Source organism: uncultured Clostridium sp. (genome assembly GCF_947039605.1).
Classification (GTDB): Bacteria; Bacillota; Clostridia; order Clostridiales; family Clostridiaceae; genus Sarcina.
This window is the reverse complement of the sequence record NZ_CAMQZG010000010.1, coordinates 1-82,915: the sequence shown is the minus strand read 5'-3', so window position 1 is coordinate 82,915 and position 82,915 is coordinate 1. Positions and strand designations below refer to the sequence as shown.

At 29.0% G+C, this 82,915-nt stretch carries 80 protein-coding genes, 1 other RNA gene, 1 pseudogene, 1 riboswitch and 1 other annotated feature; of the genes and pseudogenes, 65 read left to right on the top strand and 17 right to left on the bottom strand.

The annotated features are described in order from the left end of the window. The 4 genes from Q0V24_RS05550 to Q0V24_RS05535 form a co-directional block, all read left to right on the top strand. Positions 1-1,263: serine protein kinase (locus tag Q0V24_RS05550; protein ID WP_297519403.1), on the top strand; the 1,263-nt coding region annotated here is incomplete at its 5' end. Positions 1,264-1,268: 5 nt separating this feature from the next. Then, a complete protein-coding gene (gene yhbH / locus Q0V24_RS05545; protein WP_297519401.1) occupies positions 1,269-2,450 on the top strand; it encodes a sporulation protein YhbH in 1,182 nt (393 codons plus the stop codon). A 13-nt stretch (positions 2,451-2,463) separates the two neighbouring features. After that, positions 2,464-3,837 (top strand): SpoVR family protein, encoded by a 1,374-nt coding sequence (locus tag Q0V24_RS05540; protein ID WP_297519399.1) that lies wholly within the window; start codon positions 2,464-2,466, stop codon positions 3,835-3,837. 111 nt (positions 3,838-3,948) lie between these two features. Beyond that, a complete protein-coding gene (locus tag Q0V24_RS05535) occupies positions 3,949-4,305 on the top strand; it encodes a hypothetical protein (RefSeq protein WP_297519397.1) in 357 nt (118 codons plus the stop codon). A gap of 55 nt (positions 4,306-4,360) precedes the next feature. Here Q0V24_RS05535 and pssA read toward each other — a convergent pair whose 3' ends face one another. Further along, entirely contained in the window at positions 4,361-4,882 is a 522-nt protein-coding gene (pssA, locus tag Q0V24_RS05530; RefSeq protein WP_297519396.1) for a CDP-diacylglycerol--serine O-phosphatidyltransferase, read from the bottom strand. A gap of 294 nt (positions 4,883-5,176) precedes the next feature. Between pssA and Q0V24_RS05525 the strand changes: the two genes are divergently transcribed. The 8 genes from Q0V24_RS05525 (at position 5,177) to nth (ending at position 12,572) form a co-directional block, all read left to right on the top strand. Then, complete coding sequence (locus Q0V24_RS05525; RefSeq protein ID WP_297519394.1) at positions 5,177-6,055, top strand: YegS/Rv2252/BmrU family lipid kinase; 879 nt, start codon at positions 5,177-5,179, stop codon at positions 6,053-6,055. Between the two features lie 208 nt (positions 6,056-6,263). Continuing rightward, the gene (locus Q0V24_RS05520) at positions 6,264-6,752 is read left to right on the top strand and encodes a hypothetical protein (RefSeq protein WP_297519392.1); all 489 of its coding nucleotides are present in this window, start codon (positions 6,264-6,266) and stop codon (positions 6,750-6,752) included. Between the two features lie 226 nt (positions 6,753-6,978). Beyond that, positions 6,979-8,247, top strand: a complete 1,269-nt coding sequence (locus Q0V24_RS05515) for a CBS domain-containing protein (RefSeq protein ID WP_297519390.1) — start codon at positions 6,979-6,981, stop codon at positions 8,245-8,247. A gap of 83 nt (positions 8,248-8,330) precedes the next feature. Continuing rightward, positions 8,331-8,560 (top strand) — a binding site (T-box leader). A 79-nt stretch (positions 8,561-8,639) separates the two neighbouring features. Next, positions 8,640-9,548 (top strand): cysteine synthase A, encoded by a 909-nt coding sequence (gene cysK / locus Q0V24_RS05510; RefSeq protein ID WP_297519388.1) that lies wholly within the window; start codon positions 8,640-8,642, stop codon positions 9,546-9,548. 19 nt (positions 9,549-9,567) lie between these two features. Beyond that, positions 9,568-10,143 (top strand): serine O-acetyltransferase EpsC, encoded by a 576-nt coding sequence (gene epsC, locus Q0V24_RS05505; protein ID WP_297519386.1) that lies wholly within the window; start codon positions 9,568-9,570, stop codon positions 10,141-10,143. Between the two features lie 18 nt (positions 10,144-10,161). Further along, positions 10,162-11,157, top strand: a complete 996-nt coding sequence (queG, locus tag Q0V24_RS05500) for a tRNA epoxyqueuosine(34) reductase QueG (RefSeq protein ID WP_297519384.1) — start codon at positions 10,162-10,164, stop codon at positions 11,155-11,157. Between the two features lie 42 nt (positions 11,158-11,199). After that, a complete protein-coding gene (locus tag Q0V24_RS05495) occupies positions 11,200-11,901 on the top strand; it encodes a 1-acyl-sn-glycerol-3-phosphate acyltransferase (protein WP_297519382.1) in 702 nt (233 codons plus the stop codon). A gap of 17 nt (positions 11,902-11,918) precedes the next feature. Further along, positions 11,919-12,572, top strand: a complete 654-nt coding sequence (gene nth, locus Q0V24_RS05490; RefSeq protein ID WP_297519380.1) for an endonuclease III — start codon at positions 11,919-11,921, stop codon at positions 12,570-12,572. 46 nt (positions 12,573-12,618) lie between these two features. Here nth and Q0V24_RS05485 read toward each other — a convergent pair whose 3' ends face one another. Then, entirely contained in the window at positions 12,619-13,506 is an 888-nt protein-coding gene (locus tag Q0V24_RS05485; RefSeq protein WP_297519378.1) for a DMT family transporter, read from the bottom strand. A 226-nt stretch (positions 13,507-13,732) separates the two neighbouring features. Between Q0V24_RS05485 and Q0V24_RS05480 the strand changes: the two genes are divergently transcribed. The 23 genes from Q0V24_RS05480 (at position 13,733) to Q0V24_RS05370 (ending at position 38,197) form a co-directional block, all read left to right on the top strand. Next, the gene (locus tag Q0V24_RS05480) at positions 13,733-16,024 is read left to right on the top strand and encodes an ATP-binding protein (RefSeq protein WP_297519376.1); all 2,292 of its coding nucleotides are present in this window, start codon (positions 13,733-13,735) and stop codon (positions 16,022-16,024) included. A gap of 88 nt (positions 16,025-16,112) precedes the next feature. Beyond that, complete coding sequence (locus Q0V24_RS05475) at positions 16,113-17,027, top strand: D-alanine--D-alanine ligase (protein WP_297519374.1); 915 nt, start codon at positions 16,113-16,115, stop codon at positions 17,025-17,027. 144 nt (positions 17,028-17,171) lie between these two features. Beyond that, entirely contained in the window at positions 17,172-18,572 is a 1,401-nt protein-coding gene (locus tag Q0V24_RS05470) for a VanW family protein (RefSeq protein WP_297519372.1), read from the top strand. Positions 18,573-18,748: 176 nt separating this feature from the next. Beyond that, positions 18,749-19,585, top strand: coding sequence for a Cof-type HAD-IIB family hydrolase (locus Q0V24_RS05465; RefSeq protein WP_297519370.1), 837 nt, complete (start codon positions 18,749-18,751; stop codon positions 19,583-19,585). Positions 19,586-19,723: 138 nt separating this feature from the next. Then, the gene (locus tag Q0V24_RS05460) at positions 19,724-20,185 is read left to right on the top strand and encodes a tRNA (cytidine(34)-2'-O)-methyltransferase (RefSeq protein WP_297519368.1); all 462 of its coding nucleotides are present in this window, start codon (positions 19,724-19,726) and stop codon (positions 20,183-20,185) included. Positions 20,186-20,204: 19 nt separating this feature from the next. After that, positions 20,205-21,044: a DegV family protein gene (locus Q0V24_RS05455; protein WP_297519366.1), complete on the top strand. Its 840-nt coding sequence runs from the start codon at positions 20,205-20,207 to the stop codon at positions 21,042-21,044. A 130-nt stretch (positions 21,045-21,174) separates the two neighbouring features. Then, a riboswitch (cobalamin riboswitch) is annotated at positions 21,175-21,351 on the top strand. Positions 21,352-21,488: 137 nt separating this feature from the next. Further along, a complete protein-coding gene (locus Q0V24_RS05450; protein WP_297519364.1) occupies positions 21,489-23,045 on the top strand; it encodes a cobyric acid synthase in 1,557 nt (518 codons plus the stop codon). A gap of 116 nt (positions 23,046-23,161) precedes the next feature. Then, entirely contained in the window at positions 23,162-24,145 is a 984-nt protein-coding gene (locus tag Q0V24_RS05445) for an ABC transporter substrate-binding protein (protein ID WP_297519362.1), read from the top strand. Continuing rightward, positions 24,138-25,154: an iron ABC transporter permease gene (locus Q0V24_RS05440; protein WP_297519360.1), complete on the top strand. Its 1,017-nt coding sequence runs from the start codon at positions 24,138-24,140 to the stop codon at positions 25,152-25,154. Before Q0V24_RS05445 ends, Q0V24_RS05440 begins: the two co-directional genes overlap by 8 nt. Then, positions 25,151-25,918 carry an ABC transporter ATP-binding protein gene (locus Q0V24_RS05435; RefSeq protein WP_297519358.1) on the top strand — a complete coding sequence of 256 codons (768 nt, stop codon included), beginning with the start codon at positions 25,151-25,153 and terminating at the stop codon, positions 25,916-25,918. The genes Q0V24_RS05440 and Q0V24_RS05435 overlap by 4 nt, the downstream gene beginning before the upstream one ends. Before the next feature lie 11 nt (positions 25,919-25,929). Next, positions 25,930-26,478 carry a bifunctional adenosylcobinamide kinase/adenosylcobinamide-phosphate guanylyltransferase gene (gene cobU, locus Q0V24_RS05430; RefSeq protein ID WP_297519356.1) on the top strand — a complete coding sequence of 183 codons (549 nt, stop codon included), beginning with the start codon at positions 25,930-25,932 and terminating at the stop codon, positions 26,476-26,478. Positions 26,479-26,485: 7 nt separating this feature from the next. Next, positions 26,486-27,238: an adenosylcobinamide-GDP ribazoletransferase gene (gene cobS, locus Q0V24_RS05425; RefSeq protein ID WP_297519354.1), complete on the top strand. Its 753-nt coding sequence runs from the start codon at positions 26,486-26,488 to the stop codon at positions 27,236-27,238. Beyond that, positions 27,235-27,834, top strand: coding sequence for a histidine phosphatase family protein (locus tag Q0V24_RS05420; protein ID WP_297519352.1), 600 nt, complete (start codon positions 27,235-27,237; stop codon positions 27,832-27,834). The genes cobS and Q0V24_RS05420 overlap by 4 nt, the downstream gene beginning before the upstream one ends. A gap of 36 nt (positions 27,835-27,870) precedes the next feature. Further along, entirely contained in the window at positions 27,871-28,371 is a 501-nt protein-coding gene (locus tag Q0V24_RS05415; RefSeq protein WP_297519350.1) for an ECF transporter S component, read from the top strand. Further along, a complete protein-coding gene (locus Q0V24_RS05410) occupies positions 28,358-29,131 on the top strand; it encodes a hypothetical protein (RefSeq protein WP_297519348.1) in 774 nt (257 codons plus the stop codon). Before Q0V24_RS05415 ends, Q0V24_RS05410 begins: the two co-directional genes overlap by 14 nt. 201 nt (positions 29,132-29,332) lie before the next feature. Continuing rightward, positions 29,333-30,730: an RNA polymerase factor sigma-54 gene (gene rpoN, locus Q0V24_RS05405; protein WP_297519346.1), complete on the top strand. Its 1,398-nt coding sequence runs from the start codon at positions 29,333-29,335 to the stop codon at positions 30,728-30,730. 223 nt (positions 30,731-30,953) lie between these two features. Beyond that, the gene (locus Q0V24_RS05400) at positions 30,954-31,982 is read left to right on the top strand and encodes a sugar-binding transcriptional regulator (protein ID WP_297519344.1); all 1,029 of its coding nucleotides are present in this window, start codon (positions 30,954-30,956) and stop codon (positions 31,980-31,982) included. Between the two features lie 85 nt (positions 31,983-32,067). Beyond that, on the top strand, positions 32,068-33,066 hold the full coding sequence (gap, locus tag Q0V24_RS05395) for a type I glyceraldehyde-3-phosphate dehydrogenase (RefSeq protein ID WP_297519342.1): 999 nt from the start codon (positions 32,068-32,070) through the stop codon (positions 33,064-33,066). Between the two features lie 127 nt (positions 33,067-33,193). Then, positions 33,194-34,384: a phosphoglycerate kinase gene (locus Q0V24_RS05390; protein WP_297519340.1), complete on the top strand. Its 1,191-nt coding sequence runs from the start codon at positions 33,194-33,196 to the stop codon at positions 34,382-34,384. 158 nt (positions 34,385-34,542) lie between these two features. Then, positions 34,543-35,289, top strand: coding sequence for a triose-phosphate isomerase (tpiA, locus tag Q0V24_RS05385; protein ID WP_297519338.1), 747 nt, complete (start codon positions 34,543-34,545; stop codon positions 35,287-35,289). Positions 35,290-35,548: 259 nt separating this feature from the next. Then, on the top strand, positions 35,549-37,084 hold the full coding sequence (gene gpmI, locus Q0V24_RS05380) for a 2,3-bisphosphoglycerate-independent phosphoglycerate mutase (protein ID WP_297519336.1): 1,536 nt from the start codon (positions 35,549-35,551) through the stop codon (positions 37,082-37,084). Positions 37,085-37,213: 129 nt separating this feature from the next. Next, on the top strand, positions 37,214-37,579 hold the full coding sequence (locus Q0V24_RS05375; protein ID WP_297519334.1) for a hypothetical protein: 366 nt from the start codon (positions 37,214-37,216) through the stop codon (positions 37,577-37,579). 153 nt (positions 37,580-37,732) lie between these two features. Beyond that, a complete protein-coding gene (locus Q0V24_RS05370) occupies positions 37,733-38,197 on the top strand; it encodes a deoxyuridine 5'-triphosphate nucleotidohydrolase (RefSeq protein WP_297519332.1) in 465 nt (154 codons plus the stop codon). 53 nt (positions 38,198-38,250) lie between these two features. Here Q0V24_RS05370 and Q0V24_RS05365 read toward each other — a convergent pair whose 3' ends face one another. After that, positions 38,251-38,610 carry a hypothetical protein gene (locus Q0V24_RS05365; protein ID WP_297519330.1) on the bottom strand — a complete coding sequence of 120 codons (360 nt, stop codon included), beginning with the start codon at positions 38,608-38,610 and terminating at the stop codon, positions 38,251-38,253. A gap of 260 nt (positions 38,611-38,870) precedes the next feature. On the opposite strand from Q0V24_RS05365, the gene Q0V24_RS05360 reads away from it, so the two are divergent. From Q0V24_RS05360 to Q0V24_RS05315, 10 genes are all read left to right on the top strand, one after another. Then, the gene (locus Q0V24_RS05360; protein ID WP_366938276.1) at positions 38,871-39,407 is read left to right on the top strand and encodes a GNAT family protein; all 537 of its coding nucleotides are present in this window, start codon (positions 38,871-38,873) and stop codon (positions 39,405-39,407) included. Positions 39,408-39,478: 71 nt separating this feature from the next. Further along, positions 39,479-39,745 carry a hypothetical protein gene (locus tag Q0V24_RS05355; RefSeq protein WP_297519328.1) on the top strand — a complete coding sequence of 89 codons (267 nt, stop codon included), beginning with the start codon at positions 39,479-39,481 and terminating at the stop codon, positions 39,743-39,745. A 500-nt stretch (positions 39,746-40,245) separates the two neighbouring features. Next, entirely contained in the window at positions 40,246-40,794 is a 549-nt protein-coding gene (locus tag Q0V24_RS05350) for a tryptophan transporter (protein ID WP_297519405.1), read from the top strand. 330 nt (positions 40,795-41,124) lie between these two features. After that, positions 41,125-42,444 carry a phosphopyruvate hydratase gene (gene eno / locus Q0V24_RS05345; protein WP_297519326.1) on the top strand — a complete coding sequence of 440 codons (1,320 nt, stop codon included), beginning with the start codon at positions 41,125-41,127 and terminating at the stop codon, positions 42,442-42,444. A gap of 229 nt (positions 42,445-42,673) precedes the next feature. Continuing rightward, positions 42,674-42,913 (top strand): preprotein translocase subunit SecG, encoded by a 240-nt coding sequence (gene secG, locus Q0V24_RS05340; RefSeq protein ID WP_297519323.1) that lies wholly within the window; start codon positions 42,674-42,676, stop codon positions 42,911-42,913. Positions 42,914-43,199: 286 nt separating this feature from the next. Beyond that, a complete protein-coding gene (gene rnr, locus Q0V24_RS05335) occupies positions 43,200-45,383 on the top strand; it encodes a ribonuclease R (RefSeq protein WP_297519321.1) in 2,184 nt (727 codons plus the stop codon). Positions 45,384-45,526: 143 nt separating this feature from the next. Continuing rightward, positions 45,527-45,994, top strand: a complete 468-nt coding sequence (gene smpB, locus Q0V24_RS05330) for an SsrA-binding protein SmpB (protein WP_297519319.1) — start codon at positions 45,527-45,529, stop codon at positions 45,992-45,994. Positions 45,995-46,175: 181 nt separating this feature from the next. Next, positions 46,176-48,725, top strand: coding sequence for a bifunctional lysylphosphatidylglycerol flippase/synthetase MprF (gene mprF / locus Q0V24_RS05325; protein WP_297519317.1), 2,550 nt, complete (start codon positions 46,176-46,178; stop codon positions 48,723-48,725). A gap of 105 nt (positions 48,726-48,830) precedes the next feature. Next, positions 48,831-49,406 carry a xanthine phosphoribosyltransferase gene (locus Q0V24_RS05320; RefSeq protein WP_297519316.1) on the top strand — a complete coding sequence of 192 codons (576 nt, stop codon included), beginning with the start codon at positions 48,831-48,833 and terminating at the stop codon, positions 49,404-49,406. A 189-nt stretch (positions 49,407-49,595) separates the two neighbouring features. After that, entirely contained in the window at positions 49,596-49,946 is a 351-nt protein-coding gene (locus tag Q0V24_RS05315; RefSeq protein ID WP_297519314.1) for a helix-turn-helix domain-containing protein, read from the top strand. A gap of 48 nt (positions 49,947-49,994) precedes the next feature. Here the strand turns inward: Q0V24_RS05315 and Q0V24_RS05310 are convergent, their stop codons facing one another. Continuing rightward, positions 49,995-51,362, bottom strand: a complete 1,368-nt coding sequence (locus Q0V24_RS05310) for a peptide MFS transporter (RefSeq protein WP_297519312.1) — start codon at positions 51,360-51,362, stop codon at positions 49,995-49,997. Between the two features lie 609 nt (positions 51,363-51,971). On the opposite strand from Q0V24_RS05310, the gene ssrA reads away from it, so the two are divergent. After that, positions 51,972-52,303: a transfer-messenger RNA gene (ssrA, locus tag Q0V24_RS05305) on the top strand. A gap of 383 nt (positions 52,304-52,686) precedes the next feature. Here the strand turns inward: ssrA and Q0V24_RS05300 are convergent. Then, a complete protein-coding gene (locus Q0V24_RS05300) occupies positions 52,687-53,097 on the bottom strand; it encodes a hypothetical protein (protein WP_297519310.1) in 411 nt (136 codons plus the stop codon). A 166-nt stretch (positions 53,098-53,263) separates the two neighbouring features. Between Q0V24_RS05300 and Q0V24_RS05295 the strand changes: the two genes are divergently transcribed. Together Q0V24_RS05295 and Q0V24_RS05290 are read left to right on the top strand one after the other, a co-directional pair. Continuing rightward, entirely contained in the window at positions 53,264-54,232 is a 969-nt protein-coding gene (locus tag Q0V24_RS05295; RefSeq protein WP_297519308.1) for a tRNA-dihydrouridine synthase family protein, read from the top strand. Between the two features lie 172 nt (positions 54,233-54,404). Then, positions 54,405-54,779, top strand: coding sequence for a DUF2500 domain-containing protein (locus Q0V24_RS05290; protein WP_297519307.1), 375 nt, complete (start codon positions 54,405-54,407; stop codon positions 54,777-54,779). A 70-nt stretch (positions 54,780-54,849) separates the two neighbouring features. Here Q0V24_RS05290 and Q0V24_RS05285 read toward each other — a convergent pair whose 3' ends face one another. Then, positions 54,850-56,475 (bottom strand): DUF2075 domain-containing protein, encoded by a 1,626-nt coding sequence (locus Q0V24_RS05285; RefSeq protein ID WP_297519305.1) that lies wholly within the window; start codon positions 56,473-56,475, stop codon positions 54,850-54,852. Between the two features lie 141 nt (positions 56,476-56,616). On the opposite strand from Q0V24_RS05285, the gene Q0V24_RS05280 reads away from it, so the two are divergent. Continuing rightward, positions 56,617-56,931: a nucleotide pyrophosphohydrolase gene (locus tag Q0V24_RS05280; protein WP_297519303.1), complete on the top strand. Its 315-nt coding sequence runs from the start codon at positions 56,617-56,619 to the stop codon at positions 56,929-56,931. 204 nt (positions 56,932-57,135) lie between these two features. Further along, positions 57,136-57,321, top strand: a pseudogene (locus Q0V24_RS05275) (peptide ABC transporter substrate-binding protein); the annotation flags it as partial. Between the two features lie 235 nt (positions 57,322-57,556). On the opposite strand, the gene Q0V24_RS05270 reads toward Q0V24_RS05275, so the two are convergent. Continuing rightward, positions 57,557-58,192: an MBL fold metallo-hydrolase gene (locus tag Q0V24_RS05270; RefSeq protein WP_297519301.1), complete on the bottom strand. Its 636-nt coding sequence runs from the start codon at positions 58,190-58,192 to the stop codon at positions 57,557-57,559. Between the two features lie 362 nt (positions 58,193-58,554). On the opposite strand from Q0V24_RS05270, the gene Q0V24_RS05265 reads away from it, so the two are divergent. From Q0V24_RS05265 to Q0V24_RS05230, 8 genes are all read left to right on the top strand, one after another. Then, entirely contained in the window at positions 58,555-58,710 is a 156-nt protein-coding gene (locus Q0V24_RS05265) for a hypothetical protein (RefSeq protein ID WP_297519299.1), read from the top strand. Between the two features lie 58 nt (positions 58,711-58,768). Further along, positions 58,769-59,662, top strand: coding sequence for a 1-phosphofructokinase (pfkB, locus tag Q0V24_RS05260; protein ID WP_297519297.1), 894 nt, complete (start codon positions 58,769-58,771; stop codon positions 59,660-59,662). A 165-nt stretch (positions 59,663-59,827) separates the two neighbouring features. Continuing rightward, positions 59,828-60,382 (top strand): ECF-type riboflavin transporter substrate-binding protein, encoded by a 555-nt coding sequence (locus tag Q0V24_RS05255; protein WP_297519295.1) that lies wholly within the window; start codon positions 59,828-59,830, stop codon positions 60,380-60,382. Between the two features lie 84 nt (positions 60,383-60,466). Continuing rightward, positions 60,467-62,170, top strand: coding sequence for an ABC transporter ATP-binding protein (locus tag Q0V24_RS05250; RefSeq protein WP_297519293.1), 1,704 nt, complete (start codon positions 60,467-60,469; stop codon positions 62,168-62,170). Continuing rightward, the gene (locus Q0V24_RS05245) at positions 62,171-62,998 is read left to right on the top strand and encodes an energy-coupling factor transporter transmembrane protein EcfT (RefSeq protein WP_297519291.1); all 828 of its coding nucleotides are present in this window, start codon (positions 62,171-62,173) and stop codon (positions 62,996-62,998) included. 257 nt (positions 62,999-63,255) lie between these two features. Then, positions 63,256-64,185 (top strand): hypothetical protein, encoded by a 930-nt coding sequence (locus tag Q0V24_RS05240; RefSeq protein ID WP_297519289.1) that lies wholly within the window; start codon positions 63,256-63,258, stop codon positions 64,183-64,185. Between the two features lie 140 nt (positions 64,186-64,325). Further along, positions 64,326-64,820 carry a DUF1648 domain-containing protein gene (locus Q0V24_RS05235; RefSeq protein ID WP_297519287.1) on the top strand — a complete coding sequence of 165 codons (495 nt, stop codon included), beginning with the start codon at positions 64,326-64,328 and terminating at the stop codon, positions 64,818-64,820. Between the two features lie 192 nt (positions 64,821-65,012). Continuing rightward, positions 65,013-66,290 (top strand): serine dehydratase subunit alpha family protein, encoded by a 1,278-nt coding sequence (locus Q0V24_RS05230; RefSeq protein ID WP_297519285.1) that lies wholly within the window; start codon positions 65,013-65,015, stop codon positions 66,288-66,290. Positions 66,291-66,340: 50 nt separating this feature from the next. Here Q0V24_RS05230 and Q0V24_RS05225 read toward each other — a convergent pair whose 3' ends face one another. Next, a complete protein-coding gene (locus Q0V24_RS05225) occupies positions 66,341-66,949 on the bottom strand; it encodes a TetR/AcrR family transcriptional regulator (protein ID WP_297519283.1) in 609 nt (202 codons plus the stop codon). 170 nt (positions 66,950-67,119) lie between these two features. On the opposite strand from Q0V24_RS05225, the gene Q0V24_RS05220 reads away from it, so the two are divergent. Next, positions 67,120-68,268, top strand: coding sequence for a macrolide family glycosyltransferase (locus tag Q0V24_RS05220; RefSeq protein WP_297519280.1), 1,149 nt, complete (start codon positions 67,120-67,122; stop codon positions 68,266-68,268). A gap of 60 nt (positions 68,269-68,328) precedes the next feature. On the opposite strand, the gene Q0V24_RS05215 is transcribed toward Q0V24_RS05220, so the two are convergent. Continuing rightward, positions 68,329-70,041, bottom strand: a complete 1,713-nt coding sequence (locus tag Q0V24_RS05215) for a sulfatase-like hydrolase/transferase (RefSeq protein ID WP_297519278.1) — start codon at positions 70,039-70,041, stop codon at positions 68,329-68,331. Positions 70,042-70,153: 112 nt separating this feature from the next. Next, positions 70,154-70,621 carry a transcription elongation factor GreA gene (gene greA / locus Q0V24_RS05210; RefSeq protein ID WP_297519276.1) on the bottom strand — a complete coding sequence of 156 codons (468 nt, stop codon included), beginning with the start codon at positions 70,619-70,621 and terminating at the stop codon, positions 70,154-70,156. A 139-nt stretch (positions 70,622-70,760) separates the two neighbouring features. Between greA and crtI the strand changes: the two genes are divergently transcribed. Further along, the gene (gene crtI / locus Q0V24_RS05205) at positions 70,761-72,248 is read left to right on the top strand and encodes an NAD(P)/FAD-dependent oxidoreductase (protein WP_297519274.1); all 1,488 of its coding nucleotides are present in this window, start codon (positions 70,761-70,763) and stop codon (positions 72,246-72,248) included. A gap of 57 nt (positions 72,249-72,305) precedes the next feature. Here the strand turns inward: crtI and Q0V24_RS05200 are convergent, their stop codons facing one another. Continuing rightward, positions 72,306-72,947 carry an undecaprenyl diphosphate synthase family protein gene (locus tag Q0V24_RS05200; protein WP_297519272.1) on the bottom strand — a complete coding sequence of 214 codons (642 nt, stop codon included), beginning with the start codon at positions 72,945-72,947 and terminating at the stop codon, positions 72,306-72,308. A gap of 238 nt (positions 72,948-73,185) precedes the next feature. Between Q0V24_RS05200 and Q0V24_RS05195 the strand changes: the two genes are divergently transcribed. Both Q0V24_RS05195 and Q0V24_RS05190 read left to right on the top strand, forming a co-directional pair. Beyond that, on the top strand, positions 73,186-73,380 hold the full coding sequence (locus Q0V24_RS05195) for a hypothetical protein (protein ID WP_297519270.1): 195 nt from the start codon (positions 73,186-73,188) through the stop codon (positions 73,378-73,380). 186 nt (positions 73,381-73,566) lie between these two features. Further along, a complete protein-coding gene (locus Q0V24_RS05190) occupies positions 73,567-74,163 on the top strand; it encodes an SDR family NAD(P)-dependent oxidoreductase (RefSeq protein WP_297519268.1) in 597 nt (198 codons plus the stop codon). 46 nt (positions 74,164-74,209) lie between these two features. Here the strand turns inward: Q0V24_RS05190 and Q0V24_RS05185 are convergent, their stop codons facing one another. From Q0V24_RS05185 to Q0V24_RS05170, 4 genes are read right to left on the bottom strand one after another with little or no spacing between them, the layout of a single operon-like run. Continuing rightward, positions 74,210-75,346 (bottom strand): DHHW family protein, encoded by a 1,137-nt coding sequence (locus Q0V24_RS05185; RefSeq protein WP_297519266.1) that lies wholly within the window; start codon positions 75,344-75,346, stop codon positions 74,210-74,212. Between the two features lie 14 nt (positions 75,347-75,360). Further along, positions 75,361-76,755, bottom strand: coding sequence for an MBOAT family O-acyltransferase (locus Q0V24_RS05180; protein ID WP_297519264.1), 1,395 nt, complete (start codon positions 76,753-76,755; stop codon positions 75,361-75,363). Positions 76,756-76,773: 18 nt separating this feature from the next. After that, a complete protein-coding gene (locus tag Q0V24_RS05175) occupies positions 76,774-77,232 on the bottom strand; it encodes a DUF4358 domain-containing protein (RefSeq protein WP_297519262.1) in 459 nt (152 codons plus the stop codon). A 13-nt stretch (positions 77,233-77,245) separates the two neighbouring features. Continuing rightward, positions 77,246-78,025 carry a GDSL-type esterase/lipase family protein gene (locus tag Q0V24_RS05170; RefSeq protein WP_297519260.1) on the bottom strand — a complete coding sequence of 260 codons (780 nt, stop codon included), beginning with the start codon at positions 78,023-78,025 and terminating at the stop codon, positions 77,246-77,248. A gap of 299 nt (positions 78,026-78,324) precedes the next feature. On the opposite strand from Q0V24_RS05170, the gene Q0V24_RS05165 reads away from it, so the two are divergent. Further along, positions 78,325-80,382: an SPFH domain-containing protein gene (locus Q0V24_RS05165; protein WP_297519258.1), complete on the top strand. Its 2,058-nt coding sequence runs from the start codon at positions 78,325-78,327 to the stop codon at positions 80,380-80,382. Positions 80,383-80,431: 49 nt separating this feature from the next. Here the strand turns inward: Q0V24_RS05165 and Q0V24_RS05160 are convergent, their stop codons facing one another. Continuing rightward, complete coding sequence (locus tag Q0V24_RS05160) at positions 80,432-80,932, bottom strand: QueT transporter family protein (protein ID WP_297519256.1); 501 nt, start codon at positions 80,930-80,932, stop codon at positions 80,432-80,434. A gap of 560 nt (positions 80,933-81,492) precedes the next feature. Beyond that, a complete protein-coding gene (locus Q0V24_RS05155; protein WP_297519254.1) occupies positions 81,493-81,960 on the bottom strand; it encodes a PH domain-containing protein in 468 nt (155 codons plus the stop codon). A gap of 247 nt (positions 81,961-82,207) precedes the next feature. Between Q0V24_RS05155 and Q0V24_RS05150 the strand changes: the two genes are divergently transcribed. Continuing rightward, positions 82,208-82,474 (top strand): hypothetical protein, encoded by a 267-nt coding sequence (locus Q0V24_RS05150; RefSeq protein ID WP_297519252.1) that lies wholly within the window; start codon positions 82,208-82,210, stop codon positions 82,472-82,474. Positions 82,475-82,497: 23 nt separating this feature from the next. Beyond that, positions 82,498-82,803, top strand: a complete 306-nt coding sequence (locus Q0V24_RS05145) for a hypothetical protein (RefSeq protein ID WP_297519250.1) — start codon at positions 82,498-82,500, stop codon at positions 82,801-82,803. Positions 82,804-82,915 lie beyond the last annotated feature (112 nt).

Sequence of the window (82,915 nt, the reverse complement as noted above, 5' to 3'; positions counted from 1 at the left end):
ACTAGTATTCTAAATGGGTCAATTGATATTTCAAGAATGGATATGTATGCAGAGGATGATCCAAGAATATTTTCACTTAATGGAGCATTTAATGTTGGTAATAGAGGGATGGTTGAGTTTATTGAAGTATTTAAGAATGATGTTGAGTATTTACACACAATCATTACAGCTACTCAAGAAAAGTCTATACCATCACCAGGTAAGGGTTCTATGATTTATTTTGATGGTCTTATTATAGCTCATTCAAATGAAGCAGAGTGGACTAGATTTAAATCAGATCATACTAATGAAGCTATTTTAGATAGAATAGTTAAGGTTGAAGTACCTTACTGTTTAGAGCTTACAGAGGAAACAAAAATTTATGAGAAAATTATTAAAAAGTCAAACTTTAATGCACATATAGCACCTCATTCAATTGAGATAGCAGGTATGTTTGCAGTTTTATCAAGACTTGTACCATCAATGAAAGTTGACCCTATGACAAAACTTAAAATTTACAATGGTGAAGACATAGTTGAAAAGGGTGCAACTAAGAGAATTGATATTACAGAACTTAAGGAAGAGGCTGGTTCATTTGAAGGGATGAAAGGTATTTCTACAAGATTTATAATTAAAGCTATAGATAATGCACTTTCAAATTCAGAAACTAACTGTATAAATCCTTTAAGTATAATGGAAAGTATTATTAAGTCTGTTAAAGAGATGGATATAGCTCAAGATGATAAAAAGAAATATCTTGGATTTATTCAGGATACTATTAGAAAAGAGTATAATAAAATTCTTGAAAAAGAAATTACAAAAGCATTTATACATTCATTTAGAGAGCAAGCGGACAGCTTGTTTAATAACTATTTAGATAATGCAGAGGCTTATATAAATAAAAATAAAATTAAAGATGGTTCAACAGGAGAAGAGTTGAATCCTGATGAAGAGTTTATGAGAAGCATAGAAGAACAAATAGGAATTTCAGAAGCTTCGGCTAAAGGCTTTAGAGCAGATGTTACATCATATATGTTCTACCTTGTAAGAAGTGGATCACAGATAGATTACAAATCATATGAACCGTTAAAAGAAGCTATAGAGAAAAAACTTACTGCATCAGTTAAAGATTTATCTAGAATAATAACTCGTTCAAGAGTTAGAGATAAAGAGCAAGATGCTAAGTATAGTACAATGGTCGCTGAAATGGAGAAAAACGGATACTGTCCTCACTGTTGCGATATAATTTTAAAGTATGCATCTAATAATTTATGGAAGGACTAGTTTAAATGGCAATTTTCAGAGATCAATTAGATAATCAAGTTGAACATGATAGAGCAATTGAGGATAGAAGAAGGCATAGACAACTAGTAGAGAAGTCAATTAAAGAGAATTTAGGTGATATTTTATCAGAAGAAAGTATCATAGGTGAGAGTAAAAACAAAAAGTATAAGATACCTATAAGAGGCATAAAGGAATATCAATTTATATATGGTAAAAACAGTTCTGGTGTAACAACTGGAACTGGAGATGAGAAAAAAGGGGATAAAATAGGTTCAGCATCTGATAAGCAAGGTAAGGGGAATGGTGCTGGTGGACCTGGAAATGAGGAAGGTAAAGATGTTTATGAAACAGAAATAACATTAGATGATCTTTTAGATTATATTGTTGAAGATTTAGACCTTCCTAATCTTGATAGAAAAAAATATTCTGAAATAATTGTTGAGAGTAGGGGTAAAAGAAGAGGTTATCAAAGATTTGGTATAAGACCAAGACTTGCTAAAAAGAAAACAGTTATGTCTAAGTTCTCAAGAATGCAAGGGAAGAAAAGAGCTTTAGAAGAAGTTGGAGAAAGTACAGAAATTGAAAGATTTCCATTTAGAGAAGAAGATTTAAGATATTATAGAGTTACTAAAAAGCCAAAGAAGGAAAGTAATGCTGTTATGATTTTTATAATGGACGTTTCGGGTTCTATGGATAGTACTAAAAAATATCTTGCAAGGTCATTTTTCTTTGTATTATCTAAGTTTCTTAGAAGAAAATATAATAATTTAGCATTTGAATTTATATCACATACAACAGTTGCAAAGCATGTAAATGAGTATGAGTTTTTCCATAAAGGTGAATCAGGAGGAACATATATATCATCAGGGCTTAATGAAGCTTTAAAATTAATTGAAGAAAAATATAACCCTAATAGATGGAATATATATCCTTTCTATGCGTCTGATGGAGATAACTGGAGTGAAGATAATGAAAAAGCTATACAAGCTGTAAATGAGCTTTGTGAAGTTTCTAATTTATTTGGATATGCAGAACTTTTACCATCAACTTATTCAACAACTATGTATTATAGATTTGAAAAAGAAATAGAGAAAAGTAATTTTGTACCTGTAATTGTTAAAGAAAAGAAAGATTTATGGGTAGCTTTAAAAGAAATGTTATCACAGGAACTTAAAGAGGATGACTAGGGAGGTATAAACTATGGATTATTTATTAAAAGACTTAGAAGAGTGGAATGAGAAGATAGAAGAAATAGTGAAAGAAGTTGGTCTTGATTGTTATCCTCAAGAGTTTGAAATTATTGGTTATAATGATATGTTAGCTTATGAGTCATATGTGGGGATGCCAGCAAAGTATCCTCACTGGAGCTATGGAAAAGCATATGAAAAAAACAAAACATTATATTCTTTAAATATGTCAGGGCTTCCTTATGAGATGGTTATAAACTCAAATCCAAGCCTTGCATATTTAATGAGAGATAACACACTTTTATTACAAATATTAACTATTGCACATGTATATGGTCATAATGATTTCTTTAAAAATAATAGACTTTTTAAAGAAGGAACTAGAGCAAGGCAGACATTAGAAATGTTTAAACTTGATGCAGATATAATTAGAGGATATATAAATGACCCTAGTATAGGATATGAGGAAGTTGAGAGGGTTATAGATGCAGCTCATGCTATAAGATTCCAAGTTCCAAGAGTTGTAGGGGTTAAAAAGTTATCTAATGAAGAAATTAAAGAAAGAATGTTAGATGAGTATATGAGTAAAAGAGAACAAAGAAGCATATTAGATCCTTATGAGCCTACATCACCACCAGATGTTAGTAAAATACCATTAGAGCCAGATGATGATTTAATGATGTTTATAATGACTTATGGAGAGTTACAAGAATGGGAAAAAAATATATTAAGTATTGTAAGAAGAGAAAGCATGTACTTTGTACCTCAAATGGAAACTAAAATTATAAATGAGGGTTGGGCAAGTTTTTGGCATTATAATATATTAAAAAAATTAAATCTTTCAGACGGTTTGTATTTAGAATTTATAAAGCGTCACAATGATGTTATATCTCCAATTCCATATGGGCTTAATCCTTATTATATTGGGTTTAAAATATTAGAGGATATAGATAAAAAATATGGAAGAGAGAAGATGTTTGAGGTAAGAGCATTAGAGAGAGATAATTCTTTTATAAGAAAATATTTAACTAAAGAGCTTTGCGAGGAACTTGATTTATTTAAGTATGCTCAAAAAGGTTTTGATATAGTGGTTGATGAAGTTGCTGATGAAGATGGTTGGATGAAAATAAGAGATACAATAGCTTCAGAGTGTGGAGTGGGCACTATCCCATATATAAGAGTGAGTGAGCTAGATAAAAAAGAGTATTCTCTAAATTTAGAGCATGTATATGATGGAAGAGAATTAGATTCAACCTATACAAAAAAGACATTAAAACATATATATAAACTTTGGAAAAGAAAAGTTACATTAACTACTAAGAATAGAGATGGCACAGAAGTTATATATGTATGTGATGATAAAAATATAAATCAAACATCTATGTGAAAATTGTAATTAAGTTTGAGTAAATATAATTTTTGTAAATTAATTTAAGGGGTTTAAGTTTTATATACTTGAACTCCTTTAAATCTTATTTGGGGTTTTATGGAGGTGTTTATGGGTTCAAGAATAGTTTACGATCAGTATTTTAGAGAAATAAATAGTTTAGTAGATATACTAGGTAAATATGTTAATTCATATAGACTTCTGATAGGGAGTGCAGGAGAACTTAACTCTATTGCGTTAGCTAAAAAAGGTGATGTTAAAGATACATTAAAAAGAGTTGAGGAAATTGGAGACCTTATAGACTGCTTAGTAGATACATTAGATTGTGCACAGTGTAATTATATAGAGTATTTAAAAATTAAAGGAACAATATTGCAAGTTGAGATTAGCAAAGAGATTATTTTAACAGAAATTGATAATGAATTAAAATTTCAAAATGATCAAAGGGATGATCCAAAAGATGATTAGAATAAAGAATTATTTGCAAAAAAATAAGCCTCTCTTATAAAAAGAGGCTTATTTTTTATAATTTCTTTAGTTTAAAGTTACTTACCATAAGATAAGCTAAAATAACTATAAGAATAAATGGTATATATGGATTTAAAAAATCTTTAGCTGTAAATAAAGCATATACAGCCATAATACATCCAGCTATTGTTATAGGAATACCTCTAAATTCTCCGTCAAACTCAGTTGTGTTATATCTAGCAAGTCTAAAAGCACCACATATAGGGAAAGCTAAAAGAGCAGCGTAGCCTATGATTCCAAATCCCATGAAATCTTTGAAGTTGTATAAAACAAATGATAGTATTGCAGGTGCTACACCAAATGAAACAAGATCGGCTAAAGAATCAAGTTCTTTTCCAAGTTCACTAGTAACATTAAGGTACCTAGCAATTCTTCCGTCATATCTATCAACGATTGCTGCAAGTATTATAAGACCTGCTGAAAGCATAAATTTTTTATCGAATGTTGCGAGTAGAGAAAGTACACCACATCCAAGGTTTATGAATGTGAATATGTTCGGTATACAACTTTTTTTCATAACCAATATCACTCCTAAGTTTTTAACACACATAGTTTATATAATAGTATATTATTTTTAATATAAAAAATAAGTGGATTTTCAATCTTTTTTGCATTATAAAAAAATTCTTAATATAATATAAAACTATGCAAAATAATATCTTAAATTATATCAGTAAGGACAAATTGTGTAAAGTCGACAATGATTTAAATAAATGATATAATTTGTTTAATATTAATGATTAAAAAAGAAATTGAGAAGTGCTTTATAAATTAAAATTATAAAGTTTTAATTTAAGCGTGGAGGTAAAAGGTGAAAAAGGTAAAATTTATTTATAATCCTTATTCTGGTGAAAATGCAATATTAGCTCATTTAGATACGGTAATAAAAATGCATCAAGAAAAAGACTTTACAATAGTTCCTTTTAGAATAACTAGAGGGGAAGGTATTGAACATGCTTTAGAAGACATAGATGACAGTTATGAATATATACTTTTAGCTGGTGGAGATGGTACAGTAGATTCAGTTGTGAATGCAATGAAAAGTAAGGGGCTTGATTTGCCAATTGGAATTCTACCTGTGGGTACAGCTAACGATTTTGCTAAATTTTTAGGTATTCCAACAGATATTACAAAGTGTGTAGAACAAATATTATCTACAGAGCCAAAATCAGTAGATTTAGGACAAGTAAATGATAAGTATTTTGTAAATGTTCTCTCAACAGGATTATTTACAGATGTCTCTCAAAAAACAGATGTAAACTTGAAAAATACAATAGGTAAACTTGCTTATTATCTAAAAGGGCTAGAGCAATTACCTAATTTTAGAAAGCTTAATATGAGAATAACTACAAATGGAAGAGTAGAAGAATTTCACATGTATCTAGTTTTAGCTTTTAATGGTCAAACAGCAGGAAACTTTAAGCTTGCAACAGAAGCAAAAATTGATGATGGTCTTCTAGATATTATTATATTTAAAGCTGTTAGTGTTCCAGAATTAATACACTTATTTATAAGAGTATTAAGAGGTGAGATAATAAATGATTCAAGAGTAGAATATTTTAAGACTGATAATATAATTATAGAATCATCAGAGGATATTGTTACTGATATAGATGGAGAAAAAGGACCTGATTTCCCATTACATGTAAAATGTATAAAGGATGGAATTAAGATTTTAGGAATAAAATAGTGATTTACTTAATAATTATAAGTAACTAATATAAAGGGAGGGATAAGCTTTGATAGCTTTAATATCTTATTACACCTTTTTGTTGCTTATAATTATTTTTTATTTATATCTATTTTTTGAGAATGTAAAAAGAAGCCCAAAGAAATTTAAAAGATATATAAGTATTTTTTTGTTTCTTGGGATTATAAAAAATATGTTTGTTTTTTTTATGAGTCTTTTAAGTTTTCAGGTAGATATAAAAATAGCAAAAATTATTATTTTTATAGATTTATTATATATTCCAGTATTGATAATTCTTTTAAGCTACATATTTCTGCGAAGTGATAATATGGATTTTAAGTATATAAAAATAAAAATGGGTATAGTTGGGGCAATATATACTTGTGTTATTATAATATTTGAACCAATTTATAAATTAAGTATTGAATATGGGTATACAGTTCAAATGAGTAAAAATATTTTATTTAGGGGAATATATATAAGTTTATTTGTATATTTTTTAATACATGCTATATTAGTTAAATTAAATAAATCAACTAATATGATTGGATTAAATTTTATTGCGATAACCATGTGTGTTTTTATATTTGAAAATTTAGTGCTATTAGTAGTTCAAAATTATATGCCATACTGCCTAGTAGGAGAATTATTTTTAGCTGGGACTTTGATATTTGGTCTTAAGACTTTTAAGTCTTAAGATCTTTTTTTATCAAATCAAATATAAATTTTATTTGATTTTTTAACAATATGATAATATTATATTATAGGAATTATATTTTAATTAAGGACGGTGATACTAAATGGAGGGAGACCCTCGATCTAAAAAAAGGTATATATTAAAATTTAATAGTAACTTGCTAGGGAGAGGAAATGCTAACTTTTAGTTTTACTTAGTCCTCCTCTAGTAGCAGAGGAGGATTAGAATGAATAAGAACAAAAGATTAACATTCTTTCTTTTAACATCAATTTTAAATAATAAAATATATGATGAATATAATGATATTATGGGGACTTTAAAAGATATTTATGTTAGTACAAATGAAGGATATCCAAAAGTTGTTGGGTACAAAGTGAAAAATGATCAAGGTGTAATTGATTATGAGTTTAAAAGTATAAATTTTTATCAATTAGAAAATGGTAAAATAAATATACAAATAATAGGAAGTAGAGAGATACTTCCAAGAAATTATACATATCTTTTAACAGTAGATGTTTTAGATAAGAAGATAGTTGATATTAATGGAAAAAAGGTAGTTAGAGTTGATGATTTAAGAATAGCAAATATTGCTGATGAATATAGATTAATAGCTGTTGAAACAGGTAAAGCAGTTAAATATAGAAGAATGGGACTAGAAGGCCTAGGTAAATTTTTATCAAATATATTTAGGACTGATTTTTCAGAAAGAGCTATAATGTGGGAAGATGTACAGGCACTAGAAGCTTCACAAAGCAATCTACAAATACCAGTCTCATATAAAAGAATTCAAGAATTACATCCTGCTGATATAGCAGATATATTAGAAGAACTTGATGCTAAGGAAAGGAAATCTGTATTTGAAAGTTTAAATGAAGACCTTGCAGCGGATACGTTAGAAGAGGTAGAACCGAAGTTTCAAGGGAGTATAATAAGGGAGTTATCTGATATTAAGACAGCAGAGCTTTTTGAAAATATACCTAATGATGAAATAGCGGATATTTTAGATGACTTAAGTGAAGAGGACAGAGAGAAAGTTCTTGTAAATATAGAAAAAGAAGATGCACATGAGATTGAAGGGTTACTTGCATATAGTGATGAGAGTGTTGGAAGTATAATGAATACAGATTTTATTTCTCTTAATTACGCAGAAATGTCAGTTGGGGAAACACTTCTTTTGCTTAGAGAAACACAGCCAGAGGAAGAGGTAATGTATACAATATATCTTACTGATATATCGGGTAGACTTGTAGGTCATGTTTCATTTTCACAATTATTACTTAATGACCCTATAAAAAAATTAAGAGATGTAATGGACGATAATATAATAACATTATCTTATGATGATAAGATTGAAGAGGCAGCAGAGCTTGTAGAAAAATATGCATTGCTATCTATTCCAGTTATAGATAATGATGAAATTTTAATTGGGTCAGTACTTATGTATGATGTTATTGATGAATTCTTTGCACCGATGTGGAAAAGAAGAAATAAGTAAAAATTTATTTCTTAAAAAAGTGTTGCAAAATCCATAAAATGGCATATAATTAAATTAAAGGAAATCATATCAAAATACTAGGAAAAGAAGCATAGAAAAAGTAGAGTAGTATAAATGATGGATACAGAGATAGAAGAGAGCTGAGAACTTCTAACCTTTAATCTATATGAAGTGCACTTTGGAGCTTGAACCTGAATTTAAAGTAAGGATTTACGGTGTCAACCGTTATAATGATATAGTATGTAAGTACTAGAAGAATAAAATATTTTTATGTTTAAATAGAGTGGAATCGCGGATAAACTTCGCCTCTAAATGAAAATTTAGGGGAGGAGTTTTTTTTATTATTTTGATTGGATTTTTTGGGGGAAAACAAATATAAGGGGGTTATATTTATGAGATATAATAATGCAATAGAGCTAATAGGGGATACAGCAATTTTGAAAGCAAATAGAATTGTTGGGGAAAATGAAGGACAAGTATACGTTAAGTTAGAACGGTTAAACCCAAGTGGGAGTGTAAAAGATAGGGCGGCTCTTGGAATGATAGAAAAGGCTGAGAAGGAAGGGTTATTAAAAGAAGGAGATACAATAGTAGAACCTACTAGTGGAAATACAGGGATAGCACTTGCAATGATAGGTGGTGTAAAAGGATATAATGTTGTTATAGTTATGCCAGAGACCATGTCAAAAGAAAGAAGAGAAGTTATAAAAGCATATGGGGCAAAGCTTATTTTAACAGAGGCAGCAAAGGGTATGAAAGGTGCTATACAAAAAGCAACTGAGCTTGCAGCTGAAAAAGGATATTTTCTACCACAGCAGTTTGAAAATATAGGGAATTTAAATAAGCATTATGAAACAACAGCAGAAGAAATAATAAATGATATTCCAGATGTAGATATAGTAATTGCTGGTGTTGGAACCGGTGGTACTATAAGTGGGATAGGGAAAAGATTAAAAGAAATTGATAAAAATATAAAAGTTATAGCTGTAGAGCCAGATGCTTCACCAGTTTTATCAGGTGGAAATCCAGGGGCGCATAAAATTCAAGGAATTGGAGCGGGCTTTGTGCCTGAAATATATGCACATGAGATAATTGATGAAATTATACAAATAAGTAATGAAGAAGCTTATACAGTAGCTAGAGAATATGCAAAAAAAGAAGGGATACTTGTTGGAATATCATCAGGGGCAGCAATAGCAGCGGCTATAAAAGTTGCTAGAAAACTTGGAAATGATAAAAAAATAGTTGTAATTGCACCTGATGGAGGAGAAAAGTATTTCTCAGTTGGTTTATACGAATAAAATTAGGATGTGAAAAAATTTGTTCAATAGTTTTAAAAAAGATATAGAAAGTGTATTAAAAAATGATCCAGCAGCAAAGAGTAAAATAGAAGTTTTACTTTTATATCCTGGATTACATGCAATAGTTTGCCATAAATTATCGCATAAACTTTATAAAAAAAATATGTTTTTTGTATCAAGGCTTATATCTCAGGTAGCTAGATTTTTTACAGGAATAGAAATACATCCAGGGGCTATAATAGGTGAAGGACTTTTTATAGACCATGGCATGGGCGTAGTGATAGGAGAAACAGCAGAAATAGGAGATAATGTTATAATATATCATGGGGTAACACTTGGTGGGACTGGTAAGCATCAAGGGAAAAGACACCCAACAATAGGAAATAATGTTATAATAGGGTGTGGTGCAAAAGTTTTAGGTCCAATAATAATACAAGATAATGTTAAAATTGGAGCTAATTCAGTAGTTTTAGAAATGATGCCACAAAAAGCAACTGCAGTAGGAATTCCCGCTGTAAATAAAAATAGAAAATGTGATATTATAGATATAGAAAACTATAATGGAAAAGATATATATAATAATATGATTATATAAATTAGAAAGAGATGAGATATGAGTTTAAATGAAAAGATAGTAAGTCATTGCAAGAGTAGAGGTATTTATAATATTGGTTTTATTAAATGTAGAGAGTTTAATGAATTGCATGATTATTATCAGAAAAAAAAGGAAAATGGTTTAGAAAATGAATTTGAAGAACAAGATATAGATATAAGAATAAATCCAAAACACTATATGGAGAATGGAAAGACAATAATATCATTTGCCTTTCCGTATCTTCATGATGTTAAATATAAAGATACAGGATTTTCTTTATATACAAGAGGGGAAGATTATCACAATGTAGTACATAAGTATTTAAAGGAAGTTTGTGAAATTATAGAAAGTTATGGTGGAAAAGCCTTAGCATTTACTGATAGCAACACACTGCCAGAACGTTACATAGCATATCTTGCAGGGATTGGATTTGTTGGGAAAAATAATATGATTATAACAAAGGAGCATGGCTCCTATGTTTTTCTTGGAGAAATAATAACAGATATAAATATCGCATATGATGATATTAGAAGTTATAAAGAAATTTCAGAGTTTAAGGAATGTGGGGATTGTGATATTTGTTATAAGGAATGTCCAACTAAATCTATAAATAAATTTAAAAAGAACTCTAATATATGTATGTCATATATTACTCAAAAAAAGGAAATTGATGATAAGTTTTTAAAAATCATGAATGGGAGAATTTTTGGGTGTGATAGTTGTCAGCTAGAATGTCCATATAACATAGATGTTGAATATTCACTTATTGAAGAATTTAAACCTAAAGATTTTATGGATAATCCATCAACTAATCAGATGATTAAAATTAATAATGGAGAATTTAAAGCTACATTTAAAGGGACTTCTTGTGGATGGAGAGGTAAAAATATAATTGTTAGAAATGCAATGATTAAAAAAGTACTTCATGAAAATGAGGATATATCTGATGTAGAGTCAAGTTCAGAGTATGTGAGAATTTATAAAAATAGACTTTTAAACATTAATAAATTATAATGATTTTATAATTATGTCTAGAAAGAAAGGAAGAAATATAGTATGCAGCCGTGGATAGCTAAGTTAATTACATCATTACCAGATTTTATATTCCAACCAGTTGGGGGGAGTGTTATAAATAATATACTTAAAAAGTATGCAGATATACATGTAGAAGGCCTAGAGGAAATAGAAAAAATACAAGGTCCTATAATATTTATAGGAAACCATTTAAGTAATTCGGATGGTTTAGTTCTTGATAAAGTTTTAAGAAAAAAGTTTGATCCTCATTTTATAGCAGGAGTTAAACTTAGTGGAAATGCTATGACTAATATAGGCATGAGACTTATTAAAACTATAAATATAAAACCTAATTCAGCAGATAAAGAGGCTTTGAAAAGTATAATAAATGCATCTAAGAGTGGAACTAACATCCTTATGTTCCCAGAGGGTACAAGAAGCAGAGATGGGAAGATGATAGAGGCTAAAAAAGGTATAAATCTTATAGCAAGACTTACAAAGGCTACGGTAGTGCCTTTTGGAATATATGGTTCAGAAAAACTTATGCCTATAAATAAAGCAGGGAATATGGGACAAGAAACTTTTTGTCATTCAAAAGTTACTCTTAAATTTGGGGCACCTGTAGTGCTTCCAAAAAAAGATAAAGAAGAAGATAGACATGTTTATGATGATAAAATATTAGAGACTTATATGAAGAGTATAGCAATACTTCTACCAGAGGAGTACAGAGGATTCTATAAGTAAAACTAAGGAGGAAACTTATGAAAGTCAGAACTAAAAGAGTATTAGAAGCACTTAAAGAAGAATACCCAGATGCGGATTGTGAACTTAACTATCAAACACCATTTCAACTTTTAGTAGCAGTTGCCTTATCAGCACAGACTACGGATATTAAGGTGAATGAGATTACAGAAACTTTGTTTAAGGATTATCCAGATGTTTATTCCATGAGAAATGCTTCGCAAGAAGAACTTGAGAGTAGGCTTAAAATAATAGGGTTATTTAGAAATAAAGCCAAGAATCTTATGATGATGTGTGAACAACTAATAGAAAACTTTAATGGAGAAGTTCCAAAAGATATGATAGGGTTAACATCACTTGCAGGTGCAGGCAGAAAAACAGCAAATGTAGTTATGTCTAATGCGTTTGGTGTTCCAGCAATTGCTGTTGATACTCATGTTTTTAGAGTTGGTAATAGAATTGGACTTGCACATTCAGATAATGTTTTAGAAACAGAAAAACAGTTGCAGTTAGAATTACCAAAGAAAGAGTGGACACTTACACATCATCTTTTAATATTTCATGGTAGAAGAAGATGTTATGCAAGAAAACCAGATTGTCTTAATTGTACTATAAATAAAGATTGTGATTTTTATAAAGAGATATTAAAAAATCAGAAAATTGGACTTAAATAAAAATCAAAAAGCTAGATAGTTTGTAACTATCTAGCTTTTTTGCTTTTTATTTAATAATTTTAAATTTAGTTTTTTGCTTATCTTTTCGTTTGTTGTATAAAAAGATATTAGCGGATGCTGCAATGATTATAAAGTAACCAAAAACAGAATAGTTATCTGGAACAGTATTCCAAATTATAAAGCCAAGTATTGCTGTGAAAATTACCTGAGTGTAGGTATATATAGAAATTTCTTTTGCAGGTGCATATTTGTACGCAATTGTAAGTGCGAATTGTGCGATTGAAGCAAATACACCAGCAAGGAGAAGAATTAAAATTTGACCTACACTTGGAATTACAAAATCAAATACCATAAATGGTATAGTTGCAATTATAGAGAAGAATGAGAAGAAAAATACTATTGTATAAGATTTTTCTCTTGGACTAAGGTATCTAACGCAAGTATAAGCACCTCCAGCAAATAGTGCAGAAGATAATCCAATAAGTGATGCTATAAGGGTAGCACTCATTGTAAAGCTTGGTTTAACTATAAATAGTACACCCGAAAATGCAAGAAGAATTGATATTATATGAATTGGTTTTATTTTTTCTTTTAAGAATAAATAAGAGAATATAATAACAAAGAAAGGGCTTAATTGATTTAGAATAGTTGCATTAGATAAAACAAGTTTATCAATAGCATAAAAGTTAGCCCAAATACCAACAGTACCAAGAGATGCTCTGAGTATTAATATTTTTCTATTTTCTTTTTTTCCAAAACATGGAGCCGAGTTTTTTTGTATTAGATAAAAAGCTACAACGCAGCTTACAATATTTCTAAAAAAACTTTTTTCAAAGGCGGGGATATCACCAGCAAATTTTACACATGCAGACATAAGTGCAAATGAAAATGCTGAAATAATTATAAATAATATGGCTTTTGATTTATTTTGCATTAAATTTATCTCCTTATAAATTATTAAATTCTATGAAAATTATACAGGTGAAATATGAAAAAAACAAATGAAAATAAAATAAGATGAAAACCATAACAAGTTTATACAAATATTGTTTAAAGGTATATACTAATTTCGCAAGAAAATAAAGTAAGTAATAAAAAAAATTAAAAAATATAGAAAAATATGTTAATTTAATATATAATTTAATACAGGAGGTGATATTGTGTTGAAACTTAATAGAGAAGAGAAAAAAGTATGGAATATAGGAATAATAACGTTAAACTTGATTATTTTTATAACTTTAACAGTTACATTTTTAAAAAGAACAAACATTAATATCGCTTTTGATGATAGTTATATAATACTATATTTTATGAATAGTGTTCTTGCTATCCTTGCTTTGATTGCAGTTAAAACATATCATAGTTTATCAAATTCAAATGAATTATATATATTGTTATTATATTTTATTAATTTAACACTTGAACTTATCCTTAAATTTGGAGTTAATTGTTATATAGGAGATTTAGATTATAAAGTATTTATGGGGAGTCTGTTTTTAAGGACTTGTTTAATAGTTTTATTATTATTTAGAAAACAATTTAAAAAAAATTATTTGTTAAAATCTAGTAAGTTTAATAATTTAATATACTTTTGTTTGACAACGACTTTAATGATATATGATATATTAAATTTAGGTGCAGAAGTTGAGCCAACATATTTGCTACAGATAGGAAGCATAACAATAATTGTAGTTACTGCATGTTCTATTTTTTATAATTTAAAGCAAAGTATAGAAGAAGATGATATTCTTTGTTCAGTTATATCGTTAAGTTTTGTATTTATAGCAGTTAAACTTATGTATAAATTAGATAATTACTTATTTAGAACAAATTATAATATTAACAATATAGTTATGGAAGAAATACTTATGTTTCTAGCATTAATTTTTATGGTGTTTGGAACTATAATTGAAATATATAAATATACTATTAAATATAAATTAGCAGAAGAAAAAACTAATATATATTATAAAGTTATTGATCAAAATACAAGTACTAATATTTTGATTTATAAAAACAAAAAGCTTATATATCTCAATAAAAGGGCTGAAAAACAATTTGGTAATATTTCTATGGAGGAAGTGCAAAAAAAAATAGTAAAAACCAAAGTAGCAGATGGAGTGGAAGACCTTTTAAAATCAGTTGAGCATAAAGTTAATGATAATAAGATTATAGAAGGGTTTGATGGTAAGATATATGCTGTATCATATCAGAATATAAAACCACTATATACGGAAAATAAATCAGAACAGGTAGATATTTATATGTGTAGAGATATAACTGAAGAGATAAATTCAAAAAAAATGCTTGATGTTACCGATAAGAAATTCAATATATTAAATGACCATTTAGAGGATGTCGTTGTTGTGACTGACGAAGAGTTTAAAATTACATATATAAATAGATACTGTGAAAAAATGTTAGGTAAAAAATGTAATGATACTATAAATACAAGTTTAGAGGAATATTTAGAGATACCTAATATTAAAAATAAAATAGAGTTTAATACTAAGGTGAAAATAAAATCAGATGAAGAAAAAGAAATATTGGTAAAAGTTGAAGAATTAAAAGACTATGATGGAAGAGTTGTAGGCTATATATTTATATGTTCAAAAAAGGTATTAGATGGAGATTTTGAGGAAGATGGTATATTAGAAAGAAAGTTATTAAAGAAAGATGCTTTTACAAACTTATCACATGAACTTAGAACACCAATACACATAATATATTCTAGTTTACAACTTTTAAATTCACAAAAAGATATATTAACACAAGAGAATTTTATAGAATCATTTGAGCGTTATGAAGGTGTTATGAAAATAAATTCACTAAGACTTTTAAAACTTGTAAATGATATAGTTGATATTAGTAAACTTGATACGGGGGCTATAAAGTTAAATAAAAATATGTATAATATAGTTTCATTAGTTGAGAATATATCAATGTCAGTTATTCCATATATGAAAGTTAAAAATATAAACTTTATTTTTGATACTAATGAAGAAGAAAGATTTATATGCTGTGATCAGGAAAAGATAGAAAGAATTGTATTGAATCTGATATCGAATGCTATAAAGTTTACACCAGAGAATGGAAGTGTTGATGTATTTGTTGATGTTGCAGATGAGTATGTAAAGATAAAAGTTAAAGATAATGGTATTGGAATTGAAAAAGATAAATGTAATGAGATATTTAAAAGGTTTGTACAGTGTGAGAATGGAAGTATAACAAGCAAGGGAAGTGGAATTGGCTTATCTTTAGTAAAATCATTAGTTGAAATGCATAATGGATATGTATATGTTGAATCGGAATTTGGAAAAGGAAGTGAATTTATAGTTTGTTTACCTAATAGCTCGGAGGAAGATAATGAAAATGCATTAATTAGTGGAGAAAACTTAGATATGGCCTTGTTAGGTGATATTTCTGTGGAGTTTTCTAATATTGATTGTTAAAACAAACTTTATATTAAAAGTCTATAGTGATATAATTATAAGGATTAAATTCAATAAACTAATTCCTATATTTTGGAGGGACAGATAAATGAAGGTTGGAGTTATAATGGGTGGTATTTCATCTGAAAGAGAAATATCATTAAAAAGCGGAAATGCAGTTTTAGAAAACATAGATAGAAATAAATACGATGTTGTTAAAATAGTTTTAGATGAGAAAGAAGATATAATAACTAAAGTTAAAGAAGCTAAGATAGATTTTGCTCTTTTAGCATTACATGGTCAGTTTGGTGAGGATGGAACAGTTCAATCTGTTTTAAAAACACTTGATATACCTTATTCAGGATGCAATCACTTAAGTAGTGCTTTATGTATGGATAAAGATATGGCTAAGAGGATTTTAAAGTTTGGAAATGTTAGAACGGCTAATTGGTCAATGGCAAAATCTGTTGAAACAATAAATTATGCTGAGATAGAAAAAATGGGTTATCCTGTTTTTATTAAGCCTAATAGTGGTGGTTCATCAGTTGCAACTAACTTTATTAAAAGAAAAGAAGATGTTGAAGCTGCAGTTGTTGAAGCTTTGAAATATGATACAGAAGTTATGATAGAAGAATATATTAAAGGTGATGAAATAACTTGTCCTATTATGGGTGAAAGATTATTCCCTGTAGTTGCAATTAGACCAAAAGGAGAATTCTTTGATGTTGTTGCAAAATATTCATCAGGGGATGATGCTGCTGAGGAGTTTATAATTGAGCTTGAAGAAAATCTTCATAAAGAAGTAGAGCAAATGGCTTTTGAAACATATAAGCTTTTAAAGTGTAGTGTTTATGCAAGAGTAGATATGATTATAAGTAATGGAGTTCCTTATATATTAGAAGTTAACACACTTCCTGGAATGACAGAAACAAGTTTATTCCCAAGGAGTGTTGCAGGTGCGGGGATTGATTATACATCATTCATAGATTTAATAATTGAAGGTTCATTAAAAGAGATAAGATAATTTAAGATTTATAGCCATTCTAGTTTAACAACTAGAGTGGCTTTTTTTATTTCATATTTATTAAATTTTGAAAAGATAGAATAAGTGTAAAAAAAAAATTATATAAATTTATATTGAATAGTAATTTAATGAGGTGAAAATTATATGGGCGAAAATAATAATGATGTTTGGATAAATGAAGAGCGTAGAGGTAATAGGAAAAAGAAATATATAATTGGTGGCGGACTTATTTTAGTTATAGTAGGTATTAGTTTCTTCTTCTATAACATAAATAAAAAAGTTGATAGTTGGGCAAATAAAATTTATCCAAGCATTAGTATAAATGGAGTAAATGTTGGTGGTAAAACACTAGTAGAGGCGAAAAAACTTATAGAAGTGAATCTTTTAGAAAAAGTGACTGATAAAACAATTAAACTTGTTGCAAGTGGGAAAGAGATTATTGTGGAATACGAGAAGATAAACCCTGAGTATAAAGTTGATGCAGCAATAGATAAAGCTTTGACAATTGGAAAAAAAGAAAACTTTTTGAAAAAGAATTCATATATTAAAAATGGAATAAAAGAAGAGATTAAAGTTGAATTTGGATATGATGAAAAGGTTGTTGATGAATATTTAAAAACACTTAATTTGGAAGTGACAGTACTAGCTAAAGATGCAGGTATTGAAGCGGTTGGAGATGAGGTGAAAATTATACCCGCTGAAAATGGTATTGAATTAGATTTAGAGAAAACTAAAGAAATTATAGATGAGAATATAGACTGTGATACTAATATTATGAATGATGAGATAGAAGTTCCAATAAGAGTGCAGTTACCAAAGGTAACTGATGAAATTATATCAGAGATAGATAGCAGGTTTGCAACTGCTAGTACAAGCTTTAATAGTGGGGATTGGAATAGAGCAGAAAATTTAAGACTTGCAACTAAGAATATAAATGGAACTGTTTTAATGCCAGGAGAACTTTTTAGTTATAATGAAGTCGTTGGGGAGAGAACAATAGAAACAGGATTTAAGGCAGGTGCAGCATTTTCAGGTGGAGAAGTGGTTCAAAGTATTGGTGGAGGAATTTGTCAAATATCAACTACTTTATACCAAGCTATTATGGGTTCTGGAATACCATCAGTAGAGAGAACTAATCACTCAATGAGAGTTGGATATGCACCTCCTAGTGAAGATGCAACAGTAGCTTGGGGCTACCTTGATTATAAATTTAAGAATGTTTATGACTCACCAATATTTATTCAAGGAATTATAAGTGATGGAATAGTTACTTTTAATATTTATGGAGATAAGGATGACCTTGGGAACAAAACATATGAACTAGTTGGGGTTTCTACTGGAAATGTAAATCCAGGAAGTACAAGGGTAAATGATGACTCATTGCCAGCAGGGACTCAAATTGTAGAAAAAAGACCAGTAGCAGGTTTAACATCTGTAGGATATCTTGTAACTTATGAAAATGGAAAAGAAATTTCAAGAAAACAAGTTTCAACAGATACTTATAATAGTACACAAGGTGTTATTAGATATGGAACCGGAGAGTAACAAAAATGAATAAATAATAAAAGGTTTTATAAGTGTATTAACTTTGCTTATAAAACCTTTTTATATTTTAAACATCATGTTAAGGTTAGTTAATGATGTTTTTATCTAGTATCTAATTTGATATAATATAGTTAATAACTAATATTAGAAATAGTAAGGAAGATAGGTGGAACATTATGAACTATAAGATGATATGCATAGATATGGACGGAACTTTATTAAATTCAAAGAAGAAGTTATCAGAGGTAAATAAAATAGCTTTGAAAAAAGCGTTTGATGAAGGGGTTCACATAATAATATGTACAGGAAGAAATTCAAGAAGTGCTTTATACTTTGCAAATGAGATTGGAATAAAATCTGCTGCAATAGCGAATAATGGTGCGATAGTTATGGATGAGGATGGGGAAGTTTTAATTTTTAAAGAAGCACTAGAAAAAGAACAGTGCCAAAAGATATTAGAAATATCTAGAAAATATAAAACAGTACCTAATTTTCATGCACTTGGGAAAATTTATTTAAATTCTAAATTTAGAATGTTTGTAAATAATATTTTCTTCAATAGAAACGTACCAGAAAAGTATAAAATACAGAGTATTTATTTAAAAGAAAAAAGTGCATGGACATCTTTATTTGATGAAAAGACAGAGATATTTGGAAAGTGTATAATGTTAGATCCAAGTAGAGAAAAACTTAAAAAGCTACAGGGAGAATTAGATACAACTAATATGTTTGAAACAACATATTCAGGAAAATATTGTTTAGAAATTAACAGTAAAGGTGTATCTAAAGGTAGAGCAGTTAGAATTTTAGGTGAACATTATGGGATTAAACAAGAAGAGATAATATGCATAGGTGATAATGGAAATGATATTTCAATGATTAAGTATGCAGGGCTTGGAGTTGCTATGAAAAATGGTACACAAGCAGTAAAAGATGTATCGGATTATATAACTGATACAAATGATAATAATGGTGTTGCAAAAGTGGTAGAAAAATTTATTTTTAATAAATAGTAGAAAGTGATATAATTTATAGTTAGGAGATTTATTAAATCTCTAAATAGAATTACAAATTATGTATACTATCTTGATTTTTAATGGTCAAGATAATATTATAAAATATAGACAAAATTTAAATAGGAGGTATTGATAATGAATCTTAACATAGTTTTATATCAACCAGAAATACCACAAAATACAGGGAATATAGGAAGAACATGTGTCTTAACAAATTCAAAGCTACATTTAATAAAACCACTTGGGTTTAAATTAGATGACAAGCAAATTAAAAGAGCAGGGCTAGATTATTGGCCACAGCTTAATTTAGAAGTACATGAGAGTTATGAAGACTTTATGGCAAAGTATGGGGATCAAAGGATATTTATATCATCAACTCATTCTGATAGATTCCATTCAGACGCGGAGTACCAAGAAGGTGATTTTATCATGTTTGGTAAAGAGTCAGCTGGAGTTCCAAAGGAAGTACGTGATCAGTTAATGGGGATAAGAATACCTATGATAAACACTACAGAGAGAAGTCTTAATTTATCTAATACAGTTTCAATAGTTGCGTATGAAGCACTAAGACAAATAGGATTTCCAAGAATGAAGTAGTGGGGGATTGATTAATAGAATGAATAAAATAAAAATAATAACAGACAGTACTTGTGATTTGCCGAAAGAGTATATCGAAAAGTATAATATAGAGGTTATGCCTGTTTTAATCAACTTTGGAGAAGATAGTTATTTAGAAGATATAGAAATAACTAGAGATGAGATGATGGAAAGAATAGAGAGAGATGATGTTCTTCCTACAACAGCTCAAATAACACCACTTAGATTTGAAGAGTGTTATTCAAAGTATATAAGTGAAGGTTATAAAATTGTAGCTATACATATGTCATCAAAAATGAGTGGGACATACCAGTCAGCATTAATAGCTAAAAATGAATTTAACGAAGATGATTTAGTTATAATAGATGCTTTAACTATAACAAGTGGACTAGGTATGCTTGTTTTAAAAGCAGCTAAAATGGCTGAGGAAGGTAGTACGATTCATGAGATAGAGAAAGAAGTTTTAATATACAGAAGTAAATTGAGAAGTGATTTATTCTTTTTAAGTCTTGATAACCTTGTTAGAGGTGGCAGATTATCAAGAAGCAAAGCTTTAATTGTAGGTGCTTTAGGAATAAAGCTTATTTTAGAAATTAAAGATGGAGAGATGGATGTTAAAAATAAGGTAAGAGGTTCTAAAAAAGCTATAAAAGAAATTATAAAAAGCTTTGAAGAAACTAAAAGAAAAGAAGGCGAGCCAGTTATACTTATTAACTATTTAGGTGAAGAGATAGCTGATTCATTAAGAGAATATCTTGAAAATAATGATATAGAATATATTGAAACAACAGTAGGATGTGCTGTTGGAATTCATTCGGGTAAAAATGCAGGTGGATTCTTCTTTGTGGAAGATTATTAGTATATTTTAAAAGGATAGCGATAAGCTATCCTTATTTTTTTGCTCTTGTTAATAAACTTTAAAAGTAATAAGAATAAATTTAGAAAATATTGACAATTAGTAATTATATATGTAACTATAATAATTGTTAAAAGAAAATAGAGTATTAGGTGCTAAGATATAAGCTTAATAGGGAAAGTTAAAAACTACAGCCCCCGCTACTGTGTATAGGGATAATAGAAACACATCCACTGTAATATTTTTATGGTAAGGGTTTCTAAAGGATGAACTATAAGTCAGGAGACCTACCTAGTATGAAATAAACATCTTTCGGTGGGAAATGAGTGTAACAAGTAGTTGCTAAAGAAACTAGTAACTTATTAAAGTAGACTTTTTATACCTCTTGAATTTTATAATTTCAAGGGGTTTTTATATTTGAAAATGAGAAATAAGGAGAAAATGATTATGAAATCTAAGAATTTAATGATACAAGGTACAGCATCAGATGTTGGTAAAAGTGTTATAACAGCAGGGATATGTAGAGTCTTATATCAAGATGGGAACAAGGTTGCGCCTTTTAAATCACAAAATATGAGTTTAAATTCATATATCACAAAAGATGGTAAGGAAATGGGCAGAGCCCAGGTAGTTCAGGCAGAAGCAGCATGTACTGAGCCAAGATGTGCCATGAATCCAATTCTTATGAAACCAACAGGAGATATGAATGCTCAGATAATTTTTAATGGAGAAGTATATGGTGATTTATCAGCAATTGATTATCATACACAAAAAGATGAGTTTAAGGAAAAAATAAAAAAAATATATAAAACATTAGATGATGATTATGACATGATAATTCTTGAGGGTGCAGGAAGCCCTGCTGAGATAAATCTTAGAGAAAGAGATTTAGTTAATATGGGAATGGCAGAGCTTGTAGATTCACCAGTAGTTTTAGTTGGTGATATTGATAAGGGGGGAGTTTTTGCTTCTATATATGGAACTCTAGCACTACTTACAGAGGAAGAAAGAAATAGAGTAAAAGGTGTAATTATAAATAAGTTTAGGGGAGATATAACAATATTAGAACCGGGGCTTAAAATGTTAGAGGATTTAATAAATATACCAGTACTTGGTGTAGTTCCGTACTTTAGGCTTGAAATTGATGAAGAGGATGCAGTGTCTGATAGATTAAAAGTTGTAAGAAAAGCAGTTGAGGGTGAGATTAATATAAAAATTATTAGAATGCCTTATATGTCTAATTTTACAGATTTTAATGTACTGTATTCACTTGATGGAATCAATGCTAGTTATGCAGTAAACGTAGAAGAGTTAAATGAGGCAGATATGGTTATAATTCCAGGGTCTAAAAATACTATTAAAGACTTAATATATTTAAAAGATATGGGTTATGATAAAAAGTTAAATGATTTAAATAAAAAGGGAACTTATATATTTGGAATTTGTGGTGGTTTTCAAATGCTAGGAACTAAAATTATAAATACTACAAAATCAGAATGTGATATAGAAGAAATAAAAGGTCTTGGACTTTTAGATATAGTTACAGAATTTAAGGATACAAAAGTTACAACACAAATTAGAGGGGAAATTGTTTCAAAAGAAGGAATATTAAGTGGCTGTGGTGAATTCTATATTGAGGGATATGAAATTCACATGGGAAGAACTGTAGAAGTGAAAGAAAATGCAGTGCCATTTTTAGAACTGAGAGAAATTCAAGGAAAAGATGAGAGAAGAATTGAAGGGTATAGAAGTAAAGATAATAGAGTATTTGGTACTTATGTGCATGGGATATTTGATACTTTGTCATTTACAAGGAAGATTGCACATAATATAAGAGTGGAAAAGGGAATTTCTTATGTAGAGAAAGAACTTGATGAGAAAACGTATAAACAGATAAAAGATAAAGAATATAATAAACTTGCTAATATATTAAGGGATTCTTTAGATATGGATAAAATATATAAGATTTTAAATGGTGAAAATGTTGAGAGAAATTATAAGTAAGAAAACATTTAATAATAAGTTTGGTGAAAAGGATTTAGGTAGAATATCAGTCTAGTTATATTTAAGTAAAGATAGCTAGGTTTATATATAAATTATATTTTTAGGGGGAAGAAAAAGTGAAATTAAGAAAATTAGCATTGATATTAGCTTTAGTTATGAGTGGGAGTGCATTTGTAGCTTGTGGAGGGTCTGATGAAAAAGTAGAAAAGCCAGCAGATAAGGCAGAAACAACAGAATCAGCAGATAAGGATGCGCCAGCAAAGCCTTATGAGGAAGTTGAAATAAAAGATTCATCTGATTATACAGTTAAGATAAGTGAAAAACCACAAAAAATAGTATCATTATCTCCTAGTATAACAGAAATAGTTGCAGCACTTGGAGCTGAAGCTAGGCTTGTAGGTAGAACAGAATATTGTAATTACCCAGAAGAAATAAAAGATTCAGTATCAGTAGGTGGAACAGCAGACCCAACTCTTGAAAAAATAGTAGAACTTGACCCAGATTTAATAATAGCTTCAACACATACATCAAAAGAAGTTGTAGAAAAATTAAGAGAATTAAAAATACCTACAGTATTTTTAAATGAGCAAGATAATTTTGATGGAACATACTCTGCAATAATGGAAACAGGTAGACTTATTGGAGAAGTAGATAAAGCTAATGACATAATTAAAGAAATGCAAGCTAAAAAAGAAAAGGTACAAGCTGCTGTTAATAACCACATAAAAGGTGGAGAAAGAAAAACAGTATATTTCACTAATTCATTTGGAGAAAATGGAGATTTTGCAGCTGGTGGAGATACTTTTATAAGTGAAATATTAGAACTTGCAGGTGGAGTTAATATTGCTAAAGATGTTGAGGGATGGCAGTATTCAAAAGAAAAGTTAATAGAAAAAAATCCGGATATAATAATAGTTCCAAGTGGAAGAGATTTAAAGAAGCAATTATCAGAACTTGAAGGATATAAAGATTTAAAGGCAGTTAAAGAAGGACAAGTTTACGAAGTTAATGAAGATGAAATATCAAGACAATCTCCAAGAGTAGTTGATGCACTTGAAGCTGTTGCTAAAATAATAAATCCTGATATGAAGTATGAATAAAATCAAGTTTAGGAAGATAGGAAATATAAAGTTTTTATATTTCCTATTAACTTTATTTATAATACTTCTATCATTTTCATCTATAGCAATTGGAGTTGCTAATATATCAATAAAAGATTGTTTTGAAATATTTTTTTCAAATTTATTTAGTGAAACTCCAGAAACTTCTACTGAAATAATTATAATGAAACTTCGAGTTCCAAGAATTCTTTTAGCACTTTTAACAGGGGTTAATCTTGCAGTGACAGGGGCAGTATATCAATCAATATTTAAAAATTCAATGGCAGACCCCTATATTTTAGGTGTTTCTTCAGGGGCATCACTTGGGGCAGCTATAGGCTTTTTAATAGGTGGGTTTATACCTATATTTGCATTTGTAGGAGCAATAATTGCAAATGCATTAGTTTTTTTACTCTCGGGGGTAAAAGGAAAAAGTTCTACAATAAGGCTTCTTTTAGCTGGCATAGGAATTAATTATTTATTTTCATCAGCACTTGCGCTTATAAGAACATATTCAAATGATAGACAAATAGAGCTTTTTATGTGGGGAATGGGAAACTTTTCAACAGCTACATATAAGAGAGTTATAGTACTCGCCCTAATAAGTGCGCCAATATTAATTTACTTTTTCTTAAATAGAAAAAATTTAAATTTATTATTACTTGGCGAAGATGTTGCAAAATCACTAGGAGTTGATTCGGTAACGCTTAGGCGTAATCTACTTATAGCAAGTAGCATACTTATAGCTACGACAGTTAGCTTTACAGGGACAATAGGATTTGTAGGTCTTATAATTCCACATATGATAAGAATGGTTATGGGTTCAAATTATAGAAAAAACTTTATATTTATAGCAATGCTTGGAATGATATTTTTACTTGTGTGTGACAATATATCAAGGTCAGTACTAGAGAATACAGAAGTTCCAATAGGGATAGTGACATCAATATTTGGAGCACCATATTTTATGTACTTAGTTTATAAAGAAAGAAAAAAGGTAGAAGGATGATAAAGTTTGAAAATTTTAATTATAGTATAGGTGAAAAAAAATTATTAAAAAATATAAATATAGAGTTTGAAAATGGTAAAACTTATGGAATCATAGGTCCTAATGGTGCAGGGAAAAGTACACTTTTAAAAGCCATGATGAGAATAAATGAACCAAGTAAAAAGAGTATCTTTTTATGTAAGAAAGATATTAGAGAATACTCAATAAAAGAATACTCTAAAAAAATAGCATTTGTATTTCAGGAAAATAGTAGAGATATAGATTTTACTGTAAGTGAAATAGTTATGATGGGAAGGTATCCTTACATGGAACTTTTAGGGAGTGAAAGTAAAGAGGATATAGAAATAGTTGATATTATAATGAACAGGCTTGATATAGAAAAATTTAAAGATAGATATATATCAGAGCTTAGTGGGGGAGAAGCACAAAAAATTTTTATAGCGAGGGCTCTAGCACAAAAGACAGAAATATTATTATTAGATGAACCAACATCAATGCTTGATATTCATAATAGTGTTGATATTATGAATCTTATAGAGGATATGAAGAAAGAATATAATCTTACCATTATAATGGTACTTCATGACCTTAATATTGCTTTTACTTATTGTGATGAGATAGTTCTTATTGATGATGGAGAAGTTATTATAAATGCAGATAGGAAAATTATTGTAGAAAGCGAAAAATTAAAAGAAGTTTATAAAGATAAGATTAAAATAATAGAATATGAAGAATCAGATTATATAATAAGTCCTAAGAAGTAAGGAGACAATTTATGATTTTAGTTACAGGTGGTGCAAGAAGTGGAAAAAGCAGATTTGCAGAGAAGAAAGCAGAAGAATTTAAGGTTAAATTAGATTCTAATGTTATGTATGTTGCAACATCAATAGGATTTGATGCAGAAATGAAAGATAGAATAAATAAGCATAAAGAAAGTAGAAATAATCAGTGGATTACTTTAGAAAAATATAGGGGTTTTGACAAAAGTGATGATAATGAAAAGTGTGAGGTTATCTTATTAGATTGTTTAACATTAATGATAAGCAATATTATATTAGAGTCAGGATACGACTTTGATAAGATAACGCCAAAAGAAGTAGACAAACTAGAAGAATCAGTTGAAGCAGAAATAAAAGAGTTTATAGGTTCGTTTACAGGGAAAGAAGTAATAATAGTCTCTAATGAAGTAGGACTTGGTATTGTACCAGCATATAAACTTGGGGCTATATTTAGGGATATTGCAGGTAGAATGAATCAAATGATAGCAAGGTTATCAGATGCGGTTTATCTTTTAGTTGCAGGTATAGAGATAAGGGTTAAATAGGTGTGATATGAATAGACTAAAATTGATGTTGAGTTTCTTAACAAGAATTCCAGTTGGAAAAATAAAATATTCAGAAGATAAATTTGAAAAATCAATAAATTTGACTTCGATTGTAGGGGTAATAATTGGATTAATATTATTATTAGTTTCAATGTGCTTAAAAACTTTAGAAAATAGGTTAGTAGTTGGATTTATATTAACACTAACATACATATTTATAACTGGTGGATTACACTTAGATGGTTTATCAGATAGTTTTGATGGATTATTTAGTGGGAGAAATAAAGAAAGAATACTTGAGATAATGAAAGATAGTAGAGTTGGTGCTTTTGGAGTACTATCATTAATATTAATAGTGATTGGTTATACAATTTTTTTAGGAGAATCAAATTATGTAGCAATTTTTATAATGCCAATTGTTGGAAGGTGCAATCTTTATATTGTAAGCAAGATTTCGGTATATGGAAAAGAAGCAGGCTTGGGAAAAATCTTTGTTGAAAAAGGTGCAACAAAAAACTGTTTAACAATGTTTATAACAGTAAATTTACTATGTGTAATTATATGTATAATAACTTCGAATTTTATAGCTATTTTAGGGTTGTTAGTTTCATATATAGTAGTAATTAAATTGGTGAAATTTACTGAAACAAAAATAGATGGTGTTACAGGTGATATTTTAGGAATGATAGTAGAAATATCACAAATATCTTGGTTAATATCATCATATATATTAATAAATGTAATAGGAGTAGTTAAATGAAAATAGTCTTTATAAGACATACTCAAAGTGAGGGGAATAAAAAACAAATATATGGAGGGCAAATTGATTATGAATTAACAAGTCTTGGTGAAAAACAGATGGAACATGTAACAAATTTATTAGAAGATTTTAAAATTTTATCAGAAGTTTCTAATAAAACTAAGGTATATACAAGTCCTTTAACAAGATGTAAAAAACTTGCAAAAAAAATATCGAAAAATAAAGGATTTAAACTAGTAGAAGTCGAATACTTAAGAGAGTACAATTTTGGAATTTTTGAAGGTAAAAGTCATAAGGAATTAGAAAAAAAAGTTGAATATAAGAATTGGGTAAAGGATTATATAAACTATAAGATTCCAAATGGTGAGAGCCTTATTGAATGTCAAAATCGTGTTGAAAAATTTTTGGAAGAATTATGCGAAGAAAATGAAGATTCAATAGTTGTTGCGCATGAGGGTATAATAAAGATTTCGATATTATATTTATTAGATATACCTCTAGAAAAGTTTTGGAGCTTCTACAATGGAAATAGTTCAATTGTAGAGATTGAATATAAGCAAGGATTTGCATATTTAAAAAACTTAATAAATGTATAGACTTTTAAATGAAATATAAAGAAATAAGGGGACAGAATGAATAATATTAAAATTCAAAGTAAAACAAAATTATTAACAACAACTAGTATCTTAATAGCAATGAGTGCAGTTCTTGCAAATTTTAAGATTTTTGGAAGTATTGCCTTTGATTCAATGCCAGCTTTTTTAGCAGGAATTATTATTAATCCGGTAATAGGAGGAATAGTTGGTTTCTTAGGACATATATTTACAGCATTAACCTCAAGTTTTCCATTAACACTACCGATACATTTAACAATAGCTTTAGAAATGATGATAACAGTATACATTTTTTCTAAAGTTTATAAAATAAATAAAATATTAGGTATAGGTGTAGCTATATTACTAAATGGTCCTATTTCGGTATTAGTTACAGGGGTAGTACACAGTATATTTATAGGGGGTATGTCTATATCATTGTTTGTGAAAGCTATGATAATACCACTTACAATAGCTGGTGCAGTTAATATAATTATTGCTTGTATAATAGAAAGGAGCGCTAAAAATGTTAATATCTAAATTTCGTGATTTGGTCCTAATGGAGGTTTCAGAGGGGAAAGTTCTTACAATAGCTTGTGATAGTTGCGGAGGAATTGGTAGCAGTAGCAGTGATGTTGTAAAGGTCGATGAGGAGATAGTTGGATATTTAACAACTAGAGTTTGTATGTTTGAAACTCTAAGTTATAGAGCGCTTCCAAAGGTTATAGTTAATAATCTTTGTGTTGAGATGGATGGAAGAGGAGAAAAAATTCTAAATGGAATAAGAAGAGCCATGGATGAATTTAATGGATTAAATTTTGAAAGAAAACTTACAGAAGATAATTTAACAGGCAGTACAGAGGATAATATAGAAGTAATGCAAACTGCATTTGGAGTAACTGTAATAGGTGAAGAAGGTTTAGATGAGAGATTATGGGATATTGATAAAGATGATGTATTAATTGCAGTTGGTAAACCACTTGTTGGTGATGAGGTAATAAAATCATTAGCAGAGGATGATAATAGAATAGTATCTATGAAATCATTAAAGATAATTTTAGATTACTCAAAAGATGTAATTCCTGTAGGATCAAAAGGAATCGATTATGAAATATCAGTTTTAGAGGAAACAAATGGAATTGAATTAGAGAAGTATGAGAATATAGAAATAGATTGCAAAACATCAGCAGGACCAAGCACTGTTGTTTTAGCAATAGTTGAAAGAGATATGATCAGAAAAATAGAGAAAAGAATAGATGAAGAGATATTAGAGATTGGAAGAGTTAAAATTTTAAAATAATAAGGAGATAGCTTATGCAAATATGTATAAGCTACTTTTTTAGTTTAATATAGAGTAATTGACATGAAATTTATAAAAAAAGTTTATTTTATGGTACAAAAAGGAATGTTTGCTTTGAATACTTGTAAAAAAAATAGATTTGTTAGATAATTTAACTAGGTAAATGTAGTGATAAATAGAAAGAAAAATGGGTGTGTAAATATGGAAATGAATTTTAGCTTAACAATGTCACAAGAACAAAAACTTGTAATGACACAACAAATGCAACAATCAATCAAGCTTCTACAAATGTCGACTTGTGATTTAAGGGAATATATAGAAAAAGAATATGCAGAAAATCCTGTTTTAGAAGCAAGTTTTCATGATATGGAAATGCCAGAGAAAAAAGAGCAAGATAGGATAGATTACAAAGAGTTTATCAAATATTTAGAATTTGATAATTATGGGTCTCAAAGTTATGGTGATTATAGCAGTAATGATGAGAAGGCATCACCTTTCAATTTTATTACAAATGAAAAGTCACTTAAAGATTTTTTGAAAGAACAGATAACAGAGTTAAATCTTACAAGTAAAGAAAGAATTCTAACAGAGTATATGATAGAAAGTCTAAATGAGAAGGGTTATTTAGATATAACATTAGAAGAAATTACAAATGAACTTTATGAAGAACATGAGGAAGTAGAGCTTGCACTTACAATTGTACAAGGGTTAGAACCTCTTGGAATAGGAGCAAGGACTCTAAAAGAGTGTTTAATTATTCAATTGAGAAAGAAAAAAACACTAAATGATATTACAGAAACTATGATAAATAATCATTTAGAAGATATAGCCGATAATAAATATCAGGTAATTGCAAAGAGATTAAAGATAAGTATAAAAGATGCACAGGATTATGGTGATATGATTAAAAAATTAGAACCAAAGCCAGCTAGAGGTTTTTATACAGGCGAAGAGGTTAAATTTGTAATACCAGATGCAGAGATAAGAAAAATAGATGGAGAGTACTTTATAATAATGAATAATAAGGTGATTCCAACATTGTCTATAAACCCAATATATAATGAAGTATTAAATGAAGATGATAAAGATGCAAAAGACTATGTTAAAGAAAAAATGAACAAAGCAATGTTTTTAATAAAAAGTATTGAACAAAGAAAGTCTACGCTTTACAAAGTATTGGAAAAAATATTAGAATTCCAAAGAGGTTTTTTTGAACATGGAAAAAAAGCTTTAAAACCAATGACTTTAAAACAAATAGCAGAAGCTATAGATATGCATGAGTCAACAGTATCAAGGGCAATAAGAGAAAAATATATTTTAACAACTTTTGGTACTGTAAAAATAAAAGATTTATTTGTAGCAGGAATATCAAATAATACAATAAATAATAGTAATTCAGATGATGAAGATGTGACTGTTACTAACATTAAGAGAGAAATAGAAGAAATAATTAAAGCTGAAGATAAGATAAAACCTTTATCAGATCAGATGATAGAAAATAAGCTTTTAGAGGTTGATATGAAAATTTCTAGAAGGACTGTAGCAAAGTACAGAGAAGAACTTGGTATTAAATCATCAAGTAAAAGGAAAAGATTTTAATAATTTAGTAATAAAAAACAATATTTTTAATAATAATAAGAGTATAAGTAAATTATGCTCTTATTTTCATACTTTAATAGAGTGGTGTTCACAGTTTTTTAACAAAAAAAATTTGTAAAAAGGTCTTAAAATCCTTTTAATTTATTCACTAATAGTTTATAATAAGTTTGTGGGACAGAAAAGTTTCAAGTGGGACTTAAAAAGACCAAAGGAGCTGTTTGATTTGCATAATATTTTAAATTTGCAAAAAATAATTGTTCCAGAACTTGTAGAGGTTTTAGAAAAAAGATATTCAATTTTAAGAACAATAAACTACAATGCACCTATCGGAAGAAGGATGCTTGCTAGTAAGTTAGACTTAGGAGAGAGAATAGTAAGGACTGAAGTTAATTTCTTAAAAGATCAAAATTTGATAGAAATTAGTACTCCAGGGATGACTGTAACAAGTGAAGGAATTAAAATTTTAGATGATCTAAAATGGTTTATTCATGAACTAAAAGGATTATCACAAGTAGAACAAAAGGTAAAAGAATTACTAAAAGTAAGGAAAGTTATAGTAATTCCAGGAAATGTTCGACAGGATAAGAGTATATTACCTGATTTAGGTAAAGCAGCATCTACTTATATAAGTAAAACTGTTAAAAACAATGATATCATAGCAATTACCGGTGGTAGTGCAGTGAAGGAGTTAGTAGATAGTTTTCATAAAATGCAGAATATGCAAGGTATCTTAGTTGTTCCAGCAAGGGGCGGTATGGGTAAAAAGGTTGAAACACAAGCTAATACTTTAGCAGCTAACTTGTCTGAAAAGTTAAAAGGTAGTTACAAGATGCTTCATATACCAGAGAATGTTAATGCTAATATTCTAAAAAGCTTATATGAACAAGATGACATAAGAGAGGTTATTGATTTAATAAAATCAGCGAACATACTTATTTATGGAATTGGAAGAGCAGATAAGATGGTATTAAAAAGAGGTATATCTGAAGAACAACAACAAAAACTTTTAGATAGTGGTGCTATAGGAGAGGCATTCGGATGTTATTTTGATAATGAATCAAAAGTAATATCAGTAAGTACATCACCCGGAATAAATATTAATTCTCTTAAAAATGTAAGAGAAGAAATAGCTGTTGCAGGCGGAGATGATAAAGTCGAAGCAATAATTGCTACATTATTTAATAATAATAAAGTAGTTTTAGTAACAGATGAATGTGCCGCAGAAAAAATTATAAGTATTTTAAAAAATTAATTAGCTAAAAAGATTTTAAGAAAATTTAATTCTTAAAACTTAAATATATATTTAATATATATACATTATTAGGAGGTATTTAGTTATGGCAAGAGTAGCGATAAATGGATTTGGTAGAATAGGTAGATTAGCATTAAGATTAATGATTGATAACCCTGAGTTTGAGGTAGTTGCAATCAATGATTTAACAGACGCTAAAACATTAGCAAACTTATTTAAATATGACTCAGCTCAAGGTAGATTCAATGGAAACATCGAAGTTACAGAAGGTGGATTCATAGTTAATGGAAAAGAGATCAAAGTTGTTGCAGACAGAGATCCTAAAAACTTACCATGGGGAGAATTAAATGTAGACGTAGTATTAGAGTGTACAGGATTCTTCGCATCTAAAAAAGGAGCTTCAGCTCACTTAGAAGCAGGAGCTAAAAAAGTTGTTATATCAGCACCAGCTGGAAACGACGTTCCTACAGTAGTTTACAATGTAAACCACGATATATTAAAAGCTGAAGATACAGTTATATCAGGTGCTTCATGTACTACAAACTGTTTAGCTCCAATGGTTAACGTATTAAATGAGAAGTTTGGATTAGAAAAAGGATTTATGACAACTATCCACGCTTACACAAATGATCAAAATACATTAGATGCTCCACACGCTAAAGGTGATTTAAGAAGAGGTAGAGCCGCTGCTGCAAGTATCGTGCCTAACTCAACAGGAGCTGCTAAAGCTATCGGTTTAGTTATCCCAGAATTAGCTGGTAAATTAGACGGAAACGCTCAAAGAGTTCCAGTTATAACAGGATCATTAACAGAATTAGTTTGTACATTAGGTAAGAAAGTAACAGTTGAAGAAGTTAACGCTGCAATGGCTGCTGCTGCTAATGAATCATTCGGATATACAGAGGATCAAATAGTATCAGTTGACGTTATCGGAATTTCATTCGGATCATTATTCGATGCTACACAAACTAAAATCATGGAAGTTAACGGAAATCAATTAGTTAAAGTTGCTTCATGGTATGACAACGAAATGTCATACACAAACCAATTAGTAAGAACATTAAAATTCGTAGTTTCTAAATAATTTTAGAAAATTGAATATTAATAATAAATAAAAGGAGGCCTGGTTTTGTAGTTAAGACTATAAGCCGGGGCTCTTTTTTTATAATTAGTTATTTTACTATAAAAAATAATTTTAAGAGGTGAACGGTATGAACTTCAATAAAAAAACAGTAGAAGATATACAAGTAAAAGGGAAAAAAGTATTAGTAAGATGCGACTTTAATGTGCCATTAAAAGATGGTGTTATAACAGATGCAAACAGACTTGTAGGTGCTATGCCAACAATAGAATACTTAGTGAAAAATGGAGCTAAAGTTATACTTTGCTCACACATGGGTAAACCAAAAGGTGAAGCTAAACCAGAATTCTCATTAGCACCAGTTGCTATTAAGTTAAGCGAAATGCTTGGTAAAGAAGTAGTATTTGCTGCTGATGATATCGTTGTTGGAGAAAATGCTAAGAAAGCAGTTGCTGCAATGAATGATGGAGATGTTGTTTTATTAGAAAATACAAGATTTAGAAAAGAAGAAACTAAAAATGGAGAAGAGTTCTCAAAAGAGTTAGCTAGTCTTGCTGACATGTTTGTTAATGATGCTTTTGGAACAGCTCACAGAGCTCACTGTTCAACAGTAGGAGTTACAGAGTACCTTAATCCATCAGTTTGTGGATTCTTAATTCAAAGAGAACTTGATTTCTTAGGAAAAGCTGTAGAAACACCAGTTAGACCTTTTGTTGCTATACTTGGTGGAGCTAAAGTTTCAGATAAAATCAATGTTATAAACAGCTTATTAGAAAAAGTTGATACATTAATCATTGGTGGAGGAATGGCTTATACATTCTTAAAAGGTCAAGGATTTACAGTTGGAAGCTCACTTGTAGAAGAAGACAAAGTGGAATATGCTAAAGAAATGTTAGCTAAAGCTGAGGCTAAAGGTGTTAAGTTATTATTACCTGTAGACCACAGAATTTCTGCTGAGTTTAAAGATGTAGAAGCAGTTATAACAGAAGATCAAAATATTGCTGATGGATTTATGGGACTTGATATTGGACCTAAATCAGAAATATTATTTGCAAATGCTGTTAAAGAAGCTAAAACAGTTATCTGGAATGGACCAATGGGAGTATTCGAATTCGATAACTTCAATAAAGGTACAGTTGCAGTGGCTAAAGCTATGGCTGATGCTGATGCTACAACAATAATTGGTGGTGGAGATTCTGCTGCTGCTGTTAACATCTTAGGATTTGGAGATAAAATGTCTCACATATCAACAGGTGGTGGTGCATCACTTGAATTCTTAGAAGGTAAAGTATTACCAGGAATAGATGCTTTAAACAACTAATTTTAGGTTTTTAATCGGAAAAGATTTTATATATAATAGATTGAAGTATTAAAGATAAGTAAGTCTTTAATTGTAAGGGGACTTACTTTAATTAAAATATTAGTTTAAGTGATTAAATTAAAATAGACGTTTACAAAATAAATTATGAGGTGAATAGAATGAGAACTCCAATTATCGCAGGAAACTGGAAAATGAATTATACAGCTGATAAAGCAGTAGAAGTAGTAAAGGAATTAATGCCATTAGTAAAAGATGCTAAATGTGACGTAGTTGTATGTCCAACTTTCGTATGTTTAGATGCTGTTAAAAAAGCAGTAGCTGGATCAAATGTTAAAGTAGCTGCACAAAATATGCACTTTGAGCAAACAGGAGCTTTCACAGGTGAAGTTTCAGCTGAGATGTTAGAGCAAATGGGAATCGATTATGTTGTTTTAGGACATAGTGAGAGAAGAGCATACTATAACGAAAATGATACAGAAATCAAATTAAAAATAGCTGCAGCATTCGCTCATAACATAACACCAATAGTTTGTTATGGAGAAAGCTTAGAAAATAGAGAAGCTGGAACAACAAATAAGGTTATCGAAGCTCAATTAACAGTAAGTTTAGCTGGTCTTACAGACGAGCAAGCTGCTAAAGTTGTTATAGCTTACGAGCCAATTTGGGCTATAGGAACAGGTAAAACTGCTACTTCAGAGCAAGCTAATGAAACAATAGCTGCAATCAGAGGAATGGTTGCTGGTATGTACGGTAAAGAAGTTGCTGATAAAGTAAGAATTCAATACGGTGGATCAGTTAAACCTAACACAATTAAAGAGCAAATGGGTATGTCAGATATCGATGGTGCTTTAGTTGGTGGAGCTAGTTTAGTAGCTACAGACTTCTCACAAATAGTTAACTTCTAATTATAACAATGTTTAGAAATTAAAAGTTTAATTTTAGAGGAAATGGAATAAACAATAGTAGTAGTTAATTGATAATAATTCTCTACTACTATTGTTTTTCTTTTTTAAAAGTATTATAATATAGATATAAAGAAGAAGCTTATTGACTTAATAAATAGAAATAGTTATCTAAGAGTAGTATTTTAAATTTTATATATTGAAGATATAAAATCTAAAATATAGAACTAGAGATAAGAAAATAGTTTGGAGGGGAATTATAATGACAAAGAAACCAGTAATGTTAATGATATTAGATGGAATGGGAATTACAGAAGCAGGAGACGGAAATGCTGTTGCAGCTGCTAAAAAACCTAATTTAGATAGATTAATGGCTAAATATCCAGTTTCAAGACTTAATGCATCAGGTATGCAAGTAGGACTTCCAGAGGGACAAATGGGTAACTCAGAAGTTGGACATTTAAACATAGGAACAGGAAGAATAATCTACCAAGAGCTTACAAGAATAACTAAAGCAATTGCAGATGGAGATTTCTTTGAAAATAAAGGATTAATGACAGCCGTTAAAAATGCTAAAGAAAACGGAACTGCTTTACACTTAATGGGACTTTTATCAAGTGGTGGAGTTCACTCACATATAGACCATTTAAAAGGTTTATTACAACTTGCTAAAAAGAATGAATTAACAAAAGTTTATGTTCATGCTTTCATGGATGGAAGAGATGTTGCACCGTCATCAGGAAGAGCCTTCGTAGAAGAATTAGAAGCTGCTATGAAAGAAATTGGAGTAGGTGAAATTGCTTCAATAAGTGGTAGATATTATGCTATGGATAGAGATAATAGATGGGATAGAGTAGAACTTGCTTATAATGCTATGGTTAAAGCAGAAGGTGAAAAAGCTACATCAGCTTTAGCAGCTATGGATGCTTCATATCATGATAATAAGACTGATGAATTTGTATTACCTACAGTAATAATGAATGGTGAAAATCCAGTAGGAAAAATTAATTCAAAGGATTCAGTTATATTCTTTAACTTTAGACCAGATAGAGCTAGAGAACTTACAAGAGCTATGGTAGATGTTGATTTTGCAGGATTTGATAGAGAATTAGTTAAGACAACATTTGTATGTATGACTCAATATGATGTTACAATAGAAAATGTTGAAGTTTGCTATAGACCAGAATCACACACAAATACTCTTGGAGAGTATTTAGCAAGTAAAGGTATTAAGCAATTAAGAGCAGCTGAAACAGAAAAATATGCTCACGTAACATTCTTCTTTAATGGTGGTATAGAAGCACCAAATGAAGGTGAGGATAGATTACTTGTACCATCACCAAAGGTTGCAACTTATGATTTACAACCAGAAATGAATGCACCAGAATTAACAGATAAATTATTAGCTGAAATAGATGCTGATAAATATGATGTTATAATTGTGAACTATGCCAACCCAGATATGGTTGGACACACAGGTGTTGTTGATGCAGCAATTAAGGCTGTAGAAACTGTTGATACATGTGTTGGAAGAATATCTGAGAAGATACTTGAAAAAGATGGAACATTATTTATTACAGCTGACCATGGTAATGCTGAAGTAATGATAGATTATTCAACAGGTACACCTATGACAGCACATACAACTAATTTAGTGCCATTCTACTGGATTGCAAACAATTCAGAGGGTAAAAACTTAGCTGATGGTAAACTTGCTGATATAGCACCATGTATGTTAGAAACATTAGGTCTTGATAAACCAGTAGAAATGACTGGAGTATCATTATTAAATAAATAAATAATTTATTTTAAGAGGGCTGAAGAAATTCAGGCCTCTTTCATTATATATATATATGCAAAAAAATAGAAATTTTTTAGTTGTTTAAAATTATAATATATAATACTATATATTATGAGGTGATTATATATGGATAAAATTTTAGTATCAAAGCTAATAGGGAAGAATAATGCAATAATATTAGAAGACCAAATATATAATCTAAGAGATATACTTGACTCTTTTAGAGGGAGTATTATAACTCAAGTTAAATTAAAGCAAAGTGAAATCTTTATTGCAAAAAATAGGCTTAGTGAGATAAATACTATAGTAGAACCTATGATTATAGTTCTTTTAGAACTTGTTGGATATACAAATAGTAAAAAATATTTAGATAAATATTTAAGAGAGTTAAGTATGAGTATCTTAGAACTTATTAAGGCTATTGGAAGTAAAGAAGAAAAAGATTTTATTTATTACACTAATATTTTGATGGATTTAGTTTTAAAATATTAATATAGAAAGTAAACTAGCTTTTAAAGGGGCTAGTTTATTTTTATATTCTTTTATAGATTAGTTATAAATTAGGTTTTGGTGTAAAATAATATAGAAATATGTCATAAAGGTAGGTGAGTATTTAGTGAGTGCTAAAACTCACTAAATAAATGTATGAAGTTAGAAGTTAGATATATCGATAAAAACTTAACTAAAATGGAGAAAATAGATAAAGGTGATTTAATAGACCTTAGAGCTAGTACAATCTCTGTTAATGGTGAGGAAAAGACTTTTCCCTGTGAATATAAAATGGGAGATGTTATATTTGTGAAATTAGGATTTTCAATGAAAATGCCTGAAGGTTTTAAAGCAAATGTATATCCAAGAAGTAGTACATTTAAGAATTACGGTCTTATCTTAACTAATGCAGTGGGTCAAATAGATAATGCTTATAATGGAAATAATGATCAGTGGTGTTCAATGTTTGCTTGTTTAAAAGATGGAAAGATGGATTATGATGATAGAATTCTTCAGTTTGAAGTAGTTAAAACAACTATGACAGGTGTTGAATTTAATTTTGTTGAAGACCTTGGAACATCAAAGGACAGAGGTGGGTATGGTTCAACTGGAATTAAATAACCAAAAAAAGATGCCTATATAGGCATCGGGGAAGTGCTGAGTAATCGGCACTTTTATTTTTTTCTATTTGGTTTAATTTTAGATTTTGGTTTAATTTGTGTGTTTTTATAAGTTATAACTTTTGCTGTGGATATTAGTGATGTTGTGACATTTAAAACAAATGCAATTGCAAGTGGTAGTACAGTGACAGTAAACCATGTTTCCATTATAAGTGAGTTAGATATTCCAACTCCTACTATTATAACGAAATTCACTATAAAAGCTATAATATGTAATGATTTAGGTGGCATGTTTTTAAACCACTTATAAAATAAATTTGTAAGTTTATGTCTAAGTTTTATTTTTGTAGATATATAGAATAGTCCGCATATTATAAAAAATGCTATAAGTAATGATATTGTTTCTTTTGACATTGATACACCTCATTTTGAATTTTAGTATTGCTTTATACTATATATAATAATATAATTTTATAAAAAAACAAAATTTGAAATATATGGATGTGAATGATTGTTCATTAAAAAATATTTTGTTATTATTAGTATGATACATAAAATAGTGTATTATTTAGAGTTTTAGGTTTGAATGCATTGTAGATTGATGAAGTGATAGAATGTTTATTTTTTATTAAATTTTAATAAAAAAATTATAAGATTTTGTAGGAGGAGAATTTATGATTTTTACAGGAAGTAAAGTAGCTTTAAGAGGTTACAGTTATGAAGATATAGTAGTGGCACATAAGTTTGTGAATGATTATGAGATAACTAAAAATTTAGCTTTGGGGTCAATTTTCCCAGTGAGTTTAGATGAGGAAGAAGAATTTATAAGAAAATCTTGTGCGAGAAGTGATGATATGACTTGTAATTTTGCAATTGAATCATTAGAAGATGGTGAGTATATAGGTGGGTGTGGAATTAATGAAACCGACCTTAAAAATAGAAACTGTACGGTTGGGATATTCATAGGAGAAAAGGAACTTTGGGGACAAGGCTATGGAACTGATGCTATGGAGGTTTTAATTCAATATGCTTTTAATGAACTTAATTTTGAGAAGATAAAATTATCAGTTTATTCTTTTAATAGTAGAGCAATAAAATGTTATGCAAATCTTGGGTTTGTAGAGGAAGGGCAACTTAAGAAAGAGATATTTAGAGAAGGAAAATATCATGATGTAATTTTAATGGCGATGTTTAGGGAAGATTATTGTTAGAATTTGGTTAAGTTTGAAGATTTACTTGAATATACTGTATTATAAGTGAAAAAATATAGGAGTTGGGTTTTATGGAAAATAAGACTAAGGTTATAACATTAGTAACGGTGGTTTCAAGTATCATAACAACAGTACTTATATTATTATATTTTACAGGTGTTGGTTTATCTTTAGAATTTGGTATATTGTTTTTAGCTATAACAGAAATGTTGATAGGAATTGCACAATATGAAATTGCACGAAGCAAAGATGATAAAAATTATAATTTAATTGGTGACCTTTGCATATTTGTGGGGATTGTAATTCTTGTTATAGTGATTGGTAGTAGAATCATATAGGTTTAATTCAAATAAAAATTACTGCTTTGATAAAAGTTTAAGTGTTGTCTATAAAAAAATTGAAAAAGTAGTGACAAGTTAAATGTTATAACATATAATATACATTAAATGGAAATAAATTAGCCGTTGATAAAGAGGAGTAATTAAATTTAGCTTTAACAAAGAGAGCAGGTGGTGGTGGAATGCTTGCAAGAAGAAATTTAATGAATGGACTTTTGAGGTATAAGAAGAAATCTTTAATTAGAGAGTATTACTTATGGTGGACTGCACCTTATAGCGGATAGAATATGTTAGTATTCGAAAAGAGTGGTATATTTATTTGAATTTTATTTAAAGTATGATATACAATTTAGGTGGCAACACGGTAACTCCGTCCTATGTTTATAGGACGGAGTTTTTTTGTTTTTAAAAATATTTTGAGGAGGTGATTCTAGTGATGTGAACTTTAAGTGATGAATCAGAGTGGAAAAACTATAAAAATAATAAATTTAAGGGAGTAGATAGTTATGAGAAACAAAAATACAAAAACATTAGTTATGAATGCTTTATTATTAGGGGTTGGAGCTATGCTGCATCAGATTACACCAGCACTTGGATTACCTATGCAACCAGATTTTGCACTTGCAATGCTTTTTATTATAATTATTTTAAATGATGGAAATTATAAAACAACTTTAATTTCAGGAATAGTTACAGGGATATTCACAGCTATGACAACGAAATTTCCGGGGGGGCAACTTCCAAATCTAATAGATAAGATAGTTACAGCACATATTATATTTTTACTTATACTTTTAATTAATAAGATTCTTAAAGAAATGGATGATAGAAAGAAAAGACTTATTCAATGTTTTATAATTTTACCTATTGGAACCTTTGTAAGTGGAAGCTTATTTCTTGGTTCAGCACTTATGATTGTAGGTCTTCCTGCACCGTTTATAGCTTTATTTACAACGGTAGTTTTGCCGGCAGTAGTTATTAATTTAGCGGTTGGAGTTACTTTATATAAAATAGTAGAAAAATCACTTAAAATTGCAGTTGCAAAATAAGTTAAATATAGAATATTGCTAGGAAGTTTAAACTTTCTAGCTTTTTGGGTTTTATGGTAAATAAATAGAAAGACTTTGGGAATAATAAGTATATAAAATAGATTTGTTTATATAGATAGTTAGAGTAATTTGGAGGTAATGAATAAAAAATATACAATATTTAGCCTTAGTTTAGATTTTTTTAATGAAATAGTATTGATAATAAGTATTAATTAGTATATAATAAATACAATCAATGAAAAAAGAAATCAATTAAGAATAAATATTAATCGGAAGATTACAAATATAAAATATAAATATAAATAGAAAAAAGCAAAGGAGCGAATAGTTATGAAACAATATTTAGAAATAGTAGAAATAAAAGCAAGACAAATTCTTGATTCAAGAAGTTTTCCAACAGTAGAGGTTGAAGTTTACTTAGAAGATGGAACAATGGAGAGATCAATAGTACCATCAGGAGCATCAACTGGGATTTTTGAAGCAGTTGAACTTAGAGATGGCGATAAGAGTAGATATATGGGAAAAGGTGTTACAAAGGCAGTTGAGTTTGTTAATACAGAACTTGCAGAAGCAATTGTAGGACTTAATGTTTACAATCAAACAGAAATTGATAAAAAGCTTATAGAAATTGATGGAACTCCAAACAAAGGAAGAATAGGAGCAAATGCTATTCTAGGAGTATCACTTGCAGTAGCCAAAGCAGCAGCATCATCACTTGAACTACCATTATATCAATATATTGGAGGAGCTAATGCGAAGGTCTTACCAGTTCCAATGATGAATATAATCAATGGTGGAAGTCATGCTGACAACTCAGTAGACTTACAAGAATTTATGATTATGCCAGCAGGAATGACAGATTTTATGGAAGCTATAAGAGCTTGTTCAGAAATTTATCACTCATTAAAATCAATATTAAATGCTAAAGGATATTCAACAGGAGTTGGTGATGAGGGTGGATTTGCTCCAGACCTTAAATCAAATGAAGAAGCTATTGAAATTATCTTAGAAGCTATTGAAAAGGCTGGTTATAAGGCTGGAGAGGAAATCTTTATAGCACTTGACCCTGCATCATCAGAATTCTATAATGATAAAACAAAAATGTATGAGTTAAAACATGAAGGTAAATCATTAACAGCAGAGCAAATGGTTGATTTTTATGAAGACTGGGTTAATAAATTCCCAATTATATCAATAGAAGATGGTATGGCAGAAGAAGATTGGGATGGTTGGAAGATAATGACTGATAGACTTGGTGAGAAAATTCAAATTGTTGGTGATGATTTATTTGTTACTAACACAGAGAGATTATCAAGAGGTATTGAAGAAGGAGTTACAAACTCAATTCTTATAAAACTTAACCAAATTGGTACATTAACAGAAACATTAAATGCTATAGAAATGGCTAATAGAGCTGGTATGACAGCCGTTATTTCACATAGATCAGGTGAAACAGAAGATACTACAATCGCAGATTTAGTTGTTGCTGTAAATGCTGGTCAAATCAAAACAGGAGCACCTGCTAGAAGTGAGAGAGTTGCTAAGTATAACCAATTAATAAGAATTAATGAAGAGCTTGGTGAAGTTGCAGAATTTAGAGGTCTTGATTCATTCTTTAATGTTAAGAACATTAAAAATATTAAAAAATAATTAAGTGTATTATATAATATAAAATTAAAGGGACTACTTATACATTATTTATTAAGGTGTAAGTAGTCTCTTATTTATTTTGAAGAGTTAATAATATAAATTTTAATATAAAGTTAAATATTCCCTTATAAGTATACATAATTACAGTTGATATTGTAAAAAAATAGGGCGTGTGATATTATTAGAGTAAGATTATAATACATTGAGAAATAATGTGGAGGTGCTGGGTTTGAGAACAGGTCTTATAGTTATTGAATTTATACTTGCAATAGTGATAATAGGTTCTATCTTAATGCAACCAAGTAAGGCAGATGCTTTAAGTGGTTTTATTCAAGGTAAAGGTGAAACTTTCTTCTCTAAGAATAAAGGCAAGACAAAAGAAGCTATGCTTATTAAAACAACAGTTGTAGCGATGATTTTATTTGGTTTAATTACAATTGTACTAAATATAGGCAGTTTATGGGGCTAATAGAGAGCTAAACGTACAGCAAAAGTTGTGCGTTTTTTTATATATAAATTTATAAAATAATGTTACATTAATTGATACTTATTACATAAAATATAGTGTAGGGAATTAATTAGTAAGGGTGAAAAAAGAGAAGAGTAGATTGAAAAGCACGAGATTTGTCATAAGATTATATCTATATATTAAAAGTGTCAAATATGGTACTATATAAGTAGTATCAATTGAGATTTTTTTGGCAAGAATTAAAAGAAAAAGAGAAAAAAACAAATGAAATTAACGGAGGAATAACATGGGATTAAAAGAAAAACTCCTAAGTCTAATGGAAGAAGAAGCATTTAGACCAATGGATATACAAGAATTAGCTAAGATATTTAATATAACGCCTAGCGAATATAAAACATTTAAAAAGACAATTAGAGCAATGGTTAAAGATGGACTACTTGCAAGAGATTCAAAAGAAAAAATAGGTCTTTCAACAAGAATGGGAATGGTTGCAGGTAAGTTACAGTTACACCAAAAAGGATACGGATTTGTACTTCCAGATGAAGAGGGAAGAAAAGATGTATTTATACCTAAAAATAATATGGGTACAGCTATGAACGGTGATAAGGTACTTGCTAAGGTATTAAAAGAAGATAAGGATGGCAGAAAGTGCGAAGGTGAAATTGTTCAAATTACAGAAAGAGCACTTAATGTAATCATAGGAAAATATGAAGATAGTAGAAGTTTTGGGTTTGTAATTCCAGATGATAAAAGAATGCTTAAAGACATTTTTATATCAAAGAAAGATAGACATAAAGCTCAAAGTGGAGATATAGTAAAAGTTGAAATTACTAAATGGCCAGAACAAAACAAAAAGCCTGAGGGTATAATTGTAGAAGTTTTAGGACAAAAAGGAGATGCTGGGCTTGACATATTATCTGTTATTAAGAGATATGCACTTCCAGAAGAGTTCCCAGAAGAGGTACTAGCTTATACTGAGAAAATATCAGAAGATATACCACAAAGTGAGATTAAAAGAAGAACTGACTTTAGAGACTTAAGAATGGTTACAATAGATGGAGAAGATGCTAAAGACCTTGATGATGCTGTTTCTATAGAAAGACTAGAAGATGGTCTTTATAGACTTGGAGTTCATATTGCAGATGTAACTCATTATGTTAGAGAAGAAAGTCCACTTGATGAAGAGGCTATTAGTAGAGCAACTTCAGTATATCTAGTAGATAGAGTTATACCAATGCTTCCAAGGAAATTATCTAATGGAATATGTTCATTAAATCCACAAGTTAATAGACTTACACTTAGTTGTATGATGACTATTAATGCATCAGGTAAAGTAATTAGTCATGAAGTTCATGAGAGTATTATAAGTACTGATGAGAGAATGACTTATACAGAGGTTACAGAGATTCTAAAAGGTGATGAAGAACTTAACAAAAAGTATGATTATCTTGTAGATGATTTTAAGGCTATGCAAGAACTTGCTCTTATTTTAAATAAGAAGAGAATGGATAGAGGGGCAATAGACTTTGATTTTGCAGAGTGTAAGATAATACTTGATGAAAATGGGAAAGCTGTTGATATCAAGCCTTATGAAAGAGGGATATCAAATAGAATGATAGAAGAGTTCATGCTTGTATGTAATGAAACTATATCAGAACATTTCTACTGGATGGGAGTTCCATTTATATACAGAATTCACGAAGATCCAGATGATGCTAAACTTGATAAGTTTAAAGAGTTTGTAAGCAATCTTGGATATACTATTAACTGGGGTAAAGAAATTAACCCTAAGGCAATGGCTGAAATAGTTCAAATGGTTAAAGGTAAAGATGAAGAAACTGTTGTAAATACACTTTTATTAAGATGTATGATGCAAGCTAAGTACTCAGAAGTTCATGAAGGGCATTTTGGTCTTGCAGCTGAGTATTACAGTCATTTTACTTCTCCAATCAGAAGATATCCTGACCTTCAAATACACAGAATTATTAAAGAGGCTTTAAATGGAAAACTTGATGAGGAGAGAATTAAAAAGCTTTCTAAGATAGTAGTACACACAGCGAAGCAATCATCAGAAATGGAAAGAGTTGCACAAGAGGCAGAAAGAGAAGTTGATGATTTAAAGAAAGCTGAGTATATGAAAGATAAAGTTGGAATGGAGTTTGATGGTATTATATCATCTGTAACATCATTTGGTGTGTTTGTACAGCTTCCTAATACAATAGAGGGACTTATACACATTACAGACTTTAGAGATGATTATTATGTATTTGATGATGTAAGACTTTCTCTTGTTGGAGAAAGAACAAAGAAACTATACCAACTTGGAGATAAGATAAAAATCTTAGTTTCAAAAGTTGAAGTAGATAATAGAGAAGTATTCTTCGCAATTGCAGAAGATAAGTATATGAAAGAAGCTAGAGAGATTAAAGAAGCTGAAAAAGCAACAAAAATTCTTGAAGATTCAAAATAATCGAAGATTAGAAACTAGTAAAGTATAGTAATATTTAAGTAAACACTTACAGTTTTACTATCTTTATGATAAAATAATTAGTAAACACATCTTAAATTTTTAGTTTAGGATGTGTTTAAAAATATTCACGAGTAGGTGATAATATGGCAAGAAAAAAGAGTGTCAATTCATTAGCAGAAAATAAAAAAGCATGGCATGAGTATTTTGTGGAAGAATCAATGGAAGCAGGGCTTGAACTTGTTGGGACAGAAGTTAAATCAATAAGAGTAGGTAAAGCAAATCTTAAAGAGTCTTATGCTGATATAGAAAATAGTGAAATATTTATAAAAAGCATGCATATAAGTCCATATGAGCAGGGAAACATATTTAATGTAGACCCTCTAAGATACAGAAAACTACTTCTTCACAAAAGTGAGATTGCAAGACTTGAAATTATGGTTAAGCAAGATGGAATAACTTTAATACCTTTAAAATTATATTTAAAAAATGGTAGAGTTAAAGTTCAACTTGGTGTGTGTAGAGGTAAGAAAAACTATGATAAAAGAAATTCTATGCTTGAAAAAGATGCTAAAAGAAATATAGCAAGAGAGCTTAAAGAAAGAAACAAATAGTTAAAGTTAAATTGTTAAAAAGAGTGTTTATAATCTGTTTTATGAGATTATTAGCACTTTTTTTTGCTTTTATAGAAGTTATTGTTGGGAAAAGAGAGAAAAAATAGTTAAAATGTTGTAAACTAAGTTAAGGCGATAAAAATAAAGTTACTAAAGAAAAAACAGAATTTAGGAGGCGTAGATGAACTTAAAGATAAGCAAAAAAGTACAAACTATATTAAAAATAATATTTGTTTCGATTGTATTTATTTTTGTTATAAGAGAATTTAGTCATATATTAAAGGGTGTTAATCCACAGTATTTCATAATGTATAGGGATAAACTAACGGTTGTTAATCTTATAGTGATTGGAATTTTAGGGATAATATCATATGCACCTTTATCATTTTATGACTTTATACTAAAGAAAAAGGTTGGTATTAATCTACCATATAAAAAACTTTATAAATATTCTTGGATTGCAAGCTCAGTTGCAAGTCTTATGGGATTTGGTGGTGCAGCATCACTTGCGATAAAGCAACATTTTTATGGAGATTATGTAGAAGATAAAAAATTATTATTAAAAGAAATAAGTAAAATAATAGGACTTAATTTAAGTGGGCTTGCAGGGATATGTTTATTCTATCTTGCAACTGATTATAAAGACTTTTTAGGGCAAGGATGGGTCATTATACCTATGGTTCTGCTTGCTGCTTATGTACCGTGTCTTTTAGGTTATTTAGTATATAAATTAATTAAAACTAAAGATTTAAAAGATTTTTTAGGAACACTTGCGATTATTGGAATGTCTATTTTAGAATGGGTTACAACAGTTATACTTATATATGTGATACTTAGAATTACAGGTGCACATATTGGATTCTATAAATTTTTACCAGTATACATAACATCAGCAGTAATTGGTATTATAAGTATGATTCCAGGTGGTGCAGGTACTTTTGATTTAGCATTTATTACAGGAGTTGAAAGTTTTGGAATACCTGTAGCACAAGCATTGATAGTAGTTTTATTATATAGAATAAGTTACTATATAGTACCCGTCATAATTGGAATAGCTCTTTATGGGCATGATTTTAGTAAGAAGATGAATGAAAGATATAATAATCTTCCAGATCAAATAATATCATCATTTGCTTATAAATTTTTAAGACTTATGGTATTTTTAACTGGAATAACAATGCTTCTTACAGGGATAAATGAGAGATTACTTTTAAAAATAAGGCTGTTTGGAAAATTCTTTGGAACTAATACACTTGGTTTTTCAAATGATTTAAGTATTCTTATAGGTTTCCTTTGTATAGTTGCGGCATGTATGCTTAGATACAAAACAAAGTATATTTATAAGGCAACGCTTGTTCTTATAATAGTTGGGATATTAACTTTACTTTCAAAAGGATTTTACCCAGGAGAGATAATAATAAGTGTTGTAGCAGCTTATATACTTTATAGAAGTAAAAGTTCATTTTATAGAGAGAGTTTTATTGTTAACTGGAAAAATACTATTAAAGATGCAAGTATACTAATAGCTTCACTTTTAGGTTATTATGCAGTTTTAGATTTTTATTTAAAGTATACGAAGGGTCATTTAGAGAAGGAATTATTTAGACAACTTGGAGGTACTGCACTTTCAATGTTTATAATTGCAGCGATAATTTATATTGTAATTTACTTCATGCATTTAGAACAAAAATTCCCAACTAAAACATTCTATGATTATGAAGATGATATACATGAGATTGTTAAGAATTATAGAGGTAGTTCTTTAACTCATTTAGTTTATTTAAGAGATAAATATATTTATATGAATGAAGATAAAGATGTAATGTTCCAATATCAAACATACTTAGATAAGATATTTGTTCTTGGAAATCCAATAGGGAATAATGAAAAGATATTTGCAGGGATAGAGTCATTCTACGAACTTGCAGATAAGTATGGTTATACTATTGTATTCTATCAGATAGAAGAGGATATGATAAAGTATCTTCACTCACATGGATATGATTTTATGAAAATTGGTGAAGAGGCTATGATTGATGTTCAAAGCTTTGAAGTTGTTGGAAATAAAATGAAGAGTCTTAAAAAATCAAGAAATAAGATGGTTAGTGATGGCTATACTTTTGAAATGATTTATCCACCTTATTCACAGGAATTAATGGCAAGACTTAAATATATTTCAGATGATTGGCTTGATGGTAGATCAGAAAAAGGATATTCAGTTGGTTTCTTTGATGAGTATTACTTATCAAAAGAAGGGATTGGGCTTGTGAAAAACTCAGAGGGCGAAATTGAAGGTTTTGCAAATATAATGAGTATGTATAATGGAAAAGAAAGTTTTTCTGTGGATCTTATGAGATTTACAAAGGAAGCTACAAGAGGAGTTATGGACTATATGTTTATTAATCTTATAGAGGTTGGTAAAGAAAAAGGCTATGAGAAGTTTAATATGGGAATGGCACCACTTGCAAATGTTGGTACATCTAAATATGCTTTCCTTAGTGAGAAAATAGCACTTCAAGTTTATGAGTATGGACAAATATTTTACTCATTTAAAGGTCTTAGAAAATTTAAAAATAAGTATACAAATAATTGGGAACCAAGATATGTTGCATATAGAAGAAAAACACCTATTGTATTCTCAATGATACAAGCAGCACTTCTTGCTAAAAATGCACATGGAAAAAATATATCACTTATTACAAGAATTAAAAATGCTTATTTTGATAAATAGATATAGGTTTATAAAAATAACAAATTAATCTTTTTTATAGCAAAATAGATTAATTTGTTATAAGATTATAAGAGATATTGAATATTGTTGAAAGGACTGAATTATATGGAATTATTAAAACAAATGATTAAAGAAAAAGGTAGAGTAGAAGATAATATTCTAAGAGTTGATAGTTTTTTAAATCACCAGATGGATGTTAAATTAGTAGAAGAGATTGCTAAAGAGTTCAAAGAAAGATTTAAAGATGAGAAGATAGATAAAATACTTACTGTTGAGTCAACAGGAATTGCTCTTGCTGCTTTGGTAGCAAAAGAATTTGGATATATTCCAATGGTATTTGGTAAAAAAGTAGATAGAGTTCCAAGATATAAAGAAAATGAAGTTTATACATCAGAGATATATTCATTCACAAAGCAAACAGCTTACAATGTTGTTGTTGATAAGAAATTTATTAATGAGGGTGAGAGAATCCTTATTATAGATGATTTCCTTGCAAATGCTTGTGGAATATTTGGTCTTTTAGATGTAGTTAAACAAGGTGGAGCAAGTGTTGTTGGAGCTGGGATTGTTATAGAAAAAGGCTTCCAAGATGGTAGAAAGCACCTTGAGAATAAAGGAGTTAGAGTCGAATCTCTAGCTATAATAGATAAGATAGAAAATGGAGAGGTTACTTTTAGATAATCTATCTTTTAAATAAAAATGAGCTAAGCAAGATTATTGCTTAGCTCATTTTTTTCATTTATATCACGATATCTTTCAATAATTTATTTCTTTAATATCATGATATAATTATATTTAGATAGTAAGAGATTGAGAAGAGAGCATATATTTGAGAGGTAACCTAGTTGTGTTTTTTAGAAAGGAAGAGAAATGAAAAAAAAAGTAACTTGTGAGATAGAAGTAACGCTTAGTGTTCTAAATGGAAAGTGGAAACCATTAATTTTATATTATTTAATTAGTGATGGTACAAAGAGGTTTAGTCAAGTGAAAAGACATATACATGGAATATCACATAAAACACTCACAGTACAGCTTAGACAGTTAGAAGAGGATAAGCTAATAGAGCGGAAGGTATATATGACAGTTCCACCACAAGTGGAGTATACCACTACAAAGCGTGGTGAGAGTTTATATAATATATTAGAGGCTATGTGTGATTGGGGGTATAAAAATAAAGGTGATGAATATGAGCTTATAAACCCACAGTGTACAGGTGAGTAAATTTAAAAAGGAGCTAGCAAATGCTAACTCCTTTAAATTTATATTTAATTATTCCATCATGTGTGCAATTTTGTTTCTTAGAAGGAATAATACAATTCCAAGTACTATAGAAACTCCAGCGATTAAAGCAAATATATCTGCTGCTCCAAAAGATTCAAGGTTAGATGCTATGAATCCTCCAAGGATACTAGCTACTCCAGAACTTGCAAGCCATGCTCCCATTAGAAGTGAAGCAAGTTTTACAGGTGCTATTTTTGAAACCATTGAAAGTCCGATAGGTGATAAGCATAATTCTCCTACTGTGTTTAGGAAGTAAGTAATTACAAGCCACCACATACTAGCTTTAATTGTAGGGTTCTGTGAACCACCAATAGACATAGTAGCAAATACCATAACTAAGAATCCAAGACCAAGAGTTATCATACCAAGTGCCATTTTTGTAGGGATTTTTAAATCTCCCTGTCTTCTATTAGCAAGTGTGAACCAAATCTTTGCAAAGATAGGTGATAATAAAAGTACAAATATTGGGTTAATTGATTGGAAGAAAGTTACTGGAACTGTGTTACCAAATAAACTTCTATTAGTTAGCTTTTCAGCAAACATTGTAAGTGAGCTTCCTGCTTGTTCAAATCCAGCCCAAAAGAATACTACGAACATTGCAAGTATAAGTATTGCTGCTGTTCTTTTCTTTTCTTGTTTTGTAAGAGGTTTCTTTTCAATTTTTGATCTCTCTTCATTAGAAACTTCTTTTCTACCACCAACATGTGAAAGATATTTAGGAGCAAAGATTATAAATACAATTTGTCCAATTATCATACCAATAGCGGCTGCTAGGAATCCATATTTAAATCCATATTGGATAATTTGTCCGTTTAATTTTGTAGCAAATAAGTTCTCTGCAAGAAGTCCACATATAATAGGGGCTATAAGAGAACCAACATTAATACCCATATAGAAGATAGTGAAAGCTGAATCTTTTCGTTTATCTCCATTAGGATAAAGTTGTCCAACTACTGTTGAAATATTTGGTTTAAAGAAACCATTACCTATAATAAGTGCTGCAAGACCAATATATAATCCTGTATGCCCAGATAGTGCAAATAGCGAAATATTACCAATTGCCATGATTGTACCACCTATTATTATAGAAAGTTTTTGTCCAAGATATCTATCTGCAAGATATCCTCCAATTATAGGAGTGAAGTATGTAAATCCAGTGTATAAACCGTAAATCATAGCTCCTGTACTTACATCAAATCCAAGACCGCCAGCTGCAAAGCTAGTTGTTAAATATAAAATAAGTAAAGATCTCATTCCATAATAACTAAATCTTTCCCACATTTCAGTTAGGAAAAGAAGATATAACCCTGGTGGATGTTTTTCTTTTCTTTTTTGTTCGATTACTGCTGTTGTCAAAAATATCACTCCTATAATTTCATTTATCTTTTATACATTTATATCAATTTAATAGATTATCAATTTAAATGACTTATTATTAATTGTTTTGCCATCTCTTTAACTAAATTGTAACATAATTCGACTCGGTGTGCAAGGACAAATTACAAATGTCCTCCAATGGGGAACGTTTAGTGGGGTTATTATACTGTATTTATAGATATATTAATAGATAAGGTTTTTAGTTATTTAAATATTTGAATATTAAAAGGAAATAATGGAGAGTATATATAGTATAGAAATTATCTAGTTGTTTAGGTAGGATATATTAATGAAGTTTTAATAAAAAGTTACTTAATGTATATATAGAAAGAACTATGTTGAAATAATAGGTAATATAAAAATTAACTTCACAAAAGGGAAGTATTAGTATATAATTAACACTTGTAATAAATAAAAAAGACTCAAACAATTTTCAGTTAACTTAAGTAGTTCGAAATCTTCTTACTAACAAACAACTAGCTTTGATATTTGAACTTGACTTAAGTTGAGTTTTTTTGTATAATTAAATTATAAAACTTAATATAGTAGATAGATTATTAGAAAATCTGTTTACCAACGTGGGGATGTTTTGGCTTCGACGGGGGTAAGAGAGGTTCGATAAGCGAGTAGAGTGAAGCATGTAAACTCTTTAATCGAGTATGCAAAACAATAAACGCAGAAGATAATTTCGCGTTAGCAGCTTAATTTAGCCGCTCATCAGTCCCGACTCCTACGATTGGGGTAGCTGGTGTCATTAAGTAGGGAACCGAGTTTAGCAAAGCTTTGAGCTAGAAACGGAATTTATGAAGCTACCATAGGAACAATTTTGTTATTGGAAGAGTTCTGAGGGAAATAGTAACCAATGACTACACTCGTAGAAAGTCTTACTAATCTACTTTCGGACACGGGTTCGATTCGTTTAGACAGAGTCGCCCTAGGGAGTGATCCTTAGAGGAAAAACTTGGCTTTATCGGTGAAACCTTAACATGAGAATTTAATTCTTGATGATGGCAATACCGAGAGGTATGTGAAGAAATTCAACAGCCTCGTATCGACTTATAGGTTCCTAAAAAGAGTAATCTTCATGGAATACTAGGATGGAAGTTTCAAACTATATTATAGCTTCCATAATACGCCAAGAATCTTCAATCAATTTTGAAGATTATCATATAGTCAGGGCTATAAATTTTGTTTGTAAAAATGAAATTTGAAGATATCAGAATGATATTTTTTGGAAACAGTAGTATGCCACCGACCCGTCATCTCCACCATATAAATCATAGCTTTTGTGCTATGATTTTTTTTATTTATAAGAGGCAAATTCTTTGTAAAACTCTTCTTTTTCAAGAAGCATAGCTTCTGTATATCTACCATTTCTAGGTGTTAAATCTTTATATTTGCTTAAGATTAAGTTAGCCCTTTTCTTTTTACTATGAATAATTAAGTATTGTGAAACTTCTTTAAGTAAATCAATTGCTTGATTTCTTTCTAATATGTATGTAAAACAATCTTTATGCTTTTCTTTATTATAATTTGTTTTTCTAGTTATTTTTCCATGCCCGATAGTTTCTTTTAAATATTCTAATAATTCTATTGTAGTAGATGGTACTGAAACAACGGGTGCTCTATGGGTATTCCTTGAAAGTTTAGTAAGCAAAATACTTCCTTCTCCATCTATTATTCCAGCTATATATGCTGCATCTGTTTCTTTCATAAATAAATCCTCCAAAATTAAAGTTATTAATATTATTGCCAAAAATAGATAACTTTAATATTCAATAAGTGAAAATATTAGTATAGTGTGGTATCATATTTCTAGCAAAAGAGAATTATAGTAGTTTGATTTTAGAATTGCATAAGATAGATGAAGGAGATACTACATGAAATATTACTTAGCACCACTTGAGGGAATTACAGGATACATATATAGAAATGCTTACAAAAAAGTTTTTGGTGACATTGATAAGTATTTTGCACCTTTTATAGTGCCTAATCAAAGCAATAAGTTTAAAACTAAAGAATTAAGAGATCTACTACCAGAGAATAATGTAGGGATTAATTTAGTTCCACAGGTACTTACTAATAATGCAGAGGGATTTATTTTTACAGCAGAGAAGCTTAAAAGTATGGGATATGATGAGATTAATATAAATCTTGGTTGTCCATCTGGGACTGTTGTTTCAAAGGGAAGAGGTTCAGGCTTTTTGGCATATCCAGAAGACCTTGATAGATTTTTAGATGAGATATTTAAAATTGATGATATGAAAATTTCTATAAAAACTAGACTAGGAAAAGATGAGCCAGATGAATTTTATGAGCTTATGAGGATTTATAATCAATATCCTATGGAAGAGCTTATTATACATTTAAGAACTAGACAGGATTTTTATAAGAACAAACCTAATTTGGAAATGTATAGACATGCCTTAGAGGTAAGTACAAATCCTGTATGTTATAATGGGGATATTTTTTGTACACAGGATGATAAAAAGATTATAGAGCAGTTCCCAGAAACAGATAGAATTATGCTTGGAAGAGGTATAATTTCTAATCCAGGAATTATGGGAGAAATAAAACACAATAGACCGTTAACTAAAGAGAAAGTTAAAGAGTTCCATGATGAACTTTTAAGTGGATATACAGAATTATTTAAAAATGATCAAAGAGTAATTTTATTTAAAATGAAAGAAGTATGGGCATATATGAATTGGGTGTTTTCTGAACACACCAAGTATGCAAAGAATATAAGAAAGTCACAAGACATTGTAGGATATAAACGAGCTGTTGAAGCTTTATTTAGAGAACAAGATGTTGTAGCAGGTGCTAGTTTATTTAAAGAGAGAATATAACAAAAGCTAAGCGCATAGTTAAACCTACAAATGGTTTTGACTATGCGCTTAGCTTTTATTTTAAATATCTTTTAATATGTTAAAAAAAATGTCGATTTAAATGAATGGAAAAAAGTATTTTTATAGCATATATTTATATAAATATATAGAATAGGAAGGGGAAATATTTACTATGTCTGGTGGCTTTGAAGTTATGTTTTTTATAGTGTTTTTATTTGTAATTGGAGTAATTATGACAAGTGTGATTAAAGGGATTGGAACTTGGACAAAGAATAATAATTCACCAAGATTAATGGTTAAAGCTAGTATTGTATCTAAAAGAATAAATACAAAACATCGTAATCATGCTGTTGGTGGAGATATGAGTGGTTCACAAGGTTACCATAGAACAACATCAAGCACTTATTATATTACTTTTGAGGTAGAGAGTGGAGATAGAATGGAATTTCATATTAGTGGAGAGGAATATGGTCTATTAGTTGAGGGCGATTATGGAGAGTTATCATTCCAAGGTACTCGTTACTTAGGATTTGTTAGGGAAAGATAGAAGTTGTTAAAAGACTTTTTTTGTTTGAAAATATAGAAATGCACATTGAAAATTCTCAATGTGCATTTTATTATTTGTATTCAATTTCTTTTAAGGAATCTAAAATTTCTTTAGCTTGTACATCTGATATATAAGTATCAATAAATTGTTTAAAATAGTTTCTAAGATTTTCATCGCAAATATAAATATAAGTACCTTTAATTCCTCTTGTTAGAATAGTTTTATAAATATTAATTATATAATTATGAAGTTCTGATTCTACTTTGATAGAGTTTTTACCAGTTGTATCAAAATATTTTGATTTATTTACAATTAGTTGATCATCTTTATAGCTTATTTCATGACCAATTATAATTCCAGTATAGTTTAAATCATATCCTTGAGTTGTATGAATACAACCAACTTCGTTTATTGCATTAGGTGTATTTATCCAGTCTTTATTTGTTGAGTTCCATTGAAGGTTAGTATCTTGAATAGTTATGTCATAAGCATTTTTGTCTTTTTTAGATTTCCAATCCCAAGCATAACCTGCAATAAGTCTACACAAACCCAATTTTTCATTTTTGAGTTTTATCATTTCGTGCATTTCTGAAATATTATCAAATAGAAGAAGTTCATAATTATTAAAAGTGAGTTTTTCTTCTTGAGTTTGTCTTAAAATATTTTGGATATAATTTATATAATCTCCACCACCGAGAACTCTCATTTGTGATGTTATTTTATGCATTTCGAATTTGATTTTTTCAAAGTCTTCAGCCCTTACATCTGATGGCTTTATTGATTGGTTTTTATCATAACAAAGTATCATATGTTTGCAAGACATATTAATCCAATCGAGCTGAGTACCCTCATTTATATCAAGTCCAAGTTTTCTATTTGTATTATCAAAAGCACCCATAGCAGTTATATTAACTCTTCGATTGAGTCTATGGGCTTCATCGACTATAAGGATATCATAGTCATTTTTAGTAGCATCAGAAGGACTAAGTACCATATTTGATTTTAAATTTTTTACTGATTTAAAAACATTACTTAAAGTTGACCTAAGTGAAGTCATAGGGACAACTAGTCCAATTTTTAAATGTTTAGTTTTTTTAAGTTCTTTTAAATACTTTAAAAGATAAATAGCTACAATAGTTTTACCAGTACCAGGTTCACCTTGTATCATATGTTTGCTTTGGGTATTATGAATTATACTAGAAATAATATCATCAGCAACGAGTGACTGTTCAGCGGTTAATGCCTTGTAAGGAGAGTATTTGAATAAGTCACTATTACGGATTTCAAATAATCCTCTTGTAACTATATTTTTCTCTTTAAGCTCATCCCAAATTTTATCAAATTTTTCATTATAAAAATCTTTTTTATAGTAACTGTGATTACTAAGACCACCATTACCATTTTGTAGTTTATATTTAGCATCCGCGGACATATACTCAATTAGTAAAGATTCTATATTTAAAGTAGCAGATTTATTGAAATCAGTATCTGCAATAATATCTATTGTATCAAGTTTAGTTCTTTCAGTGTTTTTTCTATGTTGAATACTACGATTATATACTCTTGTTGATTCACCAACATAAGCCTCTTTATCATTTCTGATAATATATACAACAGGCCAATTTAAGCCATACTCATAATTTTTGATTTTATCGAGTTCATCTTCTTTGTAGTCAAAAGTTTTAATTAGTCCCATATATACTCCTTAATTTTTAAATTACTGTATAATAATTATATAACTATTAGTTAAAATTTACTAATTTATAGTTGGTATATACAAACTATGGATATTATAAAAGAAGAGTATGAAATTTAAAAACAAAGGAGAGAGAAAAAAATGAAGGAAACAAGAGAGAGAGTTAGAAAATTTAGAGACGATAGAGAATGGTCGCAGTTTCATTCACCAGAAAATTTAGCAAAAGCAATTAGTATTGAGGCTAGTGAACTTTTAGAAAATTTCCTTTGGAATAATAATTTTGATAAAGAAAAAGTTAATGAAGAGCTTGCTGATGTTATTATATATTGTATGCATATGGCAGATTCTCTTGGCATTGATATAAAAGATATCATAAATAGTAAAATGGATAAGAATGAAAAAAAGTATCCAGTTGAAAAGGCTAAAGGGAATAGTAAAAAGTATACTGAATTATAAAGAATAGATAAAGTAGAAATAAAATATGGATACAAGTTTCCTAAGGACTATTGATGAAGAATTTAAACAAGATATGGGAAAAGATAAAAATGAGTAAAGCTAAAAAATAAATAATTTTAAAATAGAAAATTAATTTATTCACCAATATACTAAAGGCCTTATAAAATCAAAACCTATTGTAGGAAAAAGAGTTGATAGATTATATTCAATAGATGGGAAAGACAAAGAATAGTTATAGCGAGGGCAATAGCACTTGCACAAGAATTTATAGTAGTCGATGAACCAGTTTCATCACTTGATGTTTCTATACAAGCACAAATAATTAATCTGTTTAGTGATTTAAGAAAAGAAAAAGGACTAGCTTATCTTTTTATATCACATGATTTAACTTAATTTGAATAATGGCAATATCATCAGTAGCTGCTATTGCAGGGCAAGGACCAAAGGCTACATTTACAAAATCAGGATAACAGGGGGAGAAGTTTCTTTATAATTTTAACAATAGGGATGTTATATTATGTAGTGAAAAAAATAATTAATAATAAAATGAAAGAGAACAATATGCAGTTAAGCTATTGTTCTCATTTGAATTTGTATAAAAGTATAAAATATAATTTTTAGAGGATTATTTCCAAGCATTATAATAAGGGTTATACTTCTTTTCAAAACCTATACTAGTGCTAGCGCCGTGAGCAGGGTGAACTCTTAAATCTTCATTTTGACTATTTATAAGTCTAACAATACTTTCTTTTAAGTCATTCATATTACCAGTTTTAAGGTCTGATCTACCTACTGCACCTTTGAAAAGGGTATCTCCAGAGAACATATCATTTTCAAAGATATAGCAAACTCCACCCATAGTATGACCAGCAGTTGGAACAAAAGTAATTTCTTTATCGCCAAGAGGCAGTGTATCTCCATCTTTTAATTTGATGAAACTTCTACCATCAAGGTTATAGTGTCTTACAATTCCACGCTCTTCATATAGGTCGTTGTAGTTATACATGAATAAATCGTATTCTTTTTCATACATATATATTGGAACATCAAAAGCATCAGTCGCACTTATATGGTCTAAGTGTGAGTGAGTTAAAATAATTCCTTTAACAGTTAAGTTATTATCAGCTACAACTTTTTGAATCTTTTCTTTCTCATATCCAGGGTCTACTATGTAACATTCCCCTTGATAATCAACAATATAAGTATTCATTTCGATATATTGGTCTTTGTATATTTCACCTTGTACTTCTATTTTAAACATAAATAATCGCTCCTTAAGTTTTAATAATCTATAAGGAATAATAATATTAATAAATTCATTGACAACTAAATTTATATATTATTAAAGTAACAGATTTTTGGGGCTATAAAGTAACAAATTAGCTTTGTTTTAAGTTAGTAAGTTTTTCTGTATAGCTAATAATAGTATATTCAAAAAACATAAATACTATTGCAGATATAAAAGATGCTTATGAGAAAAAATAAGATGTATTTTCATTTCAAAATACAACTATAAATAATCCTATCTATTACATTGAACAAGTTAATTTTGGAGGATATTTTGGTGAATCACAGTATGATAATTATGGGGATGTAAAGGTAGATGGTCAAGGAGATTTAGCTATGCTATTAGTTAGATCTAAATCTAATCCATATACAAAATCGGAATTTAATGGAGCATTTCCACAACTTGGAATTATATTATCAGGAAATAAACTTATAACACATGGTGGTGGTATAGGTGGTACTTCTATAAATGACTGTAGTAAGGTGAATTAAGTAGAAAAGTTTGATAAACTAAGATTAAAAAGATAAAGAGTTTATTGAGGTGAAATTTATGATATATACAATAACATTCAACCCTGCACTTGATTATGTAGTTAAAGTTGATAGTTTAAAACTTGGAGAAGTAAATAGAAGTAATCAAGAAGAAATATATGCTGGTGGTAAGGGAATTAATGTTTCTATAGTTTTGAATAATCTTGGTGTTAAAAGTAAAGCACTTGGATATATTGCTGGATTTACTGGTGGTGAAATTGAGAAACGAGTTAAGGAGTTTGGATGTGATACAGATTTTATAAAGCTTGAAAGTGGAATGTCTAGAATTAATGTAAAACTTAAATCAAATAAAGAGTCTGAAATTAATGGTAGTGGACCTAGTATATCAAAAAATGATTTAGAGAAATTATTTAAAAAATTAGAAAGTTTAAAAGAAAATGATATTTTAGTTTTAGCAGGAAGTATTCCAAGTAGTTTGCCTAGTAATATATATGAAGTAATAATACAAAAGTTTGATGATAGAGGTATTAAATTTATAGTAGATGCAACGGGGGATTTACTTAGAAATGTATTAAAATATAAGCCGTTTTTGATAAAGCCTAATCATCATGAACTTGCAGAGTTATTTAATGTAGAAATAAATTTAGATGAAGAGATAATAGTGCAAGCTAAAAAACTTAGAGAATTAGGAGCTAGAAATGTTTTAATATCTATGGCTAGTGATGGAGCTATTTTAATTACAGAGGATAATGAAGTTTTAAAAAGCAAAGCACCTAAAGGAGTAGTTATAAATTCAGTAGGTGCAGGAGATTCTATGGTGGCTGGATTTATAGCTGGATATTTAGAAAATAATAGTTTGGAAAAAGCTTTTAAACTTGGGATTCTAGCAGGAAGTGCTAGTGCTTTTTCTAGTGGGCTTGCAACTAGAGCAGAAGTGGAAAAATTACTATGAGATATATAATGCGAAAGATAGATGAACTTTTTGAAAGTTTGTCTATCTTTTTTTTATATATTTTATTGTATTAAGAGGTTATTTATTGTAATATAAAAAAGGTATTAATTTATGTCGAAAAAAAGAATATAAAATAACAGAAATCTACTTTTAAAGGAGATTAAGATGAAAAAAGGATTAACTATTAATAAAGTGGTTGCTATTGGTATTGGTGCTGCTGTATTTATGATACTTGGTCGTTTTGCAGCAATTCCTACAGGGATTCCTAATACAGAGTTTGCTACATGTTATGCATTCCTTGCTCTTATGGCAATTATATATGGACCTAAAACAGCTTTTGCTATTGGATTTTTAGGACATACTCTAAAAGACTTAACTTATGGCTCACCATGGTTTAGTTGGATTATTGCCTCAGCAGTTATGGGACTTATTATTGGTTTTGCTAGTAAGCGAATTAATATTTCAGATGGTATTTTTGAAAAAAAGCAAATGATTATATATAACATATATCAAGTAGTCGCTAATGCTATCGCTTGGGGATTTGTTGCTCCAACTTTAGATTTTGTTTTATACAAAGAGCCAATAGAAAAAGTCTATATACAAGCAGCAGTTGCTGGTGTAGCAAATACAATTACTTGTGGAATACTAGGTACAATACTTATTTACTCATATTCAAAAACAAGAATTAAAAAAGGTAGTCTTAAAAAGGAATATCTTTAATGGAGAGAATACCAGATAGATTTATTTTGGTATTCTATTTTTATTTATAGCGAAAATTATTTTAAGTAACAGGGGGAAGAAAGATTGAAAAAAACAGTCATTGAGTTTAAAAATTTCAGTTTTCAATATAGAGCGCAAGAGTGTCCAACTTTAAATAATATAAATCTTACAATTTATGAAGGTGAGAAAATTTTAATAGTAGGACCTTCAGGTTGTGGAAAAAGTACAATTACTAACTGTATAAATGGACTTGCACCTTTTTTATATGAAGGTGAGATTAAAGGAAGTTTAAAGGTTAATGGGAGAGAAACTAGAAATAGTGATATTGCAGGATTATCAAATGAAGTTGGAACAGTTCTTCAAGACCCTGATGGGCAGTTTATTGGGCTAACAGTAGCAGAGGATATTGCTTTTAAGCTTGAAAATGAATGTGTACCACAAGAAGAGATGATAAGAAGAGTTGATATGGTTTCAAAAATTGTAGGGGTAGATACTTACCTTGATGCTTCACCACATAGTCTGTCAGGTGGGCAAAAGCAGAGAGTCACTCTTGCAGGGGTTATGGTTAGCGATGCAAAGATACTTCTTTTTGATGAGCCGCTTGCAAGTTTAGACCCTGCAACTGGGAAAGTTTCTATTGAACTTATAGATAAAATTCATAAGGAAAATAATAAAACTATTATAATTATAGAGCATAGACTTGAAGATGTTCTTCATAGAGATGTTGATAGGATTATAGTTATGCATGAGGGTGAGATACTTGCAGATATAAGCCCAGATAAACTTTTAGCAAGTAATGTTTTAATTGAAAATGGAATTAGAGAACCACTTTATGTAACAGCATTAAAATATGCAGATATTCCTGTAAAAGAAGAGATGAAGCTTGCTAGTATTAATACTATAGAGCTTGATGAATATAAAGAGAAGCTTAGAAATTGGAGTAGTGATGTTGAAGAGATTGCTATAGCAAAGGAAAGTGAAGTTATATTAGAGTTTAAAAATGTAGATTTCTCTTATGATAAAAAAGGTAAGCAGATTTTAAAAGATGTTTCATTTAAAGTAGAAAAGGGAGAAATACTTAGTATAGTTGGAAGAAATGGTGCAGGTAAGTCTACAATTTCAAAGCTTATATGTGGATTCTATAAACCAACAAAAGGACAAGTTCTTTTTGAAGGCAAAGATATGATAAAAGATTCTATTAAAGAGAGAGCAGAGAATATAGGAATAGTAATGCAAAATCCAAATCAAATGATTTCTAAGCCTATGATAATGGAAGAAGTAGGACTAGGCTTAAAGGTTAGAGGATTTAGTGAGGAAGAAACAAAAGAGAGAGTTATAGAAACACTTAAAATATGTGGGTTATATCCATTTAGAAATTGGCCTATATCAGCACTTAGTTATGGTCAAAAGAAGAGGGTAACAATAGCTTCTATCTTAGTTTTAAATCCTAAAGTTATTATTCTTGATGAGCCAACAGCAGGACAAGATTTCAAACATTACACAGAAATTATGGAGTTCCTTGTAGAGCTTAATAAAAAAGGAGTTACTATAATAATGGTTACTCATGATATACACCTCATGCTTGAATATACTGACAGAGGGATAGTCCTAGCAGGTGGGCAAAAGATAGCAGAGGATATAGCATCTAATATTTTAACTGATGGTGATGTTATAGAAAGAGCTAATCTTAAAGAAACTTCACTTTATGAACTTGCAGTAAAACTAGGGTTTGAAAAACCTAGAAATTTAGTTAATAAGTTTATAGAAGTTGATAGGAGGGCAAGATAGATGCAAACTATGCTTGAATATTCAAATAAAAATTCATTTGTACATAAACTTACAGGTGCAGCTAAGATATTATTTTTACTAGCTTATATACTAGCATCAATGATAAGTTATGATACAAGACTTTTAGTAGGACTTTTAGTTTTAAGTATTATTATATTTAAAGTTTCAAAAGTTGAGTTTAAAGAAATATCATTTGTATTTTACTTTATAATAATATTTCTTGTAATAAATACAATAGCAATATATCTTATATCACCATATCAAGGGTGTGAGATATATGGTACAAAAACAGTATTATTTAAGATAACAAATTACTATCAAGTAACATCAGAGCAATTATTTTATCAACTTAATTTTGTACTTAAATATTTACTAATAACACCAATGGCACTTATATTTATGGTTGCAACAAATCCAAGTGAATTTGCAGCATCTTTAAATAAAATAGGTGTGAGTTATAAAATTGCTTATTCAGTAGCAATAGCACTTAGATATGTACCAGATATTCAAAGAGAGTATCATGATATAGCATTTGCACAACAAGCAAGAGGGATAGATATGTCTAAAAAAGCTAGTGCAATAACTAGAGTTAAAAATGCTTCAGTAATTATAATGCCACTTATATTCTCTAGCCTAGAAAAGATAGATAAAATAAGTTGCGCTATGGAAATAAGAGCATTTGGAAGTAAAGAAAAACGTACTTGGTATAGTGGGAAGAAGTTTGCAAAGAGTGACTATGCAGTTATGATATTTGGGCTTTGTCTTGTGATACTAGCAGGGTACTTAGTATATGTGAATGGTGGAAGATTCTATAATCCATTCATTTAGAATAATAACAGGGAAACTATGCATTTAATTTGTGCATAGTTTTTTTCTTTAATTAAGTTTAAAAATAATTAAAGAAGGTTATATCTAAGGTAGTTGAAAATAGTAATTTAAGAAGAAGTTAAAGGATATGTTAATTTTCCTTTGAAAAGTAGATTTTTATTTTAGTTTGATTTAAAATAAATATGTAAGAAATTTTTAATAAATATGTAATATTTTACTTTAATAAAATTTAGTTTAAGTATAGGGGAGATTTTTATATGAAAAATAAAAAGATTGGTATTATAATTTTAGGGTTAGTACTTGTAGGTGGAGTAGCTGGTGGGTATAGTTATAAATCACATATGAAAGAAGTAAAACAACAAGAGTTAGAAGCTCAACAGGCACAGGAAGTTAAAGCTAAAGAAGAACAAGTTAAAGTTCAAGATACAAAAGAAGTTGAAGAAGATAAGGTCAAAGTATCAGGGCTTAGTGATAAGCATATTGCAGAGTCTAAGGTAGAGAAAGAAGATGTGATTAATTCTAATTTTAAATCTAAAATAGAGTCATATGTTTCAGAATTTAGAAAATCTGGAGATGATATTCAAGGTTTTATTGGAAAGTTAAATAGTATAGACACTAAAAGTTTGAATACACAGGAAAAAACACTATATGATAATGTAAGACGAGCAGCAGGTGAGTGGAGTGATTTAAATTCTGTTTATAGTCAAATTAGAATGGCTGGTGATGGTTCTATGGAGGAGATTGTTAAATATAATTCAGAAGATTCAATAAATGAATCTAAGAAAGTTATTGATAAGACAGATGTTAAAAACATAATATCTACAGGAGTAATGTCTAAAGAAGCTGTAGATAAAGAAATTTCATTTTTAAAAGAATATATAGAGAATAAAGAGCAAGATGTAAAAAAAGAGAAAGAAGAAGAGCTGCAAGTAAAAGTAGAACATGCAAAGTTAAAAACTACACAGGAAAAAGAAGAATTTTATTACAATGAAATTAAGACTGCTAGACAAAGACAGATGGATTATATCAACTCTATTAAAGATCCAAATACAAAGCAATCAGTACAATCATCTATGGCAGCAGCTATTGCAAAGGAAACTTCATTAGAGTTAAAATATCCAGAAGACTCTAAAATTATACAAGCAAGTTTAACAAAAGTTCTTGAAGGAGCAAAATTAAATAATTAATTTATGAAAATGTAGAGGTGAAAAAGTTATTGATAGTAACCTTTTTTTATAGAAAATGACACATATAAGTAATGAGGAATAGGAAGCTTGATAGTATAATGATATATGTAGAAAAAGGTTTATTTTAGGAGGAAGAAAGTTTGGCTAGATGGAGAGCAAGTGGAATATATAGAAAAATAAATATTGTGGTAGACATAGTAGCAGCTATATGGGTTATTTTATTAAGTATTATAAGTTATAAATTTTGGGTAACTGCACAAGCTATGATACCAGCTCATTTTAATGAGGTAGGAACTGCTGACCATTATTTATCAAAGAATTCATTATTTATTATTGTTGGGATTTCTATTGGGGTATACATACTATTATTTATTATGAGTACATATCCTAACTTGGAAAAACATTTAATTAAAATAACAAAGAATAATAGGGATAGACAGTACAATTTAACAAGTACATTTTTAAAAATTTTAAATCTTGAAGCTATACTTTTATTTGTGTCATTTCAAATGAAACTTATAAAGTCAGCTGAGAGTGGAATAGCGAGTATAACAGATATAATAATACTTGTACCGGTTGTAGCAATACTTATCACAACGGGTATTTATGTAGCACTTATATTTAAAGAAAAGTAAAGCACATAATTAGGGTATAGAATATATTTAGTAAAAGGGATTTCTTATAATTATGAGAAATTCCTTTTTTATATAGATATAGGTTAGAGTAAAATGTAGAAAAATAGTTAATTGAACAACTCTATGTAAAAAATCTTCGTAAGATGTTATTATTATATTAAGAAAAAATGGACAAGTTGGAGGACAATTTTAATGAATAAAAATACATATAAATTATATATTCAAATTTTAGAAGAGGAACTTATACCAGCAATGGGCTGTACAGAGCCAATTGCAATAGCTTTTGCAGCAGCTAGAGCAGCGGCAGTTTTAGGTGAAGAACCTACTAAAATAGTTGCAAAGTGCAGTGGTAACATAATAAAAAATGCTATGTGCGTTACTGTTCCAAATACTGATGGATTAGTTGGGATAAAGGCTAGTTCTATAATTGGAGCAATCGGTGGAGATGCAGATAAAGGTCTTGAAGTTATAAGTAAGGTAACTCAGGAGCATAAAGATAGAGCGAAAGAATTAATGGATACAGATTATTGTACTATAGAAAACTTAGAGGAAAATATACCTCTTCACATTCAAATGGAAGTTTATTCAGAAAATCATAGTGCTATGGTTGAAATAAAATTTGCACATAATAACATATCTAAAGTTGTTAAAGATGGAAAAGTTGAATTTGAAGCAGATGAGGACCCTGAAAAGTATCTTGGTGTTTTTGTAGATAGAAGTATATTATCAGTTAAAGATATATATGAGTTTTCAAATACTGTTGATATAAAAGATATTAAATCTCTTATGGATACACAGATAGAATATAACATGAATATTTCAAAAGAAGGTATGAGTGGAGAGTATGGAGTTGGTATAGGTAACATAATTTTAAAAACTGGAGATAAAAATAATGTAGTTACTAAGATGAAAGCTTATACATCGGCAGCATCAGAAGCTAGAATGAGCGGGAGTGCAATGCCTGTTATGACTAACTCAGGTAGTGGAAATCAAGGAATGACAGTTTCAATCCCAGTTATTTTATACGTTAATGATAAAAAAATGTCAGATGAAAAATTATATAGAGGGCTTGTATTCTCTAATCTTATAACTATTCATGAGAAAGCTGGAATAGGTAGATTATCGGCATTTTGTGGTTCAGTTGTTGGAGGATGTGCAGTAGGTGCTGCTATAACTTATCTTGAGGGCGGAAGTTTAGAACAGATAGATAAGGCAATAGTAAATACTTTTGCAAATATTTCAGGAATAGTATGTGATGGGGCTAAACCTTCATGTGGGTCAAAAATAGCAACTTGTATAGATGCTGGTATGATGGCACACTATATTGCTATGGAGGACAAGGCATATGACTATAATACAGGGATTATAAAGGGTGATATAGAAGAAACTATTTCAGCTATTGGAAGACTTGGAAAGTATGGAATGCAAGGAACAGATAAAGAGATATTAGAAATTATGATAGAAGATTAATATAGTAAGAAAGCATTTGCATTTGCAGGTGCTTTCTTACTATATTTAGTTTATGTATTCTTATCAATAATGTTTTTAACAACATTTATTGGTCCAGTTCTTGTCATATAGAAGAATAATTTTGCCATATCTTTTTCTTCTTCTTTCATACCAGTTTTAATCCAATCTTTCATTACATCAAAATAAGCAGCAGAAATATAGATAAATGAATAGTGTAATCCAGCAATATTATCAGACTCACTTGGCAAAGATTTTTTATCACGAAAAATTTGTTCAATATGTCTTTTGAATTTATATTCAAAGTTAGCATTTGAATTATTAATTATTACAGCTTTTAGTAATTTAGACTTCTTTTTAAAATATCTAAAGTTTTCTTCTATTTTATTAATTACAAGTTCTGAGTAAGGCTTATTGCTAGGATTTATCTTAGGACTATTCATAACTTCTTTTAATTCACTCATAATAGTATTTTCAATAAATTCGAGTAAATCATACTTATCATTATAATGTAAATAAAAAGTACCTCTACTGATATTAGCAGCTTTTACTATGTCGGTTACTGTTATATTGTTAAAAGATTTTTTATATAATAAGTCTATAAAATAATCTTGGATTTTTCTATCTGTTGTTAAGAATCTTTTATCATTTTTTTCTGTCATTAGAAATTCTCCTATTTTAGCTAACTTTTTGAGTATTATATATAGTATATATTTTAATTGTTGAACAAATCAAGTCTAAGTGTTCATTGAGTTCTATAGTATTTAAGTTATAATGATAAAAAAGAAGACAAGAAATTAAACAAAAGATAAAAAAATAGGATGTGAAATTTATGGCAAGAGGATTATTTATTATTTTTCCAGGGCATGGACATGTGAATCCAACAATTGGATTAGTAAGTGAACTTATAAATAAAGGTGATGAAGTAGTATATATTTCATCTGATGAATATAGAGAGAAGCTAGAAAAAGTAGGTGCGAAGTTTAAAGGGTATACAGGTATTAATATGACATCAAAGAATGCTGATATACACAAAAAGTCTTTAGATTTAGCATTTGAGGAAGATGGAGAATTTGATTATATAGTGGTAGATCCATTTATAAATCCGGGAACAAAAATAATTAAAAAATTTAATATTAAAAAAGTAATACAGAGTGTAACAACATTTGCACTTAATAAAAATATGTCACAACGTATATTTGAATATAATCAAAAAAGAGGTTCTGTAGAACTTGCTAAAATGCTTAAAGATAAATTCTTTACAGGATTTGAAGAGATAAATAAAGAGTATGGAGTAATAGCACCAAAAAGCATGGTGGAGGTAATGAAAGGTGTAAATTCTGATTTGAAAATTGTGTTTACATCAAGATATTATCAACCAGAGGTTGAAAGTTTTGATGATACATATAAGTTTGTAGGACCATCTATTTTTGATAGAAAAGAGCTTAGTGATTTTAAAATAAGCAATCCTGATAATAAAAAACTTATATATCTTTCACTTGGAACATTAGCTAATAAGAATTTTAGCTTTTACCATGAAGCTTTTAAAGCATTAGGAGATAATAATGATGTTAAAGTTATAATGTCTATTGGAAAAGGTAATAAAATAGAAGAACTTGGACAAGTTCCTAGTAACTTTGATATATATAATTATGTTCCACAACTCGAAGTGTTAAAACAAATAGATTTATTTATAACACATGGTGGGATGAATAGTTCAAGTGAAGCTTTATATAATGGTATACCACTCATAGTAGTTCCACAAATGGCAGAACAACCAGTTGTAGCAGCTAGAGTTGAAGAACTTGGTGCTGGAATTAACCTTATAGAAAAGCAAACTGCTAATGATATAAAAGAAGCTGTTGAAGCTATTTTAAATAATAGTAGTTATAAAGAAAATGCTATTAAGATAGGTGAATCACTAAAAAATAGTGGTGGATACCAAAAGGCTACAGAACTTATACACGAGATATTAAAATAAAAAATTATAGTAAAAATAGCTTTAGAAGAAATTCTAAAGCTATTTTTATATAGTTATAAATTATTGGGGTGAAAGTCTTTTTTCTTCTCTTTGTTTAATTAATAGCCCATAAAGTAAGTCTGCAATTTCTTTAACTGATTTATCACAGTAATACTCATTAATTAAATTATTAGCTTCAATTGGATCATTTGTTAGATTATACATCTCAAAGTCTTCAATCTTATCAATTCTATTAATAGTATAAATATCAACCTCGCAAAGCTTATCGGATACTCTTTTATCAAGAAGTTTATCTTCTTTGTTTGGCGATGTCCAAAGTTCGCTGTTATTAAAGTATCTAGAAAACTTCCATTTTTCACGATAGTTAGTCTCAGTATTTTTTAAATAAATGATTATGGTTTCTACACTGCTAGGTTCAATAACTGCTTTATAGGTTTTTCCTTCAAAAGTTTCTTGATGTTGTCCTTTTGTTGGGTCATCATCAGTCATAAAGTAAATTCCTTCTGAAAATTCAGGAGAGTCACAACATTTATTGAACAAAGGTGTTAAATCTCTACCAACAGGTTTTAAAGCTTGAGTATGTGTTTTTTTAAGTTTTAATCTTGTAGTAGCTTGATCTATATTCGCAAGTGAAAGTAATGTTGGAAGTAAATCTACATGGCTAGTTATAGCATCAGTACACTGATAATGGTCAAATAATTTTGGGTTATGGATTATAAGAGGTACGTGGGTTGTTTCTTCATATGCTTGATACCATTTTTCAAAAAGACCACCATGTGAGCCACCAAGATCTCCATGATCAGAAGTGAAAATAATAATAGTATTTTCATAGAATTTAGACTTTATAAGTGCATCTAAAACTCTTTGCATTTGTGTATCAGCTTTAAGCATCAAAGAATAGTAAAGCTGTCTATATTCTTCAGTATCTAAAGATGGTTGAAAAGCTTCTTGATATACTTCTTTATACGATTTTTGACATCTTGGTTTAGTTGATAAATCCTCATGAGAAGTAGGGGCGCTATCTATATGAGGAACCGAAGGATCAATAGAAAAATTAAAATCATCACTAAGTCTACTTATTTCACCATAGAGTGTTATATCATGAGGGTTAACAAAAGAAGTAGTCATAATCCAAGGTTCTAAAGAATCATTATCATTAAGTTGTTCTATAAGTTCAATTGCTTCATTAGCAAAAATAACATCCCTGCCAGATATCATTTTAGGTGATGATGAACCAGAATTTGCAGGTAAATCACCAAATGGTTCAGGACCAACCCATCCATTAAAACCATAAGGAAGAAGTTTATTTGCTTTTAAGTATCTTTCTTCGCCAAGAGGAGAGGGAATGCCAGAATTAATATCATAGCTTAAATATGATGGGTGATTAGGAGCAGGATTTATAATATCAGCTTGAGATGCATGCCATTTTCCTTTCCAAAAAGTTGAATAACCTGCTTGTTGAAAATAATCTCCAAAAGTTGGTACGGTGTTAGGATCAAGCCAAAACATATCTGAGTCAAAATCATCTTTTGCAGCACCGGGAGTTTGGCTTACACCATGAAGTGAGGGATACTGACCAGTATAAATACTAGCTCTACTTGGTGCACAAGCAGTACTTGCAGCATAGTGGTTTTTAAATTCAAATCCATTTTGCTTTAAAAGAGTTTGAGCTTTTAAGTATTGAGTACGCCATTCTTTAGTAGCTTTACTCTCATATATTGTTGGAAATCTTTCTTCATCTACCATAAGAATTAGTATATTGGGTCTTTGCATATAGAAGCCTCCTAATAATTTTTTATATTTTACATTTTATGAATTTTAATGATAAAAAATGTTTGATATTAAATTATTAAGCATGTTTAAAGAAAAAAAGATACTAGAATTATTATTCTAGTATCTCTAAGATTTCGATAGTGTAATTGTCACCAGGGGCAACAACTTCAATAACATCACCAATTGATTTCCCAAGCAAAGCTTTTCCAAGTTCTGATTCTATGCTAATCATCATATTTTCAGGGTCTAAATCTAGTGTAGTTACAAGTGTTATGATTTCTTCTTCACCATCTTCAACAAATTTAACTTTAGCTTTAGTATTTATAGTAAGTTTTGATTTATCAAGCTCTGCAGTATCCACAACAGTAGCTGTTGAAATCATAGTCATAAGATATTGTATTCTATTATCATTCTCTCTATATTCAGCGCAAGCTTCCTTATATTCAGCATTTTCTGATCTATCTCCATGAGCAGCTGCTATTAATTTATCTTTAGCAATTTCAGCTCTTCTAACTGTTAATCTAAAATCAAGTTCTTCTTGAAGTTTTGTCATATTCTCAATAGTTAAAACATTATTCATATTAAACCTCCATAGTGTATTATCATAATATTATACAATATTATGATAGGATTTTGTACATTAAATATAAATTTTATATTTTTGATTAAAATGCAGATACTAGATTTAAGATAGAAAATTGGAAAGGGGATTAGATATAGTGAAAACTATTGTTGTAGGTGCTGGAATTGGTGGACTTTGTACAGCTATAAGGTTATTAAATAAAGGATTAAAAGTTCTTATAATTGAAAAGGAAGATACTATAGGTGGGAGAGTTAATATAAAAGAAAAAGATGGTTTTAAGTTTGATTTAACAGCTTCAGTTTTAATGAATGAAGCAAGTTATATAAATATTTTTGAAGAGTGTGGTAGAAACTATAGAGATTATATAGAGGTTATAAACCAAGAACATACATATAGAGTGAATTATAGTGATGGAAGTCAGTATGATTTTTATTCAAATAAGGAAAAGATGGATATAGTTCTAGAAAGGATGCAGGAGGGGTTATCATTTGAATACAATAAGTTTGTAGATGAAAGTTTTAGAAAGTATTTATTAGCAAAAAAATATTTTTTAGATAAACCAATGATTAGCATTTTTGAATTTTTAAGTTTTCAATCAATTTTTAAGTTTTTAGATATAAAACCGGTAGAGCATAGTTATAAGTTTATTAAAGACAGAGTTAGTTGTGAGAAACTTAGAGAATATCTGATTTTTAAAACTATGTATATAGGAACTAATCCATATGGTTCATCAAATATATATACTTTAATTCCAGCTATAACTCAAAAACAAGGTTTATTTTATATAAAGGGTGGAGTTTATGCTTATGTAAAAGCTTTAGAGAAACTTATATATGAACTAGGAGGTGAAATTAAAGTTAGAACAGAAGTTACAAAAATAGTTGTAGATAATAAGAGAATAGTTGGGGTTAATGTGGATGGGAAATTTGAACCTGCAGATATAGTTATTGGAAATTCTGATTATTCATATACATTAGAGAAACTTTTAGAAAAAGATATAAAAGAAGTAAAATATAAAAAGAACAATTTGAAAGATAAAGAATATTCATGTTCTACATTTATTCTATATTTAGGGTTAAATAAAAAGATAAATGAGCTAAAATTACATAATATATATCTAAGCAAGGATTTTAAATTAAGTATAGAAGGTCCATTTAAAGGATATATGGTGAAAGATGTAAGTTTATATTTATATTACCCAAGTGCAGTTGATGATAGTTTTTGTGAAATGGGTAAAAGTAGTCTTAATATAATGCTTAGAGTACCTAATTTAAGTTTTGAAAAAATAGAGTGGAATACTAAAAATATTAAAATAGTTAGAGATAATATAATAAATACTATAGCTACAAAAATAAGAGGGTTAGAAGAGATAGAAAAGAGTATAGAAATTGAAGAATATCTTATACCAAAAGATTTTGAAAGCAAGTTTAATTGCTATTATGGCAATGCATTTGGCTTAAGTCATAAACTTAGCCAAACTAACTATCTAAGAGGACATATGAAATCAAAAAATATTAAAGGTTTATATTTTATAGGTGCCTCAACTCATCCTGGAAACGGAATATCTGTAGTGATAGATGGTACAAAAGTTTTAGAAAATATTATATTAAAGGATTTGATGTAACAAGAAAAAGCTAAGTATAATTTACTTAGCTTTTTTACTGATTTGAATAATAGAGATTTAGCCACCAAGGGTTACATCTTGAATTTTATACCAATTTAATGCTTCATCAATATCAGATGATTTAAAATTAGGCCAAAGGCTTTCAACTACATAAAAATCAGAATAGACAGATTGAATAGGAAGGAAACCACTAAGTCTTCTTCTACCACCCCATCTTATAATAAGATCAATTCTTGAAATATCCTTTGATTGTATATTAGAAGATACATCTTTTGATGTTGTATTTGATTCTTTTAATAAATTTAAATCCCATTCCCATCCATAGTGAATTAAAAAATTTACTTTTATGCCACCAGTACCAAATTTTTTTCTAGTAGTAAATTCTAAAAGTTCTTTTGGAAATGCATGTGATTTAGTATTACCAAGAACTAAAATTTCACAGTTTTCTTTTGTCATAAGCATAACTGATTCTATACAGGCATTTGTAAAAGCAATTTTTTGTTCTGCTGGTCTTTTTGTATTATCAATTGTAAACCCATAAAAAGTTAATTCTTTGATTCCTTTTTTTTCGCAAGTTTTAAAAAGTTCAAGTCCAGGGTTTATACCGTGAGTATAGCCCATATCTTTTTTTAGTGAATTCTCTAAAGCCCAACGTCTGTTTCCATCGGGGATTACACCTATATGTTTTGGTATTCTCATAAAATTCCTCCATAAATTAAAGTATAACTAATAGTATTGCCATTATTGTTAAAAATTATTTAGGGAGGAATATATTATATTTTTTGTGTGTTTTAGTAACAGAGAATATTATTTTAATAAACCAAAAAATAGGTTAATTAAAAAATAAAGGTTATTTTTATTGGTATAGCCTTTAAATTTTGAAATATTATGGTATAATATGAATAAAAGATGAACCAGACGATGGAGGCTAAATAGCATGAATGATTACAAAGAGTTTATATTAACAATAACGGGTAAGGAAGGTAGAGACTTCACAATAGAGCCAGTAACAACACCAGATTCAAAGGTAGTTACTAAGGTTAGTGGATGTGCATTTTCTAACATACAACCAGGAGATACTGTAAAAGCATATTGGATAGGTAGCAGTTTATCAATAAAAGTAGGAAAATAATTGTAGATATAGAGTAAGAGCGAAGAGTAGCAATATTAATATTGTTGCTCTTTTTTAATTTTTAAAAAAATATATAGAAATGTTATTAGTAATTTAATGAATTGGATATACATAGTTTAGATGAGAGTTTCGAATATATAATTGAGAGAATATTTTTAAAATTATATGATAGGAGATGGTATATTTATGAGATTACAAAATAAAGTTGTGTTATTAACAGAAGTAAACTTTGAAAAAGGCTATGAATTAGCAAAATTAATATTAGAAAATGGAGCTAGACTAGCAGTCACAGTAAGAGATAAGGAAGAGGGGATAAAATTTATCACAAAACTTAAAAGAGAACTGGGTTTTGGAACTGATGTTGTATTTTTGAAGTGTGATATGATTGATACAGAAAGCATAAAAAATATGGCATATGAAGTTATTGATCATTTTGGAAGAGTTGATGTATTAATTAATTCTTTAGTTGGTTACATGAAAAATGAGAAAATAATTCTTACAAGAGAAAATGAAGATAAACTGAGTGAAACTATAAAATATATTTTAGAGCTTATGGTAGAACAAAATTATGGGAATATAATAAATTTAGTAAATATATCAGATAATGATATAAAGATGAATTTTGATTTAAGGGAATATATAGAGAATTTATCAAAGAGTCTATTAGTGAATAATATTAGGATAAATACGGTTATGAGTAGTATAGAAAAAAATAATAAAGAATCTATAATAATGCTTGCATCAGATGAAAGTAAAGCAATGAATAATAAATTTATAGGCTAAATAAAAAAGATAATCTCTAGGGGGAATATTCCCTAGAGATTGTCTTTTATTCATTTTTAAGAACTGGTTCGATTGATGTGTCAGAGAAAAATGTATTTGCATTATATAAAAATAATATATCATCATATTGATTTTCTTCCATCAATTTATAAAGGTCATCATAGTAATATCTAGGGTCTATAACTGTTATTTTACTATAATGTTCAGCCAAAAATGGAATAAAGCAATTAGCATATGAGTCTTTAAAAACAATAATACTGTCAGTTGTCCTAGCTGTTGTTTTAATAGTTATTTCAGGATGATTACCAGATAAGAATAAAGCGTACTTATCCTTACCTTCAAGTTTTGAAGTATCATATAAGGTTGGCATTTTATCTGTACTATTACTATATAAAACTTTTAAGTCTTTATTGTTATTTAAATAAACATCTATAGAATCAGTAGAATTACCTCTGAAACCACTTTTAGACGCAAGTGTACCGTTAAAATCAGTTGTAATAGTTTTCGCTATAAATGTAGATTCTACATTATCAAGTTGCATTTCTTTTTTTATAGTCTCATAAGCTTTGCTAGCTGCAAGGCTAGTCCAATGATGGTCTGTTTTATAATATAAATATTCATCACGACTATTATAAAGTGTATTATAAAGGTCTACTGAATTTATATTAGGATCTAGGTTATCATAAAATGATTTTATATAAGTATTTTGATTTTTCACAGGTGAAAAGCTTGGAAGTTTTTCATCAAAAATACTTATAGCAGTTGGTACTATTGCAAATGTTGTTTTTGAATCTTTATATTTTTTTGCAAAGTTATTTATAGAAGTAAGATTAGCTTTGATTTTTTCATCTGATATAGGTGAAAAATCTTCTATTAAATAACCATCATCTGCTAAATATACAGAGTTATTATTCTTTTTGCCAAGCATTAAATCAGAGCAAGATTTAATAGCCATAAAAAAATCACGCCCTATAAATTGGTCTGTTTTATATTTCTCATATTTTTTTGTATATCTGCCATCCACAAGTCTTTCAAAAGTGAATTTTGGACTTTTAGAAAGAACTCTATTCTCAGATTCAGAAAAGTCCTTTACAGGAGATAGAGTATTTAAAACAGTTACTCCACCAATTGCTGCTATAAATATAATAGTAAGAATTTTATAGTAAGAATTTTTATTTTGCACAGGCTACCTCCTCTCTAAAATCTAAAATATAAAAATGGATTATAAGTTTCTGTTACAAGATAAGCTATTCCAGTAAAAAGAATTGCAGCATTAATAAGCGTTGGAATTAATGTATTTTTTTCTTTAATTTTTGTAAATAGTTTAAATGGTATTGGTGTTGAGAATGCAACTAATAATATAAATATTACAAGGTAACTTAAAAGATAATAAACACCAGCATTATCTATTAGTGGGTTACCAGATAGTAAAAACATAGTTTTAAGATACTTTAGCCCAGCAGAAAGACTTTCTAGTCCAAAGAAAACCCAACCTACCATTACAAGAAGCATTGTATAAATTCTTGATAAAATAGGATTCATCTTCTCAAGGTATTCTTGAAGGAAAAGTTTTTCAAGGAGTAAAATAGCTCCATAGTAAAGCCCCCACACTACGAAATTCCAACTTGCACCATGCCAAAGTCCTGTGATTAGCCAGACTATAAAAAGATTTCTACATTGAAAAAGTAGTTTACACCTATTACCACCAAGAGGTATGTAGATATATTCTCTAAACCAAGTTCCAAGTGAAATATGCCATCTTCTCCAAAATTCAGTTATACTTTTTGAGGTATATGGATAATCAAAGTTTTCTATAAAATCAAATCCAAACATTTTACCAAGTCCAATTGCCATATCAGAATAGGCACTAAAGTCAAAGTAAATCTGGAATGTAAAAGCAATAATTCCAAGCCAAGCGGTTAATACTGAAAGTTCTGAAATATCCATTGCTGATATGGTTGTCCATAAAAAACCTATGTTGTTAGCAAGTAAGACTTTTTTACCAAGCCCGAGGATAAATCTCTCTACACCTTCGCCAAACATTTCAAATGATTCAGTTCTATCATCAAGCTGTTTATTAACATCTGAATATCTAACTATAGGCCCAGCAACAAGTTGTGGGAACATAGTTACATAAAGTGAAAAAGATACTATATTTTTTTGCACTTTAACTTTACCAAGATAAACATCGATTATATAAGAGAGTGTTTGGAAGGTATAAAATGATATACCTATTGGAAGTGGTAAGTTGGATTTTGTGATATCTAAGGAAAATAACATATTTATGTTATCAACCAAAAATCCATAATATTTAAAAAATCCAAGTATAAGAATATTAACTGCAACGGTAAAAATCAAAAGCCACATAGCTTTTTTTTCATAGATAATATTCCTTGCAATAAGTTTTCCCATAAAGAAATCAAATATAGTAGTAAAAAGCATCAAGAATATATATAATGGTTCACCCCAAGCATAAAAAATTAAACTCATAATTAAAAGTGCTAAATTTTTAAACTTCCTAGGTGATATATAATATAAACCTAAAGTAATTGGTAAGAAAGTAAATAGAAAAATTATACTACTAAAAACCATAAAGCATCTCCCACCTTTCTATTTAATACTTTCTTTAAAAAGATCATATAGTTTTTCATTATCAGGAGAAACACAATAAAATATGTAATTCCCTTTAGATTTTAAAATATACTCTTCTAGAAGAGCACATTGCTCTGGTCCATAAGAACCAAAGGTTGAAATTTGATTTTCAACCCTTGTATCTATGGAATCTTTAATAGCGTCGATATTATTTGTGTCCTTTAATTTGATTATTAAAATTTCATTTACACTCATTGTATAAGCTGGAGTATAAAGAAGATAATCAAGGACATCATCAGTATTTAGTCCAAAAAATCTTCTAAGTTCTTTAAATCCACCCTTAGAATAAGTTTGAGTGTCTATGTTAGAGTCAATTTTTTTTTCAATAACACTAAGGTCTATGTCTTTAGTAGACATACAAGAACACAAAAGCATTGAAAAGCAAATTGTAATAAAAATAAATAATTTCTTAAGCATTAAAAAAGCTCCTTTAAATATAGTTGTTTAATAAATCTAGCCATTTGTTGTAAAAAGAAGGTTTAAGGTGCATACCATCACCTTCAAACAGAGTGGTATTGTCTATTAGAATTTGATTAGAGTTTACATATTCTACATCAAGTTCATCACACATTGCTCTTAGTGCTGTATTATAGGTATCTATTTGTTTGTATACAGGTCTACCTATAGTAACCTTTTCTTCAACAGGTAAAATTGAATTAACGAAAACTTTGCTATCAGGAAGCAAAGCTTGGATTTCTTTTATCAGTGATGTGTAATCATCTATAAATCCATCTATGTTAGACTGATAAATTAAAATATCATTCATACCATATAGTGTAAATATATGTTTTGGACTAAGTGAAGAAAGTGTAGTGATATTATTTGCTTTAGCAGATACAAGATTCCCCCCTTTTACACCTATAACAGAAGTATTATCTAAAAAACCATATACAGTTAATCCTTCGGTCTGAGAATCACCCATTATTAGAGAACTAGAGAATATTTCTTTATAATTTTTTGGCTCTGTAGGATTTGTTGGTTCTTCTGGCTTTGGAGGATTTAGCTCTTCCTGAACTTGTTCTATATCATTATTAATATCTGTAATATTGGAATCTTCTAAATCTGTGAGTTCTTTGATATTCTGTATGACATCATTCCCATCATTACGAGTTAAATCTTTTTTTGAAGAAGTAAGTATAATATTAGTTAAAATGATTACTAGACATAGTGCTGAGGCTATAATTAAAAATATTTTATGGGATTTTTCCATAGTCAAAACTCCTTTGTACAATATTAAGAAGATATTTTTAAAAAAATTTACCTTAATAGTCTATTAAATTAACTAGCATTGTATGATATAGAAAAAAAATAAACTTTAGATAAACATAAAATATCAACCTAATGTACAAGTATATGATTTGAATTTGAAATAGTTCCTTTTTGTATAATAAATAAACAGTATAAAATACCCTTTAAAATAGTAATAAATTCTTAATTATCTTATAGGAAATAAATGGTAGTATAAGAATATAATTAAACTAACAAAACAAATTAAGGGGGATTCATGTTATGGGAGATACAAATAACATCATAATGATAGCTATTTATATAGTTGTGGGGCTAATCATATTTTACTTACTAGTATTCAAAATCTTAGGTCTTAGAGTTATAGGAACAAATGAAGTTGGAGTAGTTGAAAAATGGTGGTCACCAAAGGGAAATTTAAAAGATGGTAAGTTTATAGCTATGAATGGAGAAGCAGGTTTTCAACCAGATGTTCTTAGAACAGGAATACATTTAAAACCAGGTTTTCTTTATAAGGTTAATAAGTGTCCGCTTGTAACTATTCCACAAGGTCAAATTGGTTATGTATTTTCAAGGGATGGAGAATCACTTCCAGAAACTCAAACACTTGGACAAGTTGTAAAAGCTAGCAACTTCCAAGATACAAGAAGTTTTCTTGAAAATGGTGGACAAAAAGGTCCTCAAAGAGCAATTTTAAGAGAAGGAACTTATGCATTTAATTTAGGAATATTTATTATTCTAACTGAGGCTAATAATTACTTTATAAATATAGGAAATAAACTTGAAGTAGAGCAAATTAAAAAAATGGCAGATGATTTAAAAGTTAAGAGTGGATTTAGACCAGTTGTAATTAAAAATAGAACTGAAAATTCAGCAGGAAATATAATTGAAGATCCAATGGGGATTGTTACTATTCAAGATGGACCATCTCTTCCAAATGGGGAAATTATAGCACCAGTAGTTGGGGAGAATCCAAAAGATTTAGAAATGTATCATAATAATTTCCAAAACTCAGAAGCATTTTTAAGAGCTGGTGGATTCAGAGGAAAACAATATCAAGTTATTAGTGATGGTACTTATTTTATAAATAGACTTTTTGCTAGTATAGAGATAGTCCCAAAAACTATAGTTCCAGTTGGATTTGCAGGTGTTGTGACTTCTTTTGTAGGTACTAAAGGTGAAGATATGTCAGGAAGCTTATATACTCATGGTGAGCTTGTAGCAGAAGGATGCAAAGGAATATGGGTTACACCTTTAAAACCTGGTAAATATGCTTATAATATCTCTGCAGGGATACTTACACAAGTGCCAACTACAAATATTATTCTAAAATGGCTTAAAGCAGAAGTTGGTGGACATAAATACGATGAGAATTTAAAGGAAGTTACACTTATAACTTTAGATGCTTTTGAACCAACATTACCTTTATCAGTAGTGCTTCATATAGATTACAGAAAAGCACCTCTTGTAATTCAAAGATTTGGAGATATTAAAAAGCTTGTTGATCAAACTCTTGATCCGATGGTATCTTCTTATTTTAAAAATATTGGTCAAAAGATGACTTTAATAGAACTTATACAAAATCGTTCAGAAATTCAATTAAAAGCTACAAATGAGATGAAAGAAAAGTTTAATAATTATAATTTAGAACTTGAAGAGGTTCTAATAGGAACACCATCACCTAATGGAGATGCAAAAATAGAAGAGATATTAAAACAACTTAGTGATAGACAACTTGCAAAAGAAAAAATTGAAACTTATAACTCACAAATGAAAGCGAGTGAAAAAGAGAAAGAACTTAAAGAGTTCCAAGCAAAAGCAGCACAACAAGATGAACTTACTAAATCAGAGATTAATATTAAAATACAAGATAATGTTGGTAAAGCTGAACTTGAGAAAGCTAGACAAGATGCTCAAAGACAAAAAACTCTTGCAGATGCAGAATCATATAAAATTAAAAAACTTGGTGAAGCAGAAGCAGATATGGCAGCTAGAAAAGGTATATCACAGGCTATTGCAATAAGAGAACAGGTTAATGCCTATGGTGGACCACAGTATCAGGTAGTTCAAGATGTTATGAGTAAATTTACAGATGCTATTAAAGAAGGAAATATTGATATAGTACCTAAAAATGTAGTTACTATGGGAGGCAGCACTGAAAATGGTGGAGGAGTAAATGCTATGGAAAGTCTTTTAGCAGTTCTTTTATCAGAAAAAATGGGCGTGGATTTTAAAGAAGGTATAGAAGAGTCAGATATAGCAAAACAAATGAAAGAAGAAATTTATAATAAATTAAAAGAAGAGTGTGAAGTTTCAGAATAAAAAATAGGGAGTGAATTTACTAGATAAGTAGATTCACTCCCATTTTTATTTATATTATATCCATTTTTTTTAGTTTAACAAATACAAGTTTATAAACTATTATTCCAGCTATTGAAACGGCAACAAACTCACCAATTCCAACTTGAAGCATTGTTAATCCTAGTGGAAGTTCAAATAATAATTTAAGCATATATCCAATGATAAGACCATTAAATAGTACAGGCCAAAGTGATGCTACATATATAGCCCATTTTTTATGTCTAAACCATTTTCCAGTATAAGCTACAAATACAACACTTATAAATGTTGCAGGGACACCAAATATAATATTTGAAACTGCATCAGGCCCAAGACCATTTGCTATTAAACATCCTACTGTAAGACCCCATATATAGAAAGGATCTATAAAAGCAAGAAGTACCATTACTTCTGAAAGTCTGCATTGAATACTTCCATAGCTTATTGGTGCAAGCCATAAAGTTAAGGCAGCATAAATTGCTGCAACAAGTGCAGATACGATAAGTTTTCTAGTTTTATTATTTCTATTCATAATTCCCCCATTAGAGCCTATGCAATTTAGATTAAACTACTAAACAAATAGAGAAATTAAGATTTAAATCATGCCTAAAAAATCAATTACCTAAAATATATAGATAATCAATACAAAAGAATAATAAAAATTAAAAACTAAAATTGCCGTAGTTTTTTTTAGAGACAGGAGGCTCACAAACTGTCTTATATAACTTTAATAAGTTTATACCAATTTTACCCAAAGGTCAATGTTTGAATGAAAAAAGAATAAGATACTAGTGAAAATTAGGAAAAAACAAACTTTTAAAACGAATTATAAAAAATGTAAAAGGTTTTCATTTATCCTAGATTTTGAGAAAAAACATGTTATAGTTATATCATCGCTAATACATCAAACAAGTAACTAATGCCGATCAGCTACTTCTACCAAGGTAGCTGATTTTTTTATACAATAAATTAAAAAAAGTAAGTGAATTTTAAATAATAGATAAAAATAAACCCTATAAAAGTGGACCTAGTTTATATAGCTATCCACGCTTATAGGGTTTATTTTATTAAGTTACTTTAATGATATAACTTTTACTTTGCGTATGCACAATCATTTGTAGTTATTTTATTTACTTCATTAAGTATTTGCTTGTATTTTAAAGTTGTTTCTTCTTCGTTTTCTAAATTTATAAAGAATTTTCTTCTTTTAGTTTTTATAAAAATTGTAGTAGAAGAATTTTTAGTATAAACTCTACTTAATCCATAACCTTGAACCCCAAAATCCCCTACTTGTGTTTTAAATTCAGCTCCACAAAGTCTGAATGCAGTAGGTTTCTTATCAAGTAAATTAACTTCTAGTACATCAGAATATTTAAGATTAGTATTTCCAATCTTCATACCATTCTCATCAATATTAATTTTACTAGGTATTACATAAATACATCTAGCGATTATAAGAACAAAGAATATAGCGAGGAAGATAGTAGGTGAATTCCCTATAAGTGTACCTAAAACTATAGCAAGAGTAAGATAAAGAATAACATTCATAACATTTTTCATAATAACATCCCCTAATTTTTTTATTTTTAAATTCAATTTGTTTAACTCTATAAATTTATTATAAAAGCATTTACTTAATAGAAACTTAAAGAAATCTTAAGTCTTTCTTAATTTGAAATATATTTTAGAAAAGTATTTTTCAAATGAAAAATATAAATTGGAAAAAAATGTTAAAGGTGATAATATAAAGATAAGAAATGTAAAAAGAAAAAGTAAATTATAAATTTGAAAATTGGGTGGATATATTATGGTGGTAAAAGAGTATATAGAAAGATTAAAATATGAGGAAAATTATGAGGAAATTAAAAATTTTATAAAAAATTATAAAGTAGCTCAGGAGGAATTTTTACAAATAGATGCTTTTAGAAAAAGTGGTTGGTTAGAAGTAATTTGTTTTGGAAGTTTAATAATTATAGTAGGATTAATTACAGTTTTGAAATCAGTTAATATTATAATTAAAGGTTTATATATTATTCCATTTGTACTAATAAATCATCAATTGAGTTGTTTATAATATGTGGTTTTGTAATTTCAATAATGAGTCTACTTTTTTATAAAACAAGCAAATGGTTTATTATTAAGCGATATAGCAAAGAAAAAAAGAATAAAAGTAGTCAAATAAATAAAATAACTATATTTTCAGTAATAGGTGCAATGCTTGGAATAATATTTGTTAAAAGAAATGGTGGAGGAGTTTGGCTATTAGCAGGAACTATATTTTGTGTAATAGTAACTTTGAAAATTACATTTATCGCATATTGGGAGTATAGGATAATAGACTTTATGGAAAATGGAATACAGTTATATTTGAAGCCGAGTAAGCAACATAAAAAGAAAAAGTAAACTATAAATTTGAAATTTGGGTGGGATATGTTGAGATGGTAAAGAGTTATATTAAACATTTAACTTAATTTGAGAGAATTCTCCCACTTCAAGCTTTAGCTAAGTGGTGAGA

Coding starts and splice junctions, on each gene's coding strand:
- yhbH (WP_297519401.1), top strand. CDS start 1,269: ATGGCAATTTTCAGAGATCAATTAGATAATCAAGTTGAACATGATAGA.
- Q0V24_RS05540 (WP_297519399.1), top strand. CDS start 2,464: ATGGATTATTTATTAAAAGACTTAGAAGAGTGGAATGAGAAGATAGAA.
- Q0V24_RS05535 (WP_297519397.1), top strand. CDS start 3,949: ATGGGTTCAAGAATAGTTTACGATCAGTATTTTAGAGAAATAAATAGT.
- pssA (WP_297519396.1), bottom strand. CDS start 4,882: ATGAAAAAAAGTTGTATACCGAACATATTCACATTCATAAACCTTGGA.
- Q0V24_RS05520 (WP_297519392.1), top strand. CDS start 6,264: ATGAGTCTTTTAAGTTTTCAGGTAGATATAAAAATAGCAAAAATTATT.
- Q0V24_RS05515 (WP_297519390.1), top strand. CDS start 6,979: ATGAATAAGAACAAAAGATTAACATTCTTTCTTTTAACATCAATTTTA.
- cysK (WP_297519388.1), top strand. CDS start 8,640: ATGAGATATAATAATGCAATAGAGCTAATAGGGGATACAGCAATTTTG.
- queG (WP_297519384.1), top strand. CDS start 10,162: ATGAGTTTAAATGAAAAGATAGTAAGTCATTGCAAGAGTAGAGGTATT.
- Q0V24_RS05495 (WP_297519382.1), top strand. CDS start 11,200: ATGCAGCCGTGGATAGCTAAGTTAATTACATCATTACCAGATTTTATA.
- nth (WP_297519380.1), top strand. CDS start 11,919: ATGAAAGTCAGAACTAAAAGAGTATTAGAAGCACTTAAAGAAGAATAC.
- Q0V24_RS05485 (WP_297519378.1), bottom strand. CDS start 13,506: ATGCAAAATAAATCAAAAGCCATATTATTTATAATTATTTCAGCATTT.
- Q0V24_RS05475 (WP_297519374.1), top strand. CDS start 16,113: ATGAAGGTTGGAGTTATAATGGGTGGTATTTCATCTGAAAGAGAAATA.
- Q0V24_RS05470 (WP_297519372.1), top strand. CDS start 17,172: ATGGGCGAAAATAATAATGATGTTTGGATAAATGAAGAGCGTAGAGGT.
- Q0V24_RS05465 (WP_297519370.1), top strand. CDS start 18,749: ATGAACTATAAGATGATATGCATAGATATGGACGGAACTTTATTAAAT.
- Q0V24_RS05460 (WP_297519368.1), top strand. CDS start 19,724: ATGAATCTTAACATAGTTTTATATCAACCAGAAATACCACAAAATACA.
- Q0V24_RS05455 (WP_297519366.1), top strand. CDS start 20,205: ATGAATAAAATAAAAATAATAACAGACAGTACTTGTGATTTGCCGAAA.
- Q0V24_RS05450 (WP_297519364.1), top strand. CDS start 21,489: ATGAAATCTAAGAATTTAATGATACAAGGTACAGCATCAGATGTTGGT.
- Q0V24_RS05440 (WP_297519360.1), top strand. CDS start 24,138: ATGAATAAAATCAAGTTTAGGAAGATAGGAAATATAAAGTTTTTATAT.
- Q0V24_RS05435 (WP_297519358.1), top strand. CDS start 25,151: ATGATAAAGTTTGAAAATTTTAATTATAGTATAGGTGAAAAAAAATTA.
- cobU (WP_297519356.1), top strand. CDS start 25,930: ATGATTTTAGTTACAGGTGGTGCAAGAAGTGGAAAAAGCAGATTTGCA.
- cobS (WP_297519354.1), top strand. CDS start 26,486: ATGAATAGACTAAAATTGATGTTGAGTTTCTTAACAAGAATTCCAGTT.
- Q0V24_RS05420 (WP_297519352.1), top strand. CDS start 27,235: ATGAAAATAGTCTTTATAAGACATACTCAAAGTGAGGGGAATAAAAAA.
- Q0V24_RS05415 (WP_297519350.1), top strand. CDS start 27,871: ATGAATAATATTAAAATTCAAAGTAAAACAAAATTATTAACAACAACT.
- Q0V24_RS05410 (WP_297519348.1), top strand. CDS start 28,358: ATGTTAATATCTAAATTTCGTGATTTGGTCCTAATGGAGGTTTCAGAG.
- rpoN (WP_297519346.1), top strand. CDS start 29,333: ATGGAAATGAATTTTAGCTTAACAATGTCACAAGAACAAAAACTTGTA.
- gap (WP_297519342.1), top strand. CDS start 32,068: ATGGCAAGAGTAGCGATAAATGGATTTGGTAGAATAGGTAGATTAGCA.
- Q0V24_RS05390 (WP_297519340.1), top strand. CDS start 33,194: ATGAACTTCAATAAAAAAACAGTAGAAGATATACAAGTAAAAGGGAAA.
- tpiA (WP_297519338.1), top strand. CDS start 34,543: ATGAGAACTCCAATTATCGCAGGAAACTGGAAAATGAATTATACAGCT.
- gpmI (WP_297519336.1), top strand. CDS start 35,549: ATGACAAAGAAACCAGTAATGTTAATGATATTAGATGGAATGGGAATT.
- Q0V24_RS05375 (WP_297519334.1), top strand. CDS start 37,214: ATGGATAAAATTTTAGTATCAAAGCTAATAGGGAAGAATAATGCAATA.
- Q0V24_RS05370 (WP_297519332.1), top strand. CDS start 37,733: ATGAAGTTAGAAGTTAGATATATCGATAAAAACTTAACTAAAATGGAG.
- Q0V24_RS05365 (WP_297519330.1), bottom strand. CDS start 38,610: ATGTCAAAAGAAACAATATCATTACTTATAGCATTTTTTATAATATGC.
- Q0V24_RS05360 (WP_366938276.1), top strand. CDS start 38,871: ATGATTTTTACAGGAAGTAAAGTAGCTTTAAGAGGTTACAGTTATGAA.
- Q0V24_RS05355 (WP_297519328.1), top strand. CDS start 39,479: ATGGAAAATAAGACTAAGGTTATAACATTAGTAACGGTGGTTTCAAGT.
- eno (WP_297519326.1), top strand. CDS start 41,125: ATGAAACAATATTTAGAAATAGTAGAAATAAAAGCAAGACAAATTCTT.
- rnr (WP_297519321.1), top strand. CDS start 43,200: ATGGGATTAAAAGAAAAACTCCTAAGTCTAATGGAAGAAGAAGCATTT.
- smpB (WP_297519319.1), top strand. CDS start 45,527: ATGGCAAGAAAAAAGAGTGTCAATTCATTAGCAGAAAATAAAAAAGCA.
- mprF (WP_297519317.1), top strand. CDS start 46,176: ATGAACTTAAAGATAAGCAAAAAAGTACAAACTATATTAAAAATAATA.
- Q0V24_RS05320 (WP_297519316.1), top strand. CDS start 48,831: ATGGAATTATTAAAACAAATGATTAAAGAAAAAGGTAGAGTAGAAGAT.
- Q0V24_RS05315 (WP_297519314.1), top strand. CDS start 49,596: ATGAAAAAAAAAGTAACTTGTGAGATAGAAGTAACGCTTAGTGTTCTA.
- Q0V24_RS05300 (WP_297519310.1), bottom strand. CDS start 53,097: ATGAAAGAAACAGATGCAGCATATATAGCTGGAATAATAGATGGAGAA.
- Q0V24_RS05295 (WP_297519308.1), top strand. CDS start 53,264: ATGAAATATTACTTAGCACCACTTGAGGGAATTACAGGATACATATAT.
- Q0V24_RS05290 (WP_297519307.1), top strand. CDS start 54,405: ATGTCTGGTGGCTTTGAAGTTATGTTTTTTATAGTGTTTTTATTTGTA.
- Q0V24_RS05285 (WP_297519305.1), bottom strand. CDS start 56,475: ATGGGACTAATTAAAACTTTTGACTACAAAGAAGATGAACTCGATAAA.
- Q0V24_RS05280 (WP_297519303.1), top strand. CDS start 56,617: ATGAAGGAAACAAGAGAGAGAGTTAGAAAATTTAGAGACGATAGAGAA.
- Q0V24_RS05270 (WP_297519301.1), bottom strand. CDS start 58,192: ATGTTTAAAATAGAAGTACAAGGTGAAATATACAAAGACCAATATATC.
- Q0V24_RS05265 (WP_297519299.1), top strand. CDS start 58,555: ATGCTATTAGTTAGATCTAAATCTAATCCATATACAAAATCGGAATTT.
- pfkB (WP_297519297.1), top strand. CDS start 58,769: ATGATATATACAATAACATTCAACCCTGCACTTGATTATGTAGTTAAA.
- Q0V24_RS05255 (WP_297519295.1), top strand. CDS start 59,828: ATGAAAAAAGGATTAACTATTAATAAAGTGGTTGCTATTGGTATTGGT.
- Q0V24_RS05245 (WP_297519291.1), top strand. CDS start 62,171: ATGCAAACTATGCTTGAATATTCAAATAAAAATTCATTTGTACATAAA.
- Q0V24_RS05240 (WP_297519289.1), top strand. CDS start 63,256: ATGAAAAATAAAAAGATTGGTATTATAATTTTAGGGTTAGTACTTGTA.
- Q0V24_RS05230 (WP_297519285.1), top strand. CDS start 65,013: ATGAATAAAAATACATATAAATTATATATTCAAATTTTAGAAGAGGAA.
- Q0V24_RS05225 (WP_297519283.1), bottom strand. CDS start 66,949: ATGACAGAAAAAAATGATAAAAGATTCTTAACAACAGATAGAAAAATC.
- Q0V24_RS05220 (WP_297519280.1), top strand. CDS start 67,120: ATGGCAAGAGGATTATTTATTATTTTTCCAGGGCATGGACATGTGAAT.
- Q0V24_RS05215 (WP_297519278.1), bottom strand. CDS start 70,041: ATGCAAAGACCCAATATACTAATTCTTATGGTAGATGAAGAAAGATTT.
- greA (WP_297519276.1), bottom strand. CDS start 70,621: ATGAATAATGTTTTAACTATTGAGAATATGACAAAACTTCAAGAAGAA.
- Q0V24_RS05200 (WP_297519272.1), bottom strand. CDS start 72,947: ATGAGAATACCAAAACATATAGGTGTAATCCCCGATGGAAACAGACGT.
- Q0V24_RS05195 (WP_297519270.1), top strand. CDS start 73,186: ATGAATGATTACAAAGAGTTTATATTAACAATAACGGGTAAGGAAGGT.
- Q0V24_RS05190 (WP_297519268.1), top strand. CDS start 73,567: ATGAGATTACAAAATAAAGTTGTGTTATTAACAGAAGTAAACTTTGAA.
- Q0V24_RS05180 (WP_297519264.1), bottom strand. CDS start 76,755: ATGGTTTTTAGTAGTATAATTTTTCTATTTACTTTCTTACCAATTACT.
- Q0V24_RS05175 (WP_297519262.1), bottom strand. CDS start 77,232: ATGCTTAAGAAATTATTTATTTTTATTACAATTTGCTTTTCAATGCTT.
- Q0V24_RS05170 (WP_297519260.1), bottom strand. CDS start 78,025: ATGGAAAAATCCCATAAAATATTTTTAATTATAGCCTCAGCACTATGT.
- Q0V24_RS05165 (WP_297519258.1), top strand. CDS start 78,325: ATGGGAGATACAAATAACATCATAATGATAGCTATTTATATAGTTGTG.
- Q0V24_RS05160 (WP_297519256.1), bottom strand. CDS start 80,932: ATGAATAGAAATAATAAAACTAGAAAACTTATCGTATCTGCACTTGTT.
- Q0V24_RS05155 (WP_297519254.1), bottom strand. CDS start 81,960: ATGAAAAATGTTATGAATGTTATTCTTTATCTTACTCTTGCTATAGTT.
- Q0V24_RS05150 (WP_297519252.1), top strand. CDS start 82,208: ATGGTGGTAAAAGAGTATATAGAAAGATTAAAATATGAGGAAAATTAT.
- Q0V24_RS05145 (WP_297519250.1), top strand. CDS start 82,498: ATGAGTCTACTTTTTTATAAAACAAGCAAATGGTTTATTATTAAGCGA.